This window comes from Streptomyces sp. NPDC018693, from assembly GCF_044391385.1.
Lineage (GTDB): Bacteria > Actinomycetota > Actinomycetes > Streptomycetales > Streptomycetaceae > Streptomyces.
Window position 1 is genome coordinate 413,313 of sequence record NZ_JBIRZZ010000002.1, and the last position, 110,506, is coordinate 523,818.

The 110,506-nt window shown below is 71.3% G+C and carries 104 protein-coding genes and 3 pseudogenes (2 of these 107 only partly in view); 61 read left to right on the forward strand and 46 right to left on the reverse strand.

All coding sequences use genetic code 11. The features are described 5' to 3' along the window. The 5 genes from ACH5AC_RS06230 to ACH5AC_RS06250 form a co-directional block, all read left to right on the forward strand. A protein-coding gene (locus ACH5AC_RS06230) for a cupin domain-containing protein (RefSeq protein ID WP_398860478.1) crosses the window boundary here: on the forward strand, nucleotides 1-1,044 show its 3' portion. 126 nt of this gene lie to the left of the window's left edge; 1,044 of the gene's 1,170 nt are visible here — the last part of the coding sequence; its start codon lies beyond the left edge, outside the window; it ends in the stop codon at nucleotides 1,042-1,044. After that, entirely contained in the window at nucleotides 1,041-1,943 is a 903-nt protein-coding gene (locus ACH5AC_RS06235; protein ID WP_398860479.1) for an aldo/keto reductase, read from the forward strand. Before ACH5AC_RS06230 ends, ACH5AC_RS06235 begins: the two co-directional genes overlap by 4 nt. A 19-nt stretch (nucleotides 1,944-1,962) precedes the next feature. Then, entirely contained in the window at nucleotides 1,963-2,766 is an 804-nt protein-coding gene (locus tag ACH5AC_RS06240) for a hypothetical protein (RefSeq protein ID WP_398860480.1), read from the forward strand. 218 nt (nucleotides 2,767-2,984) lie between these two features. Continuing rightward, complete coding sequence (locus ACH5AC_RS06245; protein WP_398860481.1) at nucleotides 2,985-3,116, forward strand: hypothetical protein; 132 nt, start codon at nucleotides 2,985-2,987, stop codon at nucleotides 3,114-3,116. A 335-nt stretch (nucleotides 3,117-3,451) separates the two neighbouring features. After that, on the forward strand, nucleotides 3,452-4,336 hold the full coding sequence (locus tag ACH5AC_RS06250; protein WP_398860914.1) for a hypothetical protein: 885 nt from the start codon (nucleotides 3,452-3,454) through the stop codon (nucleotides 4,334-4,336). On the opposite strand, the pseudogene ACH5AC_RS06255 reads toward ACH5AC_RS06250, so the two are convergent. Then, nucleotides 4,255-4,446 (reverse strand): annotated as a pseudogene (locus ACH5AC_RS06255) (GntR family transcriptional regulator); the annotation flags it as partial. The gene ACH5AC_RS06250 and the pseudogene ACH5AC_RS06255 sit on opposite strands and share 82 nt — an antisense overlap. Nucleotides 4,447-4,843: 397 nt before the next feature. Here ACH5AC_RS06255 and ACH5AC_RS06260 point away from each other — a divergent pair. From ACH5AC_RS06260 to ACH5AC_RS06275, 4 genes are all read left to right on the forward strand, one after another. After that, on the forward strand, nucleotides 4,844-5,110 hold the full coding sequence (locus ACH5AC_RS06260) for a hypothetical protein (RefSeq protein WP_398860483.1): 267 nt from the start codon (nucleotides 4,844-4,846) through the stop codon (nucleotides 5,108-5,110). Between the two features lie 46 nt (nucleotides 5,111-5,156). Then, entirely contained in the window at nucleotides 5,157-6,704 is a 1,548-nt protein-coding gene (locus ACH5AC_RS06265; RefSeq protein ID WP_398860484.1) for a DUF2252 domain-containing protein, read from the forward strand. A 115-nt stretch (nucleotides 6,705-6,819) separates the two neighbouring features. Next, nucleotides 6,820-7,626 carry a hypothetical protein gene (locus ACH5AC_RS06270; RefSeq protein WP_398860485.1) on the forward strand — a complete coding sequence of 269 codons (807 nt, stop codon included), beginning with the start codon at nucleotides 6,820-6,822 and terminating at the stop codon, nucleotides 7,624-7,626. 24 nt (nucleotides 7,627-7,650) lie between these two features. After that, nucleotides 7,651-7,998: a rhodanese-like domain-containing protein gene (locus ACH5AC_RS06275; RefSeq protein ID WP_398860486.1), complete on the forward strand. Its 348-nt coding sequence runs from the start codon at nucleotides 7,651-7,653 to the stop codon at nucleotides 7,996-7,998. Nucleotides 7,999-8,523: 525 nt separating this feature from the next. On the opposite strand, the gene ACH5AC_RS06280 is transcribed toward ACH5AC_RS06275, so the two are convergent. The 6 genes from ACH5AC_RS06280 to paaA form a co-directional block, all read right to left on the reverse strand. Next, on the reverse strand, nucleotides 8,524-9,687 hold the full coding sequence (locus ACH5AC_RS06280; RefSeq protein WP_398860487.1) for an acyl-CoA dehydrogenase family protein: 1,164 nt from the start codon (nucleotides 9,685-9,687) through the stop codon (nucleotides 8,524-8,526). Between the two features lie 91 nt (nucleotides 9,688-9,778). Then, nucleotides 9,779-10,840: a 2Fe-2S iron-sulfur cluster-binding protein gene (locus ACH5AC_RS06285; protein WP_398860488.1), complete on the reverse strand. Its 1,062-nt coding sequence runs from the start codon at nucleotides 10,838-10,840 to the stop codon at nucleotides 9,779-9,781. After that, entirely contained in the window at nucleotides 10,840-11,370 is a 531-nt protein-coding gene (gene paaD / locus ACH5AC_RS06290) for a 1,2-phenylacetyl-CoA epoxidase subunit PaaD (RefSeq protein WP_398860489.1), read from the reverse strand. Before paaD ends, ACH5AC_RS06285 begins: the two co-directional genes overlap by 1 nt. Continuing rightward, nucleotides 11,364-12,083, reverse strand: a complete 720-nt coding sequence (gene paaC, locus ACH5AC_RS06295; protein WP_398860490.1) for a 1,2-phenylacetyl-CoA epoxidase subunit PaaC — start codon at nucleotides 12,081-12,083, stop codon at nucleotides 11,364-11,366. The genes paaD and paaC overlap by 7 nt, the downstream gene beginning before the upstream one ends. Beyond that, entirely contained in the window at nucleotides 12,080-12,367 is a 288-nt protein-coding gene (gene paaB / locus ACH5AC_RS06300; RefSeq protein ID WP_130439069.1) for a 1,2-phenylacetyl-CoA epoxidase subunit PaaB, read from the reverse strand. The genes paaC and paaB overlap by 4 nt, the downstream gene beginning before the upstream one ends. Further along, a complete protein-coding gene (gene paaA / locus ACH5AC_RS06305) occupies nucleotides 12,364-13,344 on the reverse strand; it encodes a 1,2-phenylacetyl-CoA epoxidase subunit PaaA (RefSeq protein WP_398860491.1) in 981 nt (326 codons plus the stop codon). The genes paaB and paaA overlap by 4 nt, the downstream gene beginning before the upstream one ends. A gap of 309 nt (nucleotides 13,345-13,653) precedes the next feature. Here paaA and ACH5AC_RS06310 point away from each other — a divergent pair, with 309 nt between their 5' ends. Genes ACH5AC_RS06310 through ACH5AC_RS06320 form a run of 3 tightly spaced genes read left to right on the forward strand, consistent with a single transcriptional unit; the run spans nucleotide 13,654 to nucleotide 16,594 of the window. Then, nucleotides 13,654-14,625: a DUF5819 family protein gene (locus ACH5AC_RS06310; protein ID WP_398860492.1), complete on the forward strand. Its 972-nt coding sequence runs from the start codon at nucleotides 13,654-13,656 to the stop codon at nucleotides 14,623-14,625. Then, nucleotides 14,622-15,857 carry an HTTM domain-containing protein gene (locus ACH5AC_RS06315; protein WP_398860494.1) on the forward strand — a complete coding sequence of 412 codons (1,236 nt, stop codon included), beginning with the start codon at nucleotides 14,622-14,624 and terminating at the stop codon, nucleotides 15,855-15,857. Before ACH5AC_RS06310 ends, ACH5AC_RS06315 begins: the two co-directional genes overlap by 4 nt. Beyond that, complete coding sequence (locus ACH5AC_RS06320; RefSeq protein WP_398860495.1) at nucleotides 15,854-16,594, forward strand: TrmH family RNA methyltransferase; 741 nt, start codon at nucleotides 15,854-15,856, stop codon at nucleotides 16,592-16,594. Before ACH5AC_RS06315 ends, ACH5AC_RS06320 begins: the two co-directional genes overlap by 4 nt. A 7-nt stretch (nucleotides 16,595-16,601) precedes the next feature. On the opposite strand, the gene paaN is transcribed toward ACH5AC_RS06320, so the two are convergent. Then, nucleotides 16,602-18,293 carry a phenylacetic acid degradation protein PaaN gene (gene paaN / locus ACH5AC_RS06325; protein ID WP_398860496.1) on the reverse strand — a complete coding sequence of 564 codons (1,692 nt, stop codon included), beginning with the start codon at nucleotides 18,291-18,293 and terminating at the stop codon, nucleotides 16,602-16,604. Between the two features lie 160 nt (nucleotides 18,294-18,453). On the opposite strand from paaN, the gene ACH5AC_RS06330 reads away from it, so the two are divergent. The 3 genes from ACH5AC_RS06330 (at nucleotide 18,454) to ACH5AC_RS06340 (ending at nucleotide 20,958) form a co-directional block, all read left to right on the forward strand. Beyond that, a complete protein-coding gene (locus ACH5AC_RS06330) occupies nucleotides 18,454-19,971 on the forward strand; it encodes a 3-hydroxyacyl-CoA dehydrogenase (RefSeq protein ID WP_398860497.1) in 1,518 nt (505 codons plus the stop codon). Then, nucleotides 19,968-20,558: a TetR/AcrR family transcriptional regulator gene (locus ACH5AC_RS06335; RefSeq protein WP_398860498.1), complete on the forward strand. Its 591-nt coding sequence runs from the start codon at nucleotides 19,968-19,970 to the stop codon at nucleotides 20,556-20,558. The genes ACH5AC_RS06330 and ACH5AC_RS06335 overlap by 4 nt, the downstream gene beginning before the upstream one ends. Before the next feature lie 274 nt (nucleotides 20,559-20,832). Next, nucleotides 20,833-20,958 carry a hypothetical protein gene (locus ACH5AC_RS06340; protein ID WP_398860499.1) on the forward strand — a complete coding sequence of 42 codons (126 nt, stop codon included), beginning with the start codon at nucleotides 20,833-20,835 and terminating at the stop codon, nucleotides 20,956-20,958. A gap of 15 nt (nucleotides 20,959-20,973) precedes the next feature. Here the strand turns inward: ACH5AC_RS06340 and ACH5AC_RS06345 are convergent, their stop codons facing one another. Beyond that, nucleotides 20,974-21,474: an Lrp/AsnC family transcriptional regulator gene (locus ACH5AC_RS06345; protein WP_398860500.1), complete on the reverse strand. Its 501-nt coding sequence runs from the start codon at nucleotides 21,472-21,474 to the stop codon at nucleotides 20,974-20,976. 176 nt (nucleotides 21,475-21,650) lie between these two features. On the opposite strand from ACH5AC_RS06345, the gene pdhA (ACH5AC_RS06350) reads away from it, so the two are divergent. The 5 genes from pdhA (ACH5AC_RS06350) to ACH5AC_RS06370 all read left to right on the forward strand — a co-directional run bounded on the left by pdhA (ACH5AC_RS06350) (nucleotide 21,651) and on the right by ACH5AC_RS06370 (nucleotide 27,642). Continuing rightward, nucleotides 21,651-22,793 (forward strand): pyruvate dehydrogenase (acetyl-transferring) E1 component subunit alpha, encoded by a 1,143-nt coding sequence (pdhA, locus tag ACH5AC_RS06350; protein WP_398860501.1) that lies wholly within the window; start codon nucleotides 21,651-21,653, stop codon nucleotides 22,791-22,793. Next, entirely contained in the window at nucleotides 22,793-23,797 is a 1,005-nt protein-coding gene (locus ACH5AC_RS06355) for an alpha-ketoacid dehydrogenase subunit beta (RefSeq protein ID WP_398860502.1), read from the forward strand. Before pdhA (ACH5AC_RS06350) ends, ACH5AC_RS06355 begins: the two co-directional genes overlap by 1 nt. Continuing rightward, the gene (locus tag ACH5AC_RS06360) at nucleotides 23,797-25,233 is read left to right on the forward strand and encodes a dihydrolipoamide acetyltransferase family protein (RefSeq protein ID WP_398860503.1); all 1,437 of its coding nucleotides are present in this window, start codon (nucleotides 23,797-23,799) and stop codon (nucleotides 25,231-25,233) included. The genes ACH5AC_RS06355 and ACH5AC_RS06360 overlap by 1 nt, the downstream gene beginning before the upstream one ends. A 79-nt stretch (nucleotides 25,234-25,312) precedes the next feature. Next, the gene (locus tag ACH5AC_RS06365; RefSeq protein WP_398860505.1) at nucleotides 25,313-26,275 is read left to right on the forward strand and encodes an NTP transferase domain-containing protein; all 963 of its coding nucleotides are present in this window, start codon (nucleotides 25,313-25,315) and stop codon (nucleotides 26,273-26,275) included. Next, a complete protein-coding gene (locus tag ACH5AC_RS06370; protein WP_398860507.1) occupies nucleotides 26,272-27,642 on the forward strand; it encodes a molybdopterin molybdotransferase MoeA in 1,371 nt (456 codons plus the stop codon). Before ACH5AC_RS06365 ends, ACH5AC_RS06370 begins: the two co-directional genes overlap by 4 nt. 54 nt (nucleotides 27,643-27,696) lie before the next feature. On the opposite strand, the gene ACH5AC_RS06375 is transcribed toward ACH5AC_RS06370, so the two are convergent. Beyond that, nucleotides 27,697-28,818: a potassium channel family protein gene (locus ACH5AC_RS06375; RefSeq protein WP_398860508.1), complete on the reverse strand. Its 1,122-nt coding sequence runs from the start codon at nucleotides 28,816-28,818 to the stop codon at nucleotides 27,697-27,699. A 113-nt stretch (nucleotides 28,819-28,931) separates the two neighbouring features. On the opposite strand from ACH5AC_RS06375, the pseudogene ACH5AC_RS06380 reads away from it, so the two are divergent. Next, nucleotides 28,932-29,594: pseudogene (locus ACH5AC_RS06380) on the forward strand (potassium channel family protein); the annotation flags it as partial. 3 nt (nucleotides 29,595-29,597) lie between these two features. On the opposite strand, the gene ACH5AC_RS06385 reads toward ACH5AC_RS06380, so the two are convergent. Both ACH5AC_RS06385 and ACH5AC_RS06390 read right to left on the reverse strand, forming a co-directional pair. Next, nucleotides 29,598-30,446, reverse strand: coding sequence for an ABC transporter permease (locus tag ACH5AC_RS06385; protein ID WP_398860509.1), 849 nt, complete (start codon nucleotides 30,444-30,446; stop codon nucleotides 29,598-29,600). After that, nucleotides 30,443-31,447 (reverse strand): ATP-binding cassette domain-containing protein, encoded by a 1,005-nt coding sequence (locus ACH5AC_RS06390; RefSeq protein ID WP_398860510.1) that lies wholly within the window; start codon nucleotides 31,445-31,447, stop codon nucleotides 30,443-30,445. The genes ACH5AC_RS06385 and ACH5AC_RS06390 overlap by 4 nt, the downstream gene beginning before the upstream one ends. 171 nt (nucleotides 31,448-31,618) lie before the next feature. On the opposite strand from ACH5AC_RS06390, the gene ACH5AC_RS06395 reads away from it, so the two are divergent. The 3 genes from ACH5AC_RS06395 to ACH5AC_RS06405 all read left to right on the forward strand — a co-directional run bounded on the left by ACH5AC_RS06395 (nucleotide 31,619) and on the right by ACH5AC_RS06405 (nucleotide 33,624). Beyond that, the gene (locus ACH5AC_RS06395) at nucleotides 31,619-32,215 is read left to right on the forward strand and encodes a hypothetical protein (protein WP_398860511.1); all 597 of its coding nucleotides are present in this window, start codon (nucleotides 31,619-31,621) and stop codon (nucleotides 32,213-32,215) included. Beyond that, complete coding sequence (locus ACH5AC_RS06400; protein ID WP_398860512.1) at nucleotides 32,215-32,445, forward strand: helix-turn-helix domain-containing protein; 231 nt, start codon at nucleotides 32,215-32,217, stop codon at nucleotides 32,443-32,445. The genes ACH5AC_RS06395 and ACH5AC_RS06400 overlap by 1 nt, the downstream gene beginning before the upstream one ends. Nucleotides 32,446-32,643: 198 nt before the next feature. After that, nucleotides 32,644-33,624, forward strand: a complete 981-nt coding sequence (locus ACH5AC_RS06405) for an NAD(P)H-quinone oxidoreductase (RefSeq protein WP_398860513.1) — start codon at nucleotides 32,644-32,646, stop codon at nucleotides 33,622-33,624. A 17-nt stretch (nucleotides 33,625-33,641) separates the two neighbouring features. On the opposite strand, the gene ACH5AC_RS06410 is transcribed toward ACH5AC_RS06405, so the two are convergent. Beyond that, a complete protein-coding gene (locus tag ACH5AC_RS06410) occupies nucleotides 33,642-34,115 on the reverse strand; it encodes a hypothetical protein (RefSeq protein WP_398860514.1) in 474 nt (157 codons plus the stop codon). Nucleotides 34,116-34,231: 116 nt separating this feature from the next. Between ACH5AC_RS06410 and ACH5AC_RS06415 the strand changes: the two genes are divergently transcribed. Then, nucleotides 34,232-34,777: a bacterial proteasome activator family protein gene (locus ACH5AC_RS06415; RefSeq protein WP_398860515.1), complete on the forward strand. Its 546-nt coding sequence runs from the start codon at nucleotides 34,232-34,234 to the stop codon at nucleotides 34,775-34,777. 75 nt (nucleotides 34,778-34,852) lie between these two features. Here the strand turns inward: ACH5AC_RS06415 and ACH5AC_RS06420 are convergent, their stop codons facing one another. Then, the gene (locus ACH5AC_RS06420; RefSeq protein WP_398860516.1) at nucleotides 34,853-36,496 is read right to left on the reverse strand and encodes a protein kinase; all 1,644 of its coding nucleotides are present in this window, start codon (nucleotides 36,494-36,496) and stop codon (nucleotides 34,853-34,855) included. A 337-nt stretch (nucleotides 36,497-36,833) separates the two neighbouring features. On the opposite strand from ACH5AC_RS06420, the gene ACH5AC_RS06425 reads away from it, so the two are divergent. After that, nucleotides 36,834-38,417, forward strand: coding sequence for a protein kinase (locus ACH5AC_RS06425; protein WP_398860517.1), 1,584 nt, complete (start codon nucleotides 36,834-36,836; stop codon nucleotides 38,415-38,417). A gap of 18 nt (nucleotides 38,418-38,435) precedes the next feature. On the opposite strand, the gene ACH5AC_RS06430 is transcribed toward ACH5AC_RS06425, so the two are convergent. Further along, a complete protein-coding gene (locus ACH5AC_RS06430) occupies nucleotides 38,436-39,605 on the reverse strand; it encodes a phosphotransferase (RefSeq protein WP_398860518.1) in 1,170 nt (389 codons plus the stop codon). A 495-nt stretch (nucleotides 39,606-40,100) separates the two neighbouring features. Here ACH5AC_RS06430 and pdhA (ACH5AC_RS06435) point away from each other — a divergent pair, with 495 nt between their 5' ends. The 3 genes and pseudogenes from pdhA (ACH5AC_RS06435) to ACH5AC_RS06445 all read left to right on the forward strand — a co-directional run. Continuing rightward, complete coding sequence (gene pdhA, locus ACH5AC_RS06435) at nucleotides 40,101-41,306, forward strand: pyruvate dehydrogenase (acetyl-transferring) E1 component subunit alpha (RefSeq protein WP_398860519.1); 1,206 nt, start codon at nucleotides 40,101-40,103, stop codon at nucleotides 41,304-41,306. 1 nt (nucleotide 41,307) lies between these two features. Then, the gene (locus ACH5AC_RS06440) at nucleotides 41,308-42,285 is read left to right on the forward strand and encodes an alpha-ketoacid dehydrogenase subunit beta (RefSeq protein ID WP_398860521.1); all 978 of its coding nucleotides are present in this window, start codon (nucleotides 41,308-41,310) and stop codon (nucleotides 42,283-42,285) included. Nucleotides 42,286-42,295: 10 nt separating this feature from the next. Continuing rightward, nucleotides 42,296-43,753: pseudogene (locus tag ACH5AC_RS06445) on the forward strand (dihydrolipoamide acetyltransferase family protein); the annotation flags it as partial. Nucleotides 43,754-43,825: 72 nt separating this feature from the next. Here the strand turns inward: ACH5AC_RS06445 and ACH5AC_RS06450 are convergent. Continuing rightward, complete coding sequence (locus tag ACH5AC_RS06450) at nucleotides 43,826-44,827, reverse strand: D-alanyl-D-alanine carboxypeptidase family protein (protein WP_398860915.1); 1,002 nt, start codon at nucleotides 44,825-44,827, stop codon at nucleotides 43,826-43,828. A gap of 192 nt (nucleotides 44,828-45,019) precedes the next feature. On the opposite strand from ACH5AC_RS06450, the gene ACH5AC_RS06455 reads away from it, so the two are divergent. Continuing rightward, the gene (locus ACH5AC_RS06455; protein ID WP_398860522.1) at nucleotides 45,020-45,670 is read left to right on the forward strand and encodes a GntR family transcriptional regulator; all 651 of its coding nucleotides are present in this window, start codon (nucleotides 45,020-45,022) and stop codon (nucleotides 45,668-45,670) included. Continuing rightward, nucleotides 45,667-46,962, forward strand: a complete 1,296-nt coding sequence (locus ACH5AC_RS06460) for a nitrate/nitrite transporter (protein WP_398860523.1) — start codon at nucleotides 45,667-45,669, stop codon at nucleotides 46,960-46,962. Before ACH5AC_RS06455 ends, ACH5AC_RS06460 begins: the two co-directional genes overlap by 4 nt. Before the next feature lie 98 nt (nucleotides 46,963-47,060). Here the strand turns inward: ACH5AC_RS06460 and ACH5AC_RS06465 are convergent, their stop codons facing one another. Next, on the reverse strand, nucleotides 47,061-47,867 hold the full coding sequence (locus tag ACH5AC_RS06465) for an SAM-dependent methyltransferase (protein WP_398860524.1): 807 nt from the start codon (nucleotides 47,865-47,867) through the stop codon (nucleotides 47,061-47,063). Between the two features lie 65 nt (nucleotides 47,868-47,932). Then, nucleotides 47,933-48,757: a maleylpyruvate isomerase family mycothiol-dependent enzyme gene (locus ACH5AC_RS06470; RefSeq protein ID WP_398860525.1), complete on the reverse strand. Its 825-nt coding sequence runs from the start codon at nucleotides 48,755-48,757 to the stop codon at nucleotides 47,933-47,935. 182 nt (nucleotides 48,758-48,939) lie between these two features. On the opposite strand from ACH5AC_RS06470, the gene ACH5AC_RS06475 reads away from it, so the two are divergent. Further along, entirely contained in the window at nucleotides 48,940-49,737 is a 798-nt protein-coding gene (locus ACH5AC_RS06475) for a carbon-nitrogen family hydrolase (protein ID WP_398860526.1), read from the forward strand. 20 nt (nucleotides 49,738-49,757) lie between these two features. Here ACH5AC_RS06475 and ACH5AC_RS06480 read toward each other — a convergent pair whose 3' ends face one another. From ACH5AC_RS06480 to ACH5AC_RS06490, 3 genes are all read right to left on the reverse strand, one after another. After that, nucleotides 49,758-50,375, reverse strand: a complete 618-nt coding sequence (locus ACH5AC_RS06480; RefSeq protein WP_398860527.1) for a hypothetical protein — start codon at nucleotides 50,373-50,375, stop codon at nucleotides 49,758-49,760. A gap of 80 nt (nucleotides 50,376-50,455) precedes the next feature. Beyond that, a complete protein-coding gene (locus ACH5AC_RS06485) occupies nucleotides 50,456-50,953 on the reverse strand; it encodes an LURP-one-related/scramblase family protein (RefSeq protein WP_398860528.1) in 498 nt (165 codons plus the stop codon). Beyond that, complete coding sequence (locus ACH5AC_RS06490) at nucleotides 50,950-51,939, reverse strand: GlxA family transcriptional regulator (protein ID WP_398860530.1); 990 nt, start codon at nucleotides 51,937-51,939, stop codon at nucleotides 50,950-50,952. Before ACH5AC_RS06490 ends, ACH5AC_RS06485 begins: the two co-directional genes overlap by 4 nt. A gap of 52 nt (nucleotides 51,940-51,991) precedes the next feature. On the opposite strand from ACH5AC_RS06490, the gene ACH5AC_RS06495 reads away from it, so the two are divergent. Next, entirely contained in the window at nucleotides 51,992-52,396 is a 405-nt protein-coding gene (locus tag ACH5AC_RS06495) for a cupin domain-containing protein (protein WP_398860531.1), read from the forward strand. A 48-nt stretch (nucleotides 52,397-52,444) separates the two neighbouring features. On the opposite strand, the gene ACH5AC_RS06500 is transcribed toward ACH5AC_RS06495, so the two are convergent. From ACH5AC_RS06500 to ACH5AC_RS06510, 3 genes are all read right to left on the reverse strand, one after another. Then, complete coding sequence (locus ACH5AC_RS06500; protein ID WP_398860532.1) at nucleotides 52,445-53,737, reverse strand: M18 family aminopeptidase; 1,293 nt, start codon at nucleotides 53,735-53,737, stop codon at nucleotides 52,445-52,447. Nucleotides 53,738-53,903: 166 nt separating this feature from the next. Beyond that, on the reverse strand, nucleotides 53,904-55,730 hold the full coding sequence (locus ACH5AC_RS06505) for an acyl-CoA dehydrogenase (protein WP_398860533.1): 1,827 nt from the start codon (nucleotides 55,728-55,730) through the stop codon (nucleotides 53,904-53,906). Between the two features lie 164 nt (nucleotides 55,731-55,894). Next, nucleotides 55,895-56,746 (reverse strand): intradiol ring-cleavage dioxygenase, encoded by an 852-nt coding sequence (locus ACH5AC_RS06510; protein ID WP_398860534.1) that lies wholly within the window; start codon nucleotides 56,744-56,746, stop codon nucleotides 55,895-55,897. 161 nt (nucleotides 56,747-56,907) lie between these two features. Here ACH5AC_RS06510 and ACH5AC_RS06515 point away from each other — a divergent pair, with 161 nt between their 5' ends. The 3 genes from ACH5AC_RS06515 (at nucleotide 56,908) to ACH5AC_RS06525 (ending at nucleotide 61,406) form a co-directional block, all read left to right on the forward strand. Continuing rightward, complete coding sequence (locus ACH5AC_RS06515; RefSeq protein WP_398860535.1) at nucleotides 56,908-57,381, forward strand: SseB family protein; 474 nt, start codon at nucleotides 56,908-56,910, stop codon at nucleotides 57,379-57,381. 351 nt (nucleotides 57,382-57,732) lie between these two features. Then, nucleotides 57,733-58,704 (forward strand): pirin family protein, encoded by a 972-nt coding sequence (locus ACH5AC_RS06520; protein WP_398860536.1) that lies wholly within the window; start codon nucleotides 57,733-57,735, stop codon nucleotides 58,702-58,704. Between the two features lie 299 nt (nucleotides 58,705-59,003). Beyond that, entirely contained in the window at nucleotides 59,004-61,406 is a 2,403-nt protein-coding gene (locus ACH5AC_RS06525) for a non-reducing end alpha-L-arabinofuranosidase family hydrolase (RefSeq protein ID WP_398860537.1), read from the forward strand. Between the two features lie 154 nt (nucleotides 61,407-61,560). On the opposite strand, the gene ACH5AC_RS06530 is transcribed toward ACH5AC_RS06525, so the two are convergent. After that, a complete protein-coding gene (locus ACH5AC_RS06530; RefSeq protein WP_398860538.1) occupies nucleotides 61,561-61,704 on the reverse strand; it encodes a hypothetical protein in 144 nt (47 codons plus the stop codon). Between the two features lie 126 nt (nucleotides 61,705-61,830). On the opposite strand from ACH5AC_RS06530, the gene ACH5AC_RS06535 reads away from it, so the two are divergent. From ACH5AC_RS06535 to ACH5AC_RS06550, 4 genes are all read left to right on the forward strand, one after another. Next, nucleotides 61,831-62,922, forward strand: coding sequence for an AI-2E family transporter (locus ACH5AC_RS06535; RefSeq protein ID WP_398860539.1), 1,092 nt, complete (start codon nucleotides 61,831-61,833; stop codon nucleotides 62,920-62,922). Nucleotides 62,923-63,039: 117 nt separating this feature from the next. After that, nucleotides 63,040-63,735 carry a response regulator transcription factor gene (locus tag ACH5AC_RS06540; protein WP_398860540.1) on the forward strand — a complete coding sequence of 232 codons (696 nt, stop codon included), beginning with the start codon at nucleotides 63,040-63,042 and terminating at the stop codon, nucleotides 63,733-63,735. Continuing rightward, on the forward strand, nucleotides 63,723-64,628 hold the full coding sequence (locus tag ACH5AC_RS06545) for a sensor histidine kinase (protein ID WP_398860541.1): 906 nt from the start codon (nucleotides 63,723-63,725) through the stop codon (nucleotides 64,626-64,628). Before ACH5AC_RS06540 ends, ACH5AC_RS06545 begins: the two co-directional genes overlap by 13 nt. Before the next feature lie 102 nt (nucleotides 64,629-64,730). Beyond that, entirely contained in the window at nucleotides 64,731-65,537 is an 807-nt protein-coding gene (locus tag ACH5AC_RS06550) for a hypothetical protein (RefSeq protein ID WP_398860542.1), read from the forward strand. Between the two features lie 28 nt (nucleotides 65,538-65,565). Here ACH5AC_RS06550 and ACH5AC_RS06555 read toward each other — a convergent pair whose 3' ends face one another. Continuing rightward, nucleotides 65,566-67,686 (reverse strand): SpoIIE family protein phosphatase, encoded by a 2,121-nt coding sequence (locus ACH5AC_RS06555; RefSeq protein WP_398860543.1) that lies wholly within the window; start codon nucleotides 67,684-67,686, stop codon nucleotides 65,566-65,568. Between the two features lie 143 nt (nucleotides 67,687-67,829). On the opposite strand from ACH5AC_RS06555, the gene aspS reads away from it, so the two are divergent. Next, the gene (aspS, locus tag ACH5AC_RS06560; RefSeq protein ID WP_398860544.1) at nucleotides 67,830-69,593 is read left to right on the forward strand and encodes an aspartate--tRNA ligase; all 1,764 of its coding nucleotides are present in this window, start codon (nucleotides 67,830-67,832) and stop codon (nucleotides 69,591-69,593) included. 50 nt (nucleotides 69,594-69,643) lie between these two features. Here the strand turns inward: aspS and ACH5AC_RS06565 are convergent, their stop codons facing one another. The 4 genes from ACH5AC_RS06565 to ACH5AC_RS06580 form a co-directional block, all read right to left on the reverse strand. Continuing rightward, the gene (locus tag ACH5AC_RS06565) at nucleotides 69,644-69,919 is read right to left on the reverse strand and encodes a hypothetical protein (protein ID WP_398860545.1); all 276 of its coding nucleotides are present in this window, start codon (nucleotides 69,917-69,919) and stop codon (nucleotides 69,644-69,646) included. Nucleotides 69,920-70,106: 187 nt separating this feature from the next. Continuing rightward, complete coding sequence (locus ACH5AC_RS06570; protein ID WP_398860546.1) at nucleotides 70,107-70,388, reverse strand: hypothetical protein; 282 nt, start codon at nucleotides 70,386-70,388, stop codon at nucleotides 70,107-70,109. Between the two features lie 78 nt (nucleotides 70,389-70,466). Continuing rightward, complete coding sequence (locus tag ACH5AC_RS06575; protein WP_398860547.1) at nucleotides 70,467-70,583, reverse strand: hypothetical protein; 117 nt, start codon at nucleotides 70,581-70,583, stop codon at nucleotides 70,467-70,469. A gap of 7 nt (nucleotides 70,584-70,590) precedes the next feature. Then, nucleotides 70,591-71,475 (reverse strand): helix-turn-helix domain-containing protein, encoded by an 885-nt coding sequence (locus ACH5AC_RS06580; RefSeq protein WP_398860548.1) that lies wholly within the window; start codon nucleotides 71,473-71,475, stop codon nucleotides 70,591-70,593. 508 nt (nucleotides 71,476-71,983) lie between these two features. On the opposite strand from ACH5AC_RS06580, the gene ACH5AC_RS06585 reads away from it, so the two are divergent. Then, nucleotides 71,984-72,118 carry a hypothetical protein gene (locus tag ACH5AC_RS06585; protein ID WP_398860550.1) on the forward strand — a complete coding sequence of 45 codons (135 nt, stop codon included), beginning with the start codon at nucleotides 71,984-71,986 and terminating at the stop codon, nucleotides 72,116-72,118. A 175-nt stretch (nucleotides 72,119-72,293) separates the two neighbouring features. On the opposite strand, the gene ACH5AC_RS06590 is transcribed toward ACH5AC_RS06585, so the two are convergent. Beyond that, a complete protein-coding gene (locus ACH5AC_RS06590) occupies nucleotides 72,294-72,734 on the reverse strand; it encodes an ATP-binding protein (protein WP_398860551.1) in 441 nt (146 codons plus the stop codon). 162 nt (nucleotides 72,735-72,896) lie between these two features. On the opposite strand from ACH5AC_RS06590, the gene ACH5AC_RS06595 reads away from it, so the two are divergent. The 6 genes from ACH5AC_RS06595 (at nucleotide 72,897) to ACH5AC_RS06620 (ending at nucleotide 79,139) form a co-directional block, all read left to right on the forward strand. Beyond that, nucleotides 72,897-73,772: a helix-turn-helix domain-containing protein gene (locus ACH5AC_RS06595; RefSeq protein ID WP_398860552.1), complete on the forward strand. Its 876-nt coding sequence runs from the start codon at nucleotides 72,897-72,899 to the stop codon at nucleotides 73,770-73,772. Next, nucleotides 73,769-73,981, forward strand: coding sequence for a DUF397 domain-containing protein (locus ACH5AC_RS06600; RefSeq protein WP_398860553.1), 213 nt, complete (start codon nucleotides 73,769-73,771; stop codon nucleotides 73,979-73,981). Before ACH5AC_RS06595 ends, ACH5AC_RS06600 begins: the two co-directional genes overlap by 4 nt. Before the next feature lie 379 nt (nucleotides 73,982-74,360). Further along, on the forward strand, nucleotides 74,361-74,927 hold the full coding sequence (locus ACH5AC_RS06605; protein WP_398860554.1) for a DUF4956 domain-containing protein: 567 nt from the start codon (nucleotides 74,361-74,363) through the stop codon (nucleotides 74,925-74,927). Next, on the forward strand, nucleotides 74,924-75,694 hold the full coding sequence (locus ACH5AC_RS06610; protein ID WP_398860555.1) for a VTC domain-containing protein: 771 nt from the start codon (nucleotides 74,924-74,926) through the stop codon (nucleotides 75,692-75,694). Before ACH5AC_RS06605 ends, ACH5AC_RS06610 begins: the two co-directional genes overlap by 4 nt. Further along, on the forward strand, nucleotides 75,691-77,508 hold the full coding sequence (locus ACH5AC_RS06615) for a carbohydrate-binding domain-containing protein (protein WP_398860556.1): 1,818 nt from the start codon (nucleotides 75,691-75,693) through the stop codon (nucleotides 77,506-77,508). The genes ACH5AC_RS06610 and ACH5AC_RS06615 overlap by 4 nt, the downstream gene beginning before the upstream one ends. Nucleotides 77,509-77,666: 158 nt before the next feature. After that, the gene (locus ACH5AC_RS06620; protein WP_398860557.1) at nucleotides 77,667-79,139 is read left to right on the forward strand and encodes a SulP family inorganic anion transporter; all 1,473 of its coding nucleotides are present in this window, start codon (nucleotides 77,667-77,669) and stop codon (nucleotides 79,137-79,139) included. 60 nt (nucleotides 79,140-79,199) lie between these two features. On the opposite strand, the gene metG is transcribed toward ACH5AC_RS06620, so the two are convergent. Both metG and ACH5AC_RS06630 read right to left on the reverse strand, forming a co-directional pair. Next, nucleotides 79,200-80,915: a methionine--tRNA ligase gene (metG, locus tag ACH5AC_RS06625; RefSeq protein WP_398860559.1), complete on the reverse strand. Its 1,716-nt coding sequence runs from the start codon at nucleotides 80,913-80,915 to the stop codon at nucleotides 79,200-79,202. A gap of 124 nt (nucleotides 80,916-81,039) precedes the next feature. Next, the gene (locus ACH5AC_RS06630) at nucleotides 81,040-82,602 is read right to left on the reverse strand and encodes a VWA domain-containing protein (RefSeq protein WP_398860560.1); all 1,563 of its coding nucleotides are present in this window, start codon (nucleotides 82,600-82,602) and stop codon (nucleotides 81,040-81,042) included. 223 nt (nucleotides 82,603-82,825) lie between these two features. Between ACH5AC_RS06630 and ACH5AC_RS06635 the strand changes: the two genes are divergently transcribed. After that, on the forward strand, nucleotides 82,826-84,907 hold the full coding sequence (locus ACH5AC_RS06635; protein WP_398860561.1) for a PhoX family protein: 2,082 nt from the start codon (nucleotides 82,826-82,828) through the stop codon (nucleotides 84,905-84,907). Nucleotides 84,908-85,816: 909 nt separating this feature from the next. Here the strand turns inward: ACH5AC_RS06635 and ACH5AC_RS06640 are convergent. The 4 genes from ACH5AC_RS06640 to ACH5AC_RS06655 all read right to left on the reverse strand — a co-directional run bounded on the left by ACH5AC_RS06640 (nucleotide 85,817) and on the right by ACH5AC_RS06655 (nucleotide 90,631). Beyond that, complete coding sequence (locus ACH5AC_RS06640) at nucleotides 85,817-87,787, reverse strand: FUSC family protein (protein WP_398860562.1); 1,971 nt, start codon at nucleotides 87,785-87,787, stop codon at nucleotides 85,817-85,819. Nucleotides 87,788-87,875: 88 nt separating this feature from the next. Beyond that, nucleotides 87,876-88,892: an endonuclease/exonuclease/phosphatase family protein gene (locus ACH5AC_RS06645; protein ID WP_398860563.1), complete on the reverse strand. Its 1,017-nt coding sequence runs from the start codon at nucleotides 88,890-88,892 to the stop codon at nucleotides 87,876-87,878. Continuing rightward, nucleotides 88,837-89,223 (reverse strand): ADP-ribosylation/crystallin J1, encoded by a 387-nt coding sequence (locus ACH5AC_RS06650; protein ID WP_398860916.1) that lies wholly within the window; start codon nucleotides 89,221-89,223, stop codon nucleotides 88,837-88,839. The genes ACH5AC_RS06645 and ACH5AC_RS06650 overlap by 56 nt, the downstream gene beginning before the upstream one ends. 25 nt (nucleotides 89,224-89,248) lie before the next feature. Beyond that, nucleotides 89,249-90,631 (reverse strand): mucin-1, encoded by a 1,383-nt coding sequence (locus ACH5AC_RS06655; RefSeq protein ID WP_398860564.1) that lies wholly within the window; start codon nucleotides 90,629-90,631, stop codon nucleotides 89,249-89,251. 207 nt (nucleotides 90,632-90,838) lie between these two features. On the opposite strand from ACH5AC_RS06655, the gene ACH5AC_RS06660 reads away from it, so the two are divergent. The 4 genes from ACH5AC_RS06660 (at nucleotide 90,839) to ACH5AC_RS06675 (ending at nucleotide 95,227) form a co-directional block, all read left to right on the forward strand. Then, nucleotides 90,839-91,858 (forward strand): LacI family DNA-binding transcriptional regulator, encoded by a 1,020-nt coding sequence (locus tag ACH5AC_RS06660; protein ID WP_398860565.1) that lies wholly within the window; start codon nucleotides 90,839-90,841, stop codon nucleotides 91,856-91,858. A 79-nt stretch (nucleotides 91,859-91,937) separates the two neighbouring features. Further along, on the forward strand, nucleotides 91,938-93,281 hold the full coding sequence (locus ACH5AC_RS06665) for an ABC transporter substrate-binding protein (protein ID WP_398860566.1): 1,344 nt from the start codon (nucleotides 91,938-91,940) through the stop codon (nucleotides 93,279-93,281). Nucleotides 93,282-93,378: 97 nt separating this feature from the next. Next, nucleotides 93,379-94,377, forward strand: coding sequence for a carbohydrate ABC transporter permease (locus tag ACH5AC_RS06670; protein ID WP_398860567.1), 999 nt, complete (start codon nucleotides 93,379-93,381; stop codon nucleotides 94,375-94,377). A 7-nt stretch (nucleotides 94,378-94,384) separates the two neighbouring features. Next, entirely contained in the window at nucleotides 94,385-95,227 is an 843-nt protein-coding gene (locus tag ACH5AC_RS06675; protein WP_398860568.1) for a carbohydrate ABC transporter permease, read from the forward strand. Between the two features lie 80 nt (nucleotides 95,228-95,307). Here the strand turns inward: ACH5AC_RS06675 and ACH5AC_RS06680 are convergent, their stop codons facing one another. After that, nucleotides 95,308-96,474, reverse strand: coding sequence for a hypothetical protein (locus ACH5AC_RS06680; RefSeq protein ID WP_398860917.1), 1,167 nt, complete (start codon nucleotides 96,472-96,474; stop codon nucleotides 95,308-95,310). 118 nt (nucleotides 96,475-96,592) lie between these two features. Next, on the reverse strand, nucleotides 96,593-97,759 hold the full coding sequence (locus tag ACH5AC_RS06685) for a PP2C family protein-serine/threonine phosphatase (protein ID WP_398860569.1): 1,167 nt from the start codon (nucleotides 97,757-97,759) through the stop codon (nucleotides 96,593-96,595). Nucleotides 97,760-97,875: 116 nt separating this feature from the next. Here ACH5AC_RS06685 and ACH5AC_RS06690 point away from each other — a divergent pair, with 116 nt between their 5' ends. Continuing rightward, on the forward strand, nucleotides 97,876-98,325 hold the full coding sequence (locus tag ACH5AC_RS06690) for a hypothetical protein (RefSeq protein WP_398860570.1): 450 nt from the start codon (nucleotides 97,876-97,878) through the stop codon (nucleotides 98,323-98,325). On the opposite strand, the gene ACH5AC_RS06695 is transcribed toward ACH5AC_RS06690, so the two are convergent. Further along, nucleotides 98,326-99,126 (reverse strand): alpha/beta fold hydrolase, encoded by an 801-nt coding sequence (locus ACH5AC_RS06695; RefSeq protein ID WP_398860571.1) that lies wholly within the window; start codon nucleotides 99,124-99,126, stop codon nucleotides 98,326-98,328. Nucleotides 99,127-99,212: 86 nt separating this feature from the next. Here ACH5AC_RS06695 and ACH5AC_RS06700 point away from each other — a divergent pair, with 86 nt between their 5' ends. Continuing rightward, nucleotides 99,213-100,559: a PLP-dependent aminotransferase family protein gene (locus ACH5AC_RS06700; RefSeq protein WP_398860572.1), complete on the forward strand. Its 1,347-nt coding sequence runs from the start codon at nucleotides 99,213-99,215 to the stop codon at nucleotides 100,557-100,559. Nucleotides 100,560-100,571: 12 nt separating this feature from the next. Here the strand turns inward: ACH5AC_RS06700 and ACH5AC_RS06705 are convergent, their stop codons facing one another. Beyond that, a complete protein-coding gene (locus ACH5AC_RS06705) occupies nucleotides 100,572-101,456 on the reverse strand; it encodes a hypothetical protein (protein WP_398860573.1) in 885 nt (294 codons plus the stop codon). A 190-nt stretch (nucleotides 101,457-101,646) separates the two neighbouring features. Between ACH5AC_RS06705 and ACH5AC_RS06710 the strand changes: the two genes are divergently transcribed. After that, nucleotides 101,647-102,201, forward strand: a complete 555-nt coding sequence (locus tag ACH5AC_RS06710; protein ID WP_398860574.1) for an SH3 domain-containing protein — start codon at nucleotides 101,647-101,649, stop codon at nucleotides 102,199-102,201. Between the two features lie 283 nt (nucleotides 102,202-102,484). On the opposite strand, the gene ACH5AC_RS06715 is transcribed toward ACH5AC_RS06710, so the two are convergent. After that, a complete protein-coding gene (locus tag ACH5AC_RS06715) occupies nucleotides 102,485-103,243 on the reverse strand; it encodes a GntR family transcriptional regulator (RefSeq protein ID WP_398860575.1) in 759 nt (252 codons plus the stop codon). A gap of 152 nt (nucleotides 103,244-103,395) precedes the next feature. Between ACH5AC_RS06715 and ACH5AC_RS06720 the strand changes: the two genes are divergently transcribed. The 3 genes from ACH5AC_RS06720 to ACH5AC_RS06730 all read left to right on the forward strand — a co-directional run bounded on the left by ACH5AC_RS06720 (nucleotide 103,396) and on the right by ACH5AC_RS06730 (nucleotide 106,377). After that, the gene (locus ACH5AC_RS06720; protein WP_398860576.1) at nucleotides 103,396-103,887 is read left to right on the forward strand and encodes an ATP-binding protein; all 492 of its coding nucleotides are present in this window, start codon (nucleotides 103,396-103,398) and stop codon (nucleotides 103,885-103,887) included. A 392-nt stretch (nucleotides 103,888-104,279) separates the two neighbouring features. Further along, nucleotides 104,280-104,999: a hypothetical protein gene (locus ACH5AC_RS06725; protein ID WP_398860577.1), complete on the forward strand. Its 720-nt coding sequence runs from the start codon at nucleotides 104,280-104,282 to the stop codon at nucleotides 104,997-104,999. Nucleotides 105,000-105,516: 517 nt separating this feature from the next. Further along, nucleotides 105,517-106,377 carry a hypothetical protein gene (locus ACH5AC_RS06730; RefSeq protein WP_398860579.1) on the forward strand — a complete coding sequence of 287 codons (861 nt, stop codon included), beginning with the start codon at nucleotides 105,517-105,519 and terminating at the stop codon, nucleotides 106,375-106,377. Nucleotides 106,378-106,805: 428 nt separating this feature from the next. On the opposite strand, the gene ACH5AC_RS06735 is transcribed toward ACH5AC_RS06730, so the two are convergent. The 3 genes from ACH5AC_RS06735 to ACH5AC_RS06745 all read right to left on the reverse strand — a co-directional run bounded on the left by ACH5AC_RS06735 (nucleotide 106,806) and on the right by ACH5AC_RS06745 (nucleotide 107,697). After that, nucleotides 106,806-106,997 carry a hypothetical protein gene (locus tag ACH5AC_RS06735; protein WP_398860580.1) on the reverse strand — a complete coding sequence of 64 codons (192 nt, stop codon included), beginning with the start codon at nucleotides 106,995-106,997 and terminating at the stop codon, nucleotides 106,806-106,808. Beyond that, on the reverse strand, nucleotides 106,994-107,278 hold the full coding sequence (locus tag ACH5AC_RS06740) for a hypothetical protein (protein ID WP_398860581.1): 285 nt from the start codon (nucleotides 107,276-107,278) through the stop codon (nucleotides 106,994-106,996). Before ACH5AC_RS06740 ends, ACH5AC_RS06735 begins: the two co-directional genes overlap by 4 nt. Nucleotides 107,279-107,553: 275 nt before the next feature. Next, on the reverse strand, nucleotides 107,554-107,697 hold the full coding sequence (locus tag ACH5AC_RS06745) for a hypothetical protein (protein ID WP_398860582.1): 144 nt from the start codon (nucleotides 107,695-107,697) through the stop codon (nucleotides 107,554-107,556). 137 nt (nucleotides 107,698-107,834) lie between these two features. On the opposite strand from ACH5AC_RS06745, the gene ACH5AC_RS06750 reads away from it, so the two are divergent. Continuing rightward, nucleotides 107,835-109,178: a helix-turn-helix domain-containing protein gene (locus tag ACH5AC_RS06750; RefSeq protein ID WP_398860918.1), complete on the forward strand. Its 1,344-nt coding sequence runs from the start codon at nucleotides 107,835-107,837 to the stop codon at nucleotides 109,176-109,178. 113 nt (nucleotides 109,179-109,291) lie between these two features. Beyond that, entirely contained in the window at nucleotides 109,292-110,017 is a 726-nt protein-coding gene (locus ACH5AC_RS06755) for a GAF and ANTAR domain-containing protein (RefSeq protein ID WP_398860583.1), read from the forward strand. Nucleotides 110,018-110,087: 70 nt separating this feature from the next. On the opposite strand, the gene ACH5AC_RS06760 is transcribed toward ACH5AC_RS06755, so the two are convergent. Next, nucleotides 110,088-110,506, reverse strand: the 3' portion of a protein-coding gene (locus ACH5AC_RS06760; RefSeq protein WP_398860584.1) for a hypothetical protein. 349 nt of this gene lie beyond the right edge of the window; only the last 419 of its 768 coding nucleotides appear in the window; its start codon lies off the right edge, out of view — the gene reads right to left on this strand; it ends in the stop codon at nucleotides 110,088-110,090.

Here is a 110,506-nt window from a genome sequence, read left to right on the forward strand (position 1 = left end):
AACGACATCGTGGCCCGTGGACGGCTGGAGCCCCCTCGTCTGCGCCTGCACCGCGACGGCGAACTCATCCACTGGCAGAGCTACGCCAGCCCCGTGACGACCCGGCGCAGCACCGTGTGGCAGCGCATCCAGCCCTCCCGTCTGTACGAGCAACTGCGGGACGGCTCCTCACTCGTCCTCGATGCCGTGGAGGAACTTCACGCCCCCGTCGATGCCCTGACCCGAGATCTGGAGCGGGTGTTCCGGAGCCACATCCAGGTCAACGTGTACGCCTCGTGGACGTCTCGCGAGGGCTTCGGCACCCATTGGGACGACCACGACGTGGTGGTGCTCCAGGTGGAGGGCGCGAAGCGGTGGCGGATCTACGGGCCGACCCGAACCAACCCGCTGTACCGGGACCTGGTGGCCCCGGAGCCGCCGGAAGGCGAGCCTCTGGCCGAACTGACGCTACGCGCGGGCGACATGCTGTATCTCCCGCGCGGCTGGTGGCACGCGGTGGCGGCGACTGAGGGCCGGTCCCTGCACCTGACGTGCGGGCTTCAGACAACGACCGGCGCCGATCTCCTCACGTGGCTCTCGGAGCGTCTTCGTGGCTCGGAAACCGTCCGGGCGCACCTGCCCATGTTTGGCACCGGCCAGGACCAATCCGCCTACCTCGACGTCCTTCGTAAGGAAGTCGCGGAGGTCCTGCACGACGGCGTGATCCGGGAGTTCCTCGACGTCCGCGACGCAACCGATCCGGGACGCCTGATGCCCTCCCTGCCATTCCTCGACGGTATCCCCGCCGAGGACGACCTGATGGTCCGGTTCACCACCGCACGCGCATGGACCACGGTCAACGACGACGGCCAGGTGATCCTCCGGGCCGGAGGCGAGGAGTGGACGTTCGCCGCTCCCGTTGCCGCTGTACTCGAACCGCTCGCCGCGGGCGACTCGGCCTCTCTCGGTGAACTCGCACAGTCGGCTGGGCTGACCACGGCGCAGGTCGCATCCGTCGTGACCGAGCTGGTGTCCGCCAACATGGCGGCGGTGAGCCGCCGGTGACACCGGATCTCGCGCTCGGCACGTACCACTGCCGGGACATCCCTCGGGCGGCGGCCCACGCCGTCGTCCGGGGGGCTTCCTGGATCGACACCGCACCCAACTACCGTGCAGGGCAGGCCCACACACTTCTCGCCGCCTCTGTTCTCCCTCAGCAGCGGCAGGTACGGATTTCCACGAAGACCGGATTCTTCGCCCGGGAGGAAGCCGAGGCCGCCGTCAGCGCCGGAATCCTCACCCGCGAACAGGCGAAGGCCGGCCACAGCCTCACCGCGAATTTTCTCCGTTGGCAAACCACCCGAACCCTCAACGTCCTCGGCCGCGCCGACGTGGTGTTCGTACACAACCCCGAACACGTCCGACTCGACCGCGAAGAACTGCACGAACGGCTGCGGGACGCCTTCGCCGTGCTGGAGGAGTATGCGGACGCGGGGCATGTCGGCGGGTACGGCGTTGCCACCTGGTCGGGCCTGGACTCCGGCGCCTTCACGGTGCCCGAACTCCTCACCCTGGCACGGGAAGCCGCCGGTACAGATGAACACCACCTACACGCGGTGCAGCTCCCCGTCAGCCTCGTCATGGCCCGCCCCATCAGCCTTGCCCTGGACGGTCGCGGCCCCCTTGTACAGGCCCGCGCCGCAGGGCTCGACACCTTCGTTTCCTCGCCCCTGCACGGCGGCGAACTGCCCGGCATGGTCACGCCGGAACTCGCCGAACTGATCGACCCCGGCCTCACTCCTGCCCAAGCAGCCCTAGGCATCGTCGCGTCCACCCCAGGAGTGACACGGATTCTCCTCGGCACGAACAACCCGGCACACTGGGACGCCGCCGCGCGCACGATCGCGCTGCCACCACTGCCGCTTGCCACCCTCCGGAAGGTTCTCGATGTTCTCGGTACCTGATGAACCCGCCGCGGCACGGATGCGCACCGCGCGAATCGCCGCATGCGCTGCCCTGGGCGTAAGCGACGCCGCACAGGGGCCCGTCTGGGGCTACAACGGCCGCACGCTCTCCGGGGCCGTCCACACCGCCCAGGAGCGGGGCTGGCTGCGACTCGTCGGCGAACACGCCGACCGCGCCCACGGGAAACTGTGGGACGGCCCGAAAACGGCCCAGGAAACCCTCCCCGAAGACATCCCCCGCCCCACCTTGCACCGCATCCACGACTGGCGGAAAGACGGTTGGGCGTACCGTGCCGAGCTGTACGAGCACACCACGCTCTCCACCGTCTCAGTGAGCCCCGTCCTCGATACTGAGTCGGACTTTCTTGAGTCCTGGTGGAAGAGCCTGTACGGCGCACTCAGCGCCCTGGCCACTGTCCCCACCGACCGCGTGGCCGTACGCGAGGCATACATCCGCCGCGCCGTACCTCGGTTCACCGGCCACGACGTCGGCGACACGATCGAGTGGTCCACCGCCCACGGAGACTTCCACTGGGCCAACCTCGCTGGCCCCGACCTCACGATTTTCGACTGGGAGGGCTGGGGCACCGCTCCCGTGGGGTTCGACGCCGCACTCCTGTACGTCTACGCCCTTCAGACCCCGAGCACCGCAACACGCGTCCGCCAGGTACTCGCGCCCATCCTGGACGACCCCAGGACCCGCGTTGCCGAACTGACAGTGTGCGCCCAGGTACTTCAGGCCGCCGACCGAACGCCCTTCTACGCCGCGCTCGCCGAGCCCGTACGCCGCCACCTCCGCACCATGCGGTACATCGCAGCCTGATCTGACCCGCACCACCTGCCCCCCAGGTAGGGAGCGGTGCGTCCAGGCACTGTTGGCTGTTCACCCACTCCTTCGCCGCCGCGAGCGTCGGCGCGGTGCCGACGATCTGATACGCGAAGCTGTCCCATTCCTCCAGCACGCGCGAGTCGTCGGGGCTGAGTTGGGCGGCGCCGCCGTGCACGGGACAGTGCCGCCGGTGTTTGTCGACGGGGGGCGGCGTGGCTTCCCCGCAGGGGGACTGGCGATTTCTGGAAGTGAATCCGAGCGGGCAGTACGGCTTCATCGAGCAGGCGACCGGACTGCCGATCACGTCCGCGATCTGCGACTACCTGGAGGGAAACGGCCAGTGACGAACATCCTCGACGACGAACAGCGCATCCTCGCCGCTCGCGTCTCGCTCACGCAGCGGATCGACCGGGGAAGCGTGGTGTTGTCCTCACGCCTGGCCGGTGCTTTTCTCAACGTCCCCAGGCATCCCTTCGTGCCCGTCTTCTATCGGCGCGACGGTGAGCGGTTCGTCCCGTGGCGTATCACCGACGGTGACCCGGTGGCGTGGCTCGACGCCGTGTACGCGGACGACTCCCTCATCACGGAAGTGGACGGCGTGCACGCCGAGGACGCCGCCCCCGAGGGGCTCACCGGCATCCCGACGTCGTCCTCGACGGCACCGAGCCTCATGGCGGACATGCTCGACGCCCTTGACGTGCACGAAGGGCACGACGTCTACGAGGCCGGTACCGGCACGGGCTACAACGCGGGCGTGCTGTCCTTCCTCGCCGGGGACAAGCACGTCACCACCGTGGACCGTACGGAAGCCCTCACCGTCAAGGCACGCCCGCGGCTGAACGCCGTCGGCTTCGATCCACTCGTCATCCACGGCGACGGCGCGAACGACGTTCCGGGAGACGCGGTGTTCGACCGGATCATCTCCACCGCATCCGTACGCCGCATTCCTCCCGGGTGGCTGACGCGCATACGTCCCGGCGGCATCATGGTCGTCCCCGTCAAGGGCACACTCGCCGGCGGAACGGTCGCCCGGCTCACGAAGCTGCCGGACGGCTCGGCGAGTGGGCACCTCCTGCACACACCCGCCGCGTTCATGCCGCTCATCAGCGGCACCCCGGTACCCGCGCAGATGCCCGTGATCCCGTACGGGCCGTGCCCGGGGCGCCGAGATCTCAGCGCGCGTGCTCGACGACTGGACATTCTCATTCTTTGCCCAGCTCCACATGTCCCCCGGCCTCGCCCGCACCTACGGAACGAACGACGACGGGCTGCACGTCACGACCCTGTACGACCCTGCCGACGGTGTCGCCCCGACCCAGCAGACCGTGAGGTACACCGCTCCGGGTGGACGAGTCCACTGCTGGACGCTTTAGCCGGGGGTGGTTACGGCTTCGGGTCGGGGGATCGGGGCAGGGAGTCGGATACGAAGGTGCCCAGGCCGACCTCGCCTCGGGTCCAGCCCTCTTCCCGTACATGCCGCATGGCCTTCGCGGCCGTAGCGTTCACCACGCCGAACTCCTGGGCGATCTCCAGGGTGGACGGCACGCGGCTTCCGGGCGGGTAGATGCCCTCCTTGATGCGCCGGATGATCTCTGCTGCGATCTGCCGCCACAGTGGGCGCGTGCGGTCGAGGTCCATGAAGCTCAGCGTGGGTGACCGTGGGATTCTGCGCATCCGTGGTTATCTGCGGTTACCCACGCTATGTTGGCTGGACACAGAACGGCCCCGACGGGAAGCGGCTACTTCCTCGCCAGGGCCTGAGCCGACTGAAGAGGAGTCGACCTATGCGCAGCCTACTGGCCGCGATTCTGAGTATCTTCCGGCCTGCGCGCGGGGTGCACTGCCCCGACGCGGCGCCGTCCCTTCGGCTCGACTGCCCGCCGATTCCGGAGTGCCAGCCCCCGCGTCCTCCTCTGACCGTGGACGTCATCGCCGCCGATGGGCTGCCGTTGGTCCGGCCCTACGTCGTCGTGTGGGAGCGGGAGTGCGATGCGCGGGAGCGGTGTCGGGCCGGGGCCGTTGGGACTCTCGCTGGGCTGGGTTCGGACTGTTTTCCGTGGGAGGCGGCCGTATGAGCGAGCCGCGTCTTCGTACCCTCGGTGTTGATCCGGCCACCGGCAAGGAGGCGTTGGTGGTCGCGCGGCCCGGGGGGTTCCTTGAGGCGCTGGCCGATGCGCATGCCCTGGAGACCGCCGCTGTTCTGGTGGAGGTCGTCGGGGCCGTGCTGGAGGTGGGGGAGGCTTCGGACGCCGAACTCGCCGCCTTTGTATCGTCGTTGCACGCGGCGCTGGGTGAGTGCGTCGGCATGATGGTGCGGGACGGGGAGCGCACGTCGTAGGGCATGTGTGGTGGTGCCGTGGGTGCCCGGGGTTGCTCGGGCATCCATGGTGGGTGGGTTTTCCACAGAGGCCGAGTTATCCACAGGGTCTGACGCGTCGCAGTCGTCGGCTGTACGGTCGGCACGAGTTGATGTTCGTGACGTTCGTACGGGTACGGGGGAGGCGGTCGCCGTGACCGAGGCCGGTGTGGGTGTGGAGACGGCGGAGGTGGAGCGGCTGCCGAGGGTGCGGGGCTTCGCCCCCAGGTTGGTCGAGGGCTCCCCCAAGGAGGAGGGGAAGGCGCTGCGGCAGCGGGTGCCCCGGTCGGCGCACGCCGCCCTCCACCTGGACGCCGCCCGCCCGGACGCGGTGGCGGCGGTCGAGGAGTCGAACGAGGGCCGTATCCCGGAGCTGACCCCGATACGGGTGGGCCGGATGGCGGCGACCCCCTTCGCCTTCCTGCGCGGCTCGGCCGGCCTCATGGCGTACGACCTGGCCCGCACCCCCATGACCGGCATCGCCGCCCAGATCTGCGGCGACGCCCACGCGGCCAACTTCGGTCTGTACGGTGACGCCCGCGGCGGCCTGGTCATCGACCTGAACGACTTCGACGAGACGGTCGTCGGCCCCTGGGAGTGGGACCTCAAGCGCCTCGCCACCTCCCTCGTCCTCGCGGGCCGGGAGGCCGGCGCCGACGAGGACACATGCCGTACGGCGGCGTACGACACCGTCGGCGCCTACCGCCGCACCCTGCGCCTGCTGGCCAAGCTGCCCGCGCTGGACGCGTGGAACGCCATCGCCGACGAGGAACTGGTCTCCCACACCGACGCCCATGACCTGCTGGGCACGCTGGAGCGGGTCTCGGAGAAGGCGCGCGCCAACACGAGCGGCCGGTTCGCGGCACGGTCGACCGAGCCGACGGAGGACGGCGGCCGCCGGTTCGTGGACGCGCCGCCGGTACTGCGCCGGATCCCGGACGCGGAGGCCGCGGCGGTCGCCGCGTCCCTGGAGCCGTACCTGGCGACCCTCCCCGAGGACCGCCACCCCCTGCTCGCCCGCCACGCGGTGCACGACGTGGCGTTCCGCATCGTCGGCACGGGCAGCGTGGGCACCCGCTCCTACGTCGTGCTCCTCCTCGACCACCGCGGCGAGCCCCTGATCCTCCAGGTGAAGGAGGCCCGCGCGTCCGCCCTGCTGCCCCACCTCCCGACGGCCGGCTTCGACACCCCGCCGGTCGACCACGAGGGCCGCCGGGTCGTCCTCGGCCAGAAGCGCATGCAGGTCGTCAGCGACATGCTGCTGGGCTGGACGACCGTCGAGGGCCGCCCCTTCCAGGTCCGCCAGTTCCGCAACCGCAAGGGCAGCGTCGACCCGTCCGCCCTCGCCGCCGACCAGATCGACGACTACGCCCGCATGACCGGCGCCCTCCTGGCCCGAGCCCACACCCACAGCACCGACCCCCGCCTCCTCTCCGCCTACTGCGGCAAGAACGACGAACTCGACACCGCCATCTCCACCTTCGCCATCACCTACGCCAACCACACAGAATCCGACCACGCGAACCTGGTGACAGCGGTGAGGACGGGGAGGGTGCCGGCGGAACTGGGGGTGTGAGACACAGCGGCACCCCGCAGCGCCGGGCTGCGCACCCACCCGACGCCCACCGCCGCACCCCGAGCCCCGAAACCACCCCAGCGGCGCAGCCCCCCACACCCACTACGCTGGTCGGGTGACGACCCCCGAAGCTGACCAGTCCCAGCCGCCCCGCCCCGAGGAGCGGCTGGAGCAGGCCGTGCGGGCCGCCGAACAGGCACTGATCGAGTTCGAGATCGCCCTGGAGACCTTCCGCGTGGAGGTCGAGAACTTCTCCCGCCTCCACCACCAGAAACTCGGCCCGATGTACGCCCGCCTCGACGAACTGGACGCCCAGATCGCCGAGGCCAGAGCCGCCCGCACCGGCACCGAGGAGGACCGCCGCCGCGCCGAGGAGGCCCGCGCCCGCGTCCTGCCGATGCCGGAGGTCGAGGAGCTGTTCCACGGCTGGATGGACAGCGAGGGCTTGTTCCCGGAGGCCGCCGCGATGCTCACGGACCAGTCGGTACGCCCCCCGGAGCGCGTCCGCCCCAGCGAGGAGGCCCGCAAGCTGTACCGCGACCTCGCCCGCAAGGCCCACCCCGACCTGGCCCGCGAGGAGGCCGACCGCAAGCGCCGCGAGGAGTTCCTCACCCGCGTCAACGCCGCCTACGCCCGAGGTGACGAGGCCCTGCTGCGCGAGCTGGCCGAGGAGTGGGCGGCCGGCCCGGTCCCCGCCGAGCAGCGCCCCAGCCGCAGCGAGGAGCTCTACGCCCGCCTGGAGTGGCTCTCCCAGCGCAAGGAGCTGCTGACGCGGATCGCCAAGGAGCTGGAGGACGGCCCGATCGCCTCGATGCTCCGGCTGGCCCCGGACGACCCCGACCGTCTCCTGGACGAGATCGCCGAGAAGCTGCTCGCGGACGTCGCCGCCCGGGAGGCGGAGCTGGCCGAGCTGGTTGGTTAGCCGGGTTCGGGTAGCGTCGGAGACATGAGTTTCGGAGCTGGTGTTCCCACGGTCGAGGTCGGGGACCTCAAGGACGGCGACTTCCTGCTGGACGTCCGCGAGGACGACGAGTGGCAGGCGGGACACGCCGAAGGCGCCCTGCACATCCCCATCAGCGAGTTCGTCGCCCGCTACGGCGAGCTGACGGAGGCCGCCCCCCAGGACGGCCGGATCAACGTGATCTGTCGCTCCGGCGGCCGCTCGGCGCAGGTGACGATGTACCTCGCCCAGCAGGGCATCGACGCCGTGAACGTCGCCGGCGGCATGCAGTCCTGGGCCGCCACCGGCCGCCCAGTCATCACGGACGACGGAAAACCGGGCTTCGTCCTGTAGCCCCCGGTCCAGACCGCCCCGTCACGCCGGCCCCGGGTCACGCCGGCCCCGGGCTATGCCTCCCAGGCCAGGCGGCCTCGGGCGGGCCGTCCCGGGCCAGGTTTGCGAGTCCGCGGTTGATCCGGCGTGCGTGGCGGGCCAGGGCGGTACGCGACTCCCCGCTCGGCGGCCGCACGGTCACGGTCCTGGGTCAGGTCGCCCCGGTGAGGCGGCCTCGGGCAGGCCGTCCCGGACCAGGTTGTGAGCCCACGGTTCATCCGCCGGGCGTGGCGGACAGGGCAGCGGTATCCCCCGCTCGGCGGCCGCACGGTCACGCCCCCGGGGCAGGGCGCCCACGTCACGAAGCCTCAGGCAGGCCGCCCTGGGCCAGCAACTCGGAGCCAGGCCCCCAGGCTCAGGGCCCCCTGGTTCAGGCCCCCCGGGCCAGGCTCCCCGGCACAGGCCGTCGCCCCAGTCCAGCCACACTCCCGGCATGGACCACCGCCTCCGGCGGCAGCCACCCCGGTCGAGCGGCGCAGTCGCCCCTCAGCCCAGCGGATGCGCCGCCAGTAGGTCCCCCAGGGCCTCCTCGTGTGCCGCCGCCGGGCCGAGTGCCAGCTCCAGGTGCTTGGCCCAGGCGTGGTAGCGGTGCAGCGGATAGTCGACGTCGGCGCCGAAGCCTCCGTGCAGATGCTGTGCCGTCTGCACCACCCGCCGTACGCCCTCCGCAGCCCAGATCTTCGCCACGGCCACGTCCCCGCGCGCGGGCAGCGCACCCGGCGCCCCGGAGGCGATCCGCCACGCGGCCTGCCACAGCGTGGCCTCCATCGCCCGCAGGTCGATGTACCGGTCGGCGGCCTGGACTGCGACGGCCTGGAAGGTCGCGATCGGATGCCCGAACTGCTCCCGCTTCCCGGCGTACTCGCTCGTCATCCGCAGCACCCGCTCACCCAGCCCGAGCGCCAGCGCACACGTCCCCGTGGCCAGCAGCTCCCGCAGCCACTCCCAGGCACCCTCCGTCTCGACGACGTACCGCCCCGCGATCCGCGCCGACTCCAGCCGCAGCTCCCCGAGCCGCTCGCCGTTCGTCGACACCTGCTCGGCGAGTACGACCCCCTCCTGGTCCCGGGGGACCAGCGCGAGGACGGTCCGGTCGGCGTCGGTGTGCGCGGGTACGACGACGAGGTCCGCGTCGTACGCCCATGGCACCGCCGTCTGCACCCCGTCCAGCACCCACCCCTCGTCCCCATCCCCGTCCCCGTCCCCGTCCCCGTCCCGCCGCGCCGTGACGGCCCGCTCGGCCGGGTCGTGCCCGGTGCGGCCGTGCGCGGCGACGGTCAGCACCAGCTCCCCGTGCCCGGCCCTGGGCAGCAGCTCCCGCGCCAACTCACCGCCCCCGTACCGCTGTACGGCGGCCATGGCCGCGCTGCTCTCCAGCAGCGGCACCCGGGCCAGCACCTTCGCCGACTCCCGGAGCACCAGGCAGAGCGCGACGGCGTCCAGTCCGGCCCCGCCGTACTCCTCGTCGAGCAGCAGACTCAGCAGATCGGCGCCGGCCAGCTTCTCCCACAGCGCCCGGTCGAAGCCCTCGGCGACGGGGGCGCCCCGGGTGAGCGCCGGGCTCGGCACCGCGTCCGGCGCCACACCGGCGAACACTCCCTCGGCCGCCTCGGCCGCCGCCAACTGCTCCTCGCTGAAGGTGAAGTCCACGGCCTGTCCTCCCGACGGGGTCAGTAATCTGACGGTCCGTCAAGATAGAACAGGTTCTAGGAGAAGGGAACGGGGCGGCACCACACCGTCCTCACCGGTCGAAGTCCAGCTCCACTCCCTCCGTCACCGGATGCGACTGGCAGGCCAGCACATACCCCGCGTCCGTCTCCTCCGGCTCCAGCGCGAAGTTCCGGTCCATCCGCACCTCACCGGAGACCAGGAAGGCCCGGCACGTCCCGCACACCCCGCCCTTGCAGGCGTACGGCGCGTCGGGCCGGTTGCGCAGCACCGTCTCCAGCAGCGACTCCCCGTCCCGCACCGGCCAGCTCCCGGCGCGCCCGTCGAGCCGAGCGGTCACCGTGCTGTGCGCGGGCGCGGGCACCGTGGCCACGGGTGCCACGGAGTCCACGTGGAAGATCTCCTCGTGGATCCGCGCCCGGGGCACGCCGATCTCACGCAGCGCCTGCTCCGCGCCCTGCACCAGCCCGTACGGCCCGCACAGGAACCAGCCCCGCACCGCCTCCACCGGCACCAGCGCCGGCAGCAGACCGGTCAGCCGTTCACGGTCCAGCCGCCCGGACGGCAGCCCGTGCTGCTGCTCCTCCCGGGACAGCACCGTCACCAGCTGAAGCCGCTCCGGGAAGCGGTCCTTGAGGTCGGCGACCTCCTCCAGGAACATCGTCGACGCCGTCGTACGGTCGCTGCGTATCAGGCAGAAGCGGGCGTCGGGTTCGCGGGCGAGGAGCGTGGAGACGATCGACAGCACCGGGGTGATGCCGCTGCCCCCGACGATCGCCGCGTACAGCCCGGGCGCCGGGTCGAGCGTGAAGCGGCCCGCCGGGGTCATCACCTCGATCTCGTCACCGACGCAGATCTCCTTCAGCGCGTACGTGGAGAACGCCCCGCCCTCGACCAGCCGCACGCCGACCCGCAGCGTGCTCGGGCCCGCGTCACCGGGCGCGGGGGCCGGCGAGCAGATCGAGTAGGTGCGCCGGACCTCGGTGCCGTCGGCGACGCGCCGCAGCGCGAGATGCTGGCCGGGCGCGTACCGGTACTCCTCACGCAGCGCGGCCGGGACCGCGAAGGTGAGGGCGACGGAGTCGTCGGTGAGCGGGTCCACCGCGGCCACCGGGAGCGTGTGGAAGCGGGCCATCACAACTCCTTGAAGTGGTCGAAGGGCTCACGGCAGGCCAGGCAGCGGCGCAGCGCCTTGCAGGCGGTTGAGGAGAAGCGGCTGAGCAGCTCGGTGTCGGCGGAGCCGCAGTGCGGGCAGCGCACCGGGGCCTCGGCGTCCCGGGTCCGGGTCGGGCCGAGCGTCACGGGCACGGGAGCGGACTCCGCCCGCTCACGCGGCGGCGCGATCCCGAACTCCCGCAGCTTGCGGCGCCCTTCCGCGGAGATGTCGTCCGTGGACCAGGCGGGGCTGAGGACCGTCCGCACGGTGACCTCACGCACCCCGTGGGCGTGCAGCGCCCGCTCGATGTCCAGTGCCATCGTCTCCAGGGCGGGGCAGGCGGTGTAGGTCGGGGTCAGCTCCACCTCAACCGTCTCCGCGTCCGTCCCGCTCACGCGCACCGTGCGCACCACGCCCAGCTCCTGGAGGGTGAGCACGGGCAGCTCGGGGTCGGGCACCGAACCGGCGACCTGAAGCAGCTCCGCCTCCAGCGGGGTGAGCGTCACCATGACGCCCCCGGGTGGCTGCGGTGCAGATGCTGCATCTCTGCGAGCATCCGTCCGAACGGCTCGGTGTGCAGGCCCTGCCGGCCCGCGCCGGCCGTCCATGCCCCGGAGCGTGGGCCCTCGGGCAGATCGAGGGTGGCCCGGCGCAGGATGTCCCCGACGGATTCCAGCCAGGCCGTCTCCAGCGCCTCCCGGTCGATGTCCAGGCCCTCCACCGGCTGGAACATCTCGCCGGTGAACCGCCACAGCGCCGTGCAGGCCCGAGCCATCCGCGCCCGGCTCTCCTCGGTGCCGTCGCCCAGGCGCAGCGTCCACTGCTCGGCGTGGTCGCGGTGGTAGGCGGTCTCCTTGACGGCCTTCGCGGCGAGTGGCGCGAACTCGCTCACGGTGTCGGCGAGTTGGCCGTACAGCAGATGCTGGTACGTGGAGAAGTACAGCTGGCGGGCGATGGTGTGGGCGAAGTCGCCGTTCGGCTGCTCGACCAGCTGGAGGTTGCGGAAGGCGCGCTCCTCCCGCAGATAGGCCAGCTCGTCCTCGTCGCCGGCCATCGACAGCAGGACCCGGGCCTGGCCGAGCAGGTCGAGCGCGATGTTGGCGAGGGCGACCTCCTCCTCCAGGACGGGTGCGTGGCCCATCCACTCGCCGAGCCGGTGGGAGAGCACCAGGGCGTCGTCGCCGAGGGCAAGGGCGGCGGTCGTCGCAGTCGTGGTCGTCACAGGTGCTTCACCCCTTCCGGGATCTCGTAGAACGTCGGGTGCCGGTACGGCTTGTCCGCTGCCGGTTCGAAGAAGGGGTCCTTCTCGTCGGGCGAGGACGCGGTGATCGCGGTGGACGGGACGACCCAGATCGACACGCCCTCGCCGCGCCGGGTGTACAGGTCGCGCGCGTTGCGCAGGGCGAACTCCGCGTCCGGCGCGTGCAGGCTGCCGGCGTGGGTGTGGGACAGTCCGCGGCGCGAGCGCACGAAGACCTCCCACAGGGGCCAGTCGGTGTTGGTCATGCCTGCCGTTCTCCCGTCTTGTCGCTGTGCTTGGCCGCGTGGGCCGCGGCGGCCTCCCGCACCCAGGCGCCCTCGTCGTGCGCCCGGCGGCGCTGGTCCAGCCGCTGTTCGTTGCACGGGCCGTTGCCCTTGAGGACCTCCTTGAACTCCGTCCAGTCGATCGGGCCGAAGTCGTGGTGCCCCCGCTCCTCGTTCCACCGCAGCTCGGGGTCGGGCAGGGTGAGGCCGAGGGACTCCGCCTGGGGGACGCAGATGTCGACGAAGCGCTGGCGCAGCTCGTCGTTGGAGAACCGCTTGATCTTCCAGGCCATGGACTGCGCGGAGTGCGCGGACTCGTCGTCGGGCGGGCCGAACATCATCAGCGACGGCCACCACCAGCGGTCCACCGCGTCCTGCGCCATCGCGTGCTGCTCCGGTGTGCCCTTGCTCAGGGCCAGCAGCAGCTCGTAGCCCTGGCGCTGGTGGAAGGACTCCTCCTTGCAGATGCGGATCATCGCGCGCGCGTACGGTCCGTAGGAGCAGCGGCACAGCGGCACCTGGTTGGTGATCGCGGCGCCGTCCACCAGCCAGCCGATGGCGCCGACGTCCGCCCAGGTCAGAGTGGGGTAGTTGAAGATCGAGGAGTACTTCTGGCGGCCGGTGTGGAGCTTGTCGAGCAGTTCCTCGCGGCTGGTGCCGAGGGTCTCGGCCGCGCTGTAGAGGTACAGCCCGTGGCCCGCCTCGTCCTGGACCTTCGCCATCAGGATCGCCTTGCGGCGCAGTGAGGGCGCGCGGGTGATCCAGTTGGCCTCCGGCTGCATGCCGATGATCTCGGAGTGGGCGTGCTGGGCGATCTGGCGGACCAGTGTCGCCCGGTAGGCGTCCGGCATCCAGTCGCGCGGCTCGATGCGCTCGTCGTCGGCCACCGCGGCGTCGAAGACGCGCTGCAGGGCGTCGTCCTCGGTGCCGGCCGTGTGCTGCGCGGCTGCTGTGGCCATGCGGTCCCCCTCGACCTCGTGCGCGTCTGCGGTACGCGCCGTCCGATCCGTCCCGACCGATCGTTCGGTCCGTGCGATTCAATGGTGAGTCGGCGGTCGTGAGGTGTCAACCGCTGTGGATAACCTGCCGGGGCGCCTGTGGACAACCGCACAGTGGCCGACCGCTGGGAAAGCTGCGGAGGGCGGCGGGGCTGAGTACCGTTCCGTGGAACCGCCGCGCTGCACCCGTCCGGGTGAACGGGCCGTGAGACCGCGGGCCCGGCGGCTCGCGGCGGGCCGGACAGGACCAGACATCGGGAACGGGGCGGAATGAACACGCACGACGCGGGCGGCGACACCCCGCACGAGCCGCAGCCGCCGAAACCGACCGCAGCCGACCCTGGCCCCGCCCGCGACGACCGGCCGGCTGTCCCCGGCCCGGCAGGGTTCCCGTCCGTTCCCGATGAGCGGCCGACGGTCCCCCACGCGGCAGGGTTCCGGGCCGTTTCCGATGAGCGGCCGAGTGTCCCCGGCCCGGCAGGGTTCCGGGCCGTTTCCGATGAGCGGCCGAGTGTCCCCGGCCCGGCGGCGTTCCCCGCCGCCCCCGAACCGGTCGCCCCCGACCCGGCAGCGTTCCCGGCCGCCCCCGACCCCCGCCCCGGCGTGGCCGCCCTCTCCCTGGGCTACCAGATCGCCGCGGCCATCGCGGTCGCCGCCGTCGCGGTCGCCGTCTGTGTGCACCTCGGGATGGTCTTCCTGCACGTCGCGCCGTCGAACACGCTGACCAAGACACACGGCGAGGCGATCGACGACTGGGTGTACCCCGAGTTCGAACAGAACTGGAAGCTGTTCGCCCCGAACCCCCTCCAGCAGAACATCGCCGTCCAGGCCCGCGCCCAGATCAGAACGCCGGACGGCAGCTCGCGAACCACCGGCTGGTACGACCTGTCCGCGCAGGACGGCCGGGACATCGACGGCAACCCGCTGCCGAGCCACACCCAGCAAAACCAGCTGCGCCGCGCATGGGACTTCTTCTCCGCCACGCACGGCAGCGACAACCGCGCGGTCGGGGTGCGCGGCGACCTGTCCGAGGCGTATCTGCGCCGCATCGTCGTCCTGCGGCTGGAGCGGGACGGCGCGCCCGGCGCCGACGGCGTCGTCGAGCGGGTCCAGCTCCGCTCCCGCACGACCAACGTGCCCCCGCCCGACTGGAGCGAGGAGAAGATCTCGCTCGAACCGATCTTCCGCGTCCTGCCGTGGTGGACGGTGCCCGCCGGCGAGGCCGACGAAGGAGTGAAGTGAACCGACTCGCCCTGTGCCTGTCCAGCGGCATCGCCCGGGTCACGGGGTCCGCCCTCGGCCCGTACCAGAGCGCCGTGATCCGCGTCGGCTTCGCCCTGACCTGGCTGCTGTTCCTGCTGCGTGAGTACCCGCACCGCGCCGAGCTGTACGGGCCCGACGCGCCGTGGAGCTGGGCGCTGGCCCGGCGGCTGCTCGACATGAACGGCGCCTTCACCGCGCTGAGCTGGTCCGACGGACGGCTGTGGTTCGAGCTCGTCTACGGGCTCGCCGTGCTGGCCGCCGCCCTGCTGCTGGTGGGCTGGCGCACCCGCACGATGTCGGTGCTGTTCATGGTCGGTGTGCTGTCGCTGCAGAACCGCAGTGTCTTCATGGGCGACGGCGGCGACAACGTCCTTCACCTGATGTCGATCTACCTGGTGTTCACACGCTGCGGCCAGGTCTGGTCGCTGGACGCCCGGCGGGCCCGGCGGGCCGACGCGGCACGCGCGCGTGGCGAGTGGGTCGCCGACCGGGCCGGGCCCGTCCTGTGGGCCGTGTGCGGCTTCGCGCTGATCACGCTGACCGTGTCCGGCCGACTGTTCGACAGCGAGTGGACCGTCCCCGTGCTGCTGTGGACCGTCTGGGTCGCGCAGGCGCTGTGGTGGCTCGTCGAGCGGCGGGCGGCACGCTCCCCCCAGCCGCGGATCCTGCTCGACGTGATCGCGAACGTCCTGCACAACGGCGCCCTCGTCGTGATCATGGCCGAGGCGTGCCTGATCTACGCGACGGCCGGCTGGTACAAGATCCAGGGCTCCCGCTGGCAGGACGGCACCGCCGTGTACTACCCCCTCCAGCTGGAGTACTTCTCGCCCTGGCCCGCCCTGAGCGACCTGCTGGCCTCCAGCGGCACCATGATCATGCTCATCACCTACGGCACGGTCATCGCACAGGTCGCGTTCCCGTTCACCCTGTTCAACCGGCGCGTCAAGAACGTCCTGCTGGCCGTGATGATCATGGAACACGCGATGATCGCGGTGATCCTCGGGCTGCCGTTCTTCTCCCTGGCGATGATCGCCGCCGACGCCGTCTTCCTGCCCACCCCGTTCCTGCGCCGTCTCGGCCACGGGATCGCACGCGTGTGTACCCGCCTCCTCGACAAGCCCGTCCCGCCGCTCCCCGGTCAGCGGCGGGGCGAGGCGCCCCCTCGGCCGCCGGAGCAGCCCGAGCAGAGCCACGTAGGCTTCACGGCATGAACGACCCCCTCGGCGCGTGGCGCGGCCTCGCCGACGCCTGTGTCCTGCTCGACGGCTTCCACGCCCTCAAGCACGCCCTGCGCTTCGGCGCCGAGGTCCCGGTGGCGGTCACCGCCGACCGGGAGGCCGCGCTGACCCTGGCCGACGAGCTGGCGCCCGACGTAGGGGACCGGCTGGCCGTACTCCTCACCGAGGTGCCGAGGGCGACGTACGAGGGGCTGGTGCCGCGCCCGCATCCCACCGCCGTGGCGGCGCTGGCCGTACGGCCGTCCCGCGCGGCCCACCTGGAGGTGCTGGCCCGCATGCCCAGGCCCGCGCCCGTCGTGGTCCTCGACGAGCCGCGCAACCTCGGCAACGCGGGGGCCGTGATCCGGCTGGCCGCCGGCTTCGGGGCGACCGGCGTCGTCACCACCGGCACCCTCGACCCCTGGCACCCGACCGTGGTGCGCGGCGGGGCGGGCCTGCACTTCGCGACCGCCGTGGAGCGTCTCGGCGTCGACGAACTGCCGCCCGGCCCGCTGTTCGCCCTGGACCCGGAGGGCGACGACATCCGGGGCGTGGGGATCCCGGACGACGCCGTCCTCGCCTTCGGCTCCGAGCGCAGCGGCTTGTCCACCGTCCTGCGCGCGCGTGCCGACCACCTGCTGTCCCTGCCGATGCGGCCCCAGGTGTCCAGCTACAACCTGGCGACCAGCGTGGCGATGACGCTGTACCACTGGAGTCTCGGCAGGGCCTAGGCAGGACTCATGCCTCCCGCCGTACCTCCACCACGCGGAACCGGTTGGCCACGAACGCCCCGTCGCACAGCGCCGAGTTGGCCGCCGGATTGCCGCCCGACCCGTGGAAGTCGGAGAACGCGGCGGTCTGGTTGACGTACACCCCGCCCGTGAGGTTGAGCGACAGCTGGGCGGCCTCCTCGAAGCAGACCTCCTGGACGGCCTGCTCGACCTCCGCGTCGGTCGTGTACGCGCCGACGGTCATCGCGCCCTTCTCGCGGACCGTGCGCCGCAGCAGCTCCACCGCGTCGCCCGCGGAGTCGACCGCGACGGCGAAGGACACCGGGCCGAAGCACTCGCTCATATAGGCGGCCTCGGCCTCCGGCTTGGCGCCGTCCAGCTTGACGATCACCGGCGTCCGCACGACCGCGCCCGGGAAGTCCGGGTGGGTGACCTCACGCGAGGCGAGAGCGACCTCGCCCAGCCCGGCCGCCGCCTCCAGCCGCGCCTTGACGTCCGGGTTGACGATCGCGCCGAGGAGGGCGTTCGCGCGCGCGTCGTCGCCGAGCAGACCGTCCACCGCGCGCGAGAGGTCGGCGACCACCTCGTCGAAGGTCTTCGGGCCCTGGTCGGTGCGGATGCCGTCGCGCGGGACGAGCAGGTTCTGCGGGGTGGTGCACATCTGGCCGCTGTACAGGGACAGCGAGAACGCCAGGTTGGACAGCATGCCCTTGTAGTCGTCCGTCGACTCCACGATCACCGTGTTGACGCCGGCCTTCTCGGTGTAGACCTGCGCCTGACGGGCGTTCGCCTCCAGCCAGTCGCCGAAGGCGGTGGAGCCGGTGTAGTCGATGATCCGGATCTCGGGGTGGGTGGCGAGCGGCTTCGCGATGCCCTCACCGGCGCGTTCGGCGGCCAGCGCGACCAGGTTCGGGTCGAAGCCGGCGTCGGCGAGGACCTCGCGGGCGATCTTCACGGTGAGCGCGAGCGGGAGCACCGCGCGCGGGTGCGGCTTGACCAGGACGGCGTTGCCGGTGGCCAGGGACGCGAACAGGCCCGGGTAGCCGTTCCACGTCGGGAAGGTGTTGCAGCCGATGACCAGGCCGATGCCGCGCGGGACGGGAGTGAACGCCTTGGTGAGCGCGAGCGGGTCGCGCTTGCCCTGCGGCTTGGTCCACTCGGCGGTGTCGGGGGTGCGGACCTGCTCCACGTACGCGTACGCCACCGCCTCCAGGCCGCGGTCCTGCGCGTGCGGGCCGCCGGCCTGGAACGCCATCATGAACGCCTGTCCGGAGGTGTGCATGACCGCGTGCGCGAACTCGTGCGTCCGGTCGCTGATCCGCTTGAGGATCTCCAGGCAGACCACCGCGCGCACCTCTGCGCCCGCGTCCCGCCATGCGCGCTGACCGGCCTTCATGGCGGGCAGCAGCACATCGAGGTCCGCGTGCGGGTAGGTCACGCCCAGCTCGATGCCGTACGGCGAGACCTCGTCGCCCACCCAGTCGTCGGTGCCGGGCTGGCCGAGGTCGAGACGGGTGCCGAGGAGGGCGTCGAAGGCGGCCTTGCCCGCCGCCATGTCCAGGCTGCCGTTCTCCCCGTACGCCTTCGGGTGCTCGGGGTGCGGGGACCAGTACGCGCGCGTGCGGATCGCTTCCAGCGCCTGGTCGAGCGTGGGCCGGTGCGTGGCGATCAGTTCGTGCGCGGTCAGTCGGGCGGCCATGCGGGACCAACTCCTCGTTCCAAGAGCTCTCCGTCGAGCTCATGACCTGGGCGGAAACATGGGCAGGAACAGCCAGTGAGAGTTAGAGTAACCGAACGATCGGTCGGGACAAGGGGGCCTGCCGCATCTGTGGAAAACCCCGTGCGGGAGGATCGCGCTCATGACAGCACTCGACCTCAGCAGTCCTGTGGGCGTCGTCGGCACCGGCACCATGGGCCAGGGCATCGCCCAGGTCGCGCTGGTCGCCGGTCACCCCGTACGGCTGTACGACGCCGTCCCCGGCCGCGCCCGTGAAGCGGCCGCCGCGATCGGCGCCCGGCTCGACCGGCTGGTCGAGAAGGACCGCCTCACCGCCGCCGGCCGCGACGCCGCGCGCGACCTGCTGCGGCCCGCCGAGGACCTCACCGGACTCGCGGACTGCGCCCTGGTCGTCGAGGCCGTCCTGGAGCGCCTCGACGTCAAGCAGGAGCTGCTGCGCGAGCTGGAGGCGATCGTCTCCGAGGACTGTCTGCTCGCCACCAACACCTCCTCCCTGTCGGTGACCGCCATCGGCGGCGCCCTGCGCAACCCGGGCCGCTTCGTGGGCCTGCACTTCTTCAACCCGGCGCCGCTGATGCCGCTGGTCGAGGTCGTCTCCGGGTTCGCCACCGACGTCACCTCGGCCACGCGCGCGTACGAGACCGCCCGCGCCTGGGGCAAGACACCGGTCGCCTGCGCCGACACCCCCGGCTTCATCGTCAACCGCATCGCCCGCCCCTTCTATGCCGAGGCGTTCGCGGTCTACGAGGCGCAGGGCGCCGACCCAGCCACCATCGACGCGGTCCTGCGCGAGTGCGGCGGCTTCCGGATGGGTGCCTTCGAACTGACCGACCTGATCGGCCAGGACGTCAACGAGTCCGTCACCCACTCCGTCTGGAAGTCCTTCTTCCAGGACGTCCGCTTCACCCCGTCCCTGGCCCAGCGCCGCCTGGTCGAGTCGGGCCGGCTCGGCCGCAAGACCGGCCACGGCTGGTACGACCACGCCGAGGGCGCCGAGCGCCCCGAACCGCACACCGCGGAGCGGGTCCCGGCGCCCGGCCACGTCGTCGCCGAGGGCGACCTGGGCCCCGCAGGCGAGCTGCTCGCACTGATCCGCGAGGCGGGCATCCAGGTCCGCGAGGAGGAAGAGGACAACGGCACCCGCCTGGTGCTGCCCAGCGGCGGCCAGCTGGCCCTCGCCGACGGCCAGACCTCGGTGGAGTTCCGGGACGTCGTCTACTTCGACCTCGCGCTCGACTACCGTCGCGCCACCCGTGTCGCCCTGTCCGCCTCCCAGGACACCTCCCCGCAGACCCTCGCCGAGGCCACCGGCCTCTTCCAGGCCCTCGGCAAGGACGTCAGCGTCATCGGCGACGTACCGGGCATGATCGTCGCCCGCACGGTCGCGCGGATCGTCGACCTCGCACACGACGCCGTCGCCAAGGGCGTCGCCACCGAGGAGGACATCGACACCGCGATGCGCCTCGGCGTCAACTACCCCCTCGGCCCCTTCGAGTGGAGCCGCAGGCTCGGCCGCGGCTGGGCCTACGACGTCCTGGACGAGCTGCACGTGCGCGAGCCCTCCGGCCGCTACGCGCCGTCCCTCGCGCTGTACCGCCACGCGTACGCCTCGGACAAGCGGGAGGGCAGCACCTCGTGACGACCGCCAAGCGCGACACGTACACCCCGGAGACCCTGCTGTCGGTCGCCGTGCAGGTCTTCAACGAGCGCGGCTACGACGGCACGTCCATGGAGCACCTCTCCAAGGCGGCCGGCATCTCCAAGTCGTCGATCTACCACCACGTCGCCGGCAAGGAGGAGCTGCTGCGCCGCGCCGTCAGCCGCGCCCTCGACGGGTTGTTCGGCATCCTCGACGAGGAACACGCGCGCGTGGGGCGCGCCGCCGAGCGCCTCGAGTACGTGGTGCGCCGCATGGTCGAGGTCCTCATCGCCGAACTCCCCTACGTCACCCTCCTGCTCCGCGTGCGCGGCAACACCGGCACCGAGCGCTGGGCCCTGGACCGCCGCCGCGACTTCGACCACCGCGTCGCCGAACTCCTCAAGGCGGCCGCCGCCGACGGCGACGTACGCACCGACGTCGAGGTCCGCCTCGCCACCCGCCTCGTCTTCGGCATGATCAACTCCATCGTGGAGTGGTACCGCCCGGACGCCCGCGGCATGACCGAACGCGAGGTGGCCGACGCGGTGGTGAGGCTGGTCCTCGGGGGCCTACGACACGCGGACTGACCGCCTCGTCGAGCTTGAGTACGCGCACGCGTGCACGCGTGAGTACGACCCCTGATGCGCCGGGTGGGCGCGGCTAGTGGGCTGGGACGCATGAGCCAGAACGTCATGCGGAGCTCGAACGCCCACCCCACGTGGTGGAAGGCGCCCCTCACGGCCTCCCTGTGCGCCCTGCCGCTCCTCCTGCTGGAGTACCCGCTGGTACGGGTCCCGGGAGGGCCTCGGTGCCTTCGGCGGTCTCTTCTCCTGGACGCTGGGCCTGCTCACACTCGCCTGGGTGCTGCCCCACCGCCAGTCCCTGGCGTATGCGCGTCGGCTGTTCGCAGGCGCCGGGCTCGGGTGTGCGGTGCTTCCGCCGCTGTACGCGGTGCTGTTCGGGCTGGCATGGGTGCTCTCGGCCTGACGGTCGTGGACGCGGTCAGCCCTGTGGTTCCAGGTCCTCCTCCTCGAAGACCAGCAGGGTGCGGGTGCTGAGGACCTCGGGGATGGCCTGGAGGCGGGTGAGGACCAGTTCGCGCAGGGCGCGGTTGTCGGGGGTGTGCACCAGGAGGAGCACGTCGAAGTCGCCGCCGACCAAGGCGATGTGGGAGGCGCCCGGCAACTGCCTGAGCTGCTCGCGGACCGTGCGCCAGGTGTTCTGGACGATCTTGAGGGTGATGTACGCGGACGTGCCGTGACCGGCGCGCTCGTGGTCGACGCGGGCGCCGAAGCCGCGGATCACCCCGTCCTCGACGAGCCGGTTGATGCGCGCGTAGGCGTTGGCCCGCGAGACATGGACCCGCTCGGCGACCGACCGAATCGAGGCGCGGCCGTCCGTCTGGAGCATCCGCAGGATGTCGTGGTCGATGGCGTCGAGGGGCCGAGGGGGAGGGAGGACGAGCCCCGCGTCCGCGCCTTCGGCCATTTGTTCAGATGCCATGTCCCCCCGCCTCCCTACCATGGACGTACTGCGTCCATCTCAGGCTGTGGAGAACCGTTTGTCCACAGCCTGAGGGCACCCGTAGCCAAAATGTGCCGACGACCGAACAATCGGTAGGTGAGGCGCATCACAGCCGACGCGCCTCCCCGTAGCCGCTCCCACGAGGAGGTGCCGTCATGACGGTCATGGAGCAGCGAGGCGCATACCGGCCCACACCGCCGCCCGCCTGGCAGCCCCGCATGGACCCCGCGCCCCTGCTGCCCGACGCGGAGCCGTACCGCGTCCTCGGCACGGAGGCCGCCGCCCATGCCGACCCCGAGCTGCTGCGCCGGCTCCACGCCCAGCTGGTCCGCGGCCGCCGCTACAACGCGCAGGCCACCGCCCTCACCAAGCAGGGCCGCCTGGCCGTCTACCCCTCCAGCACCGGCCAGGAGGCGTGCGAGGTCGCCGCCGCGCTCGCCCTCGAGGAGCGCGACTGGCTCTTCCCCAGCTACCGCGACACCCTCGCCGCCGTCGCCCGCGGCGTCGACCCCGTCGAGGCGCTCACCCTGCTGCGCGGCGACTGGCACACCGGCTACGACCCGTACGAACACCGCGTGGCCCCCCTGTGCACCCCCCTCGCCACCCAGCTGCCGCACGCCGTAGGGCTGGCGCACGCCGCCCGCCTCAAGGGTGACGACGTGGTCGCCCTGGCGATGGTCGGCGACGGCGGCACCAGCGAGGGCGACTTCCACGAGGCGCTGAACTTCGCCGCCGTCTGGCAGGCCCCCGTCGTCTTCCTCGTGCAGAACAACGGCTTCGCCATCTCCGTGCCGCTCGACAAGCAGACCGCCGCCCCCTCCCTGGCCCACAAGGCCGTCGGATACGGCATGCCGGGCCGCCTGGTCGACGGCAACGACGCGGTCGCCGTCCACGAGGTGCTCTGCGAGGCCGTGCGCCGTGCGCGCGCGGGCGGCGGCCCCACCCTGGTGGAGGCGATCACCTACCGCATCGACGCCCACACCAACGCCGACGACGCCACCCGCTACCGCGGCGACGCCGAGGTCGACACCTGGCGCGACCACGACCCGATCCTGCTGCTGGAACGCGAGCTGACCGACCGCGGCCTGCTCGACGAGGACGCCGTGCACGCAGTCCGCCAGGACGCCGAGACCTTCGCCGCCGCCCTGCGCGAACGCATGAACCAGGACCCGAGCCTCGACCCCATGGACCTGTTCGACCACGTCTACGCCGAACCCACCCCGCAACTGCGGGAGCAGCGCGCCCAGTTGCTGGCCGAGCTGGACGCCGAGCGGGAGTCTCACGGAGGTGCCCACTGATGGCCACCGTCGCCCTCAAACCGGCCACCATGGCACAGGCCCTCACGCGCGCGATGCGCGACGCCATGGCCGCCGACCCCACCGTGCACGTCATGGGGGAGGACGTCGGCACCCTCGGCGGGGTCTTCCGCGTCACCGACGGCCTCGCCAAGGAGTTCGGCGAGGACCGCTGCACCGACACCCCGCTCGCCGAGGCGGGCATCCTCGGCACCGCCGTCGGCATGGCCATGTACGGCCTGCGCCCGGTCGTGGAGATGCAGTTCGACGCGTTCGCCTACCCGGCGTTCGAGCAGCTCGTCAGCCATGTCGCCCGCATGCGCAACCGCACCCGCGGCAAGATGCCCCTGCCCCTCACCATCCGCGTCCCCTACGGCGGTGGCATCGGCGGCGTCGAGCACCACAGCGACTCCTCCGAGGCGTACTACATCGCGACCCCGGGGCTCCATGTCGTCACTCCCGCCACCGTCCCCGACGCCTACGGGCTGCTGCGCGCCGCCATCGCCTCCGACGATCCGGTCGTCTTCCTCGAACCCAAGCGCCTGTACTGGTCGAAGGACTCCTGGAACCCGGACGAGCCGCAGAGCGTTGAACCGATCGGCCGTGCGGTGGTGCGGCGCTCGGGCCGGAGCGCCACGCTCGTCACCTACGGTCCGTCGGTGCCCGTCTGCCTCGAAGCCGCCGAGGCGGCCCGGGCCGAGGGGTGGGACCTCGAAGTCGTCGACCTGCGCTCGCTGGTGCCGTTCGACGACGAGACGGTCTGCGCCTCGGTACGGCGGACCGGCCGCGCGGTCGTCGTGCACGAGTCGGGCTCCTTCGGCGGCCCGGGCGGGGAGATCGCGGCCCGCGTCACGGAGCGCTGCTTCCACCACCTGGAAGCCCCGGTGCTCCGCGTCGCCGGCTTCGACATCCCCTATCCGCCGCCGATGCTGGAGCGCCACCACCTGCCCGGTGTCGACCGCATCCTGGACGCCGTGGCGCGTCTGCAATGGGAGGCCGAGAGCTGATGGCACAGGTGCTGGAGTTCAAGCTGCCGGACCTCGGTGAAGGGCTCACCGAGGCGGAGATCGTGCGCTGGCTGGTCCAGGTCGGCGATGTCGTCGCCATCGACCAGCCGGTCGTCGAGGTCGAGACGGCCAAGGCGATGGTCGAGGTGCCCTGCCCCTACGGCGGTGTCGTCACCGCCCGTTTCGGTGAGGAGGGCACGGAGCTCCCGGTCGGCGCCCCCCTGCTGACGGTGGCGGTCGGCGCGTCGGCCTCCGGCGGTTCGGCAGCCACCACGCCGCCTGCGGAAAAGGCCGAGCCCAGGACCGAGGGCTCGGGCAACGTCCTCGTGGGCTACGGCACCGGTGAGCCCCCGGCGCGCCGCCGCCGGGTGCGGCCGACGGCCCCCCAGGCCCCCGCGGCGGCCTCGCCCAACGGCCTGCGCACGGCCTCCTCCGGGGCTTCCCCCGCCCCCACGGCCGCCTCTGCCGCCCCCGCGGCCTTCGCCGCCCCCTCGGCCGCTCCCGCCCCGGAGTCCGCCCCCGGCGAGGGCCCCGTCCCCGTGATCTCCCCCCTTGTGCGCCGGCTCGCCCGCGAGCACGGCCTGGACTTGCGGGAGCTGCACGGCTCCGGTCCCGACGGGCTGATCCTGCGGGCGGACGTGGAGGACGCGCTGCGGGTCGCCGCCGCGCAGGGCCGTACGGCCGCTCAGCCCCAGGCCCAGCCCGTTCAGCCGGCCACCGTGCCCGCACCGCCGACCCCTGTCACGGGCGGTACACGCGTCCCCCTCAAGGGCGTGCGGGGCGCGGTCGCCGACAAGCTCTCCCGCAGCCGGCGTGAGATCCCTGACGCGACCTGCTGGGTGGACGCCGACGCGACGGAGCTGATGCGCGCGCGTGCCGCCATGAACGCCGCAGGGAGCCCGAAGATCTCCCTCCTCGCGCTGCTCGCCCGCATCTGCACCGCCGCCCTGGCCCGGTTCCCGGAGCTGAACTCCACGGTCGACACGGCGGCCCGGGAGGTCGTCCGGCTGGACCACGTCCATCTGGGCTTCGCCGCGCAGACGGAGCGGGGCCTCGTCGTCCCCGTCGTCCGGGACGCGCACGCCCGCGACGCCGAGGGACTCACGGCGGAGTTCGCCCGCCTCACCGAGGCCGCCCGCACGGGCACCCTCACCCCGGGCGAGCTGACCGGCGGCACCTTCACGCTGAACAACTACGGCGTGTTCGGCGTCGACGGCTCCACGCCGATCATCAACCACCCGGAGGCGGCGATGCTCGGCGTCGGCCGCATCGTGCCCAAGCCCTGGGTGCACGAGGGCGAACTGGCCGTGCGCCAGGTCGTGCAGCTCTCGCTCACCTTCGACCACCGCGTGTGCGACGGCGGCACGGCGGGCGGTTTCCTGCGCTATGTGGCGGACTGCGTCGAACAGCCGGCGGTGCTGCTGCGCACGCTGTGACGGCAGGGCCGTCCGGCCCCTTGCGACGGCGGGCCCTCCGGCCCATTTCCCTGGGCGCGGAGGGCCGCATACTCGTGGGGTGACCTCCAACCCGCCCCCGGCCCCCGACGGCCCCGCCGCTGAGGCCCCCGGCGCCCACGACGGCCCAGGCGCCCCCGGCGCCTACGACGCCGTCGTCCTGGCCGGTGGCGGCGCCCGGCGGCTCGGCGGCGCCGACAAGCCGGGCCTGCGCGTCGGCGGCCGCGCCTTGCTGGACCGGGTCCTCGCCGCCTGCGCCGACGCCCGCACCACGGTCGTCGTCGCCGACCCCCGCCCCACCGCCCGCCCCGTGACCTGGGCGCGTGAGGAGCCGCCCGGCGGGGGTCCGCTCGCCGCGCTCGACGCCGGCCTGCGGCACACCACCGCCGACCAGATCGTCGTCCTCTCCGCCGACCTGCCCTTCCTGCGCGCCGGAACCGTACGGAGGCTGCTGACCGCCCTGCGCTCCGGCGACGCCGAGGGCGCGCTGCTCACCGACGCCGACGGCCGCGACCAGCCGCTCGTCGCCGCGTACGACACCCGGCGGCTGCGGCGGATCCTCACCACCGTCGCGGCCGGGCACGACCGCGGCCTCACCGGCCGGCCGCTGCGGCTGCTCATGGCCGAACTGAACCTCACCCGCGTCCCGGACCCCGTCGCGTCCTTCGACTGCGACACCTGGGACGACCTCGTCACCGCCAGGGCACGTATCAGGGAGCATGGCCACGTGTTGGATGAATGGATCTCCGCAGTCAAGGACGAGCTGGGCATCGACCTGGACGTCGACACCGGCGTCCTGCTCGACCTCGCCCGCGACGCCGCCCACGGGGTGGCCCGCCCGGCAGCCCCGCTGACCACCTTCCTCGTCGGCTACGCGGCCGCACAGTCCGGCGGAGGCCCCGAGGCGGTCGCGCAGGCCGCCCGCAAGGCCGCCGCGCTCGCCCAGCTCTGGGCGGCGGAGGACGCCGACGAGCCCGACGTGGCGCCCGACGCCACCCCCGACACCCGACCGGACGCCGGATGACCGCCCGCGGCACCCGCGAGGGCCAGGACGCCGACGACCTCGACGTCGAGGAGGTGCTCGCTCTCGTGAACCACGGCAACGGCTCCGCCGACCGGGGACCGGCCCGGGCCCCCGCAGCCGCACCGGCGGACACCGCCGGCACCCGCCCCGCCCACGACCCCCACCACCGGGCCACCCCCTGGCCCGAGGCCCGTGCGCTCGCGGCCCGTGCCCCCCGCGCCGCCGCCCGCCGAGCCCCCGTCTCGGTGACCCTCGACGACGCCCTCGGCCTGGTCCTCGCCGCCCCGCTGACCGCCCTCACCGACCTGCCCTCCTTCGACACCTCCGCGATGGACGGCTGGGCGGTCGCCGGACCGGGCCCCTGGGACGTGCGCGACGACGGCGTCCTGGCCGGACACGGGGCGCCCGAGGGCCTTGCCGACGGGGAGGCCGTCCGCATCGCCACCGGCGCCCGTATCCCGCCGGACACCACCGCCGTCCTGCGCAGCGAGCACGGCCGCACCGACGACAAGGGCCGGCTGCACCCCACCCGGGACGTGCGGCACGGCCAGGACATCCGTCCGCGCGGCCAGGAGTGCCGCAGCGGCGACCAGCTGCTGCCCACCGGCGCCGTCGTGACCCCGGCCGTCCTCGGTCTCGCCGCGGCCGCCGGGTACGACACCCTCGCCGCCGTGCCCCGGCCCCGCGCCGAGATCCTCGTCCTGGGCGACGAACTGCTCACCGAGGGCCGCCCGCACGACGGGCTCATCCGGGACGCCCTCGGCCCGATGCTGCCGCCGTGGCTGCGAGCCCTGGGCGCCGACGTGGTGGCCGTCCGGCGGCTCGGCGACGACGCGGAGGCCCTGCACCGGGCCGTCACGACCTCCACCGCCGACCTGATCCTCACCACCGGCGGCACTGCCTCCGGCCCCGTCGACCATGTCCACCCGGTCCTGCGGCGCGTCGGCGCCGAGCTGCTGGTCGACGGCGTCAAGGTGCGCCCCGGACACCCGATGCTGCTGGCCCGCCTCAAGGACGACCAGCACCTCGTCGGCCTGCCCGGCAACCCCCTGGCGGCCGTCTCCGGCCTGCTCACACTCGCCGAGCCCCTGCTGCGGACTCTGGCAGGGCGCCCCGCGCAGGAGCCGTACGCCCTGCCGCTGAGAGACGCGGCGCACGGGCACCCGTACGACACCCGGCTGATCCCGGTCGTGCTGCGCGGCGACCGCGCCGTGCCGCTGCACTACAACGGTCCGGCGATGCTGCGGGGCGTCGCGGCCGCCGATGCCCTGGCCGTCGTACCGCCGGGCGGGTCCTCGGCGGGTCAGGAGGTGGAGCTGCTCGACCTGCCCTGGGCGACGGGCGGAATCGGGGCATGTTTCACGTGAAACCTCGAAAGCGTCCGCAATGGTCCGTCCGTGGGTGTTTCACGTGAAACACGCTCAGGCCGGGGCGGTGGGCACGGCCCGGCGGATGGTGATCACCCGGTCCCCGGGCCGGAGTTCCGTCAGCCGGGGATCGGTGTAGTCCAGCAGGTCCTTGCCCCGCAGGACCGCCAGCACCAGATCCGCGCAGGCGCGGGGGCTCTTGCCGGTCTCCGCGTCCGTGACGGGACGTTCGACGAGGTCCAGGCCGCGGCCGATCGTCATGAGGTCCTCCAGCGTGTCGGCCACCCGGGGGCTGACCATGGCGACGCCGAGGAGCCGGCCGGCCGAGCTGGAGCTGGTCACGACGGTGTCGGCGCCGGACTGCTTGAGCAGCGGCACGTTCTCGTCCTCCCGCGCGGCGACGACGATCGTGGCGCGCCGGTTCAGCTGGCGGGCGGTCAGGGTGACCAGGGCGGCCGTGTCGTCGCGCTGCGGGGCGACGATGATGCGGGCCGCGCGGTGCACCTCCGCCTTGAGGAGCGTCTCGGAGCGGGTGGCGTCCCCGGTCACCGCCACCAGGCCGTTGTCGCCGGCCATGTCGGCCGTCTTGCGCTGGGTGTCGACCACGACGATCCGGTCCTTGGCGACGCCTTGCCCGACGAGTGTCTCCACCGCGTGCCGGCCCTTGGTGCCGTAGCCGACGACGACCACGTGGTCGCGCACACGGCTGCGCCAGCGGTGGACGCGGACCTGGTGGCGGGTGCGCTCGGTGAGCACCTCCAGGGTGGTGCCGACCAGGATGATCAGGAACAGCACCCGCAGCGGGGTGATGACCAGGATGTTGACGAGCCGGGCCGCGTCGCTGACCGGGGTGATGTCGCCGTAGCCGGTGGTGGAGAGGCTGACGGTGGCGTAGTAGAGCGCGTCGAGGAGGCTCACGGTGCCGTCCACGCCGTCCTCGTAGCCGTCGCGGTCGAGGAGCACGACCAGGGTGGTGACGGCCAGCACCAGCAGGGCCAGGGCGAGTCGTCGCATCACCTGCTGGAGCGGTGGCAGGGCGCTGCGCAGCGGCATCGTGATGGACCGGCCCGCCTCGGCGTCCTCGGCGGCCTCGCCCCGTGAGCGGCGGCGCCACAGGGACTTCACGAGGGACAGCTTCGCCGCCCCGGGAACATGCGGCTCGTGGTGGTCCTTCAAGGTGCGCCCCCTGTGGTGTCGTGCCGAGCAGTGGGCACCATGGTCGTCGGGCAGGGGCACCGCCGTCAGGCCGCCACACATGCCCCTCACCAGGTTTCGCCCCATGTCACCGGAGGATCACCTTGCGCGACCACATCGTCGTCGTCGGATTCGGTACGAAAGGCCGGGCCGCGACCCGGACCGTCTGTGGGAGCGGTCTGCGCAAGGACCAGGTCGTGGTGATCGACCCCAGCGCCAAGATGATCGAGATGGCGGAGGCCGAGGGCTTCGAGGGCGTGGTCGGGGACGCCACCCGCAGCGATGTGCTGCGCCGGGCGGAGGTGCAGCGGGCCGGGAAGATCATCATCGCGACCCAGCGTGACGACACCGCCGTCCTCGTCTCGTTGACGGCCCGCCAGCTCAACCGGGGGGCGACGATCGTGGTCGCGGTGCGGGAGGAGGAGAACGCGCCGCTGCTGCGCCAGTCCGGTGCCGACGAGGTCATCACCAGCGCCGGCGCGGCCGGACGGCTGCTCGGTCTGGCGGCGCTCAGCCCGGCGGCCGGCCTGGTCATCGAGGACCTGATGCACCAGGGCAACGGCCTCGGCCTCGTCGAACGGCCGGTCACCAAGGCCGAGTCGGGCCGGACCCCGCGAGAGATCGCCGACCTGGTGGTGAGTGTCGTACGCGGCCATCGGGTCCTCGCGTACGACGACCCGGACATCGGCGTGCTGGAGCCGATGGACCGGGTCGTCACGATCGTACGGACGAGGCGGGAGGGAACTGAGGTGAGCTGAGCCCTACTTGCGGTTGTACAGGCGCATCGTCACCGGCCCGAAGACCAGCACGAACAGGCCGGCCCACCCCAGTGACCAGGCGATCTCGGCGGCCGGCCAGTCGCCCGCCATCAGTCCGCGCACCGCCGACGCCAGATGCGTGACCGGGCTGTTGTTGACGAACGCCTGCAGCCAGCCCGGCATGGTCTTCGGGTCGACGAACACATTGGACAGGAAGGTCAGCGGGAAGATCACCATCATGCTGACGCCCATCACCGACTTCTCGGTGCGCAGCAGCAGCCCGAACATCGTCCAGATCCACGAGAACGCGAACGAGAAGACGATCAGCAGGGCGATCCCGGCGACCACGCCGCCGACCCCGCCGTCCGGGCGGTAGCCGAGGACCAGGCCGACGGTGAGCATCACCACGGACGCGATCGCGTACCGCAGGGCGTCGCCCAGCAGATAGCCGACCATGGTCGACGGCCGCCAGATGGGCAGCGAGCGGAACCGGTCGAAGACGCCCTTCTCGATGTCGGTGTTCACCGAGACGCCTGTGTACATCGTGATCATCACGACCGACATCACCAGGATGCCCGGCAGCAGGAACTGGATGTACTCCTTCGGGGAGCCGGCCAGGGCGCCCCCGAACAGGTACGTGTACATCAGGACCATCATGATCGGGAACGCGGTGACGTCGAAGAGCTGTTCCGGGACGTGCTTGATCTTCAGGATCGCCCGCCAGCCGAAGGTGAGGGAGGCGGACCAGGCGCTCGGCCGCGCCGGCCGCTCCCCGGTGACCAGCAGCTCGGCGAGCGACTCGGCGCTGACGGGGGCGAGTTCCTGGCTCTCGGTCTGCGTTGCGGTGCTCATACGGCTGCCTCGCTCTGCTCGTGGTCCTTGGTGTCGTGCCCGGTCAGGGCGAGGAAGACCTCGTCCAGGCTGGGCTGGCCCAGGGAGAAGTTGTCGACGGTGACGCCGGCGCCGGCCAGCTCGGCGAGTGCGCGGGCGGCCTGCTCGGCGGCGCCGAGGCCGTTCGCCGCGCCGGGGCTCAGCCGGGCCGTCAGCGCCACCGGGTCGGCGTCGTGCTGCACCTGCGCGTCGAGCACCAGCCGCAGCACCCGCTCGGCCGTCGGGCGCTGCGCGGCGTCCCGCAGCCGCAGATGGACGGAGCCCGCGCCGACGGAAGCCTTCAGCTCGCCCTTCGTGCCCTCGGCGATCACCTTGCCGTGGTCGATCACGGCGATCCGGGACGCCAGTTGGTCGGCCTCGTCCAGGTACTGCGTGGTCAGCAGCACGGTGGTGCCCTGGGCGACGACCGCCCGCACGATGTCCCAGACGTGGTTGCGGCTGCGCGGGTCGAGGCCGGTCGTCGGCTCGTCGAGGAACAGCAGGTCGGGGCGGTTGAGGATGGACGCGGCGATGTCGATGCGGCGGCGCATGCCGCCGGAGTAGTGCTTGACCTGCTTCCCGGCCGCCTCCGCCAGCCCGAACGCCTCCAGCAGGCGCGCGGAGCGCTCCCGCGCGGCCTTCTTGTTGTGGCCGAGGAGCCGGCCGAGCAGTACCAGGTTCTCGGTGCCGGTCAGGTCCTCGTCCACCGACGCGTACTGCCCGGTCAGGCTGACCCGCGCACGCACCTCGTCGGCCTCCCGCACGATGTCATGGCCGAAGACATGGGCCTCGCCGCCGTCGGGCCGCAGCAGGGTGGCGAGCATCTTCACGGTGGTGGTCTTACCGGCGCCGTTCGGCCCCAGGACGCCGTAGACCGTGCCGGCGGGCACGGCCAGGTCGACACCGTCGACGGCCCTGGTCTCACCGAACGTCTTCACCAGACCGGCCGTCTCGATGGCCAGGCCGGTGGTGTGCTGGCTCATGGTGGGAGTCCTTCCGCGTGCTCGGGTTACCCAGGGAAGACCTTCACCATGGCCCGGACTCATCGGTGATCGCACACTTTTTTTCTACGCGCCTGGACCCTCTTATCGTTTATCGATAGTATCGAGAAACGATAAGAGGGGTGCGGTGTGAACAGGAAGCCACTTGAGCCCATGGCCACGGCCGTCACGGTGCTGTGCGCGCTGATGGCGCTTGCACTGGCACTGAACGCGTACACGGCGTTCAGCCTCGGCGGCGCCTTCGGCTGGGGCGACGGCTCGGTCTGCGTCGTCGACGAGCAACAGCGTTCCGGAGTGCCGGACCCGTCCGTCCAGCTCTTCGACACCAAGCCCGGCATCGAGGTCAGCTCCGTGCCGGAATACTGCGACACCTCCCCCGGAGGCCGTGAACGGCTGCTGAGCACCCTCACCGAGCTGCCCTCGTCGGCCCTCTACATCGGCGCGCTCTTCCTGCTGAACTGGCTGCTGCGGGCGGCGGTGCGGGAGGCGGGCCCGTACACCACCCTCACCGCCCGGCGCATGCGACTGCTCGGCAGGTACCTCGTGGCCGGAAGCCTGATCGCTTATATCGTCGAGAGCACCGCGGGATTCTTCCTGCTCGCGTCCCTGCTCCCCGAGGACCGCCCGTTGCTCTTCCAGACCGACAACATTCCGCTCTTCGCGATCCTCACCGGGATCGGGCTGATCTCCTTCGCCCGGATCATGCACATCGGCGCCGCCATGCGCGAGGACCTGGAAGGCGTCGTCTGATGTCCCCGGCCGACGCCGACCCCCACGCGATCGAGATCCACCTCGACCGCCTCCTGCAGCAGCGCGGCATGACCCTCGCCGAACTCGCCGCCCAGGTCGGCGTGACCAACGTCAACCTGTCCATCCTCAAGAACGGCCGCGCCAAGGCGGTCCGCTTCAGCACCCTCACCCGCCTCTGCGAGGTCCTGGACTGCCAGCCCGGCGACCTGCTCAGCTACCGGCCCAAGTGAGAGCCCGGGCGTGGGCTGACCGTTGTCAGACATCGACACGGTCGATCTGGCCGCGGACGAGAGCCGGGCACATCGATTCCTTTCGCTGACCGTGGTGTGCCGAGCACGATTCCCACCGGGGGCCCTCCCCTGTTCAAGGCCGTGCGGGAAGCGTCCAGTTGACTCCCGGCGGCCTGAGGCGGGCGGTAGCGTCCCCTCATGCATGCGATCACGATTCCCGAACCCGGTGGGCCCGAGGCGCTGGTGTGGGCCGAGGTGGCCGATCCGGTGGCCGGTGAGGGCGAGGTGCTGGTCGAGGTGGTGGCCGGGGCCGTCAACCGGGCGGACATTCTGCAGCGGCAGGGGTACTACGATCCGCCGCCCGGCACTTCGCCCTATCCCGGGCTGGAGTGCTCGGGGCGCATCTCGGCGCTCGGGCCCGGTGTCTCCGGCTGGGCGGTGGGTGACGAGGTGTGCGCGCTGCTCTCCGGCGGCGGCTACGCCGAGAAGGTGGCCGTCCCTGCCGGGCAGCTGCTGCCGGTCCCCAAGGGCGTCGACGTCAAGCAGGCCGCCGCACTGCCCGAAGTGGTCTGCACGGTCTGGTCCAACGTCTTCATGATCTCCCACCTGCGCCCCGGCGAGACCCTGCTAGTGCACGGCGGCTCCAGCGGCATCGGCACCATGGCGATCCAGCTGGCCAAGGCGGTCGGCGCGAAGGTCGCCGTCACCGCCGGCACCCCGCGGAAACTGGAGCGCTGCGCCGACCTGGGCGCCGACATCCTGATCAACTACCGCGAGCAGGACTTCGTCGAGGAGCTCGCCAAGGCCACCGACGGAGCCGGCGCCGACGTGATCCTCGACAACATGGGCGCCAAGTACCTGGACCGCAACGTCCGCGCGCTCGCCGCCGGCGGACGGCTCGCGATCATCGGTATGCAGGGCGGCGTCAAGGGCGAGCTGAACATCGGCGCGCTCCTCAGGAAGCGCGCCGCGATCAGCGCGACCTCGCTGCGCGCCCGGCCGCTCGGAGAGAAGGCGGCCATCGTCGCCGCCGCACGCGAGCATGTCTGGCCGCTCATCGACTCCGGCCATGTCCGCCCCGTCGTGGACCGCGAGATCCCGATGCCGGACGCGGCCACCGCCCACCGGGTCGTCGAGGAGAGCGGCCATGTGGGGAAGGTGCTGCTGGTCGTACCGTAGGCGACCGGCATGCACCCCTAGCTTCGTCGCAGCCGCAGTCCCAGGAAGGCGAGGCCCAGGCCGAAGCCGATCAGGATCAGACCGCTGCCCAGGGGCACGATGCGCAGCACCCGGGTGGCGGGTTTGGTCGCACGGGAGGTGGAGTGGGCGCCGGTGGCCGGGGAGCGGGTGGTGGCAGGGATCGTCGGATCGAGGGCCGCCGTGTCGCCGTCGTCGTCCCGAGGATCATCATCTCCTCCCGCTTCCTCCTCCGCCTGCTCGTCCACGGGCGGCGCACTGCGCCCCGGCCGTATTCGCCCCTCGCCCGGCCGGCTTCCCGCACGGTCCGGCGCGGTCGCGGTCGCGGACGCCGACGCGGACCCGGACGCGGACGGCTTCGGGGACTCCGCGGCGGCGGCCGGCGGGCCGTCGTACGACGGCAGCGCACCGAAGATGACCAGGGCCGCCGCCGGCCCCGTCACCCACCACGCACGCCCTCGCGCCGTCGTCATGCGACAAGCGTCACATAGGGTGATGAACCCGGCACTTCACGCTCACCCGGAGGGTGGATCAGCTTTCATCGGGGGCACCACGCCGAGGAGATGTACGCGTGCGAGAGAATGGCCACATGGAGATGCCGAGGAACGAAAGGTCGCCGGAGAACGCCCAGCGGATCCTGGTCGTGGGCCAGGACGGCATGGCACTCGGCGGCATCGACGCGGACGAGGACTCCCGCGAGACCCCGCTGACGGAACAGGTCGAGCAGCCGGCGAAGGTCATGCGGATCGGCAGCATGATCAAGCAGCTCCTGGAGGAGGTGCGCGCCGCTCCCCTGGACGAGGCGAGCCGGGCCCGGCTGAAGGAGATCCACGCGAGCTCGGTGAAGGAGCTGGAGGACGGCCTCGCGCCGGAACTCGTCGAGGAACTGGAGCGGCTCTCCCTGCCGTTCAACGACGAGACGACCCCGTCCGACGCGGAACTGAGGATCGCCCAGGCCCAGTTGGTGGGCTGGCTGGAGGGCCTGTTCCACGGCATCCAGACCACGCTGTTCGCCCAGCAGATGGCCGCGCGCGCCCAACTGGAGCAGATGCGCCGCGCCCTCCCGCCGGGCGTCGGCCATGAGGGCCCCGACGAGGAGCACACGGGCGGCCGGTCGGGCGGCCCGTACTTGTAAGCCGCAGGTGTAGGCCGTACACAAGCAAAGGGGCCCGGCGGTCGATCGCCGGGCCCCTCCGTATCGTTGCGGCCGTCAGGACGGGTTGCCCGTCGACACCTTGAGCTCGATCCTCGGCATGTCGTCGGGGTCGACATCCGTGCCGGCCGACGGGAACTGGTCCATGACCGCGCCTTCGCCGTACGTGTTCTCGTCCACGTATTTGACATCCATCGTCCAACCGGCGGCCTGGAAGCACTCCTTGACCGACTTGATGTACTTGAACTTGAAGCTCGGCACCCGGATCTTGTCCGGGTCGTTGTACGCCTCGTCCGGCTCGCTGCACTCTTCCGGGTCGATCGTCTTGGACGTGTCGGGCCCCCGGTACCCGGCCACCTGCGACGCCGACGCCGAGGCGCTCGTCTCGGTGCCGCCGCCGCCCCCGCCCTCGTTGTCGCTGTCGCCGCCGCTGTTCGCGACGAGCGCGGCGATCAGGGCGCCCACCGCGATGACGGAGACGATCGCCGAGCCGAGGATCACCGGCTTGTTGCTCTTGCCGCCGCCGCCCGCAGGGGCCGATGTCGCGGGCTGCGGCGTGAGGTTGTACGCCGGTGTCGGCTGCGCGGCGCCGTACGGTGCGGGCGTCTGGTAGCCGCCCTGCTGCGGATAGCCGTACGACGGGGCGGGCGCCGGTGCCGGGGTGCCGTACGGGTTGGGGGTCGGCGTCGGTGGCTGGTACGGCGTCTGGACGTTGCCCGCGGGCGTCTGCGGGTTCTGTCCGACTGGCGGGAACACCGCGGAGCCGACGCCCGCGCCGCTCTGCGTGGGCGTGCCCGCCACGATGCTCGGCGGGGCCGCCTGGAAGGAGGCGGCGACGCGCAGGCACTCGTCGCGCATGGCGACGGCGGTCGGGAAGCGCTCGTTCGGGTTCTTCTTCAACGCGCGGGCGATCAGCGCGTCCACGGCCGGCGGCAGCGAACGGTTGATCGAGGAGGCGGCGACCGGCTCCTCCTGCACATGCGCGTAAGCGATCGCCAGCGGCGAGTCCGCCTCGAACGGCAGCCGCCCGGTGACCAGTTGGAACAGCATGATGCCGACCGAGTACAGGTCGGAGCGCGCGTCGACGCCGCGGCCCAGCGCCTGCTCCGGCGACAGGTACTGCGGGGTGCCGACGACCATGCCGGTCTGCGTCATCGAGGTGACACCGGACTGCATCGCGCGCGCGATGCCGAAGTCCATCACCTTGACGACGCCGCGCTTGGTCACCATCACGTTGCCCGGCTTGATGTCCCGGTGGACCAGGCCCATTTCATGGCTGATCTCCAGGGCCGCCAGCACATCCGCGGTGACCTTCAGGGCCTTGTCGGCGGGCATCGCGCCGAACTGCCGTACGTCCGCGTCGAGAACGGACCCGAGCGGCTTGCCCTCGACGTACTCCATGACGATGTACGGCGTGGTCAGACCGTCGACATCGTCCTCACCGGTGTCGAAGACCGAGACGATGTTGGTGTGCGTGAGCTTGGCCACGGCCTGGGCCTCGCGGCGGAAACGCTCGCGGAACGCCTGTTCCCGGCCGAGTTCGGTGTGCAGCGTCTTGATCGCGACCTGGCGGTCGAGCACGGCGTCGTACGCCAGATGCACCGAGGCCATGCCGCCCTCACCGAGCAAGTCGCGCAGCTGGTAGCGGCCGCCGGCGAGTGAACGCCCCGCGTACCGGCCGTGTGCGGCGTCCTGGCTCATGTCTCTGCGTCCCCCATCGGCCCACTGGCGCCGGCTCGACTATCGATGATCGAATGTCTCATTCTCGGCCAAGTCTGCCCCAGGGCACTGACACGTCAAGCTCGGTGCCCGTTCCGTGACCGTACGCGAAAGAAGCGTCGCGGAAGCGTTACAGCAGGTGTACCGGCGGCGCACAGAATTTGCACGGCGGCGCGTGGTACGGGTTGGATGGCCGGTCCGTCCAGGGCCGGTCACCGGGCTCGTCCCGGTCCGTCGGCCCCCGTGGAGGCTGTAGCGTGGCCGACGGAGACCGTAACAACACCGCGCGCACCGCGGGCAGAAACGACGGCGAGGACTGATGGCACAGCAGCAGCGCTCTCAGGGCCCGTCCGACCCCGAGGCGACTGGCGGCGGTATGTCAGACGCGCCGGAGAACTGGGGCAACGGCGGGCTCGTCGGAGACGGCCGGTACCGGCTGACCCGCAGGCTCGGGCGGGGCGGCATGGCCGAGGTGTTCGCGGCCGAGGACGTACGGCTGGGACGCACCGTCGCGGTCAAGCTGCTGCGCGCCGACCTCGCCGAGGACCCGGTGTCCAAGGCCCGCTTCACCCGCGAGGCCCAGTCGGTGGCCGGGCTCAACCACCACGCGATCGTCGCCGTGTACGACTCCGGTGAGGACGTCGTCGGCGGCCAGTCCGTGCCGTACATCGTGATGGAGATCGTCGAGGGCCGCACCATCCGCGACCTCCTCATCAGCGCGGAGGCACCGGGCCCCGAGCAGGCCCTGATCATCGTCTCCGGCGTCCTGGAGGCGCTCGCCTACTCGCACCAGCACGGCATCGTGCACCGCGACATCAAGCCGGCGAACGTCATCATCACCCACAACGGCGCCGTCAAGGTGATGGACTTCGGCATCGCCCGCGCCCTGCACGGCGCGTCCACCACGATGACGCAGACCGGCATGGTCATGGGCACCCCGCAGTACCTGTCGCCGGAGCAGGCCCTCGGCAAGGCCGTCGACCACCGCTCCGACCTGTACGCCACGGGCTGCCTGCTCTACGAACTCCTCGCCCTGCGGCCCCCGTTCACCGGTGAGACCCCGCTGTCGGTGGTCTACCAGCACGTCCAGGACATCCCCGTGCCGCCGTCCCGGCAGCCGGACGGCGACTGCCCGCCGGAGCTCGACGGGCTCGTCATGCGGTCCCTCGCCAAGGACCCGGACGACCGCTTCCAGACGGCCGAGGAGATGCGCGGACTCATCCAGTACGCGCTGCAGATGCTCTACGACCAGGGCGCCCACACCGGCACCTGGAACACCGGGCCGGTCGACGCGCCCGCGGGCGGGCACGGCCCGTCCGGCGGCTTCGCCAGTACGACCGTGATGCCGCACGCCGGTGACGGCCCGGGCACCTCGCAGATCCCCCAGCCGATCCTGCCCACCGGGTACGGCGGCGGGGACGACGGCGGCTTCGAGGGCCACGGCAACAAGGGCAGCGGCCGCGGCAAGCTGTGGGTGCTCGCCGTGCTGGCGGTCATCGCGATCGCCGCGGGCGTCGCGCTCGCACTCAACAACGCCAACAAGGGCGAGGGTTCGGGCGGTACGACGCCGTCGCCGAGCACCTCGCCGACCGCCACCCAGGACTCCTCCAGCCCGTCCCCGAGCGACGAGGTGACCGAAGAGCCCACCCACGACGACTCGGACGGCACCTCCGGCTCCAACTCCGGGTCCAACTGGACGCCGTCCTACACGCCCTCCTACTCGCCGTCACCGAGCTTCTCCAGCGAGCCGAGCGAGTCGCCGTCCGGCGAGCCGACCGACACCCAGCCGACGGACCAGCCGACCGACACGGAGACGCAGCCGTCCGACGACGAGCCGACGGACGGCGGGACGTCCGGCAGCTCGGACAACGGCGGGGCGACGGGGCTGCTCGGCAACGGCTGACCCAACCCCTCCCTCCACTCAGTCGACGAACGCGTCGCACACCGCGTCGTACGCGCGCGTCCACCACACGACGAGCGCGGACGAGGCCGGGAACTGGGAGTCCGCTCGGGTGTCGCCGCGCTCGTAGTGCCAGCGCAGCATCCAGAAGTCGTTGAGGCGCTCCCACCACAGGCGGTGCACGGCCGCCGCGAGCTGTGAGGGCGTCGCTCCGGCCGCGCGCCGGTACGCGCGCGCGTACGCACGCGTCCGGGGCAGGTCCAGGGTGCCGTCGGGGCGTACGAAGAAGATCACGGCGGCGCGTACGGCCTCCTCGGCGCGGGGCTGTACGCACAGCCGGTCCCAGTCGACGATCGCGGCGGGGGTGTCGCCCCGGTAGAGCAGGTTGAACGGGTGGAAGTCGCCGTGCACCCAGCCCATGGAGCCGCCGCGCGGGGGGCGCCGGTCGGCGTGCCGCTCCAGCAGGGTGCGGCGTTCCAGGAGGCGGTGCCGGGCCAGCTCGTCGAAGGAGTCGGCGGGGCGGTGGCGGCGCACGCGCGCGAGGAGGTCGTCGATCAGCGCGAAGGTGTCGAGAGGGTCGGCGCTCTCGACGGGGTGCGCGCCGGTTTGTGCGCCTGGTTGTGCGCCGGGTTGCGCTCTCCGGGGGGTGCGCTCGTCCACAAGCTGTGCACTCCGGGTCCCGGCGCTCTCGCCCACGGCACTCCCGCCCCTCGCACTCCCGCTCCCGCGCCTCCCGCCGCGCCGTGCACTCCCGTCCGCACGGCGCCCGGTGTCCTCCTTGGGTGCCATCACGCACTCCAGGCCGGCGTGCACCACCCCGAGGAGCGCTCCCAGGCGGGCGCACTGGGTGTGGGTGAGCTGGGTGCCGTGGCGGTGACGGCCGTCGATCCAGGGGTGGAGGGCGTAGGCGTGGCCGCCGATGACGGCGACGGTGCGGCCGTCGCGGCCGGGCAGCGGGGGCGCGACGGGGATGCCGAGGTCGGCCAGGAGCCGGGTGGCCTGATGCTGGCGTGCGATGGCGGCGGGGTCGGCGGTGTCGGGGTCGAAGTGGTGCTTGAGGAAGTAGTGGCCGCGAGTGGTGCGCAGCCGGTAGCCGCGGTTGAGCAGGCCCTGCTCGACGGGGTCGCAGGCGAGGACGGTGCCGGCGGCGTACCGGCGGAGCAGGGTGCTCAAAGGGGGCGCATGGGGCACGAGGGGTGGTACACAGGGTCGCGGCACGCGGCAGATGCTAGGGCACGGAAGAGGGCCGTGAGCTGGGCGTTGTCACAGACAGTCGGTTCCGGTCACAGGACGTTCCGGAAGGGTCGCTCTGTACGGTTCGCGAGGCGCGCCGTGTAATTCTTGATCGTTTTTCGGCGGGATGGAGTTCGAGTCGTACAGAGAAGTCTTCCCGTGGCCTGGTCGGCCGGGATAACGTGCCGTTGCTCCGGCCTCCTGCAAGGCTGTGACCTGGGTCCTTCCCGGATCTGCGGATTTACTTGGAAATCCAAGCAAAAACGCAGGTCAGGAGGGGTTTCACAGAAATGTGGCGCACTGGGTAACGTGATAGTCGCAGGGCGCTCGCCGGGGCACCTGTCACGCCTGTTCCCGGCCGAGTGGCACCCACCCCGTGCCCGGATGTCGGAAACAGGTGAGCCGCACTGGCCACCCGGCAACCCCGGGGGCCGGACCGACGGAGGAGCACACGTGACCGTGGAGAGCACTGCCGCGCGCCAGCCGCGACGCAGCGCCGGAAGCAAGGCCGGCACCACCGGCGCCAAGCGCACCACAGCGAAGAAGACCACCGCGAAGACGGCTGCCAAGGGCACGGAGCCCGAGCTCGTCCAGCTGCTGACCCCCGAGGGCAAGCGCGTCAAGAACGCCGAGTACGACAGTTACGTCGACGGCGTCACCCCCGACGAGCTGCGCGGCCTGTACCGCGACATGGTGCTCACCCGCCGCTTCGACGCCGAGGCGACCTCCCTGCAGCGCCAGGGCGAGCTGGGCCTGTGGGCCTCGCTGCTCGGCCAGGAGGCCGCGCAGATCGGTTCCGGCCGGGCACTGCGCGACGACGACTACGTCTTCCCGACCTACCGCGAACACGGCGTCGCCTGGTGCCGCGGCGTCGACCCGACCAACCTGCTGGGCATGTTCCGCGGCGTGAACAACGGCGGCTGGGACCCCAACGGCAACAACTTCCACCTCTACACGATCGTCATCGGCTCCCAGACGCTGCACGCCACCGGCTACGCCATGGGCATCGCCAAGGACGGAGCGGACAGCGCGGTCATCGCCTACTTCGGCGACGGCGCCTCCAGCCAGGGCGACGTGGCCGAGTCGTTCACCTTCTCCGCGGTCTACAACGCCCCGGTCGTGTTCTTCTGCCAGAACAACCAGTGGGCGATCTCCGAGCCCACCGAGAAGCAGACCCGCGTCCCGCTCTACCAGCGCGCGCAGGGCTTCGGCTTCCCCGGCGTCCGCGTCGACGGCAACGACGTGCTGGCCTGCCTCGCGGTCACCAAGTGGGCGCTGGAGCGCGCCCGCCGAGGTGAGGGCCCGACCCTCGTGGAGGCGTTCACGTACCGCATGGGCGCCCACACCACCTCCGACGACCCGACCCGCTACCGCCACGACGACGAGCGGCAGGCATGGGAGGCGAAGGACCCGATCCTGCGCCTTCGCCGCTACCTGGAGTCCTCAAACCACGCGGACGAGGGATTTTTCGCGGAACTGGAGGCCGAGTCCGAGGCGTTGGGCAGGCGAGTGCGCGAAGCGGTCCGCGCCATGCCGGACCCGGACCACTTCGCCATCTTCGAGAACGCGTACGCGGACGGGCACGCGCTCGTCGACGAGGAGCGCGCCCAGTTCGCCGCGTACCAGGCGTCGTTCACGGACGTAGAGGGGGGTCACTGAAATGGCGGAGAAGATGGCACTGGCCAAGGCGATCAACGAGTCGCTGCGGCGCGCCCTGGAGGCGGACCCCAAGGTCCTCGTCATGGGTGAGGACGTCGGCAAGCTCGGCGGCGTCTTCCGGGTGACGGACGGCCTGCAGAAGGACTTCGGCGAGAGCCGCGTCATCGACACCCCCCTCGCGGAGTCCGGCATCGTCGGCACCGCGATCGGCCTCGCCCTGCGCGGCTACCGCCCGGTGGTGGAGATCCAGTTCGACGGCTTCGTCTTCCCGGCCTACGACCAGATCGTCACCCAGCTCGCCAAGATGCACGCCCGCTCGCTCGGCAAGGTCAAGCTGCCGGTCGTCGTGCGCATCCCCTACGGCGGCGGCATCGGCGCGGTCGAGCACCACTCCGAGTCCCCCGAGTCGCTCTTCGCGCATGTGGCGGGCCTGAAGATCGTCTCCCCGTCCAACGCGTCGGACGCGTACTGGATGATGCAGCAGGCCATCCAGAGCGACGACCCGGTGATCTTCTTCGAGCCCAAGCGGCGCTACTGGGACAAGGCCGAGGTCAACACCGAGGCGATCCCCAGCCCGCTGCACAAGGCCCAGGTCGTGCGTGAGGGCACCGACCTGACCCTCGCCGCCTACGGCCCCATGGTGAAGACCTGCCTGGAGGTCGCCGCCGCGGCCGCCGAGGAGGGCAAGAACCTGGAGGTCCTGGACCTGCGCTCGGTCTCCCCGCTCGACTTCGACTCCATCCAGGCGTCGGTCGAGAAGACCCGCCGCCTGGTCGTGGTCCACGAGGCGCCGGTGTTCTTCGGCTCCGGCGCGGAGATCGCCGCGCGCATCACCGAGCGCTGCTTCTACCACCTGGAGGCCCCGGTGCTCCGGGTCGGCGGCTACCACGCCCCGTACCCGCCGGCCCGCCTGGAGGAGGAGTACCTGCCGGGCCTGGACCGGGTGCTCGACGCCGTCGACCGTGCCCTGGCGTACTGAGGAGAGGGTCGTGACGACGATGACTGAAGCGTCCGTACGCGAGTTCAAGATGCCCGACGTGGGCGAGGGACTCACCGAGGCCGAGATCCTCAAGTGGTACGTCCAGCCCGGTGACACCGTCACCGACGGCCAGGTGGTGTGCGAGGTCGAGACCGCCAAGGCGGCCGTGGAACTCCCCATCCCCTACGACGGTGTGGTGCGCGCCCTGCACTTCGCCGAGGGCACCACGGTCGACGTGGGCACGCCGATCATCGCGGTGGACGTGGCGGGTGGCGCCGCACCCGCCGCCGAGGCACCGGCTGCCGTCGAGGCGCCCGCGCCGCAGCGGGAGGAACCGCAAGAGGAGCCGAAGCCGGAGGGCCGCCAGCCCGTCCTCGTCGGCTACGGCGTCGCCACCTCCTCCACCAAGCGCCGCCCCCGCAGGACCCCGGGCGCCCCGGCGCAGGAACCGGCGGCCGCACAGGCGGTGCAGTCCGAGCTGAACGGCCACGGCGGCGCCGCTCCGGCGGCCCCCGCCCCGGCGGCTCCGGCCGCCCAGGCACCCGCCAGCGCAGCCGACCGCTCCCGCCCGCTGGCCAAGCCGCCGGTGCGCAAGCTCGCCAAGGACCTCGGCGTCGACCTGACGACGGTCACCCCGACCGGCCCGGACGGCATCATCACGCGTGAGGACGTCCACGCGGCGGCGGCCCCGGCGCAGGCGCCCGAGCCGACGGCGGCACCCGCGGCGGCCCCGGCGGCCGTACCGGCCCCGGCGGTGGCAGCGGCGCCGACGCCGGCGTCGTACGACACCACCCGGGAGACCCGTATCCCGGTCAAGGGCGTGCGGAAGGCGACCGCGGCCGCGATGGTCGGCTCGGCGTTCACCGCGCCGCATGTCACCGAGTTCGTGACGGTCGACGTCACGCGCACGATGAAGCTGGTCGAGGAGCTCAAGCAGGACAAGGACATGCAGGGTCTGCGGGTGAATCCGCTCCTGCTGATCGCCAAGGCCCTGCTGGTCGCCATCAGGCGCAACCCGGAGGTCAACGCCTCCTGGGACGAGGCGGCCCAGGAGATCGTCCTCAAGCACTACGTCAACCTCGGCATCGCGGCCGCCACCCCGCGCGGCCTGATCGTGCCGAACATCAAGGACGCGCACGACAAGACGCTGCCGCAGCTCGCCGAGGCGCTGGGCGAGCTGGTGTCGACGGCGAAGGAGGGCAGGACCTCCCCGGCGGCGATGCAGGGCGGCACCGTCACCATCACCAACGTCGGCGTCTTCGGCGTCGACACCGGCACGCCGATCCTCAACCCCGGGGAGTCCGCGATCCTCGCGGTCGGCGCGATCAAGCTCCAGCCGTGGGTCCACAAGGGCAAGGTGAAGCCCCGCCAGGTCACCACGCTGGCGCTGAGCTTCGACCACCGCCTGGTCGACGGCGAGCTGGGCTCGAAGGTCCTGGCGGACGTCGCGGCCGTCCTGGAACCGCCGATGGGCGTGAGCCCCGGGGGGTGTGCGTGTGGCGCCGCCCGCCGCGCCCCGCGGCGGGCGGCTCCGCCTTCGTCAGAGGGCCGTCGCCAGGGTGGTGGTGGGGTTGTACGGGGCCGGGTGGTAGGTGGGCTTGGTCGCGGCCGGGCGGACGAACCCGCTGAAGGTGGGGCCGCTCCGCGCCTTGGTGAAGCCGTAGTCCATCAGCTTGGTCGCGTCGGCTGTGCGGGTCGAGGCGCTGGTGGAGGCGAGGACCGTGCCGATGACGGTCTTGCCGTTGCGGGTGGCCGCGAAGACCAGGCAGTACTTGGCCGTGGCGCCGGAGCCGGTCTTCACACCGAAGGTGCCGCTGTAGCTGCTCAGCAGCGTGTTGGTGTTGGTCCACGTCGCCATGGTGCGGGTGGAGCCGGTGCTGGTGATCGTCTTCGCGGTGTACGCCTTCGTCTTGACGATCGTGCGGAACGTCGAGTTCTTCAGCGCGTTGGCCGCCAGTTTCGTCAGGTCCTTCGCCGTGGAGTAGTTCGCGCCGTTGCTGATGCCGTCGAAGGAGTCGAAGTGGGTGTTGGTCATGCCCAGTGACTTCGCGGTGGTGTTCATCTTGCCGATGAAGTTCTTCACGCGCGCGTCCCGCGTGGTGCCGGTGCCGAACTTGTCGGCCAGCGCGTACGCGGCGTCGCAGCCGGACGGCAGCATCAGGCCGTACAGCAGCTGACGGACGGTCACCTTGTCGCCGACGATCAGACGGGCGGAGGAGGCGCCGCGCGACACGATGTAGTCGCTGTACGCCTTCTGGATGGTGACCTTGGCGTCGAGGTTCAGATTCGGCTGGGAGAGCACGACCTTCGCGGTCATGATCTTCGTCGTCGAACCGGTGGGGAGCTTGGTGTCGGCTCCCTTCGCGTACAGCTGGGCGCTGTTCGAGCCGTCCATCACATAGCCGGTGCGGGCGGCGATGGTGGGCGCCGCGACGGCCTGCGCGGGCGTCGCGGTGACGGCGCCCGCCGCGAGCACGGCACCGGTGGTGAGGACGACGGCCGCGGTTCGGCGGACTCGGACGCCCTGGATGGCAGTTATCAAGTGAGATACCCCGATCACGTCGAATGCCCCTGCTGTGCGGCCCAGTTGGGGGAGTGGTGGTCGTGCCGCACGTGTGAGACACACAGGGGGCGCGGATGGTTGTGCTGTCACCGGGGTGGATTCGCGTCGTACGCGGGTCCGCATGCCGGACACGCATCCCTTGTGCGTACGTGTTGTATCTATCCTGTCGGCATGACCATGGCCGTGAAGCAACCCCCCGCCGCCGACCGTGTCTACACCCATGTCAAGCAGGGCGTCCTCGACCGCCGCTACGAGGGCGGCACCCTGCTCACCGAGGGGGAGCTGGCCGAGGCCGTCGGCGTGTCGCGGACACCCGTGCGCGAGGCGCTGCTGCGGCTGGAGGTCGAGGGCCTGATCAGGCTCTACCCGAAGAAGGGCGCCCTGGTCCTGCCGGTCTCCGCGCAGGAGATCGCGGACGTCGTCGAGACCCGGCTGCTGGTGGAGGAGCACGCGACGCGCAAGGCCGTTCCCGCCCCGCCCGGCCTCATCGAGCGCCTGGAGGAGCTGCTCGCCCGGCAGAAGCGGGAGGCCGCCGCCGGTGACCTGGCCGCGGCCGCCGTCACCGACCGCTGCTTCCACGCCGAGATCGTCCGCAGCGGCGGCAACGAGATCCTGTCGCGGCTGTACGACCAACTGCGCGACCGTCAGCTGCGGATGGGCGTCGCCGTGATGCACTCCCACCCCGACCGGATCGCCAAGGGGCTCGGCGAGCACGAGGAGATCCTGCGGGCGCTGCGCTCGGGCGACGCGGACGCGGCTGTCGCGATCATCCACCGGCACATCGGCTGGTTCTCCCACCTGGCGCGCGGAGAGGTCCGATGAGCCGCGCCGCCGCCCTTCCGGGCCCACCGGGCGGTCGGCGCGCGGTCGCCGTGTGGTCCATCGGCGTCTCCGTCTACTTCGTCGCCGTCATCTTCCGTACGTCGCTGGGGGTGGCGGGCCTCGACGCCGCCGACCGCTTCCATGTGAACGCCTCCGCGCTGTCGACGTTCTCGATCCTCCAGCTGCTGGTCTACGCGGGCATGCAGATACCCGTCGGCCTGCTGGTGGACCGGCTCGGCACCAAGAAGGTGCTGACCATCGGCGTCGTACTGTTCACGGCCGGACAACTCGGCTTCGCGCTGTCCCCGTCGTACGGCATGGCGCTCGCCTCGCGGGCGCTGCTGGGCTGCGGTGACGCGATGACGTTCATCAGCGTGCTGCGGCTGGGCAGCCGCTGGTTCCCGGCGCGGCGCGGCCCGCTGGTCGCGCAGCTGGCCGGGCTCGCGGGCATGGCGGGCAACCTGGTCTCCACCCTCCTGCTGGCCCGCCTGCTGCACGGCGTCGGCTGGACGACGGCGTTCGCGGGCAGCTCGTTCGCGGGTGTCGTCGTGCTCGCTCTGCTCCTGCTGTTCCTGAAGGACCATCCGGAGGGCTTCGAGCCGGAGCCGTTCCCGCATCGGGGCGCCGCCTACGTCCGCCGCCAGATCGCCGCGTCCTGGCAGGAGCCGGGGACCAGGCTGGGGCTGTGGGTGCACTTCACCACCCAGTTCCCGGCGATGGTGTTCCTGCTGCTGTGGGGGCTGCCGTTCCTGGTCGAGGCGCAGGGGCTGTCGCGGGCCACGGCAGGCGACCTGCTCACGCTCGTCGTGCTGTGCAACATGGTGATCGGGCTGGTCTACGGCCAGATCGTGGCCCGGCACCACGAGGCGCGGCTGCCGCTGGCGCTGGGGACGGTCGGGGCGACGGCGCTGGTGTGGGCGGGCACGCTGGCGTATCCGGGCGAGCGGGCTCCGATGTGGCTGCTGGTGGTGTTGTGCGCGGTGCTCGGGGCCTGTGGGCCGGCGTCGATGCTCGGGTTCGACTTCGCGCGGCCGGCGAATCCGCCGGAGCGGCAGGGGACCGCGTCCGGGATCACCAACATGGGGGGTTTCGTCGCCTCGATGACGACGCTGTTGGCGGTGGGCGTGCTGTTGGACGCGACCGGGGGTGACTACGCGGTCGCCTTCTCGGTGGTGTTCGTGTTGCAGGCGGTGGGGGTCGGGCAGATTCTGCGGTTGCGGAAGCGGGCGGCGCGCAGGGAGCGGGAGCGGTTGGTGGCGTCGCGGGTGTCTTCGGTGCATGTGCCTGCTTGAGCCGGTGCTCTCCCACCCGCGCACCGTCCGCTTCCAGTTGGTGGAGAGGCTCGTCGACTTGTGGGGGTGCTCGCCCTTGGCGGCCGTCCGGCGACGGGTCAGGCTTGGGTCGGTACCAGCGTGAGATAGGTGATTCCGAGGATGCCTCGGTAGGTCATCCATCTGGCGCGGTGGTTGTTGAGGCGTTCGCGCGTTTCCAAGGCCAGGGGGTGGTCGGGGTGTCCGGCCAGCCATACCTCCGTGTCCGCCTGGTAGGCCGACTCGAACTGCTCCCACTCGTCGCGGTTCGCGGTCTCGGTCCACTCGGGGCGGAAGCCGGCCTCGACGGCGAGGTCGAGGAGGCGGCCCAGGCCGACGTGATCGGCGGCGGAGGCCCCCGGCCACATGCCGGACAGCTCGTCCGGAGTCGGGGTGCGCTCCCAGAAGCCCTCGCCGAGCAGGACCCGGCCGCCGTCCGCGACCAGTCGCCGCAGCTCGCGCAGCGCCTGGGAGATGTGAGCGGGGGGTTCCGCCGTGACGAGGGCCTGACTGGCCCCCACGCACAGCACCAGGTCGGCGGGCCCGCGCCCGGTGCCCGTGGCGGACTCCTCGACGAACTCCACCCGCCCGGCGAGCCCCCGCGCCTCGGCGGCCCGCCGCCCGCGCTCCAGGTCCTCGGCGTTCAGATCCAGCCCCGTGCCGCGCGCCTGCGGTACGGCGTCCAGGACCCGCAGCATCAGCTCGCCCCAGCCGCAGCCGATGTCCAGGACGGTCCGGGGCGCGCCCGCGGCGAGGCGCCGCACGATCGCGTCGGCCCGGGCCTCGGAGAGGGGGCCGTGGAAGGTGAGCCGGGTCAGGCGGGGCGGGGCGGAGGTGAGGGCTGTCTCGGCTGCCCCGGCATCGGTCTCGGTCTCGGTGGAAGTCATGCCGGGCACGCTAGTTACCGGTGATCCACGCGGACACCGATTAAACGGGCCCCCGTTGAAGGCCCCTACTTGGTCACCGCGAAGTTCCGCAGGATCGCCGCCGTCAGTTCCGGCTCGCCCTCCGCCTTCACCCGGTCGGCCACGGCTTCGGGCGTCACCCGGCCGCACGCCAGCCGGACGTACGTCTCCCAGTCGAGGGAGAAGGCGGCGGCGGGCCCGAGCGCGGGGGCGGTCTCGACCGTGCCCCGGCCCTGGATGTCCACGCGCACCGTGCGCAGGAACTCGATCGGACCGTTCACATCGAAGACGATCGCGGAGCTGCGCGGCGCGTCCGCCCTCTCCGCGACGACGGTGGGGAGTTCGCCGAGCAGCACGTCGCGGGCGATGTGCGCGCCGGGGGAGTCGAGGTTGCCGGGCACGCCGAGCGCGCTGCGCAGGTCCTGCTCGTGCACCCAGATGTTGAAGGCGTGGGCGCGCATCGACTCTTCGAGGGTGAGCTCGGTGCCCAGGGGGCCGCGCACGGTCGCGCCGGGAGCGCGCGACTCGTTCCGCAGCTGGCGGTTGCGGCGGATGATCGTGTACTCCAGCTCGGCCGTCATCTCCGGGGAGGTGTGGTGACGGCGGACATCGACCTGTACCTCCATATAGCGCTGGAGGTCGGTGGTGACGTGGAAGAGGTCGCGCGGCAGGGAGTGGATGGGGCGCGGGTCGCCGTACATCTCGCAGTCCAGTCCGATGACGTGCGACACGATGTCGCGCACCGACCAGCCCGGGCACGGCGTACGGAGGTTCCAGTCGGCCTCCACCAGCGGCTGCAGCAGCTCGGATATCGCTTCGATGGAGTGGGTCCAGGCGTCGGCGTAGGGCTGGAGGGTGGGATGCAGACTCACGGAACGGGACCCCTCGGCGGTCGGTACACGGGCGGTTGGTGGCGGCTTTGCCAGCGGGAGGTGGCTGCACTCGGCGGGTGTCTCGACTGGCTAAGTTACGCTGCTGTGAGGCACCCCGGCAGTGCTTTCGTGTGACGATCGTAGGCCCGTATGGACGGCTCGAATGCCAGGACGGTGGTAGTGTGCGCGCCTCGCTGATCCAGATCGCCGTAGAAGAGGGCGAATCGGTCGAATCGCGGCGGCTGCGCGTCGCCTCCCTGGTCCGTGCGCAGGCGGGCACCGCCGACCTGGTGGTGCTGCCGGAGCTGTGGACCACGGGTGCCTTCGCCTACCAGGAGTTCGCCTCCGAGGCCGAGCCGCTCGAAGGGCCGACGTACGAGCTGATGGCCAAGGCGGCGAGCGACGCGGGCGTGTGGCTGCACGCGGGCTCCATCCCCGAGCGGGACCCGGACGGCCCCCTCTACAACACGTCTCTCATCTTCTCCCCCTCCGGTGACCTGGCCGCCGCCTACCGCAAGATCCACCGCTTCGGCTTCGACAAGGGCGAGGCGGTGCTGATGGGCGCGGGGCGTGAGCTGGTGACGGTGCGTCTGCCGTGGACGACCCTTGGTGTGGCGACCTGTTACGACCTCCGTTTCCCCGAACTCTTCCGCGGTCTCGTCGACGCGGGCGCCGAGACCCTGCTGATCCCGGCGGGCTGGCCGGAGCGCCGCCGGGCGCACTGGACGCTGCTGGCCCAGGCGCGGGCGGTGGAGAACCAGGCGTTCGTGCTCGCCTGTGGAACGGCCGGGACGCATGCGGGAGTTCCGCAGGCGGGTCACTCGATCGTGGTGGATCCGTGGGGCGAGGTGCTCGCGGAGGCCGGCGCGGGCGAGGAGGTCCTCACGGTGGAGTTCGACCCCGGCAAGGTCGCGACGACCCGCGAGCTGTTCCCGGCGCTGAAGGACCGGGTGCTGGGGGTGGAGCCGCCGCGCCGCTGATGTGCCTGACGGGCGCGGCGTCAGCGGGTCAGGAGCAGCGGCGCTCCGTACAGGACGGTGGCCAGGGGCACGGCCCACCATATGAAGGCTCTTCCGGCCGCCGGCGGGTCCGCCTGGGCGGTGGGCCGCAGGTGTTCGTGGCCGGCCATCGCCGTCAGGGTGTCGGCCACCTGTCCGCCCACGCCTGGGAGCCGGGTGATACGGGCCAGCCATGGTGGCTGGAAGAAGCCCCCCATGGGTTCCCTCGCAGAGCCCGGGCCGAAGAACTCCAGCATGCCGTCCTTGCGCAGCTCCACCCGGCTGATCACCGACCACGACAGGAAGACCGAGGAGAAGAACCGGCGCAGGAACACCCCGTCGCGGTCGGCGGTGACGCGCCACATCGCGAGCCGGCAGAACACGAAGCCCGCGACCAGGGAGGTCCACGACGCGAAGAGCAGCGCCACCGCGCCCTTCGGGGCTTCGGAGGGCTCGGTCGCCCAGATGAACAGCGCGCACCACAGGACTCCCGCGATCCGGCCGCCCCACCCCGCACGCCACCGCAGCGGCTCGGCCGGCGCCGTCATCGTCCCGGCGAGCTCCTCGACGCGGGCCCTCTGCTCCCGCCGCACCTGTCTGCGCCGCTCCCTGAGATCCATCCCGCCCCGCCCTCACACACACGCGTGCCCGATCACGCTCACGTTCAGCTCACGCCGAGGATAGGCAGGTCCGGTGAACGTCAGTCGTCGTCCTCCCGTTCCTTCTCCGCGAGGTGGATCACACACACCGCCACCGCGATGAGCAGCGCCGGGTCCGCGTCGTCGCGGACGACATCGACGCCGTAGGTGTCACGGACGGTCAGCCAGCGGCGGGAGATCACGGCCAGCAGCTCGCCGTCGTACTCGATGGCGAACTCACGGTCGAGGATCTTGCCGCTGACGTCGAGGTCGGTGCCGTCGACCAGGGACACCCGGTAGTGGTTGCGCAGGAGGGAGAGGCGCTTGCGGCGGATGCGGGCGAGCGGTTCGTCCTCCCGCTCGATCAGCATCGTGTCCCGCAGGGCGAACATCTTCTGCCGGATGTCGATCAGGACCTGGCCGCGGTTGTCCTTCAGCTCGAAGGTGTCCCGCAGCCGCATCGCCTTGCCGTCGACGAGGAAGACCTTGTTGCCGCGGTCGTCCTCGATCCAGTAGTCGTCGCCGAAGCCCAGGATCCGGTCGCGCACGAGGAATCTCATGTCGGGACCGGTTCCCCGCCGCCGCCTCCGAAACGCCGTCGATAGGCCGACGGGCTGAGCCCGGTCTCGCGCCGCACCCGCGCGCGTAGGTTGGCGGCCGTCCCCAGACCGCTCTTCGCGGCCACCACGTCCAGCCGTTCCTCCCCCCGCTCGATCAGCCGACAGGCGAGGGTCACCCGCTCGCCGGTCAGCCAGGCGAGCGGGGTCGTCCCGAGCTGCGCCTGGAAACGCCGGTGGAGCGTGGCGGGGGAGACCGCCGCGCGGGCCGCCAGGTCGGCCACCGTGAGCTGCTCCCCCAGCCGTTCCTGCGCCCACGCCAGCAGCGGCGCCAGGGACTCGTCCCGTACGTCGGGCACCGGCCGCTCCACGAACTGGCGCTGGCCGCCGTCGCGATGGGCGGCGAAGACGAGGCGGCGGGAGACGTGGTTGGCGATCTCGGCGCCGTGGTCGCGGCGTACGACATGGAGGCTGAGGTCCAGCGCGGAGGCGCTGCCCGAGGCGGTGAGGATGTCGCCGTCGTCGACGAACAGCACGTCCGGCTCCAGTCGGACCGCGGGGAAGCGCGCGCGGAAGGCGTCCGCCCACATCCAGTGGCAGGCCGCCGGGCGTCCGTCCAGCAGGCCGGCTTCCGCGAGGGTGAAGGCGCCGGAGCAGAAACCGATCAGCCGGGCACCACGCGCGTGTGCCCGGCGCACGGTGTCCAGGACGCGGGCGGTGCGCGGGGTGTCGGTGTCGGGGCGGTTCGGCACGATCAGCGTGTCTGCCTCCTCGGCCGCCTCCAGTCCGGCGACCCCGGTGAGGGTGAAGAACCCGTCGCGCATCCGCGTCTCGGATTCCGCCGCGCACAGCCGGAAGTCGTACAGCTCACGGCCCAGCTCCGGCCGGCGCAGCCCGAAGACCTCGATGGCGCAGCTCATCTCGAAGGGGTTGGAGTTCTCGTCGACGACCAGCACGACCCGGTGCCGGTGAGAGGATCCTTGCGACATATGCGATTCCTAGCACTCGCACGGCGGTCCCGTCACCCGCAGGATGACCGGCATGAGCAACGAACCCATCTCCCTGACCGCCGCCCTCGCCTCCTTCACCCAGCAGTGGAGCCCGCGCATCGTGACCACTGTCAACGACTACGACGTACGCGTCGCCAAGGTCGAGGGCGAGCACCTCTGGCACGTCCACGACCACACGGACGAGTTCTTCCTGGTCCTGTCCGGGGAACTGCACATCGGCCTGCGGGATGCGGAGGGAGAGGGGCACGGTGAGCGCACGGTCGTCCTGCCGCGGGGCTCCGTCTTCACCGTCCCCCGCGGCATCGAGCACAAGCCGTACGCCGCTGTCCCCACCGAGCTGCTGCTCCTCGAACCCAGCGGCACCTCGACGGTCGGCGACCGCCACGAGGAGGTTCCGGCGCATGTGGACGCGACGACGGGGCATGCGCTGGGCTGACTGTCAGTGGCCGGTGGCGGGACCGGGGCGGGCCGGTCCGGATCACGGTCACCCCTCCAGGAAGGCCACCAGGGCGTTCGCCAGGAGGTACGGGTCGTCGGCGCCGCACAGTTCGCGGGCGCTGTGCATCGACAGGATGGCCACGCCGATGTCCACCGTGCGGATGCCGTGGCGGGCCGCGGTGATGGGGCCGATGGTGGTGCCGCAGGGCATGGAGTTGTTGGAGACGAAGGACTGGAAGGGGACGCCGGCCCGGTCGCAGGCGGCGGCGAAGATCGCGCGGCCCGAACCGTCGGTGGCGTAGCGGTTGTTGACGTTGACCTTGAGGATGGGGCCGCCGTTGACGCGGGGGTGGTGCGTCGGGTCGTGCCGCTCGGCGTAGTTGGGGTGGACGGCGTGCCCCGTGTCGGAGGAGAGGCAGACGGTGCCGGCGAAGGCGCGGGCCCTGTCCTCGTAGGAGCCGCCGCGTGCGAACACCGAGCGTTCCAGGACGGATCCGAGCAGCGGGCCGTCCGCTCCCGTGTCCGACTGGGAGCCGTTCTCCTCGTGGTCGAAGGCGGCGAGGACCGGGATGTAGGGCAGGTCCTGGCCGGTGACCGCGGTGAGGGCGGCCGTGGCGGAGTGCACCGACAGCAGGTTGTCCATGCGCGGCCCGGCGAGCAGTTCGCGGTCGCGGCCCAGGTAGGCGGGCGGCTCCACGGAGTGGGTCATCAGGTCCCAGCCGGTGACCTCGCCGGCCGGCAGCCCGGCCTCCTGCTCCAGAAAGGCGATCAGATCGCCGTCGCGCACGCTGTCGCCGAGGCCCCACACGGGCTGCAGATGCCGCTGCTTGTCGAGCTTGAGGCCCTCCGCCGACACCGACCGGTCCAGGTGGATGGCGAGCTGCGGGACGCGCAGCAGTGGACGGTCGACGTTCACCAGGCGCGTCGTACCGTCCCGCAGGGTCAGCCGGCCGGCCAGGCCCAGGTCGCGGTCGAGCCAGGAGTTCAGCAGGGGGCCGCCGTAGATCTCCACGGCGACCTGGCGCCAGCCGTGCGCACCGGTGTCGGGCAGCGGCTTGACCCGCAGGTTGGGAGAGTCGGTGTGGGCGCCGACGATGCGGAAGGGGGTGTGCGGCGCGGCGCCTTCGGGCACGTACCAGGCCACGATCGCGCCGCCGCGGAGCACGTACTTGCCGCCGCTCGTCCCGTCCCAGGCGTCCGTCTCGGCCACCTGCCGGAAACCGGCCTTCTCCAGCCGCTCGGCCGCGGCGGCCACGGCGTGGTACGGCGACGGACTCGCCGTGAGGAAGGACATCAGGTCGTCTGTGTGACCGCGGCCGAAGCGGGAGGGTTCGCTCATGGGTTCACCTTAGCGACGGACGCGCGGGCGCCGGTCAGGGCGCGATGTTGCGGCGTACGGCGGTCTGCGCGGCGTACGCACAGGCGTCGGCCCATGCCTGGGAAAAGCGGTGAGGGCCCGCTCCCCTCGCCGGGAGCGGGCCCTCACCTCACGAACGTCTGGACGACTAGAACGCGGCCTCGTCCAGCTCCATGATGTCCAGGTCGACGCCCTGGGCCACCTTGCGGGCCAGGGTGACGCCCGGCAGGACGTTGGCCGCGAAGAACTTCGCCGCCGCGATCTTGCCGGTGTAGAAGGACTTGTCCTTGGCGGAGGCCGTCTCCAGCTTCTCGGCGGCGATCGCGGCACCCTTGAGCAGCAGGTAGCCGACGACGACGTCACCGGAGGCCATGAGCAGGCGGGTGGTGTTCAGGCCCACCTTGTACATGTTCTTGACGTCCTGCTCGGTGGCCGCGAGGTCGGTCAGCATCAGACCGACGATGGCCTCCAGCTCGACGGCCGCCTTGGCCAGGTGCTCGCGGGCGCCCGCCAGCTCCTCGCCGCCGGTGCCCAGCGCCAGGAACTTCTTGATGTCCTCGGCGAGCGTGTTCAGCGCGGCGCCCTGGTTGCGGACGATCTTCCGGAAGAAGAAGTCCTGCCCCTGGATCGCGGTCGTGCCCTCGTACAGGGTGTCGATCTTGGAGTCGCGGATGTACTGCTCGATCGGGTACTCCTGCAGGAAGCCGGAGCCGCCGAAGGTCTGCAGCGACTGGGCGAGCTGCTCGTAGCCCTTCTCGGAGCCGTAGCCCTTGACGATGGGGAGCAGGAGGTCGTTCAGGGCGTGCTCGGCGGAGGCGTCCTCGCCCGCCGTCTCCTTGACCGCGATCGCGTCCTGCACCGAGGCGGTGTAGAGGACGAGTGCGCGCATGCCCTCCGCGTACGCCTTCTGCGTCATCAGCGAGCGGCGCACGTCGGGGTGGTGGGTGATGGTGACCTTGGGCGCGGCCTTGTCCATGAAGTTGGCCAGGTCCGGGCCCTGGACGCGCTCCTTGGCGTACTCCAGGGCGTTGAGGTAGCCCGTCGAGAGCGTGGAGATCGCCTTCGTGCCGACCATCATGCGGGCGAACTCGATGATGCGGAACATCTGGCGGATGCCGTCGTGCTTGTCGCCGATCAGCCAGCCCTTGGCGGGGTGCTGGTCACCGAAGGTCATCTCGCAGGTGTTGGACGCCTTCAGGCCCATCTTGTGCTCGACGTTCGTCGCGTAGACGCCGTTGCGCTCGCCCAGCTCGCCGGTCTCGAAGTCGAAGAGGTACTTCGGGACGAGGAAGAGGGACAGGCCCTTGGTGCCGGGGCCGGCGCCCTCGGGGCGGGCCAGCACGTAGTGGAGGATGTTCTCCGACATGTCGTGCTCACCCGAGGTGATGAAGCGCTTCACGCCCTCGATGTGCCAGGAGCCGTCCTCCTGCTGGACCGCCTTGGTGCGGCCGGCGCCCACGTCCGAGCCCGCGTCGGGCTCGGTGAGGACCATGGTGGAGCCCCACTGCTTCTCGACGGCGATCTGGGCGATCTTCTTCTGGACGTCGTTGCCCTCGTCGAAGAGGATGCCGGCGAACGCCGGGCCGGAGGAGTACATCCACACGGCCGGGTTGGCGCCCAGGATCAGCTCCGCGTACGCCCAGATCAGGGACGGCGGGGCGGTCGTACCGCCGATCTCCTCGGGCAGGCCCAGGCGCCAGTACTCGGAGTCCATGAACGCCTGGTAGCTCTTCTTGAAGGAGGCGGGCACCGGCGCCGTGTTGGTCTCCGGGTCGAAGACCGGCGGGTTACGGTCGGCGTCCGTGAAGGACTCCGCCAGCTCGTTCTCCGAGAGGCGGGTCAGCTCCTCCAGGATGCTCTTGGCGGTCTCGGTGTCCATCTCCTCGAACGGGCCGGTGCCGTACAGCTTGTCGCGTCCCAGTACTTCGAAGAGGTTGAACTCGATGTCGCGGAGATTCGACTTGTAGTGCCCCATGGCGACGGCTCCCGGCTCCGTAGAGAGATCGGCGAGGCACTGGATCCTCGCGCTAGTTCACGTACCAACAAGTAGCTACGATGATGCTACCCGTCAGTAATAAGACGCAACCCCGATCCGGCCATCTGTGACAGGTCAGACATGATCAGCCAGGTTCAGTCAGGTCACACCGGAACCGTGAGTGTGGCGGTGTACCCCTCCTCGGCGCTGCCCGTCATCGTCGCCAGCTGCTGGTCGTAGCCGTCGCTGAAGATGTTGTCCGTCTCCAGGGAGATCCGGCCGAGGTTGGTCACGCTCTGGCTGTAGCCGTCCGTGGCGTACACGGCCTCGCAGGTCTCCTTCGGGAAGGCGAGCTGCGAGGTGTTCGTGAGGGAGGTGGCCGCCGTGGCGTCGGCCAGGCTGCCGTAGACCTCGAAGTGGATGTGCGGCCAGCGGCCGTCGTAGCAGCCGGGGAAGACGCTCTTGAAGGTGACCTGCCCGTTGTCGTCCGTCTCCTGCACGCCCCGCAGGTAGTTCTCGTCCGTGATGCCGTCCGAGTAGAGGGAGTACTTGCCGTCCCGGTCGGCGTGCCACAGATAGACGGCGGCGCCCTTCTTCGGCGTACCGCAGCCCGAGGCCGCGTCCACGACCGTGAGGGTGACGGTCAGCGGCACGCCCTCGGCGGTGCCCCCGGCCGAGTCGCCGAAGCTGGTGGTGATGTCGCTGCGCACGACACCGCTCTCCTTCAGGACGTTCACGCCGTTCGAGCCGTCGCCGGGGTAGGGGCCGGCGGTCTCGTCCGGGATGGTGGCGCACTCGGCGGAGGCGTCGCCGGACGAGGCGGCCGACGAGGAAGACGAGGAAGACGAGGAAGTGGAGGAGGACGCCGAGCTCTCCTCCTCCGAGCTGCATCCCACGAGCGGGATCAGGCCCGCCCCCGCCATCAGCCGGATCATGCGGCGGCGGGCGAGGACGGGAAGGTCGTGGGAGAGCCCTCTGTCGTGCTCGTGGACCTGGTCGTCGTGGTGGCTGTGCATGCGGTGTCTCCCTCGTTCGGCTCGGTGGGCCAAACGCTATGAGCGGCACCTGTGAGAAAACCGTGCCATGGCTGTCGGATCGCTGTCGGTCGTTTTGCTGTCGCTCGTTCTGGACCGCGCGGCGGCCCGCCCTCCCTGTCCCTCTCGGTACGCTTACGCGCATGTATGGATACGGCCAGCCCATGGACGGGGGCGCTGCCCAGCAGCAGTACGCCCAGCCCCAGCAGCCGATGGCCGGCGGGTACGGGCAGCAGCCGCCGCTGTACCCCGAGCCGTCGCCTCCGTCGCTCGCCGACGCGGTGCGGGCGTTCACCACCGGGCAGATGGCCGCCGAGGACTTCCAGCAGATCTTCGCCACGTCGAAGGTGTACTGCCCGCGCGGCGACACCCCCGGCTTCCTCGCCCTGCACAACACCCAGCAGCCGGTGATCCCGATGTTCACCTCGCTGAAGGAGCTGCGCCGGTACGCGGGCAAGGAGTCCAAGTACTTCGTGATCACCGGCGCCGAGGTGATCGACCTCCTCCCCACCGGCTACGGCTTCGTCCTCGACATGGAGGGCGAGCACCGGATGGTCTTCGACGCGAAGGCGGTCGAGCAGATGGTGGAGTTCGCGATGCGGCGGATGTACGGCTAGCGGCTTCCTGAGCTGTCCGAGCTGCGGCGTCTCCCTGAAATCCCCGAGGGGATTGTCACAGCCATGCCATAGGATCCCGCGTGGCAGCCGCGCCCCGTCCGTCACCGCCTCCCGCGGTCGCGGCCGGACGTCGCGCGGCGCTCTCGTCCGCCGGGCGCGGGCCGTCTACGTCGACGGCTCGTCCGGTGACAACGTGAACACGACGACGTACGGGGCGTGGAAGTACCTGTACTTCACCAACTGAGACAGTCTTGCCGAAGGCCCGGAGGGAATGCCCTCCGGGCCTTTGTCGTTAGGGGTGGCAGAAAGTTCAGCGTTCAACTAAAGTGGACGCACAAGGAGGTACCGACAATGCCTGCAGTGACCGTCGAGAACCCGCTCACGCTGCCCCGGGTGACCGCTTCCGCCGACGCCGTGGCACGCCCCGTCCTCGGTGTGACCACCGCGCCGAGCGGCTTCGAGGGCGAGGGCTTCCCGGTGCGCCGGGCGTTCGCGGGGATCCACTACCGCCACCTCGACCCGTTCATCATGATGGACCAGATGGGCGAGGTGGAGTATCAGCCCGGGGAGCCGAAGGGCACCCCCTGGCACCCGCACCGCGGCTTCGAGACCGTCACCTACATCATCGACGGGATCTTCGACCACCAGGACTCCAACGGTGGCGGCGGCACCATCACCAACGGCGACACCCAGTGGATGACGGCCGGCTCCGGCCTCCTCCACATCGAGGCGCCGCCGGAACACCTCGTCATGTCCGGCGGCCTCTTCCACGGCCTCCAGCTGTGGGTGAACCTCCCGGCCAAGGACAAGATGATGCCTCCGCGCTACCAGGACATCCGCGGCGGCAACGTCCAGCTACTGACCACGCCCGACGGCGGCGCGCTGCTGCGGGTCATCGCCGGCGAGCTGGACGGCCACGCCGGCCCCGGCATCACCCACACGCCGATCACGATGATCCACGCGACGGTGGCAGCGGGTGCGGAGGTCACACTGCCGTGGCGGGAGGACTTCAACGGGCTGGCGTACGTGCTGGCGGGCAAGGGCTCGGTCGGTGCCGAGCGCCGCCCCATCCACCTCGGCCAGACGGCGGTCTTCGGCGCGGGCGGCTCCCTGACCGTCCGCGCGGACGAGAAGCAGGACTCCCACACGCCGGACCTGGAGGTCGTCCTCCTCGGCGGGCAGCCCATCCGTGAGCCGATGGCCCACTACGGCCCCTTCGTCATGAACACCAGGGAAGAGCTGCAGCAGGCGTTCGAGGACTTCCAGAAGGGCCGCTTGGGGACCATCCCGGCCGTGCACGGGATGTCTGAGGGCGGAATATAGGGCTCGCCAGGAAACAAACGCGGACGAGTCCGGCGCGGAGCCCTCGTGTACGAGGGCTCCGCGCCGGCCGTCGGGCAGCTCCGCGGCGAGCGGGCGGCGGGAGGTTGTTCGGCCGCTTACCGCTGCTGCGAGCGCGGGACGGCGGGTAGGCGGGACAACTTCCCCGATCTTGGCAACCTTTACGCACGTGGCGACGACTCGCAGGCAACAGGGTCCCGGAGCAAGGACCACCATGCGAGAAGGACAAGCCGTTGTCAGACCAGAAACGCCCTCATCGCCGCCGTCCAGCAACCCGTCGCGTGCTCGCCGCCGCTGTGGCCCTCGCCGCCGTGGGTGCTGCCGTACCGCTGGTGGCCAGGGCCGCGCTCACCTCCGAGGACAGCGCGCCGACCGTGCTTGCCGATGCGGCAGCGGCCAAGGGCCGCTACTTCGGAACGGCTGTCGCCGCGGGGAGGCTGAGCGACCCCAAGTACACCGCCATTCTCGACCGGGAATTCGACATGATCACCCCGGAGAACGAGATGAAGTGGGACGCCGTCGAGCCCTCCCGCGGGTCGTTCAACTTCGGGCCCGCGGACAAGATCGTCAGTCACGCCACCGCGAAGGGGCAGCGCCTGCGTGGCCACACCCTCGTCTGGCACTCCCAACTGCCCAACTGGGTCAGTTCCATACGTGATGCGGGCACCCTGCGCAGCGTGATGAACAACCACATCACCACAACGATGAAGCACTACCAGGGCAAGATCTACGCCTGGGACGTGGTCAACGAGGCGTTCGCCGACGGCCCCGGCGGTCAGCGCCGCAGCTCCGTCTTCCAGAACGTGCTGGGCGACGGCTTCATCGAGGAGGCATTCCGCACCGCCCGGAAGACCGACCCGGCAGCCAAGCTCTGCTACAACGACTACAACATCGAGAACTGGTCCGACGCCAAGACCCAGGGCGTCTACAAGATGGTCAAGGACTTCAAGTCCCGTGGCGTGCCCATCGACTGCGTCGGCCTGCAGAGCCACTTCGCCGCCGGCGGCGCCCCGGCCGGCTTCCAGACCACGCTGTCCAAGTTCGCCGAGCTCGGCGTGGACGTCCAGATCACCGAGCTCGACATCGCCCAGGCACCCGCCGGCGCGTACGCCGACTCCGTCAAGGCATGCCTGAACGTCAGCCGTTGCACGGGCATCTCGGTGTGGGGCATCCGCGACAGCGACTCGTGGCGTACGGGCGAGAACCCGCTGCTGTTCGACAACAGCGGTAACAAGAAGCCCGCTTACCACGCGACGCTTGCCGCCCTGGGTGGCGGCAGCAGCGGCGGAGGGGGCGGAGGCGGTGGTACGCCGGGCGGTGACATCACCTCCGGAGCGACCTACACGCTGTCCAACGCCGCCGCTGGACGCGTGCTCGACCAGCCCAAGGGAAAGAACGCCAACGGCACCCAGCTCGTGGTGTGGAAGGCCGGCGGCGCCGCCAACCAGCAGTGGAAGGCAAGCCGCAACAGCGACGGCTCCTACACGTTCACCAACGCCGCCAGCGGCCGAGTCCTCGATGAACCGAAGGGCTGGACCGGCAACGGGGTGAAGCTGCAGGTCTGGGACGCCAGCGGCGCCGCCAACCAGCGCTGGAAGGCAAGCCGCAACAGCGACGGCTCCTACACCCTGACCAACGTCGCCAGCGGCCGGGCCCTTGAGATCCCCAGCGGCAGGACCGCCAACGGCACTCCCGTACAGAGCTCGGCGGCCAACGGCGGCGCCAACCAGCGCTGGAAATTCCAGGCGCTCTCGCCGACGAGCGGCAAGTGTGCCCTTCCGTCGACGTACCAGTGGTCGTCGACGGGTGCGCTGGCGCAGCCGGCGAACGGGTGGGCCTCGCTGAAGGACTTCACCGCCGTGACGCACAACGGCAAGCGGCTGGTCTACGGGTCGAACTTCTCGGGATCGTCGTACGGCTCGATGATGTTCCGTCCGTTCACGGACTGGTCGGAGATGGCGTCGACCGGTCAGGCCGGCATGAACAAGGCCGCGGTGGCTCCCACGCTCTTCTACTTCGCACCCAAGAAGGTCTGGGTGCTCGCGTACCAGTGGGGTGCGTGGCCCTTCATCTACCGCACGTCGAGCGACCCCACCGACCCCAACGGGTGGTCCGAGCCGAAGCCGCTGTTCACCGGCACCATCCCCCGCGGCGAGTCCCCCACCGGTCCGATCGATCAGACCCTGATCGCCGACGACAAGAACATGTACCTGTTCTTCGCCGGCGACAACGGCAAGATCTACCGGGCGAGCATGCCGATCGGTGACTTCCCGGGGAACTTCGGCTCGTCGTACACGACGGTCATGAGCGACACTGCGGACAAGCTGTTCGAGGCGCCGCAGGTGTACACGGTCCAGGGCCAGAACCAGTACCTCATGATCGTGGAGGCGCAGGGGGTGAAGGGGCGCTACTTCCGCTCCTTCACGGCCTCCAGCCTGAACGGTGCGTGGACCCCGCAGGCCGCCACCGAGAGCAACCCCTTCGCGGGCAAGGCCAACAGCGGCGCCGGCTGGACCAACGACATCAGCCACGGCGACCTGATCCGCAGCAACCCCGACCAGACGATGACCGTCGACCCCTGCAACCTGCAGTTCCTCTACCAGGGCAAGTCCCCCAGCACACCGCCGAACACTCCGTACGACAAGCTGCCGTACCGGCCGGGCCTCCTCACCCTGAGGAAGTGACCTGACCGCTCCTCGGTGATCGTGATCGAGGAACCCCATCCGCAAACCGGCTGGGGTTCCTCTGCGCTTGAGGGCCGCAGTACGGCCAGAGCGTCCACGAGGTGAAGTCCTGACGGCGGTGTCCGCGTAGGTGGCGGCCGCGTCGATGCCGGGTTCAGGCAGGGGCGATCGCGTACCGTGCGGCGAGCAGTTCCTGGACCGCGAGCGGTTGCGTCATCGTCTCGCTCGACGGCCGCGTCGCCGGCCCCGGCGGCGACGCTGACCTGATGACGAGGGCCGCGAGGTGGAGTGCGGCCATTCCGGCTCCCTGCGACGCCACGGTCGAGGCCCGCTGGTTCGCCGAGCCGCGTCGGCGCTGACTCTCCGTCACCTGGGTGGCTTCCCGTGGCGGGCGGGCCCGGGGCGGGCGTGGTGGCATGGGCGTATGTCCTCGCCGCCCGCCCTGCTGCCCGAGCCCGCCCGGCGGCTGGCCGCCTGGTGCGCGGTCGCGCTGCTGGTCGCGGGCGTCGGGTACGTCGGGATCCTGCTGTGCGCGGCGTTCCGTACGGCCGTCACACCGGTGGCGCTCGCCCTGCTCGGCACCGCGCTGCTCGGGCCCTTCCACCGGCGGATGGTGGGGGCGCGGGTGCCGCGGTCGGCGGCCGCCGGGGTGACCTGTGTCGCGGTCGTGGCGGTGGTCGGCGGCGCGGTGTACGTGGTGGCCGCCGCGCTCGTCGACAGCGGGGACCAGATCATCGCCTCGCTCAGGGACGCGGCGGTCTCGCTGTCGGAGCACTTCGGGGCGGCCGGCACCTCACTGGACGACCTCGCCTCCAACTCCCGTGAGCTGCTGTCCAGGTTCGGCGGTACGGCCGCGTCGGGCTTCATCAGCGGGGTCAGCGTCGTCGGCGAGACCATCGCCATGGCCGTACTCGCCCTGCTGCTGATGTTCTTCTTCCTGCGCGACTCCCACCGCGCCGCCGCCACCCTGCGCGCCTTCGCCCCGCGCGGCACCGGGGACACCCTGGAGGCCATGGCGCGGCGCGCCTTCCGGGCCGTGGAGGGGTTCATGCGCGGTACGACCCTGATCGCGCTGATCGACGCCACGTTCATCGGCATCGGGCTGCTGGTGCTCGACGTGCCCGGCGCGTTCGGGCTGGCCGCCCTGGTCTTCGTCGGCGCCTACATCCCGTATCTCGGCGCCTTCCTCTCGGGCGCGGTGGCGGTCCTGGTGGCACTCGCCGACCGGGGTTTCGTCATCGCGCTGTGGGCGCTGGGCGTCGTCCTCACGGTGCAGGTGCTGGAGGGACATGTCCTGCAGCCGCTGATCCAGAGCCGGACGGTGCAGATGCATCCGGCGGTCGTGATGCTCGCCCTCACCGCGGGCGCCTCCGTGGCCGGCATCCTCGGCATGCTGCTCGCGGTGCCGGTCACGGCGGCGGCGACCGGGGTGCTGCACGAGCTGAGGAACCGTTATGGGGCGTCTTCCGAGGAGTCGCCGGACCGGCCGACCGGCCCCGGCCCCACAAGCAGTTGAAAATTGCAGTAAAGGGCCCTCGAACTACCCACCGGTACATGCCAGGATGCCCGCGCCAGGGGGAACCGACGTCGGTGGCCCGAACAGCTACGCATACCGCACGAGAAGGCACAGGACATGACCACCCCTGTCTCCCCTTCCCTGCTCGTCGTGGACGACGAGCAGGGCGTCCGCGAGATGCTCACCATGGCCCTGGAGTTCGTGGGCTTCGAGGTGAGGAGCGCGGCCACGGGCCGTCAGGCCCTGGAGTGCGCCACCCGGTGCGTGCCCGATCTGGTGCTGCTGGACATCAACCTGCCCGACCTCGACGGGTACGAGGTGTGCCGGCTGCTGCGTGAGCGCGGCATGGCCATGCCCGTGCTGTTCCTCAGCGCCCGCTCGGACCTCGACGACCGGGTGCGCGGACTCGACCTCGGCGGCGACGACTTCGTCACCAAGCCCTTCGAACTGAAGGAGGTGGCGGCCCGCGTCCGGGCGCTGCTGCGCCGCTACGGTGCCGGCGGGCGACCCGGGGCCGCGGGCCGGATCACCGTCGGGGACCTACGACTCGAACCCGACAGCCACCAGGTGTGGGCCGGCGAAGTCCCCGTCCAGCTGACCACCACCGAGTTCGCCCTGCTGCGGTACCTGATGGAGAACCCGGGTCGGGTGCTGACCCGCGCGCAGATCCAGGAGCGGGTCTGGAACCACCGGGACGACGGCTCCGGACTCGTCGACACCTACATCTACTACCTGCGGCGCAAGCTGGGCGACCGGCAGCCGTCGCCGATCCGCACCGTGCGCGGGGTGGGCTACCTGCTGTGCGCCGACTGACCCGCGTCGTCGCGTACGGATGGTCCGCCGCGCTTTCCGCGCTGTGCGGCGCCACCTTCCTGGCGGTCTGGCTGCTCCGGGAGCACCTCGACGAGCGGGCCGTGGGCCGGCTGATCCGGTTCGAGGCGGCCCTCGGAGTGGTCCTGCTGGCGGCCGTCGTCGCCGGAGCGGTTCTGCTGTGCCGCAGGGAGGCACGGGACCGGCGGGAGTGGGAGCGGCGGCTGTGGGAGTTCCAGGCCACCGCCGGACACGAGCTGCGCAACCAGCTCACCGTCATCTCCGGTTACACCCAGGTCGCCGGCGCCGACGGCGAGGAGGAGCGGCACCGGCGGGTGCGCGGCGACGCCCTGGAGCGCGCGTCGACCGAGATCCAGCGGATGGCCTCGCTCATCGACGAACTGTCCCTGCTGTCCCGGCTGGACCTCGGCCAGCCCTTGCGCAGACAGCGGATCGACCTGGCCGAGCTGTGCCGGGACGCGTACGCGGCGGCGCGGGACTGCCACCCGGAGCATCCGGTGCGGCTGCTCATCGCGCCCGGGGAACACACGGTCCGGGGCGATCCCGGGCGGCTCCACCAGGTCGTCGCCAATCTGCTGGTCAACGCCCGCGTGCACACGCCGCCCGGTACGACGACCACGCTGGGGCTGGGCACCGAGGACGGGCACCGGGTCATCGAGATCGTGGACGACGGGCCGGGGGTGCCGCCCGAACTGCGGGAGAGGATCTTCGAACGGTTCGTCCGGGGCGAGGACACCACGGCGGTCGGCAGCGGGCTGGGCCTCGGCATCGTCGCGGCCATCACCGCCGCGCACGGGGGCACGGTGAGCCTTGAGCCGCACGGACCGGGCGGACAGGGCGCCTGGTTCCGGGTGCGGCTTCCGGCGGCCTCCTGAGTCTGATCCGATTCTGTCGCCTCTCTGAGCGCATCGTGACCTTCGGCTGGTCGAATCTGACCCGATGACCAGAAGGTTCAAGCCTCAAGTTCAGGGGGTTCAGTGACCACTCGTTCCACCATGAAGCGCGCAGGTGTCGCCACGGTGCTGAGTTTCGCCGCCGTGATGGTGTCCGTCACGCCGGCGAGCGCCGCGACCAACATCCGCGGCCAGGAGCCGTTCAACACCGACAAGCTGCTGATGACCCTGTGCAACGGGACCACCCGTTCGCAGGAGAAGCTGATCAACGTCGACACCGGCGAGGTCAGGAATCTCAACAACTGGAACGACATCCGGGGCCGCTGGGAGCGCGTCAAGGGCTGGTGCTCCTACCCCAAGTCGTCCAGCTGGACCTGGACCGGCGGCGAGACGCGGGTCAGCGACACCATCGTCAACTGCAGCTCGGGATCCACGATCCAGCAGGGCATCACGTCCAGTGGCAGCACGACCAGCACCACGACCCACAGCGTCAGCGGCTCGGTCGGCGTCAGCTGGACGGCCATCAAGGACGTCCTGACGTTCCAGGCGGGCGCCGAGTACTCGCACTCCTGGTCGTACGCGAAGACGCAGGGCTGGTCCAAGACGAGCAACCTCACCGTCCCGCCGCGCCGGGTGGGCTGGATGGTCCAGCGCCCGGAGATGCGTACGGTGCGCAGCAACCCGGTCTTCCACGTCGAGGCATACACCTGGAACACGTTGCCCTTCGCGAACTGGACGACCGTCGACAGCTGGCGTGGCCGCGGTTACCGCGACATCAAGTCCCACGGCGCCTACTACGACGCCAAGGCCAACGTGACCGACAGCAACGGCGTGCCGAAGGGCCAGGTCGTGGCGCGTGACCGTGCGGTGAACAGCGGCGACCGCTGCTGAACCGGGAGGCGCCGAGCCCGGCGAGGGCTCATGAGGTCTCCTGGATCCCGGACTCCCGGAGCTCGAACCAGATGCTCTTGCCCTCGCCCCTCGGCGCCACCCCCCACGCGTCCGCCAGCAGCTCGATCAGCATCAGCCCGCGCCCCGACGACGCCAGCTCCCCCGGGCGGCGCTTGTGCGGCAGGTCGTCGCTGGTGTCGGTGACCTCGATCCGCATGCGCCGCCCGTCCGGGGCCTCCCTCACCTCGGCGACCAGCAGCGCGTCCGCGTCGGTGTGCACCAGGACGTTGGTCAGCATCTCGGAGACCAGCAGGACCGCCGAGTCGCGCTGGTCCTCCGACGCCCAGTCGTGCAGCAGCTCCCGCAGCTGCTGCCGGCCCTCGGCGATCCGCTCCGGCTCGGCCTGCGCGATCGTCAGCATGGTGCGGCGTACGGTCGGCCGGACGGGGGCGACGTCGATGCCGCAGCCGGCGCCCGGGCGGCACAGCAGCAGGACGGCGATGTCGTCCTCGCGGCGGTCGGTGAGCCGGCCCGTGGTGTGGTGCGAGGAGGGGCCGTGCACCGCCTGGACGAGGGCGTCGGCCAGCCCCTCCAGATCGCCCTCGTGGGACTCCAGAAGCGTGCGGATGCGCCGCCAGCCGGTGTCCAGGTCGTGCCCGCCGGTCTCCAGCAGCCCGTCGGTGCACAGCATCATCACCTCGCCGGGCTCCAGCAGGAGCCGGGTGGTGGGGTAGTCCGAGTCCGGGTCGATGCCCAGCGGCAGCCCGCCCGCCGTGGCCCGCACGATGACCGTGCCGTCCGCCATCCGGATCGCCGGGTCCAGATGACCGGCCCGGGCGGCCTCCAGCACCCCCGTGACCGGGTCGACCTCGACATACAGACAGGTCGCGAAGCGCAGGTCCGCGGGGGCGTCGTCCGCGTGGGTGATGCCGTAGAAGAAGCGGGAGGCGCGGGAGAGGACCGCGTCGGGGCGGTGGCCCTCCGAGGCGTACGCCCGCAGCGCGATCCGCAGCTGGCCCATCAGGCCCGCCGCCCGCACGTCATGGCCCTGGACGTCCCCGATGACCAGGGCGAAGCGGCCTCCGGGCAGCGGGATCATGTCGTACCAGTCGCCGCCGACCTGCAGTCCGCCGCCGGTGGGTATGTAGCGGGCGGCCAGGGTCATGCCCGGTATCTCCGGGCCGAGCGTGGGCAGCATCGAGCGCTGCAGCCCGTCCGTCAGCTCCCGCTGCGTCTCGGCGACGCCCGCGCGGGCCAGCGCCTGGGCGAGCATCCGGGCGACCGTCGTCAGCACCGAGCGCTCGTCCGGGGTGAACGCCACCGGGTAGGTGAAGGCCGCCATCCAGGCGCCCATCGTGCGGCCGGCCACCGTCAGCGGCAGGAACGCCCAGGACCGGCGGCCGAACTGCTGGGCCAGCGGCCAGGTGAGCGGGTAGCGCTGCCGGTAGTGGGCGGGGGAGGACAGATACACCGCCCGGCCCGTGCGGACGACCTCCGCCGCCGGGTAGTCCGTGTCCACGGACATGTGGGTGAAGGGGCCGTCGTCGCCGGGCTGGTGCCCGTGGTGCCCGATGATCGTCAGCCGGTCGCCCGCCACCCCGAAGACCGCCAGCCCGTCCGGTGAGAACCCCGGCATCGACAGCCCGGCCGCGACCCGCAGCACCTCCTCCGTGGAGCGCGCCTCGGCCAGCGCCCGGCCCGCGTCCAGCAGGAACGCCTCCCGGGAGCGCCGCCAGTCACCGGTGACCGGGCTGCGGGCGGCCGGGGTGCCCGGTGAGGGCTCGGTGACCTCCTGGATGGTCCCGATCAGCTCGTACGCCTTATTCACCGGGTCGAAGGACGGCTTGGAGCGGCTGCGCACGATCCGGACGACCCGGCCCCGGTCGTCCATGATCCGTACCCGCACCTCGGCGAGCGTGCCCTCGGCGACGGCCAGCTGGATGACCCCGGTGATCTCGTTCCAGTCGACCGGGTGCAGCCGGGCGCGGGTCTGCGCCTCGGTCAGGACCCTCTCCTCGGCGGGCAGCCCCAGCAGCCGGGCCGCCTCGGCGTCGACCGTGACCAGCCCCGTGGCCGTGGACCAGTGCCACATTCCGGTCGCCAGGGCGGCGAGGACCTCCCCTACAGCAAGGGGCTCACCAGTGCGCATTGCCCCACTCTAAGAAGACCCGTTCGAAAGTCGCCACTGATCGCCGGAGCGCAAAGGACGGGAGTCGATCTTCGACCGCCCGGTACCCTGGAGTTTGTTTCACGTGAAACGTACCCCCAACCGCGAAGACTGGATGAACGACGATGCATCGGTACAGGTCCCACACCTGCGGCGAGCTCCGCGCTTCTGACGTCGGCACCGACGTCCGGCTGAGTGGCTGGCTGCACAATCGGCGCGACCTGGGCGGCATCCTCTTCATCGATCTGCGCGACCACTACGGCATCACGCAGCTCGTCGCGCGTCCCGGCACGCCCGCGTACGAGGCCCTGGACAAGCTCTCCAAGGAGTCCACGGTCCGCGTCGACGGCAAGGTCGTCTCCCGCGGCACCGAGAACATCAACCCCGACCTGCCCACCGGCGAGGTCGAGGTCGAGGTCGGCGAGGTCGAGCTGCTCGGCGCGGCCGCCCCGCTGCCGTTCACGATCAACACCGAGGACGGGGTCAACGAGGAGCGGCGCCTGGAGTACCGCTTCCTGGACCTGCGCCGTGAGCGCATGCACCGCAACATCATGCTGCGGACGGCCGTGATCTCCGCGATCCGTCACAAGATGACGGCGCTGGGCTTCAACGAGATGGCGACGCCGATCCTCTCCGCGACCTCCCCCGAGGGCGCCCGTGACTTCGTCGTCCCCTCCCGCCTGAACCCGGGCAAGTTCTACGCCCTCCCGCAGGCGCCGCAGCAGTTCAAGCAGCTGCTGATGATCTCCGGCTTCGACCGGTACTTCCAGATCGCGCCCTGCTTCCGCGACGAGGACGCGCGCGCGGACCGCTCGCCGGGCGAGTTCTACCAGCTCGACGTCGAGATGTCCTTCGTCGAGCAGGAGGACGTCTTCCAGCCGATCGAGCAGCTCATGACCGAGCTGTTCGAGGAGTTCGGCAACGGCCGTCACGTCACGTCCCCGTTCCCGCGGATCCCGTTCCGCGAGGCGATGCTGAAGTACGGCTCCGACAAGCCGGACCTGCGTGCGCAGTTGGAGCTCGTCGACATCACCGACGTCTTCGAGGGCTCCGAGTTCAAGGCGTTCGCCGGCAAGCACGTACGCGCCCTGCCGGTGCCGGCCGTCCAGGACCAGCCGCGCAAGTTCTTCGACCAGCTCGGCGAGTTCGCGATCTCGCTGGGCGCCAAGGGCCTGGCCTGGGTGCGCGTCGCCGAGGACGGGTCCCTCACCGGCCCGATCGCCAAGTTCCTCACCGAGGAGAACATCAAGGTCCTCACCGAGCGTCTCGGCCTGGAGGCCGGGCACGCGGTGTTCTTCGGCGCGGGCGACTTCGACGAGGTCTCGAAGATCATGGGCGCGGTGCGGGTCGAGGCCGCCAAGCGCGCCGGGCACTTCGAGGAGAACGTCTTCCGCTTCTGCTGGATCGTCGACTTCCCGATGTACGAGAAGGACGAGGACACCGGCGCGATCGACTTCTCGCACAACCCGTTCTCCATGCCGCAGGGCGGCCTGGAAGCCCTGGAGACCCAGGACCCGCTGGACATCCTGGGCTGGCAGTACGACATCGTCTGCAACGGCGTCGAGCTGTCCTCCGGCGCGATCCGGAACCACGAGCCGGAGATCATGCTCAAGGCGTTCGAGATCGCCGGCTACGACCGGGAGACCGTCGAGGAGAAGTTCGCGGGCATGCTGCGCGCGTTCCGCTTCGGCGCCCCGCCGCACGGCGGCATCGCGCCCGGCGTCGACCGCATCGTGATGCTGCTGGCCGACGAGCCCAACATCCGCGAGACCATCGCCTTCCCGCTCAACGGCAACGCCCAGGACCTGATGATGGGCGCGCCGACGGAGCTGGAGGAGGCCCGGCTGAAGGAACTGCACCTGTCGGTGCGCAAGCCGCAGCCGAAGTAGTCGCGCCTGTCTGCCGTGGGGGCCGGAGTTCTCCGGCCCCCACGGGTTTCTCAGGCCGATGCCTCGTCGGGGCGCGGGGAGCCGGCGAACAGGTCTCTGACATGGGAGGCGGTGACGGCGCGCTCCAGGCAGAGGGTGAGCGCAGTGGCGTCGCGCAACATGCTCAGACCGCGGTCGAACTCCTTGGAAGTCTCGACGCCGCGCGTATCCAGAACCCGAAAGACCGCCGCGGCCCAGGCCGAGAGGTATCCCGCCTTGTATCCGTCGGTGAACCCCGGCGTGGACTCCGGTGTTGCCCCCTGGGCGCTGCTTTCCGCATCGGCCAACTGGCACGCTCACGGGCCATCTCCTCAAGGGTGATGGCTCCCTCCCTCCGGAGTCTCTCCAGACCGCAGAAGTAGTCACCCGCAACCAGGTCCGGGGGTACGCCCAGGGCGAGGGTCAGTGCCGTGAACCTGTAGAGGTCGTCGAGCTCCGGCGGTGTCACGTCGTCCGGTTGTCCGTTCTCCACCGTCAGACCTGCCCGGGGTCGTCGTCCGGAGCGTCCGGGTCCGTGGTGAACAGGTCTTCTGCGCGAGCGACAGTGACGGCCCTGCGGAGCCAGTCGCTGACGCGCTCGAGGTCGGTGCAGGTGGTGATGCGCTCGCGGATGTCGTCGGAGACCGGGATCCGGCGTGCCTCCAGAACCGCGAGGACCCCCTTGGCCTCGCCCTTGGCCTCGCCTTCGGCTGCGCCTTCAAGGTATGCCTTCTCCAGGACCGTGCCTTGGCCGGGGAAGTAGTTGACGAACGTCATGATGCTCCTCCATTTCTGACGGTACGAACACGTGCCGCGGGCCGCTCCACCCGCTCGAACTGCAGCACAAAGGCCGGTTCACACACGGCGCATGACGTGGTTCTCAGGCATCAGCAGCCAGCGGAAATGGTCGATGAGAGGCTCCACCAGGTGTTGATCACGGAGCACCACGCCAAGTTCGATGTTGTCGGACAAGGCGCGGTCAGTGAGGTTGGCGCTGCCTATGAGCGTGGTTTCGGCAGTCGCGGCAGCGGTCGGAGGTGGGGGCGGCGTGACGGAAGGGTCGGTCGCAGCCGGCGCAGGTCTGGCGGGGGAGTCGGGGTTCCGGAGCGGAGACCGGTGGCGCCGGGGGCCGGAACGGGGGCAAAGGCGGGAGCTGGGCGGTCAGGCGGTGGGCCAGGAAGGCGGCCGGGCGGATCAGGGGTTCCGCCGGGAGGTTCTCGGTGAGGGCGTGGCGTACGGCGGTGGGGGTGAGGTCGCGTTCCAGCCAGGCGGCGACACCGGGGGCGAGGTGCTCGGCGTCCGTGGCGGAGAGGAGGAGGCGCGGGTCGTGGCGGCGGAGGTCGGCGAGGACGTCGACGGCTGTCCGGAGCAGAGCGGGGGAGGTGTACGAGGGCTGGGGTACGGCGGGGAGGCGTCGCTTGCGGGGCGGGGGCTTGTCCGGGGCCGGGCGTCGGGCGGGCCTGGTCTCCGCCGGGGCTGTGCGGTGTCCGGGCCTGTTGCAGGAGACCGTGCGGGTGATGATCCGGCCGGTGGGGGTGCGTTCGCGGGTGCGGATGAGATAGCCGTGGGCTTCGAGTTCGCGCAGGGCCGCGGCGATACGGGTGGGGCCCTCGGGGAAGCGGTCGGCGAGGGTCTTGATGTCGACGGCGGTGCCCGGACGGACCGATTGGATGTAACAGCCCAGGCCGATTGCCAGCAGCGACAGCTCGCGGTGCTGGGTGAGGTCGTTGCCGATCACCGTGAAGTTCTCGGTGTGGCGGACGTTGTCGTGAATCACGCCGGAGTGAGGCCGCGCGTGGGGGTGGTTTTTGCCCGGGGTGCGGGACTGGGGGCGTGCGGGCGCGCTAAGGTTTTCGGTATCCATCAGGAAGGTCCGATCTTCCTCGGTGGTCAGGCCCTCGCATTGGGATTGCAGTCCCGGCGGGGGCCGTCGCATGTCTGGGGTTGTGTCGTCGTGCTGCGCCGAGCGTACGGCAGACAACGGGTCCAAAATCCAGCCGAGTTGGCATATTCACTCACGCGGGTGAGTTTGCCCGGCGGGAGGGAGGGGTGGGGCTTGGTGGGGTGCTTTCTCCTCAGTGCGTAGTGCATAGGGAGCGCAGGTCCGACCGGAGTCTGGACCGTCGTGCTTCGGTCGTGGGGGTCAGGAGAGTTCGGGTGCCGGTCCGGGGTGCGGTGTGCTGTACTTGGGGACAAGGAGGCCCCGCATCGGACCGCTAGTCCGTGCGGAGGCCCAAGCTCAGCAAGAGCGTGTCGTATGTCCCCAGACCGTGTGGGGATATCCGGCTACTTGCTGAGCCACCGATGCAGGTGGGCCCCCGGCCGGAGCTGTGAACTCCGAACGGGGGCCCGGCTCAACAGGAGCCTGTCGGATGTCCCCAGACTGGATGGGGATATCCGGCTACCTGGTGAGCCACCAGAGCAGCCACCTCCTCGCGTGCTTCGCCGCCCGCTCCGGCAGGAGTCGGATCAGCCGCATGACGAAAGTCGGCTTCTGCTCCTCGTGACCGCCCATGTGGGGGGCGTCCTCCCTTCGACGTGAGGCGGCCAGTCACAGTCCCGGGACCGCTCTCGTCGGGCCGGGCCCCGAAGAGTTAGGGCCCGGAGTGAAGGGAGGACGCACCCATCGGGTGCGTCACATTTCGATGCTACCGGTTGAACTCACCTGCTGTGACCGGTTGTTCACGTGGGGTAGGCGGCGCACTCCGCCCAGACCGTCTTGCGTGGGGACGGGCCCCGGCTCACTCCCCAGCGGTCGGCGAGGGCGTGCACGAGGGTCAGGCCGCGGCCGGCTTCGCTGCCGGGGGTGGCGTCTTGGGGGCGGGGCAGCCGGTCGCCGCGTGTGTCGGTGACCTCGATGCGGAGGGTTTCGCCGACCACGTAGAGGAGGAGCTGGAAGTTCCGGCCCGGGACGCGGCCGTGGGTTGCGGCGTTGTTCGCCAGTTCGGCCACGATGTGTTCCGCCGGGTCCAATGGGAGGCCCCAGGTGCGCAGTTGTCCGGCGGCGAGCAGGCGTGCGAGGCGGGCGCCGCGTGGGGTGGGGGACAGCAGGACGCTGAAGTTGCGGATGCGGTCCTCGGGTTGGGTGGGCTGTTCTGTTGGCTCGGCGAGTTTTTGGTTCACGTCACTCAGCGTGGCGGGATGCGCCTACCGTGAGGAGTGACGACGTCGTTGCGTACGGTGACTGTCCGGCGCTTGTCCGGTGGTGTCCGGGCTTGTCGGGGCGGTGCGTACGGGTAAGGGCGTCGCGGTACGAGGCGGTACGACGGAGGGGCGGCGCGCGATATGTCGGTGGACGTGGAGGCAGGGCGGCTCAGGACCGAGGCGGATGAGCCGGGGTGGGAGGTGGATCCGGACGACGAGTGGGGCGTGGCTGTTATCGCCACCGTGGGGCGGCAGTTGAAGCTGCGGCGGGAGGCGGTGGGGATGCGGGCCGCCGAGTTCGGTCAGCGGCTCGGGTACAGCGAGGACATGGTGTACAAGATCGAGAGCGGGAAGCGGATTCCTCGGCCCGAGTATCTGGACATGGCGGACGAGGTGTTGGGGGCGGATGGGCTGATCTCCGCGATGAAGGAGGACGTGGAGAAGGTTCGGTATCCGAAGAAGGTGCGGGATCTGGCGGACATGGAGGAGAAGGCGGTAGAGATCGGGATCTACGTCTGCAACAGCATCAACGGGTTGTTGCAGACGCCGGAGCATGCTCGCGCCGCATTCGAGTCGAGGCAACCGCCGTACTCGAAAGCCGAGGTGGAGCGGTTGGTGGCCGCTCGTGTGGCCCGGCAGTCCATCTTCGAGCGGGACCCCGCACCCGCACTCGGTTTCGTGCTGGAAGAGACCCTGTTGCGACGCCCGTTGGGAGGCACAATGGTGTGGCGACAGCAGCTCGAACGCCTGTTGGAGGTGGGGCGGTTGCGTAATGTCACACTTCAGGTGATGCCGACCCACGTGGAGGTTCATCCCGGCCTGGATGGAAGGCTTGAGCTGCTGAAGTTCGCGGACGGTACGGCGACAGGACGCTCCGACGGCGCGTTCAACGGTCGTCCCGTCTCGGACCCGAGGCAGCTGCACATCCTTGAGCTGCGGTATGGCACGATCCGGGCTCAGGCTCTCCCGCCTCGGGAGTCGCTGTCCTTCATCGAGCAACTGCTGGGAGAGACATGATCCGCAAGCCCTCTGCCGGGGACGCCTCCGAACTGGCGTGGTTCAAGAGCAGCTACAGCGACGGCAATGAGGGCGACTCCTGCGTCGAGGTCGCGGTAGCGCCCCGCACCATCCACGTCCGCGACTCCAAGTACCGCGATGCCAGCCCCCGCCTTGGGCTGGCACCGGAGGCATGGGCGCACTTCGTGGCGTACGCGTCGGGGAGCTGACTCCTCAACTGCACAGGCCCCGAGCCTGGTTGTCACCGGGCGCGGGGCGTTGTCGTACGGCTCAGAACAGGGCGTCCGGCTGAGGGAAGAGCCCGCCGTCGTCGAAGTTCTCCGGGGCGGTCTTGGGCGTGCGTGCGGCAGCCCGAGCCTTCGCCTTGGCCTTGCGAGCGGCAGCACGGCGCCGCTTGGCCTCCGGCGTGTGCAGGCCCTTCTCCGTCTCTTCCTTGTAGCGGGCGTGGTTCAGCTCAAGTAGCAGGTCAAGGATCTTGGTCTGGAATCCGCACGCTGCCGTTAACTCCGTCGTCGGCTCCCGTACTTCTCAAATTGGCTTAAGACTTTCAACAGGAGCCTCACAGACAGTTCGACCAGTGTCATGGGCATGGACCTGGTACTCGTCGTCTCCGACCTCGTCGCCATCTGCGCGCTGACCTTCGGGGTCTACTTCCCCCGCCACCATCGCCGCGATCTCGTCGCCGCGTTCCTCGGTGTCAACGTCGGCGTGCTCGCCGTCTCCATGACGCTGAGCTCGACCTCGGTGGGCATCGGCCTCGGGATGGGACTGTTCGGGGTGCTGTCGATCATCCGGCTGCGGTCGTACGAGATCGCCCAGCACGAGATCGCGTACTACTTCACCGCGCTCGCCATCGGCCTGCTCAACGGGCTGCCGCAGGAGTGGGACCCCCTGGGCGCCGCCCTGACCGTGCTGCTCGTCGCCACCATGTACGTCGGCGACCACCCCCGCCTCTTCCCCCGGCACCGCACCCGCACCCTGCGCCTCGACTCGGCGTACACCGACGAGGACGCCCTGCGCGAGCACCTCGAAATGCTGCTCGGCGGCCGGGTGCTGAACCTGTCGGTGCAGCAGATCGACCTGGTCAACGACATCACGCTGGTCGAGGTCCGGTACCTCGCCGGGTCGGCGGTACGGCCGAAGGTCGCCGCGTGAACGCCGTCACCGCGCTCCGCCCCATCGGCCTCGACGAACTCGTCGCCCGGGCCGAACTGCTGACCCGTATCGACCGCAAGTACCTCCTCCCGTCGGCCGACCTGCCCTTCCTGCTCGGCGGCCTCGACGAGGACGTACGGGTCCTGGAGATCGACGGCCGGCGCGCGTTCGGGTACCGGTCGCAGTACTTCGACACCCCCGACCTGACCGGCTACCTGGGCGCGGCCCGCAGCCGACGCCGCCGCTTCAAGCTGCGCGTGCGCACCTATCTCGACACCGGCGCCCGCTACTTCGAGGTGAAGACGCGAGGCCCGCGCGGGGCGACGGTCAAGCAGCGGGTGCCGTACGAGGGTGACGAGCACCGACTGTCCCACGGCGCCCGGGAGTTCGCGGACGAGACGCTGGCCGGCGCCGGCATCGACGCGCGCGGGCTGCGCTTCGTACCCGCGCTGACGACGACGTACCGGCGGACGACGCTCCTGCTGCCCCACGACAGCAGTCGGCTGACCATCGACACCGGGCTGACCTGGGAACTCCCCGGCGGCGCGGGCACGATCCGGACGCCCGAGCGGGTCATCGTGGAGACGAAGTCGGGCCGGGCGGGTTCGGGCGCCGACCGGCTGCTGTGGTCGCTGAAGCACCGTCCGTGCGCGGTGTCGAAGTACGGCACGGGGCTGGCCGCCCTGCGCCCCGAACTGCCCGCCCACCGCTGGCTGCCCGTCCTGCGGCGCCACTTCCCCTACGTCCTGGACGGGAGTCCGACATGAGAGCACGACGTTTCCGCATGAAGGCCGTGGGCGCTCTGGCCGCCACGGCACTGGGCCTGGCCGCGCTGACCGGCTGCTCCTCGGGAGACAGCAGCGCGGCATCCGCCGCCTCCGCCTCGCAGAGTTCGGGCGGTACCGCCACGGCCGCCGCCGACGGCGGCCAGGACGCGGCGGCGGTCCTCGCCGCCAACAAGGACGTCCATGTGGCGAGCGCGGAAGAAGTGAAGTGGGACGCGTCGGGCGCCACCACCATCACGCTGGACGGCGACTCCGCCTCGGTCGACGGGGACGGGGCGCGCGCCGACGGTTCCACGGTGACCGTCACCACCGCGGGCACCTACCGGATCAGCGGCACCCTGAAGGACGGTCAGATCACTGTCACCGTGCCCGACGGCGAGGTGACGCTGATCCTGGACGGTGCCGACATCAGCAGTTCCTCCGGCGCGGCGATCGCGGCGACGGAGGCGAAGGAGCTGACGGTCGTCCTCGCCGACGGCAGCAGCAACACCCTCTCCGACGCCGCCTCCTACGCGGAGGGCGCCGAGGCCGACGCGGCCCTGTTCAGCGCGGGCGACCTGACGATCGCGGGCGGCGGCTCGCTGACCGTGCACGGCAACGGCAACGACGGCATCGTCAGCAAGGACGGCCTGGTCATCGCGTCCGGCACGGTGACGGTCGACGCCGCCGACGACGGCGTCGTGGGCAAGGACTACGCGGTCGTGTACGGCGGCACGGTCACCGTGACGGCCGGCGGCGACGGCGTGAAGTCCGACAACGACGAGGACGCGGACGCCGGGTACATCGTGGTCTCCGGCGGCTCGGTGAAGGTGACGGCGGCGGGGGACGGGGCCGACGCGGTCACGGACCTCGTCGTCACCGGCGGCACGCTCACCACCACCGCCAAGTCCACCGACGACTCCTCCGCGCACGGCCTGAAGTCCGGTGTCATCACCGTCCTGGAGGGCGGCACGGTCTCCGTCGACGCCTCCGCCGACGCCCTGCACAGCGACTCCGCCGTTCACCTGAACGGCGCACAGGTCACCGCCGCCGCCGGGGACGACGGTGTGCACGCCGAGGGCGACCTGGTGATCAGCGCCGGCACTCTGGAGATCACCACGTCGAACGAGGGCCTGGAGGGCAAGGACATCCTGGTCAGCGGGGGCACGGTCAAGGTCACCTCGGAGGACGACGGGGTCAACGCCTCCGGCGGCGAGTCGACCTCGGAGGGTGGCTTCGGCGGGGGCCCGGGCGGCGGGGGCGGCGGCGAGGCGGTCGGCGACTACACCGCCAAGGTCACCGGCGGCACCCTCGTCATCAACGCCGAGGGCGACGGCTTCGACTCCAACGGCACGGCCGAGATCACCGGCGGCACGATCGTCGTCAACGGCCCCCAGGGAGGCGGCAACGGCGCCCTCGACGTGAACGGATCCTTCACCGTCAGCGGCGGTGTGCTGCTGGCCTCGGGCAGCGCCGGCATGGTGGTGGCGCCCGACACGGAGTCCGAGCAGGGCTGGCTGTCGGCCACCCTCGACCAGTCCGTCGGCGCAGGCACGGTCCTGCACATCGTCGACTCGGACGGCGCGGTCGTCGCGACGTACACCACCTCGAAGGCGATCCAGAACGTCGTCTACTCGTCCTCGGCGATCAAGAGCGGCGAGGAGTACCGCGTCTACTCCGGCGGGTCCGTCTCCGGGACCGCGACGGGTGGTCTGGCGGCGACGGCCGGCTCGCTGGGCTCGGCGCAGCAGATCGGGACGGCCACGGCCGGTGAGGCCCCGGCGGGCGGCTTCGGTCGCGGAGGCGGAGGAAGGTAGGAGCACCTGTCCTAACCGGCGCACGCATTCGAATGTGTGTGCCGGTTTGCTTGCTGATGGAACGTCGGCAAATCACATCTGGCGATCTTTGGCCTTGCCTTGGGCGCACCTATACGTAGTCTTTACGGTCGTACCGTCAACGACCGAAATGGGGGCTGATGTTCCAGCGCATCGCGAAAGAGATCCTCTCCGGCCTGACCGTGGCCATCGTGGCTTTGCCGTTGGCAATCGCATTCGGTATCACGGCGACCGGCACCTCGGAGGGTGCGCTCGTCGGACTCTACGGCGCCATCTTCGCCGGATTCTTCGCGGCACTCTTCGGTGGCACACCCGCCCAGGTGACCGGGCCCACCGGTCCCATCACCGTCGTCGCCACCGGAGTCATCGCCGAGCACGGGCTGGAGGGCGCGTTCCTGGCCTTCATCATGGCCGGCGCCTTCCAGATCCTGTTCGGAGTGTGCAGGCTCGGCTCGCTCATCCGCTACATACCCCACCCCGTGGTGTCCGGCTTCATGGGCGGCATCGCGCTCATCATCATCCTGGGCGAGCTCGACCAGGTGGAACGCAGCTTCCTGGTCGTGGCGGCGACCATCGTGCTCATGCTCGTGTCCGCCCGCGTCATCAAGTCCGTACCGGCGAGCCTGATCGCGCTCGTACTCATGACGCTCGTCCTGCGGCTCGCCGACTCCGCACTGCAGGACGTCGGCCTGGGATCCGTCACGCTCAACTCCACGATCGACTACATAGGCCAGATTCCCGAGTCCGTCCCCTCCCTCAGCGTCCCGGACCTCGGCGGATCGCTGATCCTCACCCTTCTGCTGCCGGCGCTCAGCATCGCGCTGCTCGGCTCCATCGACTCGCTGCTGACCTCGGTCGTCATGGACAACATCACCGGCAACCGGCACCGCAGCAACAAGGAGCTGATCGGCCAGGGCATCGGCAACGCCGTCAGCGGCCTCTTCGGCGGTCTGGCCAGCGCCGGCGCGACCGTCCGGTCCGTCGTCAACGTCCGCAGCGGCGGCCGTACCGCCCTGTCGGCGGCCACCCACAGCGTCATCCTGCTCGCCCTCGTCGTCGGCCTCGGGGCCGTCGTGCAGTACATCCCGCTCGCGGTGCTGTCCGGCATCCTGATCGTCACCGCGGTGGGCATGTTCGACTGGGAGGCCCTGCGCAAGGTGCATGTCTCGCCGAGGGGCGACGTCCTGGTGATGTTCGCGACGATGATCATCACCGTGCTCCTCGACCTGACGATCGCCGTCGCCGTCGGCGTCGTCCTGGCCCTCGTCGTCCACGGAGTGCAGTCCCGCCGCCGGAAGGCCACGATCGTCCACGAGGGCGACGACGGCTACCGCATCGAGGGACCGCTGTCCTTCCTCTCCGTCGACCACGTCTTCACCGCCCTGCGGGAGGACCGCTCCACGCTCTCCCTCAGCCTGAAGGACGTGACCTACATGGACATGTCCGGCGCCAAGGCGCTGCTGACCTTCATCGACCACGCGCACCGGTCCGGCGTCGAGCTGGGCATCAGGGAGGTGCCGTCGCATGTCCAGGACCGGCTGGTCGCCCTGGCCGACGAGGGGCAGCGGGACAAGCTCAGGACCGCGGGGGTGGAGGAACCGGTAGGCGCGTGAGACGCGAAGGGGTCCGGGCGCTTCTCCCCGGACCCCTTCGTCGTGTTGCGCGCTCCCCGCTTACGCCTCCTGGCCGCCGAAGCGCTCCTTGTACGCCGCCAGGTCCTCGTCAGTCAGCTTCGCGAACAGCACCGGCGGGACGGTGAAGGGCGTACCGGCCGGGACGGAGACGAGGGCCTTCGCCTCGGCCTCCGTGACCCAGGTCGCGGTGTCGTCGGTGAGCGAGAACGCCTCCCGCATGGTCCGCGCGGACGCCGGGATGAACGGCTCGGAGACCACCGCGTAGAGGTGGATCAGGTTCATCGCCGTGCGGAGGGTGAGGGCAGCGCCGTCCTTGTTGGTCTTGATCTCCAGCCAGGGAGCCTTCTCCTCCAGGTAGGAGTTGCCGGCCGACCACAGCGCCCGCAGGGCCGCCGCGGCCTTACGGAACTGGAGCGACTCCATGTGCTCCTCGTACTCGGCGAGCAGGCGCGCGATCTCCTCGCCGAGCCTCGTCTCCGCCTCGCCCGGCTCGCCGCCCGCCGGGACGTCGTCGCCGAAGCGCTTGCGGGAGAAGGACAGGACACGGTTGACGAAGTTGCCGAGGGTGTCGGCGAGGTCCTTGTTGACCGTGGCGGTGAAGTGCTCCCAGGTGAACGACGAGTCGTCCGACTCGGGGGCGTTTGCGATGAGGAAGTAGCGCCAGTAGTCGGCCGGGAGGATCTCCAGAGCCTGGTCGGTGAAGACACCGCGCTTCTGGGACGTGGAGAACTTGCCGCCGTAGTACGTCAGCCAGTTGAACGCCTTGACGTAGTCGACCATCTTCCACGGTTCGCGCACGCCCAGCTCGGTGGCCGGGAACATCACCGTGTGGAACGGGACGTTGTCCTTCGCCATGAACTCGGTGTAGCGGACGTCGTCGGCGCCGTCCGGGCCGTACCACCAGGACTTCCAGTCCCCACCGGTGGCGTCCGCCCACTCCTTCGTCGCGCCGATGTACTCGATCGGGGCGTCGAACCAGACGTAGAACACCTTGCCCTCGGCGGCCAGCTCCGGCCAGGTGTCGGCCGGGACCGGGACACCCCAGTCGAGGTCGCGGGTGATCGCACGGTCGTGCAGGCCCTCCGTCAGCCACTTGTGGGCGATGGAGGAGGCGAGCTGCGGCCAGTCGTCGTCATGGCGGGCGACCCACTCGCGGACCTCGTTCTCCAGCTTGGACTGGAGGAGGAAGAGGTGCTTGGTCTCGCGGACCTCCAGGTCGGTGGAGCCGGAGATCGCGGAGCGGGGGTCGATGAGGTCGGTCGGGTCCAGGACGCGGGTGCAGTTCTCGCACTGGTCGCCGCGGGCCTTGTCGTAGCCGCAGTGGGGACAGGTGCCCTCGACATAGCGGTCCGGGAGGAAGCGGCCGTCGGCGGGGCTGTAGACCTGGCGGATCGCCCGCTCCTCGATGAAGCCGTTCTCGTGGAGCCTGCGGGCGAAGTGCTGGGTGATCTCCACGTTCTGGGGGCTGGAGCTCCGGCCGAAGTAGTCGAAGGCCAGCTCGAAGCCGTCGTAGACCGCCTTCTGCGCGTCGTGCGCCTGCGCGCAGAACTCGTCGACCGGGAGGCCCTGCTCCTTCGCGGCCAGCTCGGCGGGGGTGCCGTGCTCGTCCGTCGCGCAGATGTAGAGGACGTCGTGGCCGCGCTGGCGGAGGTAGCGGGAGTACACGTCCGCCGGGAGCATGGACCCCACCATGTTGCCCAGGTGCTTGATCCCGTTGATGTAGGGAAGGGCGCTGGTGATGAGGTGTCGAGCCATGGTTTGGCTGCTCCCGGGTCGGTCGTTTTGGTGAGTCTTGAAATCGTAGCCGACATGGGGTGGCCGCCCGCTTCCCGTTTTGCGGGGTGGGAAGGGGCGGCCGGTCGCTGGGAGCGAGTGGGTGCTACGGGCGCCAGTCGGCCAGTACGCCCTCGTAGAGCTCCTCGTCGGTGAGCTCCTTGGGGGTGGGGCCGGCGTGGAAGAACGACGTGTTCGGGGTCTTCAGCTTGCGGAGGTAGTCGAACGCCTTGTTGTCGTGCTCGCCGAAGGCGACGAAGGCGAAGAAGACCGAGGGGTGCTTTTCGGCTGCCGCCGTGAGGGACTGGGTCGCCGGGGTCTTCGCGTCCGGGGCGCCGTCGGTCTGGAAGACGACCAGGGCGGGGGCGGTGGGGTCGGCGGACTTCTCGTGGTGCGTGACGACTGCCTCCACGGCGGCGTGGTAGCTCGTACGGCCCATGCGGCCGAGGGACGCGTGGAGGGTGTCGATGCGGTTGGTCTTGTCCGGGTCGGTGGGGGTGAGGTCGGCGGTGCCGTCCACCTCCGTGGAGAAGAAGACGACGTGGACCTTCGGGGTGGTGCCCTCGGGGGTGAGGTGGGCGGCGAGGGCGAGGGTCTGGTCGGCGAGGGCCTGGGCGGAGCCGTCCTTGTAGTACGGGCGCATGGAGGCGGAGCGGTCGAGTACGAGGTAGAGGGCGGCGTGGGTCCCTGCGAGGCCGAGCTTGCCGAGGACCCGGGCAGCGGCCTCGGCTTCGCCGGCGGCTGCCGCCGGCTGGGGGGTGGCGTCCGGCGCCGTTGCCTCGGCTTCGCCGTCGGCCGGCGTGTTCCCACCCGCACCACCCGTGCGGCTTTCGTGGTCGTCTGCGGGTGGCCCCGCCGGTGCGCCTTCGCCGTCGGCGGCCACCGGCTCGTCGATGGATTCCGACTCCGACTCCGACTCCGGCTGCGGGGGCGCTTCGGACGCGGGCGCTTCCTCGACCACCTCAGCCTCAGCCGCCGGTTCCGCCGGAACTTCAGCCTCGGCCACCGGCTCTTCCGCGGGAGCCTCGATGGCGGGCTTGGCCTCCGCGACCTCGGTCTCCGGCTCTTCCACCGGCGCCTCAGCCGTCGGCTGCTCCTCCGAGACCTCGGCCTCCGGCTCGTCCGCTGGTGCCTCGGCCACGGGCTCCTCAGCCGGGGCGTCATCCACCGGCGCCTCGCTCACCGGCTCTTCCGCCGGCGCCTCGATGGCGGGCTTGGCCTCCGCGACCTCAGCCACCGGCGCCTCAGCCACGGGCTCCTCCGTCGGCGCCTCAGCCACAGGCTCTTCCACCGGCGCCTCGGCCACCGGCTTCTCCGCCGTCGGCTGTTCCGCCGGTTGGGGCGACGGCTTGGGTACCGTCACGTTGTCGAAGGCGGCTGAAACGAGTTCGTGTTCCTCGTCTGCGGCCGGGCGGGGGTCCGGGATCGGCTTCGTCGGCTCGGCGGCGGCCTCGGCCGGTTCCGTCGGCTCGGCGGGTGCGGATACGGCCGGTGCCGTCGGTTCCGTGGGCTCGACCCGTGTCGGTGATTCGGCCGTTTCGGGCGTCGTCGCAGGCTCTGATGCGGACTCCGTCTTCTGCGAAGGAATCTGTTCCGCACCCTCGACCTGGGCGGCATGCCCCTTGCGTGACCTGCCGAACGCATTCCGCAGGAGAGAGAGAATGCCCATTGTGCGCAACCCTTCGCGTGAGTTGATGCCCGTCAATCCCTGGCCAGGACGGACACGTAAGGTTAGCGGCCCCGAGCGGTGATCTTGGGGAGGGGCGCCCGTCGGACACCCGGCCCGTCCCGCTGCCGTGGGTTCACTCCCCGTTCACTCGGGCGCCGCGCTTCCGCACATACGTGCCCCTACCGTCGCGGTCACATCAAGGGCACACAAGGGGAGAGCAAAGGTGCGCAAGCTACTGCCGATCATCGGGACACCGTCCGCCGCCCACCCGGGCGGGCGATCCGCCCTGACCTGCCGTTTCCGGTGTGGTGACGCCTGCTTCCACGAGGTGCCCAACACCAGCGACAACGAGTACGTCGGCGATGTGATCGCCGGTGCGCTGAGCCGCCGCTCCATGGTGCGCGCCGCCGCCGTCGTGACCGTCGCGGCCGCCGCCGGCACGGCAGCCGGTGTCGCGGGGGCCCGCCCCGCCGCCGCGGCCACGCCGGAGTCGTACGGAGACAAGAACAAGAAGCCGGCCACCGGCGGCGCGCGCGGCCTGCGCTTCGCCCCCGTCGCCCCGAACACCACCGACGCCGTCACCGTCCCCGAGGGCTACGGCCAGAACGTCGTCATCCGCTGGGGCGAGCCCATCCTGCGCGGCGCCCCCGCCTTCGACCCGGACAACCAGACCGCCGCCGCGCAGGCCGGCCAGTTCGGCTACAACAACGACTTCCTCTCGCTGCTGCCCCTGCCGGGCGAGCGCGGCCACCACCTCCTCGTCGTCAACCACGAGTACACCGACGAGACCCTCATGTTCCGCGGGTACGACGCCGCGAACCCCACCCGCGAGCAGGTCGAGATCGCCTGGGCGGCGCACGGCCTCAGCGTCGTCGTCGTGGCGGAGGACCGGAAGACCGGCAAGCTCACCGCCGTACCCCGGCACCACCTGAACCGCAGGGTCACCGCCACCACCGAGTTCCGGCTGACCGGCCCCGCCGCGGGCTCCGACCTGCTGAGGACCTCCGCCGACCCGAGCGGCACCAAGGTCCTCGGCACCCTCAACAACTGCGCCGGCGGCGAGACCCCGTGGGGCACCACCCTGCACGGCGAGGAGAACTTCAACCAGTACTTCGCCAACGCCTCCCGCGACACCGACAAGCGGTACGGCATCCCCACCGGCGCGACCGAGCGCAAGTGGGAGCGTTTCGACAAGCGGTTCGACGTCGCGCAGGAGCCCAACGAGGTGCACCGGTTCGGCTACGTCGTCGAGTTCGACCCGTACGACCCGACCTCCACGCCCCGCAAGCACACCGCCCTCGGCCGCTTCAAGCACGAGGCGGCGACCGTGCGGCTCACCGCCGACGGACGCCCGGTCGTCTACTCCGGTGACGACGAGCGCTTCGACTACTTCTACAAGTTCGTCGGCAGCAAGCGGATGAAGAAGGGCTCCTCCCGCGCCGTCCGCGAGCACAACCTCTCCCTCCTCGACGAGGGCACCCTCTACGTCGCCAAGCTCACCGGCGACTCCCCGGCCATCGAGATCGACGGCACCGGCACCCTGCCGAGCGACGGCGAGTTCGACGGCAGCGGTCAGTGGATCCCGCTGGCCACCGCGACCGCCAAGGGCGCCGTCTCTCACGTCGAGGGCATGACTGCGGAGGAGGTCTTCGTCTTCACGCGCCTGGCCGGCGACAAGGTGGGCGCGACCAAGATGGACCGCCCCGAGGACATCGAGCCCAACCCGGTCACCGGCAAGGTCTACGTCGCCCTCACCAACAACTCCCGCCGCGGCACCACCGGCAACGCACCCGTCGACGAGGCCAACCCGCGCATCGGCAACAAGCACGGCCACGTCCTGGAGCTGACCGAGCGCTGGAACCTCCCCGAGAGCACCAGGTTCGCCTGGTCCCTCTTCCTCGTCGCCGGCGACCCGGACGACCCGGCGACCTACTTCGCCGGCTTCCCGAAGGACCAGGTCAGCCCGATCTCCTGCCCGGACAACGTGGCCTTCGACGCGTACGGCAACCTGTGGATCTCCACCGACGGCAACGCCCTCGGCTCCCACGACGGCCTCTTCGGCGTCGCCACCCGCGGCTCCCGCCGAGGTGAGCTGAAGCAGTTCCTGACCGTCCCCGCCGGCGCCGAGACCTGCGGCCCGATCATCCAGGACCGCCGCGTCCTGGTCGCCGTCCAGCACCCGGGTGAACTCGACGGCGCCTCCGCCGAAAACCCCCTCAGCACCTGGCCCGACGGCCCTGGCGCCCTCAACCGCCCGTCCGTAGTGGCAGTCTGGCGCCAGGACGGCCACAACATCGGCTGCTGACCCACCCCACTCCCCGGCCCACGAGAGCACCAACCCCGCTCTCGCGGGCCGGACAGGCGGTGATTGGAGCGAACGTTCCGCCTCGTGGCCCGCGATCAGGGGGTTCCAGCGATCCATCCGCTCCAATCACCGGGTCACGACCGGGGGCGGGGATCGCATCCCGCCGACTGGTGTAGCCGGGTGGTCTTCGGGCCGTGCCAGGCCCCGGGCCCCGGGCGGCCGAGACCGCGCTCACCGGCGCGCGCAGCGGCCCCGGGGCGCTCGACCGCGTCTGCCGGACCCAGGCCATCCGGCCGGGCGCGGCCAGGATTCCCACACCACTGGGTGGAACACCACCGGGCCGTAACCGGAGACCGCAGGCCGCCCCGGCGTGCCCCCGGCCCTCCCCACCATGGCCCGCAAGCCGCCGATGCCACCCGGCGTGCCGCCGCGTGCCGCCGCGCATCACCGACCATGGCCCGCAGCTACCAGACCGCCCCGGCGCGCCCCATCCGCGACCTGCAGTCGCCAGGTCGCCTGGCGTGCCGCCGCGCATCACCGGCGACGGCCCCAGCCGCCAGGCCGCCCCGGCGTGCCTCCGGTTCTCCTGGCGCGCCTCATCCGCGACCTGCAGTTGCCAGGTCGCCCTGGCGTGCCGCCGCGCATCGTCGGCCACGGCCCGCAAGCCGTCAAACCCACCCGGCGGGCCGGCGAGGCGAGAGCGCGTGTCCTCGCCCAGACGGCGGCGCAGGCGGCCTGAGGGGATGTCCACCTGGGCCCCGCTTTCCCGGGCCGTTCGCTCGCTTCTTGCCCGTGCTGGAGCGGACCGGTCAAGGGTGGGCCGTAGGCCCATCGGCGGAGGCGACGCGGAGCGCCCTTGATGCGGGCCGTGGAAGCACGGCACTGGTCCGGAAGCGGGCGGCCCCACGGTCACTTGACGGCTTGCGGTGACGTGATCGCCCTCGCCGCCGCCACCTCCTGCCGGAGCGGCTCCAGGACGCTGTCCGGAGGGCCAGTGAGGTTCGTACGGACCGGGTAGAGCACCTCCGTGTCCCGGAGCCCCTCCGCCAGCTGCCGTAGTTGCAGTGCCACGTGGCTCACCTCGGCCTCGGACGGGGGCTCGGCTCCGTGGCGGATGCGGACGCGGGCCGCTGTCGTCGCGTCGACGATGCGTTCGACGGCGACGACGAGGGGCCACCAGGCCGCCGCCCGGCGCCCCGTCGGGGGCGGCTCGGTGAGGGCGCGCTGGAATTCCGTACGGACGACGGAGAGGTCCCGGTAGAGGCGGCGGCGCATCCGGGCGCGGGCCGCGGGCTCGGTGGCGGGGCCGAAGGCGGCCTCGACGTAGCGCGCGGTGCCGGACACCGCGTCGGCGAGGCGGGCGCCGACCCGGGTGTGCCAGCTCTCCGGCCAGAGCAGATACCCGGCGACGAGCGCGATCACGCAGCCGATCAGGGAGTCCACCAGACGGGGCAGGAGCAGGCCGGTGCCCTCGCGGTTCAGCATGTCGGAGAGGAGGAGGATCACCGGGGTGATCGCGGCCGTCTGGTAGCCGTAGCCCCGCGGCGTGAGCGCAGGGATCAGCGGGGCCAGGACCAGCATCACCGGCACGTCCCACCAGCCGCGCTCCACCTCCACCAGCACCGCCGCGGCCACCACGAGCCCGGCCACCGTGCCCAGCGCCCGCAGCAGCGCCCGGGAGAAGACCGACCCGAAGTCCGGCTTGAGGACGAAGGTGATGGTGAGGGCCACCCAGTACGAGCGGGGCACCGAGATGATCGACACGAGTACCTGCGCCAGGCCGATGCACAGCGCCAGGCGCAGGCCGTAGCGCCAGGAACCGGCGGACAGGGCCACGTCACGGGCCGCGCGGGCGGCGCGGACGGGCAGGGCGGCCGGCCGGCCCAGACGGTCGTCGACGCCCCGCAGGTCGATGTCGGGGGCGGTGACCACATCCGCCGCGTGGCGCAGGGCGTGATCGACGGCACGGGTCGTCTCACCGGCGGGGGCTGGGGCGGAGGAGGAGGCGGGGAGGGCGAGAGCTACCGGACCCGTGGAGCCGGTCTCCACGGCCTGTGCGAGGTGGCGCACGGACCGCGGGATCTCCGGCGGCAGCCGCACCCCGCCCAGATGCGCCGCCGGAGCCGCCTCCACCACCGGGGTGATCGCGTTCAGCTGGGCGAGCAGCCGGGCCAGTTCGGGGCTGCGGCCGTGGTGCAGGGCGCGCCGGGCCAGGATGAGGTCGTACGACTGGTTCAGGGACTGCGTGACGGCGTGGCGGGCCTCGTCGTACTCCCCGGGGACCTCGCTCCCGCAGGCGGCCAGCAGCTCGGCCACCGCGCGGTACGTGTCCGCGACCGCCGCCCGCTCGGGGACGCCTCCGCGCAACGGCCAGGCGAGCAGCGCCAGCACGAGGACGAGCGCCCCGCCGCCCGTCACCAGCAGCGGCGCCAGCCACCAGTCCCCGGGCATCGGCAGGCCCGCGCCGACGACCGAGTTGAGCAGCAGCAACAGCCCGGACACGGAGGCCACCGCGCCGATCGTCGACATCATCCCGGAGACGAGGGCGACCCCGGTGACGGCCGCGACCGCCGTCCAGCCGTGGCCGTGGACGGCGGAGCCGAGGGCGATGCCGACGGCGCCGAAGAGCTGCGGTACGGCGATGTTGAGCAGCCGCATCCGGTAGGCGTCGGCGGTGTCGCCGATGACGCCGGACAGGGCGCCCATCGCGGCGAGGGCGCCGTAGGCGGGGCGGCCGACGGCGAGGCCGATGGCGAGGGGCAGTGTCATCGCGAGCGCGGCGCGGGCGACGGCGGGGCGGTTGACGGGCGCCTGCTGGGGCCGCAGGTTGCGCATCAGCCAGTCGGGAGGCGTCAGGCCGATGGCGAACTCACGGGACATGAGCCCATTATCCGGCCGGGCCCTGTCTCCTTTGCGCCGCTCATCTGCGCTGCGCATCTGCGCCTCGTGCGCGCCTCATCCGCGCCTCTCATCCACTCCCGTGGAGCGTGACATCGACGAGCAAGGCACGATGGTCCGTCCCGGCCAGGTCGAGGAAGCGGGCGGAGTGCGCGGAGAAGTCCGCCGAGACCAGGACGTGGTCGATCTGCGCGCCGAAGACGGGCGTCCACCCGGACGGCCAGCTCGGCTCGCGGTCCTCGCCGACGAGCCGGGCCGCGTCGCGCAGCCCCGTGTCGAGGATGCGGCGGAACGCGGCGTGGTCCTGGGTGGCGTTGAAGTCCCCGGCGAGGACGAGCGGCCCGCGCTGTGCGGCGGAGAAGTCCCGGACGCGGTCCAGTTCCCGGTTCCACAGGGACACCTGGCGGGGCAGCGGCGGCATGGGGTGGGCGAGCTGGAGGCGTACGGCGTGGCCGTCGACGTCGGCGACGGCGCCGGGCATGCCCAGGGTGCCGGGGAGGACGGCGGCGGGGGTGAGGCGGTGGCGGCTGAGGATGAGCGAGCCGATGGAGCTCGGCCCCTCCACGGCCTGCCGGTACGGATAGTCGCCGCTCACCTCCCGGCGCAGGGTCTTCTGGCAGCCGTACTCGCACTCGGTGACGAAGACCAGGTCGGGGCGCTCCCGGCGGACGGCGGTGACGAGGGAGTCGGTCGCCCGGCCGAACTCGACGTTCGACGCCAGTACGCGCAGCGAGGCGACGGGTCTGCCGGCGGGCGGGTCGGTGGTGCCGTACGGCTCGATGAACCAGGCCAGCAGCCCGAGCACGACCACCCCCCACACGAGTCCGGTCCACCACCGGGTGAGCAGGGCCAGGGCGAGGGCGAGTCCGGTGGGCGCGAGCAGCCACGGCAGGAAGGCCAGCACCTGCGGTACGGGCGTGATCCCGTCGCTGTCGGCGGTGCGGAACCCGACCACCACGCTCACCGCGGCCAGCAGCAGCCCGGCGCACCAGGCCCCGAACACCCGGCCCCGCCCGCGCCCTTCGGGCACGTCAGCGGAACTCCTGTACGACCTCGATGCGTCCCACGATGTGCGCGTTGAACTCATCCAGCTCCTCCGCCGGCACCCATAGCTCCAGGATGGTCTCTCCCCCGGCCCGGCGCACCGGATACCGCTGAAGGAAGGCGCTGTCGACCTGGAACCGGGTGACGTGGCCGACCCCGGACGCGGGCACGTTCCAGTCCCGGGCGATCCGGACCGCGTAGTCCTCGTTCAGGACCGGGTAGAAGATCGGCTGCTCGGGCAGGCGCGGCGGCCATGTCCGCCATCCGGACGCCTCGACGAGGGCGAGCTCTTCGGGGCCGGTGGGACGCCAGAGGGTGGTGTCGTGGCCATGGCGTGACGGTAGACGCGCGGCGGGGCCCCGGCCAGGACATATCCGTGCCGGGCCCGATCGGGTCCGATCAGCGCGGCCCCGGCCACACCGCCGACGCGTCGTCGCGGTCGGGGTCGGGCAGTCGTACGGGGCGCACGGGGACGGGGATCGCGCGGGCGGTGTGTCCGTCCGTGACCGCGGTCCACGGGGCGGGGTGTCCCGAGTAGCACAGGGTGGTGAGGGCGAAGACGTCGTCGGCGTAGATCTCGACGTACTCGCCGACGGTGAGGACGCGCAGCGTGGTGGCCGGATCGGTCAGGACGGTCTCGCCGAGGGGGGTGCCGTCGGGGCCGGTGACCCAGAGCTGCTTGCCGTCGCAGCCGACGCCGAGGGCGGCGCGGTCGCCGCCGGAGGTGTCGGTCCGCAGGGTGATCTCGGTGCGGCCGGTGATCTCGATGTCGCCGACGGCGTGCAGGGCAGCGTCGTACGTCTCCTCGCCGAGCCAGGGGTCCAGGCCCGGCCACCACTGCAGCCGAGGTGCCGAATCCTCCGGGACGACAAGGGACTTGGGCTGGGCGAGCATGCCGCGGCAGCGGTCGCCGGTGTCGGTGAGGCCGACGCGGCGGGGGGTGGTGTGCAGGACGACACGGGAGCCGTCGGGGGCCCGGACGACGCGGGGGGCGTACGCGCCGGTGGGGCCGAGGGGGCCGCGGCGGGTCCACGGGCCGCGCAGGCGCGGGGCCGTCCACGCCTCGAAGCCGCGCGTCGCGCCGATCGAGCCGAGCAGCAACCAGCTTCCGTCGTCGAGGCGTTCGAGTACCGGGCACTCCAACTCGTCGACGTCGCCGGGGGAGATGAGCGGCGGGTGGACGGTCCAGTGCTCCAGGTCGTCGGAGGTCGCCCAGGCGACGCAGCCGCCGACCTCGACCGGCAGTGAGGCGTCGGCGGCGCAGACGACCATCACCCAGCCGTCGGACTCGTCGTCGCGCACGACGAACGGGTCGCGCCAGCCCATGCGTTCGCCGGTGCGGTACCAGCGGGGGTCCGCCTCGGCGACGGGTCCCGTGCCGTGGCGGCGCCAGCCGGTGCCGTCGGTGCGCTCGGAGCGGGCCAGTCCGACCGACTGCAGCGGCCAGCCACCCGGGGTCAGCCCGGAGACCCCGGTGTAGAACATCGCCATTCCGCCGCCGTCCCGGAAGCCGCCGTCCCGGACGCCCCCGCCCCGGACGGCATGCATGGTCCACACCGCCTGCTGGTCGAAGCGGCCGGGCAGGCCGTTGCCGAAGGCCGTGCCCTGGGGCTCCCAGTGGACCAGGTCGGTGGAGGTGGCCCGCCCGTACGACGTCTCCATGCGCAGGTGGTCGAACTCGGTCGTCCACGGGCCCTGGAGGTGCAGCACGGTGTAGGTGCCGTCCGCGTCGCGCAGGACGTCGAAGTCGTTCACGCAGAGGCCGGGCGGGGCGTATCGCATGCACAGGTCCTGTCTACCGACAGCGGCACTCAAACGTGTGCGCTGTGTCCTGGCTGGTGAGAGCTTTTCTGAGGAGTAGCCGAAGTAAAACCGAACGCAAACGCTTGCGCAACTGAGTGGGCGGGTTTACGGTCTCGTCACTCGCCCCTCACGCCGATGTGAAATCCGAACCCCTTCACGCGGCCGCACCCGATCAAGGAGCACCCTGTGACGGTCAGCATCACCGATGTCGCCGAGGCCACCGGGGTCTCGGCGTCCACCGTGTCCCGGGCGCTGCGCGGCCGCCCCGGTGTCTCGGAGGAGATGCGGGCCCGGATCGTGACGGTGGCCGCCGAGCTGGGCTACACCGCGTCGCGTTCCGCCTCCAGCCTGGCCAGCGGGCGCACCTCCACCATCGGGGTGGTCGTGCCGTACGTGGGCCGCTGGTTCTTCGGCACCGTGGTGGACGCCGCCGAGCAGGTCTTCAGCGCGGCCGGCTACGACGTGCTGCTGTACAACCTCGGCTCGGCGGAGGCACGCAAGCGTTTCTTCGCCAAGCTGCCGATCCGCAAGCGGGTCGACGCCGTGCTGTCCCTGCTGATCCCGGACCCCGTGGAGGCCGCCGCCCTGCGCTCCCTGGACGTGCCGCTGGCCACCACGGTCGGCGGGGCGAGGCCCGGCTTCACGGTGGTCGGCATCGACGACCGCGGCGGCGCCCGCAGCGCCGTGCAGCACCTGGTGAACCTGGGTCACCGGCGGGTCGCCATGATCTCCGGGGCCAGTGAGCCGCTGCACTGGACCACTCCGCTGGACCGCCGTCAGGGATACCTGGACGTGCTGGCCGACGCCGGCATCGAGCACGACCCGGCGCTGGAGGCGGACGGCGGCTACACGGTCGAGGGCGGTGAGCGGGCCATGACCGAGCTGCTGGCCCTGCGGCATCCGCCGACCGCCGTGTTCGCCCAGTCCGACGAGATGGCGATGGGCGCGATGCGCGCCCTGCGCCGGCACCGGCTGAGGGTCCCCGAGGACGTGTCGGTGGTCGGCTTCGACGACCACGAACTGTCCGAGGTGGCCGGGCTGACCACCGTCGCCCAGCCGGTCGTCGCGCAGGGCCGGGAGGCCGCCCGGCTGCTGCTCGGTCAGCTCGACGACCCGGACGCGGGGCCGCCCCGCCCCGTCGAGATGCCCATCCGCTTCATCCTCCGCGAGACCACCGCCCCACCGGACCCGCACCGCCTGCGGTGACTCCCCCCCCCGCCCCCAGTCCCCCCGCGCCCCCACACCCCCGCCCGCACCACCGCCCACCCCGCACGGAGGCACACCCATGAACACCGACCCCACCAGAAGGTACCGCCGCACGGGCCTCACGGCCCTGGCCCTGCTGCCGCTGGCCGCGCTGGCCGCCTGCGGGGGAGGCGGCGGCAGCGGTGCCTCCGCCGAGGAGGGCAGCGGGAAGGGCACCGTCAGCATCTGGGCCCACCAGGGCCAGACCGGCGAGGCCGCCGCGCTGCAGAACGCCGTGAAGTCCTTCAACTCCTCGCAGAGCGACATCAAGGCCGAGCTGAAGCTGATCCCCGAGAACGACTACACCAAGACCATCACCGCCACCAGCGCCTCCGAGCTGCCGGACGTGCTGGAGTTCGACGGCCCGACGATGGCGAACTTCGTCTACAACAGCAAGCTCGCCCCGATCGACGACTTCGTCTCCGCCAAGACCCTCGGCAACGCCACCGACGCGATCAAGGCGCAGGGCGAGATCGACGGCAAGCACTACGGCCTGGGCATGTTCGACTCCGGTCTCGGCATGTACGGCAACAAGAAGCTGCTGGACGCGGCCGGGGTGAAGTACCCGACGGGCGTGGACGACGCCTGGACGGCGGCGGAGTTCGACAAGGCCCTCCAGGCGCTGAAGGGCAAGGACGCCGACGGCAAGGTCCTCGACATCTCCGAGCAGTACGGTCTGGCCACCGAGTGGGGCACGTACGGCTTCTCCCCGCTCGTCTGGTCGGCCGGCGGCGCCCTGCTGAAGGACGGCAAGGCCGAGGGCGCCCTCGACAGCCCGGACGTGGTCGCCGCGCTGAAGACCTTCCAGTCCTGGAAGACGTACGTCGACCCGAACACCGACGGCAACGCCTTCGCCAAGGGCAAGGTGGCGCTGAGCTGGGTCGGCCACTGGATGTACCCCGCGTACAGCGAGGCCCTCGGCGACGACCTCGTCGTGCTGCCGCTGCCCGACTTCGGCAACGGCCCCAAGACCGGCCAGGGCTCCTGGGCCTGGGGCATCGGCGCCAACACCAAGAACGCCAAGGCCGCCGGCGTCTTCCTGGACTACCTCCTGAACGACACCAACATCGGCGCGATGACCAAGGCCAACGGCGCGGTGCCCGCCACCAAGTCGGCGCTCGCCCAGAGCGACCTCTACAAGCAGGGCGGCCCGCTCCAGCTCTTCGCCGACCAGCTCGCCAAGCCGTGCGGCGCCAGTGACATCACCGCGTCGTGTGTCGCCGTCACCCGCCCGGTGACCGCCGGATACCCCACGGTCACCGCGAAGTTCAGCGAGGCCCTGAACGCCGTCTACGGCGGCACGGACCCGAAGTCGGCCCTGGAGAAGGCGGCCCGCGCCATCGACCAGGACTTCTCCGACAACGCCGGATACAAGATCCCGTAGCCAGATCCGCAGGACGCATCGGCCGGGGCGGGCCGAGTCATCGCAGACACGACGACAGACACGACGACGGCGCCCGCCCCGCCGGAAAGAGGACCCCGTGAAATCCGTGGAACCCGCGCACACCGCGGCCCCAGGCCGGGCGCAGGCCGCCCCGGCCGCGCCCTCCGCGAAGCCGAAGCCCTCGCGTCGCCCGCGCGGGAACCGCGACTGGCTGCACGGGCTGCTGATGTCCGCCCCGGCCGTCGGTGGACTGATCGCCTTCGTCGGCATCCCGTTCGGCTACGCCGTGGTGCTCTCCTTCTACAACGTGCGCCTCGGCTCGCCGCTGGAGCCCAGCTTCTTCGGCCTGGAGCACTACCGGCGGCTGTTCACCGACCCCGACCTGTCCGGCCCCTTCCTGCGGGCGCTGCTGAACAACCTGACCTTCGCCGCGGTCGTCGTACCCCTCCAGACGGGGCTGGCACTGGGCCTCGCCATCCTCCTCAACCGCAAGCTGAAGGCCATCGGCCTGTTCCGCTCCTTCTTCTTCATGCCGGTCGTCTTCCCGATGGCGCTGGTCGCCGTGATCTGGCGGCTGATCCTCGCCCGCAGCGAGCAGGGCATGCTCAACTCCCTGCTGGACGCGGTGAGCTTCGGCAACTGGGGCGCCTTCGACTGGCTCGGCGACAGCGCCACCGCGATGGCCTCGATCATCGTGCTGTCGGTGTGGCAGGGCGTCGGCTTCCAGATGGTCATCCTGCTGGCCGGCCTCCAGCAGATCCCCGACGAGCTCTACGAGGCGTCCCAGCTCGACCGGGCCTCGCGGTGGCAGCAGTTCCGGCACGTCACCCTGCCCGGCATCCGCGGCACGCTCGTCTTCGTCGCGATGCTCACCTCGGTGCTGTCCTTCCGGGTCTTCGACCAGGTGTACATCCTGATCCGCGGCGGCGGGCTGGACGAGGACGCCACCCGCACCGTGATGTACCAGGCCGTCACCACGGCCTTCGACCAGAACAACATCGGCCAGGCGTCCGCCATCACGGTCGTGTTCTTCCTGATCGTCGTCGCCCTGACGATCGTCCAGCGCCGTGTCGTCCGGCCCGACAACGAGGACTGACCGCACCATGGCCATGACCCGTACGCCCGTACGCCGCTTCCTCGACTACACCGTCCTGAGCGTCCTCGCGTTCGTCTTCGCGCTCCCCGCCCTCTACCTCTTCCTCGGCAGCCTCAAGCCGTCCGACCAGGTCCTCGACGGCCTGTCCGGCTTCCTGCCCACCAACCTCTCCTTCGACAACTACGCCGCCGTCTTCGACAGCCTCAGCTCCGACAGCACCGGATACTTCTGGCAGTTCATGGGCGTGTCGGTGCTGCTGGCGTTCGTGGTGGTGACCGGCGGCCTGATCGTCAACTCGATGGCGGCCTACGGGCTGACCCGGCTGAAGTGGCGCGGCCAGAACCTCGTCTTCGGGCTCGTCCTGCTGCTGATGCTGATCCCGTTCGAGTCGGTGGCGGTGCCGCTGTTCTACATGTTCAACGGCCAGCGCAACACGATCCACATCCAGGCGCTGCCGTTCATCGCCAATGCCTTCGCGATCTACCAGTTCCACACGTTCTTCCGGAAGATCCCGCCGAGCATCGAGGAAGCCGCCCGGCTGGACGGCGCGGGCCCCTGGCGCACCTTCTTCGCGATCATCGTCCCGATGTCGAAGCCGGTGTTCGCCTCGGTCGCGATCCTCACCTTCCTCATCCAGTGGGGCTCCTTCCTGTGGCCGGTGCTGATGGTCTCCGACCCGTCGGTGCGGCCGCTGCCGCTGGAGATGAGCGTCTTCCAGGGGCAGCAGCCGCCGGACTGGGGCCAGATCCTCGCGTTCGGTGTGCTCCTCGTCCTGCCTGTGCTGGTTGTCTTCGCGTTCTTCCAGCGGTGGTTCGTGCAGGGCGTCGCGAGTTCCGCCGTGAAGGGTTGATCCCGTTGGCCGTGTGCGGCGCCGTCTGGGCTGATCGCGCCCACGCGGCGGAGCCGCATATTGATACAGCCCCGCGCCCCTCAGGGGGTTGCTGAACCCTGGGTCTGCAGCTGCCGCAGCTGGCGGTGCACGTGGTCCAGGGCGCCCTGTCGGCGGCCGGGTACGCGGCCGCGCAGTTCGGCCAGGGCCGGGCCCAGTTCGCGGGCGCGGGACGCGTCCTGGATGCGGCCCCACTGGTGGTGCGCGCGGTCCACGGCCGCTTCGACGGGCGGTGCGTCCGCCGCCTGCCCGGCGGCCAGCCGGGCACCCGCGACCGCGAGCCACGTACGGCAGCTGCGCTCGGCGTCCCCGGCGAACATCGCGAGATCCGCCCGCACCTCCATCCAGTGCAGCGCCTCGTCCGACCCGGGCCCCCGGGAGGCCAGCGCGGCCTGCTCCCAGCGGGCGGCCAGCGCGTCGGCGTCGGCGTGCCGGCCGGCTTGTACGGCGGCGGCGATGGCGGAGTGGGGATCGGTCTCGGCGGTGGCGATTCTCAGCCCGTCCGGCGAGTGAGGACGAGGCCGCTCGGGCCGAAACGGGGGTCTGGGGGCAGCACCCCCAGGGACGGAACGGGTAGGGGCGGCGGGGGCGAGAACGAGATCCCCCACCTCCCCCTCCCCGGCGATCCGTGCCAACGCCAGCTGGTGCAACTGCTCCACCGGCGGCCGCACCCCACTGCGCAGTATCGTCGCGACGGTCCGCATGTACGTCGGCACCGCCACCGCCCGCCGCCCGGGCGGCGGCGCGACCCTGCCGTACGCCGCGACGTGCCGACCGCAGTCCAGCGCGTGCTCCCGCAGCCAGGCCCAGCTCTCCGCGTCCGCGTGGAGGTCGACGACGAACGTGGTGGTGCCGGGCGCGCGCAGCCGCAGCTCGTCCCGCAGCCACTGCCAGGGCAGCCCGGTGTAGCGGACCGTGGCCGGTGTGGTGCGCGCCAGCGCCAGGTGGGGCAGGTGCTGGCGCCGGTCGAGCAGGAGCTGGCCGGTGACGAAGAGGGTCAGCGGGCCGGGCGCGGCCGCGGCGGCGCGCAGCCGGGTGAGGACGGCCTGCGGCTCCAGGGGGTCGGCGAGTTCGACGACGTTGGCGGTGTCGGTGCCGGCCAGCACCCCGGGCGGCACCGCCGCGAGCACGGGCAGCACGGAGGCGGCGTCCACCAGGCGGCCCTTGCCGACCGGCGAGGCCGCGAGCAGCAGCACGGTTCCGGGCATGGTTCCCTCACCCACGGTTCCTCCCCCCTTGTGGATCACGTACGTCAGCACCGTAACCTCTGCGGCTGCACAGGGGGCCTCCGTAGCGCAAACCTCCCGGTGCGAGAAGTCCGAGAGCTCAGCGGGCGAGAAGTGAGGGCGCCGCCGCCCGCCGTACCGCGAAGAGCGTCGTGTCATCGGCGAGCCGGCCGCCGCAGTGGCGCAGGGTGCCGTCGCGGACCAGGGCGACCAGGCGGGACGGCTCGGCGAGGCCGGGGTCGCCGGCGACGGCGCGGGCGAGATGGTCGGCCAGCGGGTAGAAGTCGCCGTGCTCGTCGCGGGCCTCGGTCACCCCGTCGGTGAAGAGCAGCAGGGTCTCACCGGGTGCGAGACGCACCCGCCGGGCGGTCGACGGGCCGTCGCCGGCGGTGAGCTCACCGAGGCCGAGGGGGAGGCGGTTGCCGAGGGGCAGCGGTCGTACGCCGGTGGGGCCGACCACGAGGGGAGGCTCGTGCCCGAAGCCGACGACATCGACGGTGTCCGCCGCCTCCGGGAACCCGAGCAGCACCGCCGTGGCGAACCGCTCGCCGTCCTCGGGCCGCCCCAGCGCGGCCGTGTGCTGCCGGTGCCGCAGCATGCGGGTCTCCAGCCGGTCGGCGACCGTCGCGAGGTCGGGCTCGTGAAAGCCGGCCTCGCGGAACGTGCCGAGCAGCGCGGCCGCCGTCTCCACCGCGCCGAGCCCCTTGCCCTGCACGTCGCCGACGAGGACGCGGGTGCCGTGCGGGCCGGGCTGGATGTCGTAGAAGTCGCCGCCGACCCGGGCGTCGGCGTCGGCGGCGAGATAGACGGCCGCGTGTTCCAGGCCGCCCCAGCCCGGCGGCAGCGGGCGCAGCACGGTACGCCGGGTGGTGTCGGCGATGTCCCGCATGTGCAGCATCCGATGCTCGCCGCGCACCCGCAGCTCACAGGCGAGCGTGGACAGCACACCGCCGACGGCGACGAGCACGAAGTCGCCCGGTCCGGACTGGTACTGCTCCGGCACCGTGAGGTCGATCCAGACGTTGGCCGCCAGGGACAGCACCGCGAACGCGGCCGTCGCCCACACGCCGCACAGCGCGGCGGCGATCGCCGGGACGAACACGTACCAGGAGATCATCCGGATCCGGTCGGCCGTGTAGTAGTCGGCGAGGGTGATGGCGACCAGCAGCGTCAGCGGCACCAGCCAGGCGACACTGCGCCCGCGCACCCGCAGCAGCTGCTGCCGCCGCAGCAGCTCCCGGCGCCCGGGCGGCCCCCTGAGCTCCATGGACGACAGGGAATCACGGCGTGGGGCGCCTCGCATCCGGGCACCCGACTTGCCTGCGCCCCCGCCCAGGTGTGCTCTGGTAGGCGGGGGCGAGGAGAGACAGAGAGGAGCCCGCCATGGCTCACGCGGCACCCGCCTCGGGCCTGCCCGCCCGGCCCGGCCGGCGGCCCAGGACACCCGATGTCTTCAGCGAGCGCGTCCACCGCGCCGTGGCCTGGACGATGCCCGTGGTACTCGGGCTGATCTACGGCTACTGGGCGGCCGCCAACCGTCGCTCCGGCGGCCCCATCACCGGCTGGAACCTCCTGTTCGGCTTCGTCACCGCGGCCGCCTTCATGCTGCTCTACGTCGCCGTACGGGCCCTCGCCCCGCGCCTGAAGCGCGAACTGCACGGCCTGCTGTGGGCGGCCTTCACCGGCTGCGCGTTCGGCTTCCTCTACAGCCAGGGCCCGGCGACCGCGCTGCGCTCGACCTTCATGTCCCTGGCGATCGCGGCCACGGTCTTCGCGGTGATGTTCTACCGCTACTACACCCGGGAGGACGCACAGGGCCATCGCGTCCGCTGACTACTCGTTCTCTTCCCCGCGCTCTTCCTCGACTCCGACCAGGAAGTCCGCCAGCACCGCGTTGAACGCCTCGGGCCGCTCCAGGTTCGGCAGGTGGGCGCAGCCCGGCAGGACGGCGAGGGTGGAGTCGGGCAGGGCCGAGTGCATCGCCTCGGCGTCCGCGACCGGGGTGTACTCGTCGTCCTCGCCGACGACCACCAGGGCGGGCACGCGCACCCGGGTCAGCAGTTCCCGGTAGTCGGGGCGTTCGGCGCGGCCGCGCAGTGCGGCGGCCGCGCCCTCGGGGTCGGTGGCGGTCATCATGCGGTGGACGTGCGCCTTGACGTGCGGCTCCGCGTATGGGGCGACCATCTTCTCCAGGACCTCGTCGGCGTACCCGCGCATGCCCTCGGCGAGCAGCCGGTCGGCCATCGCGTTGCGGGCGATCTTGCCGCCGCCGGTCTCGGCCGCCGGGAAGGTGTCCGCGAGGACCAGGCCCCGGACGCGGTCGCCGAAGCGGTCGTAGCACTCCATGGCGATCTGCCCGCCCATGGACAGCCCGGCCAGGACGAAGGTGCCCACCCCGAGGTGGTCCAGCAGTTCCCCGATGTCCTCGGCGAACCGGCCGAGCGGCGTCCGGCCGGGCGTGACCGGCGAGGCGCCGTAGCCGCGCAGGTCGGGGGCGATGACGCGGCGGCGCGCGGAGAACGCCTCGATCTGCGGGTCCCACATGGTCCGGTCGAAGGGATGGCCGTGGACGAGGACGAGAGGGACCGGATGGTCTTCGGGCCCTTTGTCCTCGTATGCGAGGAAGGGGGTCATGTGGTCGACCCTAGGTCCCGCCAACTCATCGGTGCAATAAGATCTTTGCCCTCGGTGCAATGTGAGGGAGAGCGGGTGGGGCAGGCATGAGTGACTTCCGGCGCATCGCCGACCGCATCGCCGACGACATCACCTCCGGACGCCTGCGGGCCGGTCAACGCCTGCCGCCGCAGCGGCAGTTCGCCCGCCGCCACCGCATCGCGCCGTCCACGGCCGGTCGGGTCTACGCCGAACTGGTGCGCCGGGGACTGGTGGTGGGCGAGGTCGGGCGGGGCACCTTCGTCCGGGCCACGCCCGAGACGCCGCCGGGCCGGGCCCTGGTCGAGGCGACGGGCGGGACACCGCCGCCCGTGAACCTGGAGCTCAACTACCCGTCCGCGCCCGGCCAGTCCGAGCTGCTCGCCCAGGCCCTCGCCCCCCTCCTCCGCCCGGACGCGCTCGCCGAGGCCCTGCGCCCCGCCGCCGCGACCGGCACCGCGGCGGCCCGCGAGGCGGCGGCGGACCTGCTCGCCGTCCCCGGCTGGCGTCCGGACCCCGGCCGGCTGCTGTTCACCGGGAACGCCCGCCAGTCCATCGCCGCGGCGCTCGCCGCCCTGGTCCGGCCGGGCGGCCGGGTCGGGGTCGAGGAGCTGACGTATCCGCTGGTCAAGGAGATCGCGGGGCGGCTGGGGACCCGTCTGGTGCCGCTCGCGGCGGACGCGGAGGGCGTACGACCGGACGCCGTCGCCGACGCCCACCGCGCGGGCCCGCTCAGCGCGCTGTACCTCCAGCCGGCGCTGCACAACCCGACGACGGGGGTGACGAGCGCGCCCCGCCTGCGCCAACTGGCCGATCTGGTCGGCGGCTTGAGGATCCCGGTGATCGAGGACCGCATCTGGTCCTTCCTCCGCCCGGAGGCCGTCCCCCTCGCCGCCCACGCGCCCGCGCTGACGTACGTCGTCGACGGCCTGTCCAAGCGGGTCGCACCCGGGCTGAGCGCCGGCTTTCTCGTCGTCCCGCCGGAGCGGGTCGGGGCGGTGGCGCACGCGGTGCGGTCCGGGGGCTGGTCCGCCGGGCGGTTCGCGCTGGAGGCGGCCGTGCGGTGGGCCGGGGACGGGACGGTGGCGCGGCTGGTGGCGGCGAAGCGGGCGGACGCGGAGGCGCGGCAGGCGCTGGTGCGGGAGGTGCTGGACGGATTCCGGGTACGGACGGACCCGGGCGCTTACTTCGCCTGGTGGGAGCTGCCACCGCCCTGGCGCGCGGACACCTTCACCGCGGCAGCGGCGGCCCACGGCATCGCCGTCACCCCGGGCACCGCCTTCACCGTGGACCCCCATCGCACCCCGGACGCGGTCAGACTCGGGCTCGGTTCGGCTCCGGTGGAGCGGCTGGGGTGGGCGCTGCGGACGCTCGCCGATGTCGTACGCGGCTCCGGGCCTGCGGCTGGTGGCTGAGCCGGGGCGCTGTCAGATTCGGGCTTGTGTCGCTGTCGGGGCGGGCGGCGCGGGTGCTTGTCGGCGTCGTACGACGGACAGGACCCGTGGCCGGCGGCTGAGCCAGGTCAGGGCGGCCGCCGTCAGGCCCAGGGCCAGAAGCAGCCAGGACGCGGTGCGCAGGGTCTCGGTGAGGGCGTCGTAGACCGCCGCGGCCGCCGGGCGGTGGGTCGCGTCGGGCAGGTCGGCGAGGGTGAGGCGGCGGCCGATGGCCACCGCCAGGGCGAGCAACGCGCCGCCGAGCGCCGTACCGAGGGCGGTCGCGGTCACCGCGCGGCGGCGGCGGACGGCGACGGTGATGCCGGCGGCGGCGAGGACGACGGCGGCCACGGGCAGCCAGAAGGCGGCGAGGTCCAGCACGTGGTAGCCCTTCCGCAGGGCCGCCAGGTCCTGGGCGGCGAGCACGGGCACGGGGCGGTGCTCGACGGGGACGCGGGCGGCGAACGGGATGTGGTCGTCGGTGAGTTGGCGTTTCAGGGGGCTGGTGACGGCGGCCAGGTCGACGGTCACCGGGCCGGTGCGGGTGTCGTCGTGCAGGGCGGACATCACCGCCGAGTGCGCGGCCTCGTTGCCGGCGTTCCACGCGGTGCGGAAGGCGCGGGTCGCGGTGAAGGAGTGGGCCGCGTCGTGCGCGAAGGCGGGGGTCAGGCCGGTCTTCCGGGCGAGGTCGTCCCCCACGGTGGCCGCGACGGCGTCCCGGATCGCCGGGTCCGTGGCCAACGGGCCCATGGCCGTGACGTAACGGTCCGTGTCCGTCAGGTCGTACGCCGCCCAGGCCGCCAGCGTGCCGAAGGGCAGCAGCAGGCAGGACAGGGCGATCAGGACGGCCGAGAGGGCGGTCCGCAGACGGTGGGACACGGTTCCAGGCAAGGGCCTGGGCGGGGTGGTGGCGAACGGGGGTGGGCCGTACGGGTGCACGCCGTTCCTGTGAGCCGGGGCACGGGCGCTCTTGTGAGCTGGGACACGGGCCGGCGTTGGACATTTGGCTCTCCGGTGGAGAGTTCACCCGAACGGGTGTTTCCTGGATCTGGGGAGAAGGAGGCCGATCATGCGCACCACTCCGGCCCTGCGGACCCTGGCCGCGGCCCTGCTCACCGGTGGCACCCTCGCCGTGATGGCGACGGGCACCTCGGCAGTGGCAGCACCGCCGACCTACGCCGAAGGACAAGGTGGCGCCGGTCATGGCGGCCATGGCGGTGGCCATGGCAAGGGTTCCATCTGGGGCACCGTCGTCTCCCGCACCGACCTCAACGTGCGGAAGGCACCCACCACCCACTCACCCGTCGTCGACAAGCTCTCGCCCGGCAGCCAGCACCGCGTGCAGTGCATGGTCCGCGGACAGAGCGTGAACGGCAACCCGGCCTGGTACTGGCTCGTCGACGCCAAGGCATGGGCCAGCGCCGCCTTCGTGGACACCCACGGCGCCCGCGTCCCGACCTGCGCCGACCCGTGCCCCCAGTGGAAGGACGGCCGCTGGACCAACTGGGACGACTCCTGGTCCAACAGCTCCTGGAGCGCCTCGTTCAGCTTCTCCGGCACCTGGAGCTTCACCACTTCCGAATCCTCATCGGAGGCATGGGTCTGGACCCCTGCCGGCCGGTGAGCGGAGGGATGAGGGAACACGGGGCCCTGGCGGGTTCAGTACCCGCCGGGGCTCTCGTGCGTCTCTGTCTCTGTCTCCGCTTCCGCTTCCATCAACGGCGTGGTCTTGAGGTAGCCCGATGGCGGTGGACTGATGGGCGAGGAAACTGGGCTGGACCTCCAACCTCGTGACTTCAGCCGTGGATGTACTGCGCTCCAGGCACTGCGCGCCGACTGAGCCCTCTGGGCCATCCCGGCCTCGATCCATGGCCGTCCGGCGCGCCTGAGGACGACGCCGGAACCCCTCACGCCTCGAAGCCGTACTCCAGCACATACGCCGACGAGTCCAGCACCATCTCGTTCACTTCTACAGCGGTGCCGTCGCTGTCGAATGCGGTGCGGGCGATCAGCATCACGGGAACCCCCGAAGGCAGCGCCAGGCGCTCCGCCTCGTCGCCGCTCGGCATGCGTGAGCGGACCTCCTCGCGGAAGCGGACCGGTTCGCGGCCGAGTTCCGCCAGCCGCGCGTAGATGCCGCCGGGGCCGGTGTCCGGCTGGGCGATCGGCGTGCCGGAGGCGAGGTCGGCCGGCAGGTAGGACGTGGCGAGCAGGACTGGCTTGCTGTCGAGCGTGTAGCGACGGCGGCGGACGCAGACGCGAGCCCCTTCCGCCAGTTCCAGGACGCCGGCGATGACCGGTGGGGCGTCCTCCACGCTCACCTCGACGGAGTCGACGACGAGTTCGCGCCCCGCACTGTCGGCCGCCCATACGGACCGCCCCTCACCCCAGCCCGCATGGGCCAGCCGCTCGATTCCGCGCCGCCGGACGGGCCGGAAGTCGCGCACGAACACCCCGGAACCCTTGCGCGCCTCGACGATTCCCTCCGCCTGTAGTGCGCCCAGCGCCTGTCGAGCCGTCATTCGCGCCACGCCATGCGTGGCCATCAGGTCGTTCTCACCGGGCAGCCGGTCACCCGGCCCGTACTGACCGGCCTCGACGGCCGCCCGCAGCTCCGCGGCAATGCGCTGGTACTTGGGCTGTCGCCCCGGGTCCCGGCTGCTCATCCAGAACTCTCCTTCGATCATCTCTAGACATCCTAGGCATCAGAGGTCATCCGTCCGCAGCCGTACGGGGACTCCTTCCGGGCAATTCCGAGCACATCTCTAGAGATGTATTGCTGGAAGCTGTCAGTGAGCGCTTCACTACATCTCTAGAGATGTACGCCTCATGCTCCCTCACCCTGGAGGCCCTGGTGGCAGCCCACCCGGAACGGATCCCGCCCGCGACCCAGGACATGTCCGAGGCCCAGTGCCAGTTGCCCCGCGGCCCGCGCAGCGCCAGGCGTGCCCGGGAGTTCCTGCGTACGCAGCTCGCCGAGTGGAAGGTCGACGACGACACCGCCTCGACCGCCGAGCTGTTGCTGTCCGAGCTGGTGAGCAATTCCATCCGCCACGCACGGACACCGGCGGGACGAGAGATCGGTGTGCGCGTTGCGCGGTACGACGGCCACCTGCGTGTGGAAGTCGCCGACGCCGACAGCACCCTGCCGAAGATGACCGCAGCCACCACCGAGGACGAGCAGGGCCGCGGCCTCATCCTTGTCAGCAGCCTCGCCGCCCGCTGGGGTGTCTGCCCCCGCCTGCACGGCATCGGCAAGGCGACGTGGGCGGAGCTGGCGCTTCGCCCGGTCCTCAGCCCTGGTACCTAGCCGCGCGCATCCGTGGACCGTCAGCAGTGGGGCGAACGTTCACGTCGATAGGAGGGTAGGCGTCGGCGGGCTGCGCTGCCTGCTGCCCTGCGTAGGCCAGCAGTTCGTGGCCGATGTGGGCTGCTGTTTGCCAGCAGATCCATACGAGCGGCCCCGCCGGCACCGTCCAGTCCTCGGCGGTATGAGGGCCAAGCACCCGCAGCATCTCTGCCATGGCTGCGTCGACGTCCTGATGGTCCGTGCAGAGTCCTCGCGGTCCGTGTTGTGGGAGTGGGCTGAGCACCGACGCCGCAGAGCGGTACTTCGCCGACATCGCGCACATCGCCAATTTCTACGTCGAGGCCCACAGCTGGCCACGCGCGTCCCTCGACGACGGCCTGCCACCCCTCGTCGTGGCCAAGAAGATCAACGGCACCGTCGGCGTCATGGACGTCATGCTGTTCTGCCTCGCACTCATCGCGCAGGACTGCCCGGACCACCTGCTTGATGAGCAGCAGCAGTCCAACCTCGACCGGCTGTTCCCGACGCCCAGCGAGAGCCCGGTCAGCGCCCTGGAGTCGGCCGGCGCGGCGGCCACCTACTTCGGCCGTATCCCGACCCACGTCGACATCGAACGCGCCGAGCAGCAGTTCGCCGCCATCGGCAAGATTCGGGAAGTCGTCCAGCGCGTCCTCACGCTGGAGCGGGAGGGCAGCCACCACCGCGGTGCCAGCCGCGATGCCCTGATCGACGTCCACAACCAGGCCGAAGTCGCCGGCGTCGTCGTCGCTGTTACCACCCGCGCCCTGCACAGCCTCTTCCTCGGCCGCTGTCCCCGGCACGTTGGTTGTGCAGAACTGCCTCCCCGCTCCGTGATTCCTTCTAGCCTCGGGTTATGGATTGGTTCACGGCGGCCGTGGTGGGAGCGGCCGGAGGCGCATCGATGGAGGCTGTCGACGTCATCAAGGCCATCAAGTGGCACCGCCAGATGCCGTGGAACGTCCAGTCAGACACGATCGACGCGCCCTCACGCAGAGCTGACGTGCGGCCCGATGAAGAGCACCTGCCCGCACCCGGCTGGAAGGCGTATTGGTTCGCTGGCGTGCTGCGGCTGCTCGTCAGCGGAGCCCTGACGGGTGTCGTGGCAGCTACCTATCCGCAGAGCACGAATCCGCTGGTGGCTTTTCTCATCGGGTTGGGCGCGCTGTCGGCTGTCTAGCAGGTCACCGCACTGGTGCCGTTGATGGTGAAGAACGCGGGTCGGGCCGCTCTGGGCGGTGTAGTGGAGGAGGCGCAACAACAATCGCAGGCCCTCCAGCAAGACAGGTCGCAGCCTGTCCCTGGACAGTCGAATGCTGCTCTGCCGGGACCGCAGACGGGTAGCCCTTCAACCGGGAACCCACAGCCGGACATGGGCGTTGCCGCACAGCAGGACCCCGCAGCCGGAGGTGCGGCGTGACGATTGCTGCCGAGTCCTTCGTGGGCCGCGTCCTGGCTGTGTTTTCACGCCGTTCTCCTGGCTTCCGGCCTCCCCTGAAGACTTCGTGCCTGCTGTCGGTGCCGGACAGTCCTGCTACGTCTCCTCCCGCTCCATTTCCGGATGTCCCTCGCCCTCGTGAGACTCCCCAGGCCGATCCCGCGCAGGACGGCATGGCGGGGCTGGATTTGGTTGACGTGACGGCGCGCTGGAAGTCCGTGTCTCCACAAGAGCGGCTCCGGCGTCGCGGCGACCTTCTGAGGGTCGCAGACTTTCTGGAGACGGCAGCCGACACCGACCTCCCCTGGGCGTTCGACCAAGCCTTGAATCTCGCCTACGACTTCGCCGAGGACCGGGACCTCAACCGCGAACTGGCCCTCAATCTCGCCTTCGACTGCGACCTCGCCCACGACCGCCTCCTCGTCCTCGACCTCGCCACTTCCCTTGCCCACGACATCGATCTCGCCCTCAGCTTCGACCGTGACCTCAATCACGATCGTGCCCTCGCCTTCGCCCGTGTCCTCGCCCGTGTCCTCGCCCGTGCCCTCGCCTTCGATCTCGACCACGACCACGACTTCAACCAGGCCCGTGCCCTCACCCTCATCCTCAACCACCCCCTCGCCAGCCGGTACAACCTTGACATTGACCGAGCTCGCGCTGGCGAACTCGCCCGCGCCCTCGTCCGCACCCACGACCGCGCCCGAGTCGGAGCCCGTGCCCTCGCCCTGGGCGTCGCCCGGGCCCTCGGCATCGCCCGGGTAGTCGCCCCCGAACTCGACCGCGACTTCATCGAAGCTCATGGCAACCTGACTGACGCCGCAAATAACTTCGTTGGTGCCGACCTCACCACCACTGATCCTGCTGAGGCCGACTTTGCAGGGATCCACTGGGACAGCGACACACAGTGGCCCACCTCTGAGTGGGCAGCTCGCATCCAAAGAGCGTCCGTGGAGGACCCTCCTGGATCAGGTGTCTTCATCGTCCGACCTGAAGAGCGACACGTCGATCACGGTTCCCTGGCGCCAATCTCATAAGACGGCACACCCTAGAGACCCCAGCCGCGTTACGGTGGCTGGTCCGTTTGGCGAGGTTGGCCAGGGAATGCTTCAGGTGTGGATTTCGGGGCCGCCAGAGCGCTGAAATAACGCACCTACGTCAACGCAGCTACGTCAACGACGTGGTCCCGACCGGAGGTAGCTGTGCCCCGCGCTGTCGGTCGGCCACCCACACGGACCGGCCGCAGCCAGCCCGCATGGGACAGCCGCTCGATTCCGCGCCGTCCGACGGGCAGGTGCACCCGGCCCGATCGCGCCGCGCCGGGCGGTGCGCTGAGTGGAGCGAACGTTGTATGGGGTGCCCGGTTCACCTCGGTGTTCGCGCACTTCGGGTGGAACTTTTGGTCCAGTTGTTGGCTGGAGGGTGGAGGGTGGAGGGTGGAGGGCGGAGGGCGGATCCTGGGCGGTCAGGTTGGTGGGTGTTCGTGCGCCTGGTTGACGGGGGTGGGGCCGTTTGTGGTGACCGGGGCGGAGGAGGTGAGGGCCCAGGTGCCGTCCGTTCCGAGGGTGTAGACGAAGCGGTGTTCGGCCTGGAACTCGGTGGTGGGCGGTTCGTCGCCTTGGATTTGTTTGTAGGTGAGGGTGGTGTCCTCCCTCACGAAGACCGTGGCGGTGTTGCCGTCGACCCGACGGAGTCGACGGTGGTCGCTGTCTCGGCGGCGGTGTACGCCTCCCGGACCCTGGCCAACTCATGCTTGAAGTCGGTTAGTTCCTCGGCCAAGGCGTCTTCCCTCGCAAGAGAGGCGACGCTGAGATGTACCAGGCCCCGCGTGCTGCTGGCTGGCGCGGCAGGCGTCGGTGTGTCCAGCAGCGCGGCGGCTCGTCGCTCGATGACTGCCTCGGCCAGCGTTCTGAAGAGCTCGGTGGTTTCCGGGGTCACCGTCGCTGTCGCCGTGGTCGGGGGCTTGGTGGCTGTCGCGGATCCGGCGGCGGCCGCTGGTTCATGGGTGCGGGGTGGGCGTCAGCTCCAGGCGTTGAAGCTGATGCCGGACGGCTTGGCCTTGTTCAGGGTGCCGCAGAAGCGGTCGTCCTTGTGGCAGTCCCGCTGTTTCCGCCCGCTTCATTACTCGGACATGCTTCACCTGATTCTTGCGAGGTACGGGGCCTCCGCGGCGGCCCTCACGCTCACCGGCCGCACCACCCGTGCGGCCAGTGCTACTCCCGGTGGTGAGCCGGGTGGTGGCTCGTCGGTTCCTCGGCTTTCGCCGGACCCGCGTTCGCCGCCAGGAGGAGGGCCGCCACCGCCGCGAGTGCCGCGGCCAGCCCCCTGGCGAAGCGCGTGGATGTGCGTTCCTGCACGACGACCTCGCTCTGCCTTGCACGACGTCTTACACGACGACCTCGCTCCGTGTTAAGTGTGCTTAACACGCCGTTTAACCTAGGGGCTGGACAAGCCGAACGGCAAGAGGCCCAAGGGAGTTGGGGTGAGTCGGCGCGTGGTGGAGCGGGACGAGCCGGAGGTCATCGGGCGGCGCGTGCAGCGGCTGCGGGTCGAGAAGGGGCTGACCCAGCGGCAGCTGGCCGAGCCGACCTACACACCGGCCTATGTGTCGACCCTGGAGGCCGGCCGGGTACGGCCCTCCGACGAGGCGCTCCGGCACATCGCCGGCCGGCTCGGCGTGGACTTCGAGGAGCTGGCGACCGGGCGGTCCGCCCGCCTCGTCACCGATCTGCGGCTTCGCCTCACCGAGGCCCAGCGCGCCCTCGCCACCGGGGAGGCGCGGGAGGCGGCCCTGCGGTACGCCGTACTCCTCACCGAGGCCGAGGAGTACGGGCTCGACGAGGAGCGGGCCACCGCCCTGCTGGGGCTCGGCGAGTGCGCGATCGACGCGGGGGACCTCGGGTCCGCCCGGGAGCACTTCGAGCGGGCCGAAGCCTGTCTCGCCGAGGCCCCGCTGCCCGCCCGGGTGCCCGCCCTGCGCGGCCGCGCCGTCTCCCACTACCTGGCCGGTGAACTGCGGTACGCCGTCTATCTGCTGGAGTCCACCCTCGACGAACTCAACCGGGGCGGACTGCACGACCCCGACGCGCTGCTCCTCCTCTACGCCTCGGTCATCGGCCCCTACATGGACCTGGGCGCCCACGCCCGCGCCGCCCAGGCCGCCGAGTTCGCGCTCGCCCTCGCCCCCCGGGTGCAGGATCCCGCCCTGGTCGCCCGGATGCACCGCTCCGTCGCCCGCACCCTGCTCGCCGAGGGCAGGCTCGCGGAGGCCGACGCCTCGCTGGCGAAGGCGAGCGAGCTCTACCGCCAGCTCCAGCTGCGCACCGAACTCGCCAACTGCCACTGGATGCGCGGCTACGTCTACGCCCAGAACCACCAACTGGAGTCCGCCGAAGCCGAGTTACGACAGGCCCAGACCATGCTCGCCGCCCAGAGCGCCGCCCTCTACAGCAGCCAGGTCGCCGTCGAGCTGGCCGACGTACTGCACCGGCGCGGAAAGTCCGGCGAGGCCGCCGCCCTCCTGCGCCAGGTGCTCGGCGACCTCTCCTCCGAGCGCGGCGCCGTGCACTCCGCCGCCGCGCACCGGCTGCTCGGCATCATCGCCGAGGACGCCCGCGACACCGAGGCGGCCGAGGAGCACTACGTTCGCGCCCTCAGCCTGCTGGAGCGGGCCGGCGCGGCCGGTGACCTGGCCGACCTGTGCCGCATGCTCGGCGATCTGCTCCGCCGTACGGGCCGCACCGAGGCCGCCCTTGACGCGTACCGGACGGGACTGGGCCACCGCACGGCCCCCGGCACCACCACCCTCGGCCCCGCGCCGGCCCAGCCGCCCCTCTAGGACACGGTTTTCCTCGGCGGGCCGGGGGTACACGGGCGCGGCGGGGGTGGGGCGGGACAGCCGGAGCGACGGTGTGAACAGCGGCCGGGGCAGTCCCCCCGGAGGTGGTGGCCGTGCACGACGACCGGGACGGGGTCGGCGAGGTGATCGCCGACGAGCTGCGCGACGCCGGGCCAGGTGAGGTGCCGGACCGGTTGTGCGCCGTCGCGGCGCGTCTGCTGCCGGTCAGCGGCGTGGGCGTATCGCTGAGCGGCGACGGCATGCCCGTGCCGCTGGGTGCGAGCGGCGCCCGGATCGAGCGGCTGATGGAGGTCCAGGTCACCCTCGGTGAGGGCCCGTGTGTGCGGGCCGCCGAGCTGGGGGCGCCGGTGTACGCGGTCGACCTGACGGGCGGGCGGGACGCGGGCCGCTGGCCGGTGTTCGCCCTCCAGGCGGTGGCCGTCGGCGTCCGCGCCGTGTACGCGCTGCCCCTCGGCCACCGGACGCTGTGCGTCGGCACCCTCGACCTCTACTGCGACACCCCCGACGTCCTGACCGACGGTGATCTGCGCACCGCGCACGCGCTGGCCGACGCGACGACAGCGGCGCTCATGACGCTGCCCCGCGTCGACGAGCCCGGCCTCGCCGACGACGGCACCCTCTGGCCGAGCGCGCTGGCCGCCGACCACGGCGAGGTCTATCAGGCCGTCGGCATGGTCATGGTGCAACTGTGCGTCGACGCGGACGAGGCACTGGCCCGTCTGCGGGCCCGCGCCTTCGCGCAGGGCCGGACGATGCTGGACCTGGCACACGAACTGGTGGACCGCCGTGTCGGCCTCGCCGGCGGCGAGACCGAGTGAGAGACGGCGGTTCCGGGAGGCTTCCAGAGGAAGGAGGCGAAGGAGGCGAAGGACGCGGTGGACCGGGTGGTCAGACCTCGGCCCGGCCCTGCTGTCTGACGTCCGCGAGGCGGAGGGCACCGAGTTGCACGGCGGCCTGTGTCGCCTCGTTCGGTACGTCGCCCAGGCCGCCGTTGCTGAGTGCGAACGCGTCCTCGCCGACCCGCACGGCGGCCACGTCCAGCGTCAGCGTCACCGACTCGCCGTCCTCCACCTCGCTCTCCAGCGTGACCCGCAGTCCCTGCCGTACGTCCCCCACCTCCGGCAGCGCGGCCCCGTACACCCGGACGTCCTGCATGGCGCCGCCCGCCGTGGTGGCCGTGAACCACGCGCACTTCTGTGGCATCGTCCCCAGCCACTCCAGGGCCCGGTCCACCTCCGCCGGCCGCTGCGCACCGACCTGGAACCGCAGCTGGGCCCCCGTGTCGGCGTCGTCCAGCCCGACGGTCG

What these genes read in the sequence shown, in the direction of transcription:
- paaN (WP_398860496.1), bottom strand. Translation starts at nt 18,293, where the DNA reads ATGGCCGCCCGACTGACCGCGCACGAACTGATCGCCACGCACCGGCCC.
- ACH5AC_RS06690 (WP_398860570.1), top strand. Translation starts at nt 97,876, where the DNA reads ATGGCTCACGCGGCACCCGCCTCGGGCCTGCCCGCCCGGCCCGGCCGG.
- ACH5AC_RS06630 (WP_398860560.1), bottom strand. Translation starts at nt 82,602, where the DNA reads ATGGGCATTCTCTCTCTCCTGCGGAATGCGTTCGGCAGGTCACGCAAG.
- ACH5AC_RS06285 (WP_398860488.1), bottom strand. Translation starts at nt 10,840, where the DNA reads ATGGCCCGCTTCCACACGCTCCCGGTGGCCGCGGTGGACCCGCTCACC.
- ACH5AC_RS06730 (WP_398860579.1), top strand. Translation starts at nt 105,517, where the DNA reads ATGGCGGGGCTGGATTTGGTTGACGTGACGGCGCGCTGGAAGTCCGTG.
- ACH5AC_RS06415 (WP_398860515.1), top strand. Translation starts at nt 34,232, where the DNA reads ATGGAGATGCCGAGGAACGAAAGGTCGCCGGAGAACGCCCAGCGGATC.
- ACH5AC_RS06595 (WP_398860552.1), top strand. Translation starts at nt 72,897, where the DNA reads ATGTCGGTGGACGTGGAGGCAGGGCGGCTCAGGACCGAGGCGGATGAG.
- ACH5AC_RS06500 (WP_398860532.1), bottom strand. Translation starts at nt 53,737, where the DNA reads ATGAGCGAACCCTCCCGCTTCGGCCGCGGTCACACAGACGACCTGATG.
- ACH5AC_RS06535 (WP_398860539.1), top strand. Translation starts at nt 61,831, where the DNA reads ATGTCCTCGCCGCCCGCCCTGCTGCCCGAGCCCGCCCGGCGGCTGGCC.
- ACH5AC_RS06400 (WP_398860512.1), top strand. Translation starts at nt 32,215, where the DNA reads ATGTCCCCGGCCGACGCCGACCCCCACGCGATCGAGATCCACCTCGAC.
- ACH5AC_RS06345 (WP_398860500.1), bottom strand. Translation starts at nt 21,474, where the DNA reads ATGGCATCTGAACAAATGGCCGAAGGCGCGGACGCGGGGCTCGTCCTC.
- ACH5AC_RS06645 (WP_398860563.1), bottom strand. Translation starts at nt 88,892, where the DNA reads ATGAGTTCAACGCGCACATCGTGGGACGCATCGAGGTCGTACAGGAGT.
- paaA (WP_398860491.1), bottom strand. Translation starts at nt 13,344, where the DNA reads ATGGCCACAGCAGCCGCGCAGCACACGGCCGGCACCGAGGACGACGCC.
- ACH5AC_RS06320 (WP_398860495.1), top strand. Translation starts at nt 15,854, where the DNA reads ATGAACGACCCCCTCGGCGCGTGGCGCGGCCTCGCCGACGCCTGTGTC.
- ACH5AC_RS06715 (WP_398860575.1), bottom strand. Translation starts at nt 103,243, where the DNA reads ATGAGCAGCCGGGACCCGGGGCGACAGCCCAAGTACCAGCGCATTGCC.
- ACH5AC_RS06405 (WP_398860513.1), top strand. Translation starts at nt 32,644, where the DNA reads ATGCATGCGATCACGATTCCCGAACCCGGTGGGCCCGAGGCGCTGGTG.
- ACH5AC_RS06555 (WP_398860543.1), bottom strand. Translation starts at nt 67,686, where the DNA reads ATGCGCACTGGTGAGCCCCTTGCTGTAGGGGAGGTCCTCGCCGCCCTG.
- ACH5AC_RS06275 (WP_398860486.1), top strand. Translation starts at nt 7,651, where the DNA reads ATGAGTTTCGGAGCTGGTGTTCCCACGGTCGAGGTCGGGGACCTCAAG.
- ACH5AC_RS06490 (WP_398860530.1), bottom strand. Translation starts at nt 51,939, where the DNA reads ATGTCGCAAGGATCCTCTCACCGGCACCGGGTCGTGCTGGTCGTCGAC.
- ACH5AC_RS06505 (WP_398860533.1), bottom strand. Translation starts at nt 55,730, where the DNA reads ATGGGGCACTACAAGTCGAATCTCCGCGACATCGAGTTCAACCTCTTC.
- aspS (WP_398860544.1), top strand. Translation starts at nt 67,830, where the DNA reads ATGCATCGGTACAGGTCCCACACCTGCGGCGAGCTCCGCGCTTCTGAC.
- ACH5AC_RS06425 (WP_398860517.1), top strand. Translation starts at nt 36,834, where the DNA reads ATGGCACAGCAGCAGCGCTCTCAGGGCCCGTCCGACCCCGAGGCGACT.
- ACH5AC_RS06655 (WP_398860564.1), bottom strand. Translation starts at nt 90,631, where the DNA reads ATGCGATACGCCCCGCCCGGCCTCTGCGTGAACGACTTCGACGTCCTG.
- ACH5AC_RS06460 (WP_398860523.1), top strand. Translation starts at nt 45,667, where the DNA reads ATGAGCCGCGCCGCCGCCCTTCCGGGCCCACCGGGCGGTCGGCGCGCG.
- ACH5AC_RS06330 (WP_398860497.1), top strand. Translation starts at nt 18,454, where the DNA reads ATGACAGCACTCGACCTCAGCAGTCCTGTGGGCGTCGTCGGCACCGGC.
- ACH5AC_RS06395 (WP_398860511.1), top strand. Translation starts at nt 31,619, where the DNA reads ATGGCCACGGCCGTCACGGTGCTGTGCGCGCTGATGGCGCTTGCACTG.
- ACH5AC_RS06265 (WP_398860484.1), top strand. Translation starts at nt 5,157, where the DNA reads ATGGTGGGTGGGTTTTCCACAGAGGCCGAGTTATCCACAGGGTCTGAC.
- ACH5AC_RS06515 (WP_398860535.1), top strand. Translation starts at nt 56,908, where the DNA reads ATGTATGGATACGGCCAGCCCATGGACGGGGGCGCTGCCCAGCAGCAG.
- ACH5AC_RS06615 (WP_398860556.1), top strand. Translation starts at nt 75,691, where the DNA reads ATGAGAGCACGACGTTTCCGCATGAAGGCCGTGGGCGCTCTGGCCGCC.
- ACH5AC_RS06465 (WP_398860524.1), bottom strand. Translation starts at nt 47,867, where the DNA reads ATGACTTCCACCGAGACCGAGACCGATGCCGGGGCAGCCGAGACAGCC.
- paaB (WP_130439069.1), bottom strand. Translation starts at nt 12,367, where the DNA reads ATGACCAACACCGACTGGCCCCTGTGGGAGGTCTTCGTGCGCTCGCGC.
- ACH5AC_RS06600 (WP_398860553.1), top strand. Translation starts at nt 73,769, where the DNA reads ATGATCCGCAAGCCCTCTGCCGGGGACGCCTCCGAACTGGCGTGGTTC.
- ACH5AC_RS06355 (WP_398860502.1), top strand. Translation starts at nt 22,793, where the DNA reads ATGGCCACCGTCGCCCTCAAACCGGCCACCATGGCACAGGCCCTCACG.
- ACH5AC_RS06700 (WP_398860572.1), top strand. Translation starts at nt 99,213, where the DNA reads ATGAGTGACTTCCGGCGCATCGCCGACCGCATCGCCGACGACATCACC.
- ACH5AC_RS06455 (WP_398860522.1), top strand. Translation starts at nt 45,020, where the DNA reads ATGACCATGGCCGTGAAGCAACCCCCCGCCGCCGACCGTGTCTACACC.
- ACH5AC_RS06360 (WP_398860503.1), top strand. Translation starts at nt 23,797, where the DNA reads ATGGCACAGGTGCTGGAGTTCAAGCTGCCGGACCTCGGTGAAGGGCTC.
- ACH5AC_RS06370 (WP_398860507.1), top strand. Translation starts at nt 26,272, where the DNA reads ATGACCGCCCGCGGCACCCGCGAGGGCCAGGACGCCGACGACCTCGAC.
- ACH5AC_RS06665 (WP_398860566.1), top strand. Translation starts at nt 91,938, where the DNA reads ATGAACACCGACCCCACCAGAAGGTACCGCCGCACGGGCCTCACGGCC.
- ACH5AC_RS06260 (WP_398860483.1), top strand. Translation starts at nt 4,844, where the DNA reads ATGAGCGAGCCGCGTCTTCGTACCCTCGGTGTTGATCCGGCCACCGGC.
- ACH5AC_RS06530 (WP_398860538.1), bottom strand. Translation starts at nt 61,704, where the DNA reads ATGGCCGCACTCCACCTCGCGGCCCTCGTCATCAGGTCAGCGTCGCCG.
- paaD (WP_398860489.1), bottom strand. Translation starts at nt 11,370, where the DNA reads ATGGTGACGCTCACCCCGCTGGAGGCGGAGCTGCTTCAGGTCGCCGGT.
- ACH5AC_RS06570 (WP_398860546.1), bottom strand. Translation starts at nt 70,388, where the DNA reads ATGACGTTCGTCAACTACTTCCCCGGCCAAGGCACGGTCCTGGAGAAG.
- ACH5AC_RS06720 (WP_398860576.1), top strand. Translation starts at nt 103,396, where the DNA reads ATGTACGCCTCATGCTCCCTCACCCTGGAGGCCCTGGTGGCAGCCCAC.
- ACH5AC_RS06250 (WP_398860914.1), top strand. Translation starts at nt 3,452, where the DNA reads ATGCTCGACGCCCTTGACGTGCACGAAGGGCACGACGTCTACGAGGCC.
- metG (WP_398860559.1), bottom strand. Translation starts at nt 80,915, where the DNA reads ATGGCTCGACACCTCATCACCAGCGCCCTTCCCTACATCAACGGGATC.
- ACH5AC_RS06240 (WP_398860480.1), top strand. Translation starts at nt 1,963, where the DNA reads ATGCGCACCGCGCGAATCGCCGCATGCGCTGCCCTGGGCGTAAGCGAC.
- ACH5AC_RS06440 (WP_398860521.1), top strand. Translation starts at nt 41,308, where the DNA reads ATGGCGGAGAAGATGGCACTGGCCAAGGCGATCAACGAGTCGCTGCGG.
- ACH5AC_RS06695 (WP_398860571.1), bottom strand. Translation starts at nt 99,126, where the DNA reads ATGACCCCCTTCCTCGCATACGAGGACAAAGGGCCCGAAGACCATCCG.
- ACH5AC_RS06520 (WP_398860536.1), top strand. Translation starts at nt 57,733, where the DNA reads ATGCCTGCAGTGACCGTCGAGAACCCGCTCACGCTGCCCCGGGTGACC.
- ACH5AC_RS06310 (WP_398860492.1), top strand. Translation starts at nt 13,654, where the DNA reads ATGAACACGCACGACGCGGGCGGCGACACCCCGCACGAGCCGCAGCCG.
- ACH5AC_RS06580 (WP_398860548.1), bottom strand. Translation starts at nt 71,475, where the DNA reads ATGGATACCGAAAACCTTAGCGCGCCCGCACGCCCCCAGTCCCGCACC.
- ACH5AC_RS06510 (WP_398860534.1), bottom strand. Translation starts at nt 56,746, where the DNA reads ATGCACAGCCACCACGACGACCAGGTCCACGAGCACGACAGAGGGCTC.
- ACH5AC_RS06385 (WP_398860509.1), bottom strand. Translation starts at nt 30,446, where the DNA reads ATGAGCACCGCAACGCAGACCGAGAGCCAGGAACTCGCCCCCGTCAGC.
- pdhA (WP_398860501.1), top strand. Translation starts at nt 21,651, where the DNA reads ATGACGGTCATGGAGCAGCGAGGCGCATACCGGCCCACACCGCCGCCC.
- ACH5AC_RS06620 (WP_398860557.1), top strand. Translation starts at nt 77,667, where the DNA reads ATGTTCCAGCGCATCGCGAAAGAGATCCTCTCCGGCCTGACCGTGGCC.
- ACH5AC_RS06585 (WP_398860550.1), top strand. Translation starts at nt 71,984, where the DNA reads ATGTCCCCAGACTGGATGGGGATATCCGGCTACCTGGTGAGCCACCAG.
- ACH5AC_RS06410 (WP_398860514.1), bottom strand. Translation starts at nt 34,115, where the DNA reads ATGACGACGGCGCGAGGGCGTGCGTGGTGGGTGACGGGGCCGGCGGCG.
- ACH5AC_RS06540 (WP_398860540.1), top strand. Translation starts at nt 63,040, where the DNA reads ATGACCACCCCTGTCTCCCCTTCCCTGCTCGTCGTGGACGACGAGCAG.
- ACH5AC_RS06420 (WP_398860516.1), bottom strand. Translation starts at nt 36,496, where the DNA reads ATGAGCCAGGACGCCGCACACGGCCGGTACGCGGGGCGTTCACTCGCC.
- ACH5AC_RS06480 (WP_398860527.1), bottom strand. Translation starts at nt 50,375, where the DNA reads ATGGATCTCAGGGAGCGGCGCAGACAGGTGCGGCGGGAGCAGAGGGCC.
- ACH5AC_RS06710 (WP_398860574.1), top strand. Translation starts at nt 101,647, where the DNA reads ATGCGCACCACTCCGGCCCTGCGGACCCTGGCCGCGGCCCTGCTCACC.
- ACH5AC_RS06640 (WP_398860562.1), bottom strand. Translation starts at nt 87,787, where the DNA reads ATGTCCCGTGAGTTCGCCATCGGCCTGACGCCTCCCGACTGGCTGATG.
- ACH5AC_RS06390 (WP_398860510.1), bottom strand. Translation starts at nt 31,447, where the DNA reads ATGAGCCAGCACACCACCGGCCTGGCCATCGAGACGGCCGGTCTGGTG.
- ACH5AC_RS06675 (WP_398860568.1), top strand. Translation starts at nt 94,385, where the DNA reads ATGGCCATGACCCGTACGCCCGTACGCCGCTTCCTCGACTACACCGTC.
- ACH5AC_RS06485 (WP_398860528.1), bottom strand. Translation starts at nt 50,953, where the DNA reads ATGAGATTCCTCGTGCGCGACCGGATCCTGGGCTTCGGCGACGACTAC.
- ACH5AC_RS06605 (WP_398860554.1), top strand. Translation starts at nt 74,361, where the DNA reads ATGGACCTGGTACTCGTCGTCTCCGACCTCGTCGCCATCTGCGCGCTG.
- ACH5AC_RS06495 (WP_398860531.1), top strand. Translation starts at nt 51,992, where the DNA reads ATGAGCAACGAACCCATCTCCCTGACCGCCGCCCTCGCCTCCTTCACC.
- ACH5AC_RS06680 (WP_398860917.1), bottom strand. Translation starts at nt 96,474, where the DNA reads ATGCCCGGAACCGTGCTGCTGCTCGCGGCCTCGCCGGTCGGCAAGGGC.
- ACH5AC_RS06685 (WP_398860569.1), bottom strand. Translation starts at nt 97,759, where the DNA reads ATGGAGCTCAGGGGGCCGCCCGGGCGCCGGGAGCTGCTGCGGCGGCAG.